Annotated in this window: 80 protein-coding genes and 1 pseudogene; 43 read left to right on the plus strand and 38 right to left on the minus strand. The window is 43.1% G+C overall.

Annotation, left to right across the window (positions count from 1 at the left end):
* Positions 1 to 219: 219 nt before the first annotated feature.
* From gcvP to ACED42_RS05595, 3 genes are all read right to left on the minus strand, one after another.
* Positions 220 to 3,099 (minus strand): aminomethyl-transferring glycine dehydrogenase, encoded by a 2,880-nt coding sequence (gene gcvP / locus ACED42_RS05585; RefSeq protein ID WP_371701770.1) that lies wholly within the window; start codon positions 3,097 to 3,099, stop codon positions 220 to 222.
* An 89-nt stretch (positions 3,100 to 3,188) separates the two neighbouring features.
* A complete protein-coding gene (gene gcvH / locus ACED42_RS05590; protein ID WP_009845137.1) occupies positions 3,189 to 3,569 on the minus strand; it encodes a glycine cleavage system protein GcvH in 381 nt (126 codons plus the stop codon).
* Between the two features lie 51 nt (positions 3,570 to 3,620).
* A complete protein-coding gene (locus ACED42_RS05595) occupies positions 3,621 to 4,913 on the minus strand; it encodes a serine hydroxymethyltransferase (RefSeq protein ID WP_371701772.1) in 1,293 nt (430 codons plus the stop codon).
* A 440-nt stretch (positions 4,914 to 5,353) separates the two neighbouring features.
* On the opposite strand from ACED42_RS05595, the gene ACED42_RS05600 reads away from it, so the two are divergent.
* The 3 genes from ACED42_RS05600 (at position 5,354) to ACED42_RS05610 (ending at position 9,036) form a co-directional block, all read left to right on the plus strand.
* The gene (locus tag ACED42_RS05600) at positions 5,354 to 5,977 is read left to right on the plus strand and encodes a helix-turn-helix domain-containing protein (protein ID WP_012600696.1); all 624 of its coding nucleotides are present in this window, start codon (positions 5,354 to 5,356) and stop codon (positions 5,975 to 5,977) included.
* Between the two features lie 470 nt (positions 5,978 to 6,447).
* On the plus strand, positions 6,448 to 7,581 hold the full coding sequence (gene gcvT / locus ACED42_RS05605) for a glycine cleavage system aminomethyltransferase GcvT (protein WP_371701774.1): 1,134 nt from the start codon (positions 6,448 to 6,450) through the stop codon (positions 7,579 to 7,581).
* A gap of 297 nt (positions 7,582 to 7,878) precedes the next feature.
* Positions 7,879 to 9,036 (plus strand): trypsin-like serine protease, encoded by a 1,158-nt coding sequence (locus ACED42_RS05610; protein ID WP_371701776.1) that lies wholly within the window; start codon positions 7,879 to 7,881, stop codon positions 9,034 to 9,036.
* A gap of 139 nt (positions 9,037 to 9,175) precedes the next feature.
* Here ACED42_RS05610 and ACED42_RS05615 read toward each other — a convergent pair whose 3' ends face one another.
* Positions 9,176 to 9,514, minus strand: coding sequence for a hypothetical protein (locus ACED42_RS05615; RefSeq protein ID WP_371701778.1), 339 nt, complete (start codon positions 9,512 to 9,514; stop codon positions 9,176 to 9,178).
* 198 nt (positions 9,515 to 9,712) lie between these two features.
* Here ACED42_RS05615 and ACED42_RS05620 point away from each other — a divergent pair, with 198 nt between their 5' ends.
* Entirely contained in the window at positions 9,713 to 10,030 is a 318-nt protein-coding gene (locus ACED42_RS05620) for a helix-turn-helix domain-containing protein (RefSeq protein WP_009845174.1), read from the plus strand.
* A 176-nt stretch (positions 10,031 to 10,206) separates the two neighbouring features.
* Here ACED42_RS05620 and arfB read toward each other — a convergent pair whose 3' ends face one another.
* Positions 10,207 to 10,617, minus strand: coding sequence for an alternative ribosome rescue aminoacyl-tRNA hydrolase ArfB (gene arfB / locus ACED42_RS05625; protein WP_012600691.1), 411 nt, complete (start codon positions 10,615 to 10,617; stop codon positions 10,207 to 10,209).
* 87 nt (positions 10,618 to 10,704) lie between these two features.
* On the opposite strand from arfB, the gene ACED42_RS05630 reads away from it, so the two are divergent.
* Positions 10,705 to 11,310 (plus strand): beta-phosphoglucomutase family hydrolase, encoded by a 606-nt coding sequence (locus ACED42_RS05630; protein WP_371701833.1) that lies wholly within the window; start codon positions 10,705 to 10,707, stop codon positions 11,308 to 11,310.
* 68 nt (positions 11,311 to 11,378) lie between these two features.
* On the opposite strand, the gene ACED42_RS05635 is transcribed toward ACED42_RS05630, so the two are convergent.
* From ACED42_RS05635 to ACED42_RS05650, 4 genes are all read right to left on the minus strand, one after another.
* The gene (locus ACED42_RS05635) at positions 11,379 to 13,283 is read right to left on the minus strand and encodes a diguanylate cyclase (protein ID WP_371701779.1); all 1,905 of its coding nucleotides are present in this window, start codon (positions 13,281 to 13,283) and stop codon (positions 11,379 to 11,381) included.
* A 240-nt stretch (positions 13,284 to 13,523) separates the two neighbouring features.
* Positions 13,524 to 15,272, minus strand: a complete 1,749-nt coding sequence (locus tag ACED42_RS05640; RefSeq protein WP_371701781.1) for a formate--tetrahydrofolate ligase — start codon at positions 15,270 to 15,272, stop codon at positions 13,524 to 13,526.
* A gap of 294 nt (positions 15,273 to 15,566) precedes the next feature.
* Positions 15,567 to 16,871, minus strand: a complete 1,305-nt coding sequence (locus tag ACED42_RS05645; protein ID WP_017097957.1) for an inosine/guanosine kinase — start codon at positions 16,869 to 16,871, stop codon at positions 15,567 to 15,569.
* A gap of 143 nt (positions 16,872 to 17,014) precedes the next feature.
* Positions 17,015 to 17,491, minus strand: coding sequence for a CreA family protein (locus tag ACED42_RS05650; protein ID WP_017097956.1), 477 nt, complete (start codon positions 17,489 to 17,491; stop codon positions 17,015 to 17,017).
* A gap of 248 nt (positions 17,492 to 17,739) precedes the next feature.
* Between ACED42_RS05650 and ACED42_RS05655 the strand changes: the two genes are divergently transcribed.
* The 3 genes from ACED42_RS05655 (at position 17,740) to ACED42_RS05665 (ending at position 21,040) form a co-directional block, all read left to right on the plus strand.
* The gene (locus tag ACED42_RS05655) at positions 17,740 to 18,234 is read left to right on the plus strand and encodes a hypothetical protein (RefSeq protein WP_371701783.1); all 495 of its coding nucleotides are present in this window, start codon (positions 17,740 to 17,742) and stop codon (positions 18,232 to 18,234) included.
* A gap of 60 nt (positions 18,235 to 18,294) precedes the next feature.
* Positions 18,295 to 20,103, plus strand: a complete 1,809-nt coding sequence (locus ACED42_RS05660) for an HD domain-containing phosphohydrolase (protein WP_371701784.1) — start codon at positions 18,295 to 18,297, stop codon at positions 20,101 to 20,103.
* 208 nt (positions 20,104 to 20,311) lie between these two features.
* Positions 20,312 to 21,040 carry an HAD-IA family hydrolase gene (locus ACED42_RS05665; protein WP_032555040.1) on the plus strand — a complete coding sequence of 243 codons (729 nt, stop codon included), beginning with the start codon at positions 20,312 to 20,314 and terminating at the stop codon, positions 21,038 to 21,040.
* Between the two features lie 456 nt (positions 21,041 to 21,496).
* Here ACED42_RS05665 and ACED42_RS05670 read toward each other — a convergent pair whose 3' ends face one another.
* Both ACED42_RS05670 and ACED42_RS05675 read right to left on the minus strand, forming a co-directional pair.
* Positions 21,497 to 22,921 (minus strand): methyl-accepting chemotaxis protein, encoded by a 1,425-nt coding sequence (locus ACED42_RS05670; protein WP_102250385.1) that lies wholly within the window; start codon positions 22,919 to 22,921, stop codon positions 21,497 to 21,499.
* A gap of 148 nt (positions 22,922 to 23,069) precedes the next feature.
* A complete protein-coding gene (locus ACED42_RS05675; RefSeq protein WP_371701786.1) occupies positions 23,070 to 24,293 on the minus strand; it encodes an aromatic amino acid transport family protein in 1,224 nt (407 codons plus the stop codon).
* 448 nt (positions 24,294 to 24,741) lie between these two features.
* On the opposite strand from ACED42_RS05675, the gene ACED42_RS05680 reads away from it, so the two are divergent.
* The 3 genes from ACED42_RS05680 to ACED42_RS05690 all read left to right on the plus strand — a co-directional run bounded on the left by ACED42_RS05680 (position 24,742) and on the right by ACED42_RS05690 (position 27,005).
* The gene (locus tag ACED42_RS05680) at positions 24,742 to 24,870 is read left to right on the plus strand and encodes a hypothetical protein (RefSeq protein WP_017059831.1); all 129 of its coding nucleotides are present in this window, start codon (positions 24,742 to 24,744) and stop codon (positions 24,868 to 24,870) included.
* Positions 24,871 to 25,064: 194 nt separating this feature from the next.
* The gene (locus tag ACED42_RS05685; RefSeq protein WP_371701788.1) at positions 25,065 to 25,676 is read left to right on the plus strand and encodes an ACP phosphodiesterase; all 612 of its coding nucleotides are present in this window, start codon (positions 25,065 to 25,067) and stop codon (positions 25,674 to 25,676) included.
* A gap of 57 nt (positions 25,677 to 25,733) precedes the next feature.
* Positions 25,734 to 27,005 carry a DEAD/DEAH box helicase gene (locus ACED42_RS05690; RefSeq protein ID WP_135381388.1) on the plus strand — a complete coding sequence of 424 codons (1,272 nt, stop codon included), beginning with the start codon at positions 25,734 to 25,736 and terminating at the stop codon, positions 27,003 to 27,005.
* Positions 27,006 to 27,184: 179 nt separating this feature from the next.
* On the opposite strand, the gene ACED42_RS05695 is transcribed toward ACED42_RS05690, so the two are convergent.
* Complete coding sequence (locus ACED42_RS05695; RefSeq protein ID WP_371701790.1) at positions 27,185 to 27,916, minus strand: TetR/AcrR family transcriptional regulator; 732 nt, start codon at positions 27,914 to 27,916, stop codon at positions 27,185 to 27,187.
* Between the two features lie 149 nt (positions 27,917 to 28,065).
* Here ACED42_RS05695 and ACED42_RS05700 point away from each other — a divergent pair.
* The 3 genes and pseudogenes from ACED42_RS05700 to ACED42_RS05710 all read left to right on the plus strand — a co-directional run bounded on the left by ACED42_RS05700 (position 28,066) and on the right by ACED42_RS05710 (position 33,265).
* Positions 28,066 to 29,154 (plus strand): annotated as a pseudogene (locus ACED42_RS05700) (efflux RND transporter periplasmic adaptor subunit).
* Positions 29,154 to 30,209, plus strand: coding sequence for an efflux RND transporter periplasmic adaptor subunit (locus tag ACED42_RS05705; protein WP_017097948.1), 1,056 nt, complete (start codon positions 29,154 to 29,156; stop codon positions 30,207 to 30,209). The pseudogene ACED42_RS05700 and the gene ACED42_RS05705 overlap by 1 nt, the downstream one beginning before the upstream one ends.
* Positions 30,206 to 33,265 (plus strand): efflux RND transporter permease subunit, encoded by a 3,060-nt coding sequence (locus ACED42_RS05710; protein WP_371701792.1) that lies wholly within the window; start codon positions 30,206 to 30,208, stop codon positions 33,263 to 33,265. The genes ACED42_RS05705 and ACED42_RS05710 overlap by 4 nt, the downstream gene beginning before the upstream one ends.
* A gap of 207 nt (positions 33,266 to 33,472) precedes the next feature.
* Here the strand turns inward: ACED42_RS05710 and ACED42_RS05715 are convergent, their stop codons facing one another.
* Positions 33,473 to 34,210, minus strand: a complete 738-nt coding sequence (locus ACED42_RS05715) for an EAL domain-containing protein (RefSeq protein WP_371701794.1) — start codon at positions 34,208 to 34,210, stop codon at positions 33,473 to 33,475.
* A 570-nt stretch (positions 34,211 to 34,780) separates the two neighbouring features.
* Positions 34,781 to 35,416, minus strand: coding sequence for a hypothetical protein (locus tag ACED42_RS05720; protein ID WP_009845296.1), 636 nt, complete (start codon positions 35,414 to 35,416; stop codon positions 34,781 to 34,783).
* A gap of 289 nt (positions 35,417 to 35,705) precedes the next feature.
* Here ACED42_RS05720 and ACED42_RS05725 point away from each other — a divergent pair, with 289 nt between their 5' ends.
* From ACED42_RS05725 to ACED42_RS05735, 3 genes are all read left to right on the plus strand, one after another.
* The gene (locus tag ACED42_RS05725; protein WP_004730892.1) at positions 35,706 to 35,951 is read left to right on the plus strand and encodes a DUF2164 domain-containing protein; all 246 of its coding nucleotides are present in this window, start codon (positions 35,706 to 35,708) and stop codon (positions 35,949 to 35,951) included.
* Positions 35,952 to 36,135: 184 nt separating this feature from the next.
* Complete coding sequence (locus ACED42_RS05730) at positions 36,136 to 36,675, plus strand: cytochrome b (RefSeq protein WP_371701796.1); 540 nt, start codon at positions 36,136 to 36,138, stop codon at positions 36,673 to 36,675.
* Positions 36,672 to 37,241 (plus strand): YceI family protein, encoded by a 570-nt coding sequence (locus ACED42_RS05735; RefSeq protein ID WP_102250470.1) that lies wholly within the window; start codon positions 36,672 to 36,674, stop codon positions 37,239 to 37,241. The genes ACED42_RS05730 and ACED42_RS05735 overlap by 4 nt, the downstream gene beginning before the upstream one ends.
* Before the next feature lie 350 nt (positions 37,242 to 37,591).
* Here the strand turns inward: ACED42_RS05735 and focA are convergent, their stop codons facing one another.
* The gene (gene focA, locus ACED42_RS05740) at positions 37,592 to 39,043 is read right to left on the minus strand and encodes a formate transporter FocA (RefSeq protein ID WP_371701798.1); all 1,452 of its coding nucleotides are present in this window, start codon (positions 39,041 to 39,043) and stop codon (positions 37,592 to 37,594) included.
* Positions 39,044 to 39,316: 273 nt separating this feature from the next.
* Here focA and ACED42_RS05745 point away from each other — a divergent pair, with 273 nt between their 5' ends.
* Both ACED42_RS05745 and ACED42_RS05750 read left to right on the plus strand, forming a co-directional pair.
* A complete protein-coding gene (locus ACED42_RS05745; protein WP_009845304.1) occupies positions 39,317 to 40,222 on the plus strand; it encodes a LysR substrate-binding domain-containing protein in 906 nt (301 codons plus the stop codon).
* Positions 40,223 to 40,689: 467 nt separating this feature from the next.
* The gene (locus ACED42_RS05750; protein ID WP_102250468.1) at positions 40,690 to 41,184 is read left to right on the plus strand and encodes a DUF1097 domain-containing protein; all 495 of its coding nucleotides are present in this window, start codon (positions 40,690 to 40,692) and stop codon (positions 41,182 to 41,184) included.
* A 191-nt stretch (positions 41,185 to 41,375) separates the two neighbouring features.
* Here the strand turns inward: ACED42_RS05750 and ACED42_RS05755 are convergent, their stop codons facing one another.
* Positions 41,376 to 43,148, minus strand: coding sequence for an ATP-dependent endonuclease (locus tag ACED42_RS05755; protein ID WP_009845306.1), 1,773 nt, complete (start codon positions 43,146 to 43,148; stop codon positions 41,376 to 41,378).
* A gap of 238 nt (positions 43,149 to 43,386) precedes the next feature.
* Between ACED42_RS05755 and ACED42_RS05760 the strand changes: the two genes are divergently transcribed.
* The 5 genes from ACED42_RS05760 to ACED42_RS05780 all read left to right on the plus strand — a co-directional run bounded on the left by ACED42_RS05760 (position 43,387) and on the right by ACED42_RS05780 (position 49,620).
* Positions 43,387 to 45,126 carry a bifunctional UDP-sugar hydrolase/5'-nucleotidase gene (locus ACED42_RS05760; RefSeq protein WP_371701801.1) on the plus strand — a complete coding sequence of 580 codons (1,740 nt, stop codon included), beginning with the start codon at positions 43,387 to 43,389 and terminating at the stop codon, positions 45,124 to 45,126.
* A gap of 609 nt (positions 45,127 to 45,735) precedes the next feature.
* Entirely contained in the window at positions 45,736 to 46,737 is a 1,002-nt protein-coding gene (locus ACED42_RS05765; RefSeq protein ID WP_135443611.1) for a TerC/Alx family metal homeostasis membrane protein, read from the plus strand.
* Positions 46,738 to 47,050: 313 nt separating this feature from the next.
* Positions 47,051 to 47,239 (plus strand): hypothetical protein, encoded by a 189-nt coding sequence (locus ACED42_RS05770; protein ID WP_009845310.1) that lies wholly within the window; start codon positions 47,051 to 47,053, stop codon positions 47,237 to 47,239.
* A 211-nt stretch (positions 47,240 to 47,450) separates the two neighbouring features.
* Positions 47,451 to 48,191 (plus strand): DUF1223 domain-containing protein, encoded by a 741-nt coding sequence (locus ACED42_RS05775; RefSeq protein WP_371701803.1) that lies wholly within the window; start codon positions 47,451 to 47,453, stop codon positions 48,189 to 48,191.
* 142 nt (positions 48,192 to 48,333) lie between these two features.
* Positions 48,334 to 49,620, plus strand: a complete 1,287-nt coding sequence (locus tag ACED42_RS05780) for a DEAD/DEAH box helicase (protein ID WP_029222771.1) — start codon at positions 48,334 to 48,336, stop codon at positions 49,618 to 49,620.
* A gap of 77 nt (positions 49,621 to 49,697) precedes the next feature.
* Here the strand turns inward: ACED42_RS05780 and ACED42_RS05785 are convergent, their stop codons facing one another.
* The 3 genes from ACED42_RS05785 to ACED42_RS05795 all read right to left on the minus strand — a co-directional run bounded on the left by ACED42_RS05785 (position 49,698) and on the right by ACED42_RS05795 (position 54,186).
* On the minus strand, positions 49,698 to 50,255 hold the full coding sequence (locus tag ACED42_RS05785) for a PhnA domain-containing protein (RefSeq protein ID WP_009845316.1): 558 nt from the start codon (positions 50,253 to 50,255) through the stop codon (positions 49,698 to 49,700).
* A gap of 219 nt (positions 50,256 to 50,474) precedes the next feature.
* Positions 50,475 to 52,913, minus strand: a complete 2,439-nt coding sequence (locus ACED42_RS05790; protein WP_102250466.1) for a VolA/Pla-1 family phospholipase — start codon at positions 52,911 to 52,913, stop codon at positions 50,475 to 50,477.
* A 13-nt stretch (positions 52,914 to 52,926) separates the two neighbouring features.
* Positions 52,927 to 54,186, minus strand: coding sequence for an outer membrane protein transport protein (locus ACED42_RS05795; RefSeq protein WP_371701804.1), 1,260 nt, complete (start codon positions 54,184 to 54,186; stop codon positions 52,927 to 52,929).
* A gap of 357 nt (positions 54,187 to 54,543) precedes the next feature.
* On the opposite strand from ACED42_RS05795, the gene ACED42_RS05800 reads away from it, so the two are divergent.
* A complete protein-coding gene (locus ACED42_RS05800) occupies positions 54,544 to 55,626 on the plus strand; it encodes a site-2 protease family protein (protein WP_371701806.1) in 1,083 nt (360 codons plus the stop codon).
* A gap of 83 nt (positions 55,627 to 55,709) precedes the next feature.
* Here the strand turns inward: ACED42_RS05800 and ACED42_RS05805 are convergent, their stop codons facing one another.
* A complete protein-coding gene (locus ACED42_RS05805) occupies positions 55,710 to 56,498 on the minus strand; it encodes a M48 family metallopeptidase (protein WP_012600658.1) in 789 nt (262 codons plus the stop codon).
* Between the two features lie 183 nt (positions 56,499 to 56,681).
* Here ACED42_RS05805 and ACED42_RS05810 point away from each other — a divergent pair, with 183 nt between their 5' ends.
* From ACED42_RS05810 to ACED42_RS05830, 5 genes are all read left to right on the plus strand, one after another.
* Positions 56,682 to 57,107 carry a hotdog fold thioesterase gene (locus tag ACED42_RS05810; RefSeq protein ID WP_009845321.1) on the plus strand — a complete coding sequence of 142 codons (426 nt, stop codon included), beginning with the start codon at positions 56,682 to 56,684 and terminating at the stop codon, positions 57,105 to 57,107.
* A gap of 73 nt (positions 57,108 to 57,180) precedes the next feature.
* Positions 57,181 to 57,414, plus strand: a complete 234-nt coding sequence (locus tag ACED42_RS05815) for a DUF3389 domain-containing protein (RefSeq protein ID WP_009845322.1) — start codon at positions 57,181 to 57,183, stop codon at positions 57,412 to 57,414.
* Positions 57,415 to 57,568: 154 nt separating this feature from the next.
* The gene (locus ACED42_RS05820) at positions 57,569 to 59,260 is read left to right on the plus strand and encodes an SgrR family transcriptional regulator (RefSeq protein WP_371701808.1); all 1,692 of its coding nucleotides are present in this window, start codon (positions 57,569 to 57,571) and stop codon (positions 59,258 to 59,260) included.
* A gap of 30 nt (positions 59,261 to 59,290) precedes the next feature.
* Positions 59,291 to 60,199, plus strand: coding sequence for a DMT family transporter (locus ACED42_RS05825; protein ID WP_017100541.1), 909 nt, complete (start codon positions 59,291 to 59,293; stop codon positions 60,197 to 60,199).
* A gap of 21 nt (positions 60,200 to 60,220) precedes the next feature.
* The gene (locus ACED42_RS05830; protein WP_009845325.1) at positions 60,221 to 60,472 is read left to right on the plus strand and encodes a hypothetical protein; all 252 of its coding nucleotides are present in this window, start codon (positions 60,221 to 60,223) and stop codon (positions 60,470 to 60,472) included.
* A 78-nt stretch (positions 60,473 to 60,550) separates the two neighbouring features.
* Here the strand turns inward: ACED42_RS05830 and ACED42_RS05835 are convergent, their stop codons facing one another.
* Entirely contained in the window at positions 60,551 to 61,159 is a 609-nt protein-coding gene (locus ACED42_RS05835; protein WP_029222769.1) for a DUF2238 domain-containing protein, read from the minus strand.
* Between the two features lie 200 nt (positions 61,160 to 61,359).
* Here ACED42_RS05835 and ACED42_RS05840 point away from each other — a divergent pair, with 200 nt between their 5' ends.
* Together ACED42_RS05840 and ACED42_RS05845 are read left to right on the plus strand one after the other, a co-directional pair.
* Entirely contained in the window at positions 61,360 to 62,199 is an 840-nt protein-coding gene (locus ACED42_RS05840) for an isopenicillin N synthase family oxygenase (protein ID WP_009845327.1), read from the plus strand.
* A 289-nt stretch (positions 62,200 to 62,488) separates the two neighbouring features.
* Positions 62,489 to 63,109 (plus strand): DNA-J related domain-containing protein, encoded by a 621-nt coding sequence (locus ACED42_RS05845; RefSeq protein ID WP_017102142.1) that lies wholly within the window; start codon positions 62,489 to 62,491, stop codon positions 63,107 to 63,109.
* Between the two features lie 201 nt (positions 63,110 to 63,310).
* Here the strand turns inward: ACED42_RS05845 and mrdA are convergent, their stop codons facing one another.
* The 5 genes from mrdA to ACED42_RS05870 all read right to left on the minus strand — a co-directional run bounded on the left by mrdA (position 63,311) and on the right by ACED42_RS05870 (position 71,229).
* Complete coding sequence (gene mrdA, locus ACED42_RS05850; protein ID WP_371701810.1) at positions 63,311 to 65,209, minus strand: penicillin-binding protein 2; 1,899 nt, start codon at positions 65,207 to 65,209, stop codon at positions 63,311 to 63,313.
* A gap of 243 nt (positions 65,210 to 65,452) precedes the next feature.
* The gene (locus ACED42_RS05855) at positions 65,453 to 67,126 is read right to left on the minus strand and encodes an ABC-ATPase domain-containing protein (RefSeq protein ID WP_135384334.1); all 1,674 of its coding nucleotides are present in this window, start codon (positions 67,124 to 67,126) and stop codon (positions 65,453 to 65,455) included.
* A gap of 118 nt (positions 67,127 to 67,244) precedes the next feature.
* On the minus strand, positions 67,245 to 69,152 hold the full coding sequence (locus tag ACED42_RS05860) for an EAL domain-containing protein (protein ID WP_371701812.1): 1,908 nt from the start codon (positions 69,150 to 69,152) through the stop codon (positions 67,245 to 67,247).
* A gap of 178 nt (positions 69,153 to 69,330) precedes the next feature.
* Complete coding sequence (gene fabV / locus ACED42_RS05865) at positions 69,331 to 70,530, minus strand: enoyl-ACP reductase FabV (protein ID WP_371701814.1); 1,200 nt, start codon at positions 70,528 to 70,530, stop codon at positions 69,331 to 69,333.
* Positions 70,531 to 70,611: 81 nt separating this feature from the next.
* Positions 70,612 to 71,229: an arylesterase gene (locus tag ACED42_RS05870; protein ID WP_012600647.1), complete on the minus strand. Its 618-nt coding sequence runs from the start codon at positions 71,227 to 71,229 to the stop codon at positions 70,612 to 70,614.
* On the opposite strand from ACED42_RS05870, the gene ACED42_RS05875 reads away from it, so the two are divergent.
* The 3 genes from ACED42_RS05875 to ACED42_RS05885 all read left to right on the plus strand — a co-directional run bounded on the left by ACED42_RS05875 (position 71,228) and on the right by ACED42_RS05885 (position 76,328).
* Entirely contained in the window at positions 71,228 to 71,902 is a 675-nt protein-coding gene (locus ACED42_RS05875) for an ABC transporter ATP-binding protein (RefSeq protein ID WP_371701816.1), read from the plus strand. The genes ACED42_RS05870 and ACED42_RS05875 overlap by 2 nt on opposite strands.
* Position 71,903: 1 nt before the next feature.
* The gene (locus ACED42_RS05880) at positions 71,904 to 74,342 is read left to right on the plus strand and encodes an ABC transporter permease (RefSeq protein ID WP_371701818.1); all 2,439 of its coding nucleotides are present in this window, start codon (positions 71,904 to 71,906) and stop codon (positions 74,340 to 74,342) included.
* Positions 74,343 to 74,873: 531 nt separating this feature from the next.
* Complete coding sequence (locus ACED42_RS05885) at positions 74,874 to 76,328, plus strand: FAD-dependent oxidoreductase (RefSeq protein WP_371701820.1); 1,455 nt, start codon at positions 74,874 to 74,876, stop codon at positions 76,326 to 76,328.
* Between the two features lie 168 nt (positions 76,329 to 76,496).
* Here ACED42_RS05885 and ACED42_RS05890 read toward each other — a convergent pair whose 3' ends face one another.
* From ACED42_RS05890 to ACED42_RS05900, 3 genes are all read right to left on the minus strand, one after another.
* Positions 76,497 to 77,447, minus strand: coding sequence for a biotin-dependent carboxyltransferase family protein (locus ACED42_RS05890; RefSeq protein WP_371701822.1), 951 nt, complete (start codon positions 77,445 to 77,447; stop codon positions 76,497 to 76,499).
* Entirely contained in the window at positions 77,440 to 78,207 is a 768-nt protein-coding gene (locus tag ACED42_RS05895) for an allophanate hydrolase subunit 1 (protein ID WP_371701823.1), read from the minus strand. Before ACED42_RS05895 ends, ACED42_RS05890 begins: the two co-directional genes overlap by 8 nt.
* Positions 78,208 to 78,384: 177 nt before the next feature.
* Positions 78,385 to 79,128, minus strand: a complete 744-nt coding sequence (locus ACED42_RS05900) for a 5-oxoprolinase subunit PxpA (RefSeq protein ID WP_029223943.1) — start codon at positions 79,126 to 79,128, stop codon at positions 78,385 to 78,387.
* Between the two features lie 460 nt (positions 79,129 to 79,588).
* On the opposite strand from ACED42_RS05900, the gene galE reads away from it, so the two are divergent.
* Positions 79,589 to 80,602: a UDP-glucose 4-epimerase GalE gene (galE, locus tag ACED42_RS05905; protein WP_017100552.1), complete on the plus strand. Its 1,014-nt coding sequence runs from the start codon at positions 79,589 to 79,591 to the stop codon at positions 80,600 to 80,602.
* Between the two features lie 423 nt (positions 80,603 to 81,025).
* Here galE and ACED42_RS05910 read toward each other — a convergent pair whose 3' ends face one another.
* Complete coding sequence (locus tag ACED42_RS05910) at positions 81,026 to 83,164, minus strand: TonB-dependent hemoglobin/transferrin/lactoferrin family receptor (protein ID WP_371701825.1); 2,139 nt, start codon at positions 83,162 to 83,164, stop codon at positions 81,026 to 81,028.
* 224 nt (positions 83,165 to 83,388) lie between these two features.
* Here ACED42_RS05910 and ACED42_RS05915 point away from each other — a divergent pair, with 224 nt between their 5' ends.
* Positions 83,389 to 84,276, plus strand: coding sequence for a LysR family transcriptional regulator (locus ACED42_RS05915; protein WP_065679020.1), 888 nt, complete (start codon positions 83,389 to 83,391; stop codon positions 84,274 to 84,276).
* Here ACED42_RS05915 and ACED42_RS05920 read toward each other — a convergent pair.
* Positions 84,268 to 86,949 carry a GNAT family N-acetyltransferase gene (locus tag ACED42_RS05920; protein WP_371701827.1) on the minus strand — a complete coding sequence of 894 codons (2,682 nt, stop codon included), beginning with the start codon at positions 86,947 to 86,949 and terminating at the stop codon, positions 84,268 to 84,270. The two genes, ACED42_RS05915 and ACED42_RS05920, sit on opposite strands and share 9 nt — an antisense overlap.
* A gap of 216 nt (positions 86,950 to 87,165) precedes the next feature.
* Here ACED42_RS05920 and ACED42_RS05925 point away from each other — a divergent pair, with 216 nt between their 5' ends.
* Together ACED42_RS05925 and ACED42_RS05930 are read left to right on the plus strand one after the other, a co-directional pair.
* A complete protein-coding gene (locus ACED42_RS05925) occupies positions 87,166 to 87,729 on the plus strand; it encodes an SPOR domain-containing protein (RefSeq protein ID WP_009845372.1) in 564 nt (187 codons plus the stop codon).
* A gap of 179 nt (positions 87,730 to 87,908) precedes the next feature.
* Positions 87,909 to 88,904, plus strand: coding sequence for a D-alanine--D-alanine ligase (locus tag ACED42_RS05930; RefSeq protein ID WP_102250453.1), 996 nt, complete (start codon positions 87,909 to 87,911; stop codon positions 88,902 to 88,904).
* 199 nt (positions 88,905 to 89,103) lie between these two features.
* Here the strand turns inward: ACED42_RS05930 and ACED42_RS05935 are convergent, their stop codons facing one another.
* On the minus strand, positions 89,104 to 90,072 hold the full coding sequence (locus ACED42_RS05935; protein WP_371701829.1) for a tyrosine-type recombinase/integrase: 969 nt from the start codon (positions 90,070 to 90,072) through the stop codon (positions 89,104 to 89,106).
* 100 nt (positions 90,073 to 90,172) lie between these two features.
* Here ACED42_RS05935 and ACED42_RS05940 point away from each other — a divergent pair, with 100 nt between their 5' ends.
* From ACED42_RS05940 to ACED42_RS05955, 4 genes are all read left to right on the plus strand, one after another.
* On the plus strand, positions 90,173 to 90,544 hold the full coding sequence (locus ACED42_RS05940; RefSeq protein WP_029222765.1) for a DUF3319 domain-containing protein: 372 nt from the start codon (positions 90,173 to 90,175) through the stop codon (positions 90,542 to 90,544).
* Positions 90,545 to 90,548: 4 nt separating this feature from the next.
* On the plus strand, positions 90,549 to 90,860 hold the full coding sequence (gene yciH / locus ACED42_RS05945; RefSeq protein WP_009845368.1) for a stress response translation initiation inhibitor YciH: 312 nt from the start codon (positions 90,549 to 90,551) through the stop codon (positions 90,858 to 90,860).
* Between the two features lie 466 nt (positions 90,861 to 91,326).
* Positions 91,327 to 91,749 (plus strand): phage protein, encoded by a 423-nt coding sequence (locus ACED42_RS05950; protein WP_017073518.1) that lies wholly within the window; start codon positions 91,327 to 91,329, stop codon positions 91,747 to 91,749.
* A 62-nt stretch (positions 91,750 to 91,811) separates the two neighbouring features.
* Entirely contained in the window at positions 91,812 to 92,543 is a 732-nt protein-coding gene (locus ACED42_RS05955) for a hypothetical protein (protein WP_017102028.1), read from the plus strand.
* 53 nt (positions 92,544 to 92,596) lie between these two features.
* On the opposite strand, the gene ACED42_RS05960 is transcribed toward ACED42_RS05955, so the two are convergent.
* The 6 genes from ACED42_RS05960 to ACED42_RS05985 form a co-directional block, all read right to left on the minus strand.
* Positions 92,597 to 93,040 (minus strand): hypothetical protein, encoded by a 444-nt coding sequence (locus ACED42_RS05960; protein ID WP_371701830.1) that lies wholly within the window; start codon positions 93,038 to 93,040, stop codon positions 92,597 to 92,599.
* A gap of 130 nt (positions 93,041 to 93,170) precedes the next feature.
* Positions 93,171 to 93,569: a hypothetical protein gene (locus ACED42_RS05965; protein ID WP_017102130.1), complete on the minus strand. Its 399-nt coding sequence runs from the start codon at positions 93,567 to 93,569 to the stop codon at positions 93,171 to 93,173.
* A 108-nt stretch (positions 93,570 to 93,677) separates the two neighbouring features.
* Complete coding sequence (locus ACED42_RS05970) at positions 93,678 to 94,079, minus strand: hypothetical protein (RefSeq protein ID WP_017102030.1); 402 nt, start codon at positions 94,077 to 94,079, stop codon at positions 93,678 to 93,680.
* 38 nt (positions 94,080 to 94,117) lie between these two features.
* On the minus strand, positions 94,118 to 94,645 hold the full coding sequence (locus tag ACED42_RS05975; protein ID WP_241810802.1) for a hypothetical protein: 528 nt from the start codon (positions 94,643 to 94,645) through the stop codon (positions 94,118 to 94,120).
* A complete protein-coding gene (locus tag ACED42_RS05980) occupies positions 94,635 to 94,937 on the minus strand; it encodes a hypothetical protein (protein ID WP_371701831.1) in 303 nt (100 codons plus the stop codon). Before ACED42_RS05980 ends, ACED42_RS05975 begins: the two co-directional genes overlap by 11 nt.
* Positions 94,938 to 95,111: 174 nt before the next feature.
* Positions 95,112 to 95,549, minus strand: a complete 438-nt coding sequence (locus ACED42_RS05985) for a hypothetical protein (protein ID WP_017102129.1) — start codon at positions 95,547 to 95,549, stop codon at positions 95,112 to 95,114.
* Positions 95,550 to 95,748: the final 199 nt, after the last annotated feature.

Here is a 95,748-nt window from a genome sequence, read left to right on the forward strand (position 1 = left end):
CCTTGGAACTTCAAACACTGACAAGTCGCCCCGTGGGTTCGTGGGGCGGATACAGTTAACGTTATTAAGTTGGTTGTTCATATGGGCTAAAACGGCCCACAAAGAAAAGGCGAACCAAGCGGTTCGCCTTTTGTTATTCAAGTTAGTTCTCAACTTAGTTATCGGTTTCCAACTCAGTTATCACAGTTTCCAACTTGGTTATCTGTGATCAGCTACGAATTAATCTTCGTAGTTGTCGATGCTTGGGCAAGAACAGATTAGGTTACGGTCGCCGTATACGTTGTCTACACGGTTAACAGTAGGCCAGTACTTCGAGTTCTTGGTTGCTTTTGATGGGAAACAAGCCAGTTCGCGAGAGTAAGGGCGATCCCATTCTGCGCCTGAAAGGTCAACTTGTGTGTGCGGTGCGTTTACTAGAGGGTTGTTATCTAGTGGCCATTCACCCGCTTTCACTGCTGCCATTTCGTGACGGATTGCGATCATCGCTTCACAAAAACGGTCTAGCTCTTCTAGGTCTTCAGACTCAGTTGGCTCAACCATTAGTGTGCCAGCAACTGGGAAAGACATAGTCGGCGCGTGGAAACCGAAGTCCATTAGACGCTTAGCAATATCTTCTTCGCTGATGCCTGTGTCTTCTTTCAGTGGACGAATATCGATAATACATTCGTGCGCTACGCGGCCGTTAGTGCCACGGTAAAGAACAGGGTAGTGAGGACGTAGTTTTTCCATCACGTAGTTCGCGTTCAGAATCGCAACTTTAGTCGCGTCTGTTAGGCCAGGTTCGCCCATCATCGCGATGTAAGCCCAAGAGATAGGTAGGATTGAAGCACTACCTAAATCTGCTGCTGATACCGCATAGTCAGAACCTTGTACACCGTTTTCGATGTGACCTGGTAGGAAAGGTGCTAGGTGCGATTTAACACCGATAGGACCCATACCCGGACCGCCACCACCGTGTGGGATACAGAATGTTTTGTGTAGGTTCAAGTGAGATACGTCTGAACCGATGAAGCCAGGTGAAGTTAGACCTACTTGAGCGTTCATGTTCGCGCCGTCTAGGTAAACCTGACCGCCCGCTGCGTGTACTTGTTCACACACTTCTTTCACTTGCTCTTCGTATACGCCGTGCGTAGAAGGGTAAGTGATCATGATGCTTGATAGGTTGTCTTTGTGCTTCTCGATTTTCGCTGCTAGGTCTGCCATGTCGATGTTGCCATCTTCATCACACTTAACAACTACTACTTTCATTGACACCATTGATGCTGTTGCAGGGTTAGTACCGTGCGCAGAGCTTGGAATCAGACAAACATTACGGTGAGCTTCACCGCGGCTTGCGTGGTAGCGTTGAATCGCGATTAAACCCGCGTATTCGCCAGATGCACCAGAGTTAGGCTGTAGTGAGAAATCGTCGTAACCGGTAATTTCACAAAGCTTCTCTTTAAGATCTTTCGCTAGCGCTGTGTAACCTGCTGCTTGCTCTAGAGGTGCGAATGGGTGAATTGAACCAAACTCAGGCCATGTTACTGGGATCATCTCAGCAGCAGCGTTCAGCTTCATCGTACAGCTGCCCAGTGGGATCATGCCGTGCGTTAGTGAGAAGTCTTTGTTCTCAAGCTGTTTTAGGTAACGCATCATTTGCGTTTCGCTGTGGTGCGTATTGAATACTGGGTGAGTTAGGAACTCTGATTCACGACGGCAGTTTTCTGGAATTGCTGCAAACTCGTTTGATGCAATGTCAGAAGATAGTACTTGAACGTCTTCTTTCACGTCGAAGATTGCGAACAGTGCGTTCACGTCGTCGATTGTTGTTGTTTCATCTAGGCTGATACCAATCTTACCAACAAGTCGACGAAGGTTGATGTCTGCTGCTTGCGCTTTCGCGTACAGTGCATCTGTCTTGTCTTCTGTGTTCAGCGTGATGGTATCGAAGAAGCTGTTGTTTGTTAGCTCGTAACCCGCTTTAGTCAGGCCAGCCGCTAGGATAGCTGTCATGTGGTGTGTACGACGAGCAATTGTACGTAGGCCTTCTGCACCGTGGTAAACCGCGTAGAAAGACGCCATGTTTGCTAGAAGTGCTTGAGCTGTACAAATATTTGATGTCGCTTTCTCGCGGCGGATGTGTTGCTCACGAGTTTGCATTGCCATACGTAGCGCTTGGTTACCGTGCGTATCGATAGATACACCAATTACACGACCTGGCATTGTACGCTTATGCTTTTCACGTGTTGCCATGAATGCAGCGTGTGGACCGCCGTATCCCATAGGAACGCCGAAACGTTGCGCTGAACCAATTGCTACGTCTGCGCCCATTTCGCCAACAGGCTTAAGTAGTGCAGAAGCAAGAAGGTCAGTTGCAACGGTTACCAGTGTTTTGTTTGCTTGAGCTTTCGCAATAATGTCAGTTAGGTCGCGAACTTCGCCTGTTGTACCAGGGTATTGGAGAAGCGCACCAAATACGTCTTGCTCTGGAAGTGTTTCAAGAGCACCAACCATGACTTCAAAGCCGATGTACTCAGCACGAGTCTTAACAACTTCTAGTGTTTGAGGATGAACATCGTCGGCAACGAAGAATACTTTGCTCTTGCTTTTACCAGCACGCTTACACAGTGTCATGGCTTCGCCAGCGGCTGTCGCTTCATCAAGAAGGGATGCATTCGCGATTTCCAAACCAGTAAGGTCCATTACCATTTGTTGGTAATTGAGTAGAGCTTCAAGGCGACCTTGAGAAATCTCTGGTTGGTATGGGGTGTAAGCTGTGTACCAGCCTGGGTTCTCTAAAACGTTACGTAAAATAACGTTTGGAGTGAATGTGTTGTAGTAGCCTTGGCCAATGAAGGTACGTTTCACTTGGTTTAGGTTAGCGATCTCTTTAAGAGAGGTCAGCATGTCCATTTCGCTCAGTGGCGCAGCAAGTGTCATTGGTTTTTCAAGACGGATTTGTGCAGGAACCGTTTCGTCGATCAGTGCGTCTAGGCTAGTCGCGTTGATCGCTTCAAGCATTTTTTGCTGGTCTGCTTTATTAGGGCCGTTATGACGAGCAACAAACTCGTTTTGCGTACCCAAGTCTTTCAGTAATTGGCTTTGAAGTAATTCAGTCATGATATGTTCTACTTTCTCTCTGGAGCCGTGAGCTAGCCCCTAAAATTAAGCTGCTCCAAAGAGCAGCTTTATCGTAATGAGGTTACCTATTAGTCTTCTTCTACAGAGCTTAGGTATTCTTCCGCATCTTTAAGGTTGTTTAGTTCAGACGCATCAGACATCTTCACTTTAACAATCCAACCGCCTTCATAAGGTTCTTCGTTGATTAGCTCTGGGCTATCTTCTAATTCTTCGTTGATTTCTACAATTTCGCCAGAGATTGGTGCGTAGATATCAGAAGCTGCTTTCACTGATTCAACCAGAGAGAAGCTTTCGCCAGCTTCAATTTCGTCTTCAGTGTCTGGCAGGTCAACAAACACAACGTCACCTAGTAGCTCTTGAGCGTGCTCAGAAATACCAATAGTTACAGTACCGTCACCGTTGTCTTTTACCCACTCGTGGCTGTCTGCAAACTTTAGTGTATTGTCCATTGCTTATTCTCCAAAAATTTATGAGGTTTTAATTTAAATCTTAAAATTGGTTTAACGGTAAAGAGGGAAGCGCTTGCAAAGCTCTTTAACTTGCTTGCGAACACGTTGCTCAACTTTAGCATTGCCTTCAGGGCTTTCAACTAAGCCATCAAGTACATCGCCGATCCATTCACCGATAAGTTTGAATTCTTCAGTGCCAAAACCACGACTGGTTCCAGCTGGCGTGCCTAAACGGATACCAGAAGTAATCATAGGCTTCTCTGTATCGAATGGTATGCCATTTTTGTTACATGTGATCCCTGCACGCTCTAATGCTTCTTCAGTTACGTTACCTTTCAAGCCTTTAGGGCGAAGGTCAACCAACATTAGATGTGTGTCTGTACCGCCAGTCACAATGTCACAACCGCGAGTTTGCAACACTTCAGCAAGAACTTTTGCGTTGTCGATCACTGAATCAATATAAGTATTAAATTCAGGGCCAAGTGCTTCGCCAAACGCCACTGCTTTAGCCGCGATAACATGCATTAGTGGGCCGCCTTGTAGGCCAGGGAACACTGCAGAGTTGATCTTTTTGTTGATGTCTTCGTGGTTCGTAAGAATCATGCCGCCGCGTGGGCCACGAAGTGTTTTGTGCGTTGTTGTGGTAACAACGTGTGCGTGTGGTAGTGGGCTAGGGTGAGCACCTGTCGCGATAAGACCCGCGATGTGTGCCATATCGACCATTAGGATAGCGCCAACTTCGTCAGCAATTTCGCGGAACTTAGCGAAATCAATAACGCGTGGGATAGCACTACCACCTGCAATAATCATTTTAGGTTGGCTTTCGACAGCTAATGCGCGAACTGCTTCGTAATCGATTTCAAGTGTGTCGCGGTCTACGCCATATTGAACTGCGTTGAACCACTTACCAGACATTGCAGGACGTGCACCGTGTGTGAGGTGACCACCAGCATCTAAAGACATACCAAGGATTGTGTCGCCGGGTTGAAGTAGGGCAAGTTTTACTGCACCGTTTGCTTGAGCGCCAGAGTGAGGCTGCACGTTTACGTATTCACATTTGAACAGCTGTTTAGCACGTTCAATTGCGATAGCTTCAACGGTATCTACGTGCTCACAACCACCGTAGTAGCGACGGCCTGGGTAGCCTTCTGCGTATTTGTTGGTTAGGCAAGTGCCTTGAGCTTGCATTACTGCTTTAGAAACGATGTTCTCAGAAGCAATAAGTTCGATTTGTTCGTTTTGACGAGTGTTCTCTGCTTGGATTCCAGCAAATACGGCGTCGTCAGTACCTGATAGGTTCGTAGAGAAAAAACTGTCTAAGCTGTGGTTTTGGTAAGCGTTCATTGTCGAGACCTTTCATTAAGCTAATGGTGATTGTTTTTATAGTCCATTAGGTCTTACGTTGATTTCTGCATCGGTATCGTTTGCGCTATATAGGTACAGACATACGTTGATTGCGTATTAAATATACTCTTACAGCGTTTCAGCGATCGTTGTAGGGTCAATGCAGCACGAATTGGTTCCCAAAAAATCGGGTAAAAAACAGCTCTTACAAATGTTAAATCTATCATTTGCGGCAAGCCGAAGTAGCATCTCTTCATCTAACAAGTCGATAACATAGCTCCGATAAAATCAATTTTCAACAAAAATTTCCAATAGGAAACAGATTTTCTTGTTTTGCTACGGGGAGCACGCTTTATTTCTCTGTGTGCTCTTTAATCAACAAAGCGCTTTATGCAACAATGAAATTAATAGACAGGAAGTAAAAAATTAGTGAGGGACCTATGTCAGAAGACATTTATGATGAGTACCCATCTCTAACGTTGGCGAAGGAAACGTTAGACCAGAATATTGAACCACTTAGGCTTGGCCAGCGCATTAAAGACATCCGCGGTAAGCTTGGGATCACGCTAGAAGAGGCAAGCCAAAGAACAGGCTTGGCGCGTTCTACGCTCAGTAAAATAGAGAACGAACAGATCTCTCCGACCTTTCAAGCTATGCAGAAATTGGCTATGGGGTTGCAGATAGATATGCCGCAACTCTTTGAACCACCAAGAAAAAAAGTCGCCACAGGACGTCGTGATTTAACCAAGGTAGGCCAAGGTAAACCACACCCAACACCCACTTATGAACACGAATTGCTTGCCACAGAGCTCTCTAATAAGAAGATGATGCCGTTTAAGAGTCGAGTGAGAGCTCGTACTTTTGAAGAGTATAACGATTGGGTGCGCCACGATGGTGAAGAGTTCTTAATGATCATCTCGGGTGATGTGATGTTCTACTCAGAATTCTACGAACCCGTGCCAATGAGTGAAGGCGATAGCATGTATTACGATGCGAATATGGGTCATATGCTGATTTCAACTAGTGCTGAAGATGCACTCATTCTGTGGGTGACTGCAAAATAACTGTAGGTCACTGCAAAATAAGCTAACAAGTTTTGAATTTCTTATAGTGGATGCAAACGTTTGCTTTTGTTTTGAACGTTAGCTAATAGACGCGATATTGATGCGAAAATCATCAATATCGCGTTTTTGTATGTACCGAACAATTGTTTTTAAATTGTTAAATGTCACATTTTGAGCTGTTTGACTATTGTTAAGGGTGTAAAACTGACGCAGGCTTGTTTATTATAGTGAACATGGTTTACTCATGTTGATTGAAGTTTACTGAAGTGAATTCTTAGAAAGTGAGTTGTATGGGTTCTGTACAGTTATTCATAATTTATAGAGCCAACGATATAAGCCTATATAAAGGACATCACTTTTTACTATCTACTGTTTCTAACGTTAACCAGTATCGTTAGAGGCGACTCTAAATAGAGATATAAGCGGCAGACTCGATTTTGGACAGCCTGCAACGCTTCATGGAGAATAAAATGACTCAAGAACACGCTAATCAAGACCTACTAACAACACCACTGCATGCACTTCACGTTGAAGAGGGTGCAAAGATGGTTCCTTTCGCTGGCTACGATATGCCAGTTCAGTATCCACTAGGTGTAAAGAAAGAGCACTTACACACTCGTGATGCTGCCGGTCTTTTTGATGTTTCTCACATGGGGCAACTTCGTCTTCATGGCGCGAACGCAGCTGCTGTCTTAGAATCTTTGGTTCCTGTAGATATTATTGACCTTCCTTCTGGTAAGCAGCGCTATGCGTTCTTTACTAACGAGCAGGGCGGCATTATGGATGATCTGATGGTTGCTAACCTAGGCGATCACCTGTTTGTTGTTGTGAATGCAGCATGTAAGACACAAGATATCGACCATCTAACTGCGCACCTTCCAGCTGACGTAGAAATGGAAGTGATTGTTGATCGCGCTCTATTAGCCCTTCAAGGCCCTAAAGCGTCTGAAGTTCTTGCTCGTTTCCAACCTAGCGTTGCAGACATGTTGTTCATGGACGTTCAAAAAGTCGATATCGATGGCGTTGAATGCATCGTGAGCCGCAGTGGTTACACGGGGGAAGATGGCTACGAGATCTCTGTTCCTAACGATCACGCTGAAGCACTGGCACGCAAGCTAACATCAGAAGCGGAAGTTGAGTGGATTGGCCTTGGTGCTCGTGACTCACTTCGTCTTGAGTGTGGTCTATGTCTATATGGTCACGATCTAGATACAACGACAACGCCAGTAGAAGCCAGCCTTCTATGGGGTATTCAAAAAGTGCGACGTACAGACGGCGAACGTACAGGCGGTTTCCCTGGCGCTGATATCATTCTTGAGCAAATCGCAACCAAAGATGTTCAACGTAAGCGTGTTGGTCTTGTTGGTCAAACTAAAGCGCCAGTACGTGAAGGCGCTGAGTTGTTCGATGCTGAAGACAACAAGATTGGTGTTGTAACAAGCGGTACTGCGGGGCCTAATGCAGGCAAGCCTGTTTCTATGGCTTATGTTCGAACTGATCTAGCTGTAATTGGCACTGAAGTATTCGCTGAAGTTCGTGGCAAGAAGCTACCAATGACAGTAGAAAAAATGCCATTCGTACCTCAACGTTACTACCGTGGCTAATCTCTTTTAAGAGAAACTATTAAGCTAAACAAAGCCTACTGTTTGCTTCTCTGTGTAGAGAAGTTCAACGGTAGGCTTTTTTGTTTAAGCCTGTCTCCCTTTTTATGAACGTATCTATTTTTAAGAGCGTATAACTTTCTATATCGCTACAAGCGCGGCGACCTGAAAGTTCGTTTTTTTAAAACGAGACATATGGCTATATCATTAAAATTGCTTACTATAATATTAGTCGTAACGTGTTATGGTGACGATTCATCATTTTTGTAAATAAGTAGTAGGGGTTACAAGGAGTTATCTATGAATGTTAACCATACAATGAGTCCGGTTCGTAAAGCCGTTTTAGGGCTGTTAGCTCCATTGATTTACACATCAAGTGTTATGGCGACGGAAAACTCGGTCGAAAGTGCTCCTAATGCCGATGTTTCGCCTTATATTATCAATGGTAGCCCAACAACAGATACAGAGCTTACTAATACCTATCCAACGTTTACTAGTCTGTATTTCCATGATGGTTCAAAATTTGTCAATTATTGTGGTGGAACGGTTATAGATGGGCAGTATGTGCTGACAGCTGCCCATTGTGTTTACGGAAGTTATGCGTGGATGCTTAACACTTGGGTTGTTCCTGGCATGGCCGACCAAACTAAGTATGATAATGGTGGCTACCAGTCCGCACGAGTTGAAAAAATTTATTATCCAAACAACTATAATGAAAACCTTGACCCTAGCCAAGGTGACGTACTGCCAAACGATATTGCTATCTTAAAGCTGAAGACGGCGTTGAATGTACGAGATTACTCATCCCTACTTAACTCTACATTTGACAACACCTATGCATTGAATCGTGGCAAAGATACGTTTAAAGCAGTTGGCCGGGGTTTGACGAGTCATGTAACTGATGATCAAGGTAAAACTGTTTCTAGAACTGCTACAAATATAGTCAATCAAACGAGTTTAACTTTCGATGCAACGAATAGCTGTAATTCAACAGACAAACAGCTTTGTTTTGATGGAGCGCAGTTCAATGGATACAAAAACTCGACGTGTAATGGTGATTCAGGCGGTCCTGTCTATTGGTGGGATGGGAGTAGCTATCAGCAAATTGGTATTACAAGTTACGGGCCGGGTACATGTGGCAGCCTGACTGAAAAATATACGTCCGTTTTTACGGAGGTTTATGATTATGCAGGATGGATTCAGCGAGTTGTTTCAGGCACTGAAAACGCAACTTTTGAAGTTAGAAGTACACCGAGTTCTCGTGTTTTAGTACGTGTGAGCGATGGTGAAACCCTTGATTCATCTACTGCTTTGTTAGATCAAACGTCGATGCCGAAGATCAGCCTATCGGGTAGCTCTAATTCAGGCACCAACTCAGGTTCTAGCAGCGGCGGTTCTTTGGGTTTCTTGTCGATATTCGCACTTGGCTTACTTATTATAAGAAGACAATCTATTTAAAGTTAAGTAGACGTTCATCAGCATGGTTGAGGGCTATACCTCGACAGGTGCTCATTAAAGCATTAATGAAAGAAGCCTTAGATTAAGTCGACGCTAAAAAGCATCAGCGTCGACTTAGTTATTTCGGTGTACTATCGATTCAAACTTGCTGATAAGCCTGCTTATTGATTTTCGCCTTCCTGCTATACCTTTCGACAATTTCATCCATTTGCTTTATTGCATCGTTGATATTTTGAATACCACCTTGTGCAACACCTTTCTCGCTTTGGTTCAATGCAGAAAAAGCCTGTTTTAATTCTTTATCTTCCAGCATATTTCCGTGTAACAGCACTTCTTTGTAAGTCAGTAATCTCTGCTGTACCGCAACAATTTCATTACGGGTATCTTCTGATTCTAAAGCCTGTTGTATGCAAGGAAATGCCAATTTATAGAGATTCGCAATTTCCAATTTCACGCTATCATTATTCGCAATTTGCAATTTTTCTTATTTCCTAGCTCTGATAATTCAAACTTATCTACCCGCGAGTTAACGCCGTTGTAAGTGTGAAAGTCCATGAAACGTAACGTTTTTATTGGCCGAATAATATGCCTTTAATCGCTTATGTAAACTGTTCTAAGTCAATATGGTCTGCTTCTTGCTGAAATTAGGTCATAACTGTCTATTCTGGAGGTGCTTATGTCACAAGAACCTATAGTCATTGCGCTGATTGAGCGTAGGAAGCTAGGCAATTGGTCTCAAGAAAAATTAGCGGCTAGCGCAGGAATGAGCTTGAAAACCTATCAACGAATTGAGCGGGGAGAAGCTGATATCAAAATGTCTCAGTATCGTTCGATCACGAGAACCTTGAAAGTGACGGACTTGGATGTCGTACTCGACGTTGTAGGAGCGTCTGAAGCAGCAGCGGAAGATGTAGCTGCTGCTAGTCGTTTGTTAACCAGTGAAGAGCGAATGCTGTTGATTAAACTGATTTTGTCGGTCAAAAAACAGAAGTAGCGTTTTGTTCTAATAGATACTTTCTAATCAATAGTATTGCGAATATGTAGCCTCAAAGAACCAGTCTTCGAATAAATTGTCTACGAATTAATAATGTCAGGTATGGTCTTTTGTCCAGCTAGTTAGAGCTAAAATGATTGTTTCATGGTGAGGTGTTCACTACGGACATGAAACAATTAGTCTACTCTTCCGCGAAGTTGTTTGGTGGTGCTTCTTTGCTTTTTACTTTCTAAACGTCTTTTTTGAGAGCCGCGTGTTGGCTTGGTTGCTCGTCTCACTTTTTGAACTTTTGTTGCTTCTAAGATCAGCTCTTTCAAACGTACCAAAGCATCGTCTCGGTTTTGCTCCTGAGTTCTGTACTGTTGAGCTTTAATGATAATCACACCATCTTTAGTGATACGACCATCTTTATGTGCAAGGAGTTTTTCTTTATAGAAATCGGGTAGGGTTGAGTGCTTTATGTCAAAACGTAAATGTATCGCACTCGATACTTTATTGACGTTTTGACCTCCGGCTCCTTGAGCTCTGATCGCGGTTAGCTGGAGTTCCCAGTCTTGAATTGAAACAGAGTTAGATATTTGTAACATAAACATCCATTTTGAACAGTAATATGGGGTCATGATACTGAATATTGGGTATGGTATCAGTAACTTTCTTAAAGAGTGATAGTAGTGATGAAAATTGATTTAACGGCATATGAAGGATTAATCTTTGATATGGACGGTACGTTGATCGATACAATGCCAGCACATGTAAAAGCATGGCAGCAAACGGCGGAAGAGTTCGGCTTTTATTTCGAAGCGTCTTGGCTGCATAGCTTAGGTGGAATGCCGAGTTATAAGATCGCGGGTGAGGTAAATAGTAAGTACGGTTTATCGCTCGACCCACAAGCGGTTTCTACGTTTAAAATGGCTTCGTTTGCAGCTATTGAAGACAAAGGAGATATTATCCCTTGTACGTATTCTCTTTTGATAGACCATCTCGGTGACAAGAAGATAGCTGTTGGAACGGGCAGTCAACGCAAGAGCGCAGAACAACTGTTAGATAAAACGGATATCTTGAGTAAGTTGGATATCTTAGTGACAGCGACAGATGTGAAGAATCATAAACCAAACCCTGATACTTTCTTAGCTGCTTGTTTTGGTATGGGTTTACAGCCAAAGCAGTGTGTTGTGTTTGAAGATACTCACCTTGGTAAGCAGGCAGCCCATGTTGCGAATATGGATTGCATTCTGGTAGTCGAAGGGAATACGCTTGAGTTCTACCCCGCACCGAGTTGATTGTTGAGTGAACGACTCTAGAGTGAAATGAACAAGTTAGCGGGGCGGTGGTGCAATGCAGGCTCCCACTATGCAATTTCGCTCATTTCGCTATCAAGGAACAAACATACACTGTTTCTACCTACTGCTTTTGCTTCGTAAAGAGCTAAATCGGCGCACTTATAATTGAGTGCAGGTTCACCTGTTAGGTTGGTTATTCCGCCACTTATTGTAACGACGTTGTCGAACTCGATACTGATCGCGATTCTCAGCCTATTAAGCACATAGTCGGCTTCTTTTGGTGTCGTGTGAGGCAAGATAACCCCAAACTCTTCTCCCCCAATACGAGCCACGAAGTCGGTATCTCGACATTCACGTTGCAGTACCTGTGCTACGATTTGAATCGCTTTATCGCCATAATCATGTCCAAACCTATCGTTAATGCGTTTGAAATGGTCAATATCCAATATGGCTAAGCAAGACTGCTCGCGAGTAGGGTAACGACTAACGCGAGAACACTCGTCACGAAGCTCCAGGTCGAACTTTCGTCTATTCCAACAGCCAGATAGTGCATCTTTTTCGCTAAGGTTTCTCAATTTATTCTCGAGCTCTTTGCGTTTGCTGATATCAACAAATGATGCAACATAAAATTGAATCACATCTTTTGAGTCTTTGATGGTTTGTATTCGAAGAATTTCCGTGATGAAGGTGCCATCTTTTCGTCGGTTCACCACTTCGCCTTCCCACATCCCTGTCTCTTTAATGACGCTCCACATTTTAATGTAGAACTCTTCATTATAGCGGCCTGCGTTAAACAATGAAGGCTGTTTACCTTTTACATCTTCTAACTCGTAGCCACTGACACGCGTGAACTCTTGGTTTACTTTTATGATTCGGTTATTTTTGTCTGTGATTAATAGGGCAGACATACCGTTCATTGCTGCTTTGGCGAGTTGGCTTTCGATACTGTTCTTTTTATGATTTCTGTTCCACAGTACGAAACCTGCAGAAATCATTGAAATCAATATCGAGAGTATGATTATCTGAACGACTATGGCGTGATTTTCTTGTTGAAACTGAGTGTTAAATTGATGTTCTTCAATATGAAGAACCATATAGATGGGTCCTTCAAACTGCTTAATCTTAGGGCTGATGTCAGAGTGAAAATACCAGTTTTTACCATCAAAATAGCTGGATGAGGTGCCGCTTTGAATATTTTGCCACAGGCCTGGGGCTAGTTTTGCATACGTCTTGTCTGAACGTGATTCAATCACATGCCCAAATGAATCCTCAGGGTCGGGACCCATGATGACATGACCAGTATTATTAAGGATGACCGGAACTGTCGCTGATGTACCTATCTGGTAATGTAAGCGATCATAGATCTCGCGCATATTTAGGTTAGCAATGAAATAGCCAATAATGTGCTCCCCTACAGTGACAGGCGTCATAATGCGAAGTGTCGGCGCAAAGGGGCGAACTAACTCTCCATTTTCAACTTCTAGATCAATGCCTGTAGCTTTAACTTCTCCAATCTCTAATTCTTGTAGCTTTTTGTAGTAATCACGAGAGGATTTGTTTTGTAACTCGTGGTCTGGAGTGACAGTTGCGTGGCCATCTTTATAGTTGACGCGGAATACTTCATTAGCGTCTAGATCTAGGAAACGTAGTTGAGAGTAGTATTGTTGCCCGTGTGCCAATACAACCCACAGATCCTGCAGTGCTTGTTTGTTAGTAACTGAAGGCTCGGAAATGGAACGAAGTAGGGTCTGTGAGGCGGCAATAGAGGGAACCGCGTTTGATATTTGCTCAACAATAATAGCGAGTTGATGGAAGCTGTATTCGATTTGGTTTTGATTAGATTGTTTGATGTTTAGCGCATACTGGGCTTCAACCCGTTCAAATTCAGAGTTTATATAGAGAGCAGGGACTAATCCTAGGACAAACAGGGTACATAGAAATTGGCTGATCAGTTTTTTTATACTCGTATTCATCACTGTCCTCGAAAAATCAGCGCAATACTATATATTTTGTAGGTCTATTAATGTGATCTTGACCCAAAACTTATAATCAGGTGTGCATATAATTTTGGTTTCAATGAAATTTATTGCATTTGGGGTGTTAATTGAGCAATTAGGTATCAGAAAGGAGACCTGTCCGTAAATATAATGAGGAGCATAGTACGGACAGGCTATTTTAGATAAAGCTAATTTTTAGCCTATGTTTTGTCGTAATTAACTTAAGCCAACGATGTTTCCTTTGCTATCAATGTCCAACGACATAAAAGCCGGTTTATCAGGTAGACCTGGCATAGTCATTACATTGCCGCACAGCGCGTAAATAAAGCCAGCACCAGCGCACAGTTTTAGCTCCCTAACGGGTACGTCAAACTGAGATGGTGCACCCTTTATGTGCGCTTCAGTGGAGATTGACAGTGGCGTTTTTGCCAAACAAACCGATAGGTCGCTGTAGCCGTGTTGTCTAAACTCCGCCAGCTGTTTTTTAGCCAGTGGTGATAGCGAGATACTTGCTGCGCCATAGCCCACTTCAGCGACGGCCATCAGCTTTTCTTCTAGGCTTTGCTTTGAGTGATACAACGGCTTAAATTCACTCTGTTTTTGGCAAGCTTTTACTACGGCGTGAGCCAATTTAGTCGCCCCTTCGCCACCCTGACCAAATGCTTCGCTTACTTCAACACTAACGCTTGGGTCGAAGTCGGTGATCATCTGTTTCAAAGCATCGAGCTCTTGAGCTGAATCTTGTGGAAATCGATTGATCGCAACAACGGTAGGCACTTGGTATTGCTTAACGCTGTTGATGTGCCATTTAAGGTTCTCAAACCCTGCAATAAGCGCGTCTTGGTCATCATTAAAGATTGAATCTGGTAGCGGAGTTCCTGGTCTCAAATCGTATAAACCTGAGTTGGCTTTTAGACCACGTAATGTTGCGACAATAACAGCACAATCTGGATTTTTTTTCGATGCTTTCACTTTGATGTTACATGCTTTCTCAAAACCCATATCTGAGCCGAAGCCACCTTCCGTCACGACAAAGTCACTTAGCTTTAACGCAACCTTATCGGCAATAATAGAAGAGTTACCGTGTGCGATGTTAGCGAATGGCCCCGCGTGGATTAGGGTAGGAACCCCTTCAAGGGTTTGCATCAATGTTGGCTCTATGGAGTCTTTCATTGTGACTGTCATAGCACCTGCTACGTTGAAGTCATCTGCAGTTAATGGCAAGCCTTGGTTGTTGTATGCGAGTACCACTCGTCCGATACGCTTTCTTAAATCTTGGAGGTCATCAGTGAGAGCAAGAATAGCCATCAGCTCTGAAGCGGCTGAGATGTCAAAGCCATCCTCGCGCTCAAAGCCATTAATTGTTTTGTCTGCTTCGTTCTTGCCAACCGTGATCATACGCAGTGCGCGGTCATTGTGGTCAAGTACACGTCGCCACACGATTCTGCGTGAGTCGATATCCAGAGCTTTTAAGCCTGAGCGAGCCTCAAAGGCTTCTAACCCTTCACGTTGCTCATGATACAAACGAGCGTCAATAGCGGCAGAGGCGAGGTTATGAGCGACTGTTACGGCATGAATGTCGCCAGTCAGGTGAAGGTTCAATTGCTCCATTGGGGCAACTTGAGAATAGCCACCGCCAGCTGCACCACCTTTTACACCAAATACCGGGCCCATTGAAGGTTGGCGAATGCAGGCCATAGCTGATTGGTTAATCTTTGCTAGGCCTTGCGCTAATCCGATAGTGGTGACGGTTTTGCCCTCACCAAGAGGCGTCGGTGTGATGGCCGTAACCACGACTAATTTACCATCTTGTTGGCTAGCGAGGCGTTCAAGTGATGTGAGAGACACTTTAGATTTGTATTGCCCTAATGGCTGATGTTCGTTGTGGTGCAGGCCAGCTTGCTTGGCAACCTCACTGATGTTTTTAAGGGGAGTAGAGCGACAAATATCAATATCAGACAGCATATTTGATCCTTATATCAGAACCGAAAGGTGGTACGTAAACGTTTGCGTGGCGATAGTACTGTATAAATTTGCCAAGTAAAGGCAAACCACATCAATTATGTGCTGGAAGATAACAGATCTAAAGAGTCATTGCGCGAGATCAAATCTTAAACGAGCAAAATATTCGATCTGATTACCTTCAGCTGCCGTTATATTGGTGTTGAATACAAAAAGGGCTGCATATAGCAGCCCTTCAAGGAATGGGTAATCCAACTTGGCGTTAACCTCTAAGAGTTAACTACCTAATAGAGTCGCTTAACGATCCCAGTATGTTTCTTCTAAGCTATCTTCGCGTTCAGGTAGTGCACGAGAAAGGCGAGGAGAGTGCTGAGTCAACACTTCATAGCTTACACGGTTTGAGTACTTACAAATTTGAGACAGAGAAGAATACGTTAGACACGAGTGCTCGTGCTTTTCTGAGTTTGGTACATTCACGTGGTGGTAGCTGTTTGCTGCCATGTCGTGTAAAAGTGCAGAAAGTGCACCATCACCAGCACCATTGGTGTTTTTAATTTCGCGCGGGCCACCAAGATAAGGGCCAATGTGAGAGTAGACTTTTACCGGATCTTGACAGTCTTGCTTACGCATAGCACGGCTGAACTCGAATTTATTGAACTCAGGAATGTTACCCGGTAATAATGGCAGAGTGGTTTCGCGTTTCGCAGGCTCGTCAGTGTAGCCAGCCATGTATAAACCGATAGGGCCTGCAGTACAGAGAACGAGGTCAACCCACTCAAGTGCTTTGTTAGCAGCTAGAAGCGGATCTTTTTCACCCGTTAACGCTTCACCTTCGTCTTCGTTCATCGCGACGATGGTTACGTTTTCTTTCAGATATTCTTGCCACCATTCCGCATTACCTTCGATCACGTACTTAGTACCAAGTGTTAGTACAACTGGCACATTGTGCGCTTTCGCGTATTCAATCGCTTTTTGTACCGCTTTTGGCATCGGATCTTCAGGTTTGCCGCGCATTAGGTATGACGACACAACCAATGCTGATGCTTTCTCGAACACTTTTTCAGGAACGCTTTCAGGAAGCAGTTGGTTCATGTGGCCTTCGTTGATTGCAAACGTACGTTCACCATCTTCAGAAATAAGCGTGTAGCAACGACCAATAGGACCATCAACCGTTTGAAGGTGATTTAGATTCATACGAGAAGAAGTGCGGCAAAGGTAACGATAACCAAATGAGCCAACTTCAATCTTCTTAGACATAACGCCGAGCAATACAGATTTACTGTCTGCAAGTACGGAATAGTTGTGCAGTGTGTTGCCGATAGTATCGCCAGGGTATTGATGCGTGATCAAACCGCGCTCAACTAACTCTTCGTACAGCGCATCTGCTTTACTCTCTTCCAATACCAGTGAGTGACCTTTACTCAGCTCATATTTTTCAAGGAACGCGTTATCAACACGGGCTTCGATATCAACAATCGTTTGACCAACACCGACAATTGTTGCGCGGTGAAGCTTAGGCGTTTGTTGCATTTGGTTGACCAACGGATCACGTGCGTGAGTTGGAAAGTAGTGTTTAGATTTACGCTGTCCAGGAAACTTCATATGAAAAATACAGTGAAAAAATTTTGCCGAATGATATCACATTTTGTTTCTGATTCTTTCATTTTTATTACATTTAGAATCACCTGTACGATGTCTGTACAGGTGACTCGTTTTACTTTTCGCTTGAGGGCATTTACGTGAGCCTATTCCGCTGGGAGGAGTGTTGCTGGATCAACGTAAGCCTCAGTACCCCATAGGGGAACGGTTGAAAGGCTATGCTTGAAACTGCCTTCTGTTTCTTTGGTGGTGTATGACAAGTAAAGCAGCGATTGATTCTCTGCATCGTAGATACGACGAACCTTCATTGTTTTAAAGAAGATACTTTTTGATTGTTTGAACACCACTTCACCAGATTTGCTTTTGTCTATTTTAGCAATCATTTCTGATGTAATTTCACCGGTTTGACGACAAGAAATAGAGCTATCGCTTGGATCGGAAAGGCTAAGGTTTGCTTCGATTGAAGCGATATGACAAGTCACACCTGCGATTTTATCATCATCTAAAGAAGACATTTTGATATCCTTCATTGTGAAGAATCCAAGAGAGACGTCGCCAACCTCGTTGTCCGAACAGCCAGCCAACATTGTGATGATACCCGCTGCTATTAAGGCTTTTTTCATAAGAAGTCCTTTTTATTTATAGAGTTCTGTTTACTATAAGGATATTGAAAGCTTGAATACGAGTGTAGAGCTTTTCGTTAAGTTCTTAAAGGATGTTGTTGGATAATGGAAAATATGAAGCATTTAAAGTACTTGTTGGCCTTGGTCATGCTCTGTATGCTCTGTGCTTGTAGCTCGGCACCTCAGTCGAATATATGTCTTCCAAATAGCTGTGACATTTGGGGATACTAACCGTAGGTACTAAAAGAATGAATAACGAAATACCTGAAATTGTACAGAAGAAAAACCAATGGCTGTTTAGTCAACTCGATATTGCCTACCCCGCAAAAGAGAGCCTGCTAGGCCGAGAACTTTATCAAAGCAAACTCCCGTCCAAGACATACCAACTCCTCACCCAAGATCAAACATCTTCCCAAATTGATGAACTGCATAAAGTCGACTTCCATAAACTGACCGTACTTTTTTCACTTAACCAAGCCAGCGCTTACCAAGATGAAACCGAAAGGGCGTACATGTTAGAGTTTTTGAGTCAGATTATGTTATCTGACGAACATGTCTTATACATAGGGACTCAAAATGGTGATGTAGCAGCGAGCGCTATCGTTACAGAAGCGGAGGATTCTCTGCTAATCTCAGACGTTGTGGTTGGAAGTGGTCAAAGTATCAACGCTTTTGCTAAGCAGATCCTTGATTTTTGGGCACAAGATCATGCTTCTCGCGATAAAGTGTGGGTCGAGAACTAAAGGTTCTTTGAGAAAGCGTTAATCTAAGTAAAATACCCCGTCTTATTTAAAGGGTATTGTATGTACAAGCTATTGTTCTCAATCGCTGTATTGTGTGTTAGCGCTTATTCTTCACTCAGTTTTGCTAATGACTGGGATATCAAACGCATCCTAGTTTTACACTCATACGAACCTTCTTATCAGTGGACCGCTGACTTCCAAAAAGGGATAGACAGTGCGTTCAGCCAATCTCAAGCCGAAGTTAAACTCTCAATCGAGTATTTGGATTCAAAGCGCGTCCATAGCCCTGAGTACTACGATTCTATCGCGAACTACTTACGTACCAAATATGCAGATTATAAGTTTGATGGTGTAATCGCGACTGACGACAACGCGGCTAACTTCCTTGAATCTCTGCCTAATTTGATTGATCGCTCCACACCTGTCGTTGCTGCCGGTATTAACGATTTCAGTACCGACATGTATTCGGTGTCTGATAGAGCAACCGTGCTTTATGAGAACGATCAGATAGACGTCAATATTGATCTAATTTCGAAATTAAGACCTAACCTAAAAACACTGTATTTCATTAATGATTACAGTGTCACTTCTGAGTTAATTCGCAAAGAGATGAATCGCGTGATGACTGAGTTCCCTAATATCACATTGGTTGAAATACGCGATCTATCGTTAGTGCGTACCCGTCAGTTTTTGGAAGGTATCTCTGCTGATGACGCGGTTTTGCTCAGTCATTACAATACCGAATTGAATCGAGGCGTGTATCATACTTATCAAGAGGTTTCGGATACTTTGTCTAAAGCAAGTGCTGCTCCAGTGTTTGCTTTGTGGCAGTTCTATATTTCGGGAGATGTACTTGGTGGCTATGTGAATCACTCTCAAAGCATGGGTGAAGAGACGGTTAAGGCGCTCGATAAGTACCTATCTCTTGGTTTCAACGAACCTTTAACTCCAGGTGATAACAAACGTTTTGTTTTCAATTATCCAGCGATGACAAAGTTCGGTATCCGTGAGAGTGCGCTACCTGATGAGGCTGTATTCATTAATGAGCCTTCATCCTTTATTCGTAAAAACTTTCAGTTGCTATTGGGATTGTCGATGGTCATTGCAGGTTTGAGCCTGATTATTTTGATGCAATTTGTCACTCTACGCCAAAAGAAAGAACTGGCTAAAAAGAGCAAACGAATCTTAAAACTCCAGAAACAAACACTGAATATTCAAAAAGATATGATTCATGTTCTCGGAGAGGCGATTGAAACTCGCTCTGGCGAAACAGGTAATCACGTTAAGCGTGTCGCCAAGTTGTCTGCGTTACTTGCTAAGTATCGTGGCTTGAGCCATCGCGAGGTCGAGATGATAGAGATCATCAGTCCGATGCATGATGTGGGTAAAATTTCAGTTCCAGAATCAATCTTGGATAAACCAGGTAAATTGACCGAGCAAGAGTGGGAAGTGATGAAGCTTCACACAACGGCAGGCTATAACTTATTGAAGAGTGGAGCCGGTGATATTACCAATCTGGCTGCTATCATTGCCAACGAGCATCATGAACGTTGGGATGGGGCTGGATATCCTAATGGCAAAGTGGGTGACGAAATTCACTTGTTTGCCCGTATTACGGCCGTCGCGGATGTGTTTGATGCACTACTCAGTGCTCGTTGTTACAAAGAGCCGTGGCCATTAGAGATGGTTGTCGATTTGTTCGAGAGAGAATGCGGCTGTCAGTTTGACCCTGAGCTTACTCAGTTATTATTGAGCTACTTACCCGAGTTTGTTGCTATTCGTGATTCGTATCCAGATACCATCACCGCTGAATGTCGCATTGAATTAACGGATAAACCTATTGTTATTGAAGAATTGACCGTGAATTAACGGTTTATTGGCAAATAAAGTCGTGATTGGTGACGCTCAAAGTATATTAATTTAATGAGTACTGTTGCTTATGGTTAGGCATAAAGTGATCCACTGCATATTTCGCGTAGAGAAATAAGGGCCGATAGGTAAAGTGTTACCTTAATCATCACGCGTATTGAAAGAACACTATAGGATAAAACTTGAATTCAATGCGAGTGAGAGAGCTATGCGGTTAGAACAAACTAAATGTGTAATTTTCGATTGTGATGGAACACTCATCGATAGCGAGAAGCTGTGTTGCCAAGCCTTAGTGAATGTGTTTTCTGGCTTTGGGGCTAAGTTAAGCGTTAATGACTGCTATGTGCACTTTCAAGGTGGGAAGCTAGCTGACATCTTAATGGATACGCAAGCACGTTTAGGGCTATCTATCTCCATCGATACACTCGAGCCGATTTATCGCACTGAATTAGAAGCCTTGTTCCAACGCCATTTAAAGCCGATGGATGGTGCTATTGAGCTTATTGAATTCCTCAAGCAACAAGACATTGAGTTTTGTATCGCTTCCAATGCGCCTAAATCTCGAGTTGAATCCTCATTGGCAATGACAGGAATGCTCGACGACTTCAAAGGCAAAGTATTTTCAGCTTTTGATGCCAATAGCTGGAAACCGGAGCCCGACCTGATCATGTATACCGCAATGAATATGGGCTTTTTACCAAACGAATGTATTTATGTTGATGACACGGTGAAAGGCATTGAAGCAGGGGTTCGTGCGGGTATTCAATCTTTTAGATTGCGACCAACGTTTGAAGGTTCATTGAGTGATAATACCGAAGCCGACATAGCAGAGCTAGCGGCTCAGGATATTTACAGTTTGGAAGAAATATCGATTTGGATTAATGGCAAGCGCTGCTCAAGTGGTGGTATACCGCACTCTGGAGCTTTGGTGGGGTAGAGCCTAATTGAAGGCTGACTACTTTGCTTAATTGTGTTGTGTGGAAACCACATGCAGCACAAGTGAACTTCTCTCCACTTTCTGAAAGTAGATATTCGTCATGTTGGCATAAAGGGCATGTGATGTCGTCGGTGTATGGTGCATCTGTTTTATTCATTATGTGTCACCTGCAGCAAAAGGGTAAGCGAAAATAAGACCCGTTCAAATAGATTACCCCTAAGCTCGATTATTAGACAGTTTTGGCTCCTCTTAATCCCTCCTTTGCGACTTACTTCATGTTAATAACTGAGGAGTATGGATTTACCATGGTTATTAATCAGCACCAATAAAAAAAGGACTCTATATGAGTCCTTCTTAGGTTTGTTCTTAATTCTGAGCATTAAGCATTAAGCAATAAGCAATAAGCATTAAGCATTAAGCATTAAGCATTAAGTGCAAATAGCTGATAGCTATTTGCTAAGTGCGGTATCTTGCCAAAGTTTGAGACAGAGAAACCGATGCTTCCGTCAGCTTAGATACGCCCTTTGAAGAGTTTTGAGCGACATCTTTGATTACGTCTGATTGGCCTCGTATATCATTAAGCTCAGCAGCGATGGTATTCGCTACGTTGCTTTGTTCATCAGCTGACGTTGCTATTTGTAGACTCATGTCCATTAGCGCTTGTGCGGAATCTGCAATCGAGTTTACGTCATCACCGATATGTGAAATGAGTTGGCTACTGGTTTGCGCTTGATCAACCGTTTGCACCGTGATCTTAGCAATATTTTGACTCTCTTGCTGTAAGCGTTCAATCATCGTTTGGATCTCAACCGTAGCGGATTGAGTTCTGCTAGCAAGCGTTCTCACTTCATCAGCAACAACGGCGAAACCACGACCTTGTTCACCCGCACGAGCTGCTTCAATCGCGGCATTTAGTGCAAGTAAGTTGGTTTGCTCTGAAATCGCGTTGATCGTCGTGATGACTTCGTTGATTTGGCTTGTATTTACATTCAAGCTCGTAACAGAAGATGAGGTTTGCTCAATCAAAGAAGAAAGGGTGGTTATCTCTGAGATTGCTTGCTGAACCATAGCATGACTATCATTGATTTGTTGAGCATCTTGCTCTGCTTGCTCTGTAGAGCGCGCAGAGATATTAGATACTTCATTCGCTGATGCCGTCATTTGGTCCATTGCCGTTGCAACAGAGTCTAGAGATGAATTCTGGCTCATAATCTGTGTTTCACTGCGCTTCATCTCTTTTTCGAAAGAAGCTGACGTTTCACTCAGTGTCGCTGCGTTTTGGTTTACGTTATTGACTAGTTCACTTAGCGTATCCATTGAACGGTCAAGGGCGCAACCAATCGTACCAAACTCATCTCGGCCTGGATGGAAGCCAAGGCGAGATGTTAAATCACCATCACCAATCTTTTGAGTGGTTGAGTAAAGAACCCAAAGTGCGCCACCTAGGAAGGTTGCAACCCAGTAACAGAAAAGACCAAAAGGCAAACACCATAAAAGACTGAGTAATAATGTGTACAGAGCTTGCTGCTTTTGGTTCTGTGTATCAGTAGTTGAAACGGTAAGAGAGTAGTGGTTGCCATCTTGTGCCAGTGCCGTAGCAGTCACCGAACCCGTGTTTGAAATAGTGGTTTCTTGAAGGCGTGTTTGTTGGCTAACAGAACGAACCGAAGTTGGGGAATCTGACGCTGATAAAATGCCTTGCAATTGAAACTCAACCTGCTGTTTTGCACTTGCGTCAATTTGTTCTAGCTTGTTGACATAGTTGAAGCCAGCGAGGCTTGCTACAGCGGCGAAAAAGATCAAGAAAATGACCCAAAACTTGTCGTTAATAGACATTTTAATAAACAGTTTGTCTATCGTTCTAAATTGTACTTCTTTCATAAAAACTCCACGGTAAATCCTTTACCGTGGACTCTAAATAACCGACCTTAATAAAAATGTGATTCCGATCGATTAATTATGAAAATTCATGATACCAATATATCGTTCATGAGACATCAATCAAGTATTTTTGCTCTCGATGGGTTTATTAGCCTAATGATGGTAATAACCCTACTGAAATAAGGATTTGAATTGCAATGATAAACACGCCAACGCTACCCGCTAAAAACAGCGCTTTGCTTCCACCTAACACTTGGTAAGTTGATTCTGTAGCGTGAGGTTTTATTAATAAATCTGTGTAACGAACTTTGTATACCATCACTGTCGGCAGCAGAATTGCGAGCACTGAAAGTGCAATGGCAGCGTAACCCAAAGCCATGATAAAACCTTGTGGGTAGAACAAGGCAAAACCTAATGGTGGTAAAAAAGTGATAGCGGCCGTTTTAACGCGTTTGGCATTGCCTAGTTTCTTGCTTAGAGAATCACCCATGAATTCAAATAAGCCCAAGCTTACGCCAATAAAAGAAGTAAGAAGTGCAAGGTCCGCGAACACACCGACGATCACGCTCAGGTTGGATTGATGAACAGTTTGCGATAGTGAGACTAGAAGCGCACCCAAGCTAGTATCAGACAATAATTGCTCTTGGCTAACCACACCCAACGTAACACTCTGCCAGAAAACATAGATGACCAAAGGCAGTGCAGAGCCAATAATCATGACCTTACGTAAAGAGCGAACGTCACCATCCAGGTATCGAACAATTGAAGGGATGCTGCCGTGGAAACCAAAAGAGGTAAACACAACCGGTATCGCAGCAACAATCAGGCCTTGATGCAAAGGCATGCTCATTAGGTATTGAGAGGAGATGTTTGGTGCAAGGAAACTGAGTACCAGTACCATCGCAATCAGTTTAAGTCCGAATAAAACGCGGTTAACTTTATCAACACTGTGTGTACCAATCGTCACAACTCCAGCAACTAACAGTGTAAATAGGAGTGTAGTGACTTGGCCATTGAGTTCAATCCCTGCGATATCCGAGATACGTTGGTTAAACTGCGCACCGCCACCTGCAATGTATGCGGCACACAAAGCGTAGAAAAGAAACATCACGGCGAAGCTTGCGATCCACTTTCCTTTCGTTCCCAAAATCGTGTGAGCTAACGTGTGTAGAGTTGCGTCCGATTCAGCGAATTGATGAAGCTCTACCATTAATAATGCGGTGAAGGCCATGAGAGCCCATAAGCCAAGCATTAGAAATAGTGAGGTTGAAAAGCCAATTCCTGCAGATGCGAGTGGAAGAGCGAGCATGCCGGCACCAATGGTTGTGCCTGCAATGATCAAAGTACTACCAAAAACCTTTGATTTATTCATTGTATATAATTCTTTACGTTAGGGTGGGTTTTCGTTGTGTTTCTTCTGGTCTAAGAGAATAAACCCAAAGAATATCTCGATTTTCAAGTATCTTGATTGAGTTTAATTCCAAATGCAATGTTTAATGTAATTAAAAATATCCACTGTATATAAATATGTACAGCGATTGGTGCGTAAGGAACTAAAAATGCTTAAGCAAACGTTTGAGTGTGATTTGCATCAAAATTTATAGGGTAATTTGTTGTAATTGGTGTAAGGTGACAGTACATATGTCGTTCGCGTATGCCCCTTTAGCGTAAAACAAGCGTTAATGATCGCGAGTAGCTTCAAGCTATAAATATGGAATGGGTAGAGTAGAGTGCGTTCATCAAAGTGACATAATATAAGTCCAAGATGGTGCACTAGTTAATCGGACAACATGTCCACACCAAGGAATAGAGGGGGCACTATGAGTGACCAATCTTATAATGACGAAAGTCTAGAGTTGTTAGATGCTATGGAAATTGGTATCGATTTATCTGACTATGAACAGACGGTTAAACAATTAGCAGAAGAGCTTTTCAAGTCTTCGAACTAAGTTTTTAAAATCTTTAATTAGGTTTTACTGAGCTAAAGGTTTCTGTAGTTCAACGTTCTCAAATTAAACAATTCTTAAACTGAGCAAATCTCATTCGCTCACACGTCATAACAAAACTATCCTCATTAAAGTTCGCGAAGATAAACGAGTACGTTTACCATGTTACTTAGTTCTCGATACTTTAATGAGGTTCAATGAACTTTCTCGCACACCTCCACATCGCCAAGCATTGTAAAAGTAACTTAGCGGGTAATCTGTTAGGTGACTTCGTTAAAGGCGACCCTAGTAAATACTATTCAAACTCACTTTCAGACGGAATAAGACTTCATCGATTCGTTGATAGCTATACTGATCATCATGATGTATCTCGTTCTGCAAAATCGCTTTTCTCACACCAAACACGACGCTTTGCACCTATCGCACTCGATGTATTTTGGGATCACTGCTTAGCCAATCATTGGGCTCAGTTCTCAACGCAATCACTTGAGCGCTTTTGCGTAGACAGCCATCAACAGATCTTTGAACATCAAGAGCCTCATTGGCCTGAGCACTTCATTACTGTTCACCAGAAAATGGCAGAACAACGTTGGTTGCTAAGTTATCAAGACATGCCTTCCATTGAGGTGGTATTGCAACGCATGGCTTTGAGACGGCCAAAGCTTGGGATGCTTAAATCTTGCTATCACGACCTAGAACATCACTACAACACGTTGCAGTGTCACTTTCATGAGCTTTATCCTAGTGTTTTAGAAGAAGCGAAGCAGTTTAATTCGCTTCAAATGAAGAAAAATCAAAAGGAAAGGTAAACAGCGTAATGCAGGTTTGCTACAATCCGCGCCTATTTAATCTTTGAGCATCATACTATGTCTGAATCTACAAAATCTTTTAACCAACTAGGATTATCTGAGCATCTTCTTGCTACGCTATCAGAGCTTAACTTTACGGCTCCTACCAGTGTTCAAGAGCAAGCGATTCCATTGGTATTAGAAGGCAAAGATGTATTAGCTGGTGCTCAAACGGGTACAGGTAAAACGGCCGCATTTGGTTTGCCAATTATCCAAAGATTAATCGAGACAAAAGACAACGTTATTCCAAACCCGAAGCTAGTTCGTGCGCTTGTGTTGGTACCAACACGTGAACTAGCGCAACAGGTTTTCGATAACGTAACCAGCTACGCAAAGGGCACCGACATCAAAGTCGTGGTGGCTTACGGCGGCGTTAGTATGAAGGTTCAAACTGAAAACCTACGCGGTGGAGCTGATATTCTTGTCGCGACTCCGGGCCGTCTTATCGACCATATGTTCACTAAGAACATCATGTTGAGCCACACTGAAGTGTTGGTACTGGATGAAGCAGACCGCATGCTAGATATGGGTTTCATGCCTGATATCAAACGCATTCTTTCTCGTATGAATGAGGTGCGACAGACTCTGTTCTTCTCTGCGACGTTTGATAACAAAATTAAAGCTCTGGCACATCGAATGATGCAGTCGCCAAGCGAAATTCAAGTGACGCCAAAAAACAGTACCGCTGACACCGTTACCCAGATGGTTTATCCCGTTGATAGATCGCGCAAGAGTGAATTATTGGCTTATTTGATTGGCTCAAAGAACTGGCAACAAGTGTTGGTGTTCACTAAGACTAAGCAGGGTACCGATGCTCTAGTTAAAGAGCTTAAGCTAGATGGCATTAAAGCGGCATCAATCAATGGTGATAAGAGCCAAGGTGCGCGCCAAAAAGCACTGGATGATTTCAAATCAGGCAAAGTACGCGCGCTAATTGCAACCGACGTGGCAGCTCGAGGTATTGATATCCAGCAGCTAGAACAAGTTGTCAATTACGATATGCCATTTAAAGCGGAAGACTACGTTCACCGTATTGGTCGTACTGGCCGTGCTGGCAATAGTGGTTTAGCGATCTCTTTGATGAGCCAGGATGAAGCTTATCTTCTGGGTGACATTGAACGCTTACTTGATACTCGCTTGCCTCAAGAGTGGCTAGAGGGTTTTGAACCAAGCCTAGAAAAAGATATAGCCCCCGATCGAGGTGGTCGCAGTAAAAGTCGTTCATCAGAAAAACGTAAGATGAAAGCGAAACTTAAGATTCATCAAAATCGCGGTAAAGCGCGTCGCTAAACCTGCTACTGGTTGAATCGTTTAAAACATAAGCAGACTCACTCAGACATAAAAATGCCCCGCTACTGATATATTCAGTAGCGGGGCATTTTCGTTTTCGTTTTAAGCACTAAGCATTAAGCATTAAGCATTAAGCATTAAGCGTGAAACTTGAAGCCGCGATTTTAGTGTTTGTTTTGCTAGTGTTCACATTTCCACACACAAGGGACTTCATAAATAAGTTCTTCAATCGAACTTGTATTCAATACCCATTCATCAGTGATATTGAAGGTGCTGATCATTTGCTTGTTGAACAATTGCCAATGATTTAACAATGCTTCTTCAGGTGTCGATTGCATGTCGCCTTCATTCCATGTGCTTTCCATGAAAGGAGTAAGGCATACCGCTCCGTGCGCATACATGATCATTTGCCATTTAATTTCATAAATGTTGATCAAATTATCTGGATTCGCATCATTATATTCATCTGCCAACATATTAATTTGTTTTTCGATATCACCAACATTGTCGATAAAGTAATCGACCAAGTTGTCTTTTTGGCGAACAGAGTCGGTGATAAGTTGCATAGGTTTGCGTGAGTGAATCATGTTGCTAAAGAGGCGCATACTGAATAAATAGATAGCAATGTTTGGTGCGACGCCTTTTGGTAACTCTTCTACGATTTTAGCAATGTATGACTGAAAATAATCATGTAAACAATCACTTATAGCATGCCAAATTTTCTCTTTGCTACCAAAGTGGTGGCGAATAAGGCTATGAGATACGCCTGCTTTCTCACTGATGTTACGAAGAGAAACACTGTCATAACCATGCTCGCAGAACATATCCGCAGCTACACCCATGATCAAAAATCTCGTCTCTTCAGCGTCTTTCGCGCTTCTTCTGCCTTGTTTCTTTTCAGTCATCTTCATTTCTACATTTACCTGATTACCACATTCTACACTGTTTTCCTTGAAATAAAAAATACTGCACAGGTGGAAAGTAAAGCTTGAGAATTCTTTAATAATAAATATACTGCCCACCTGTGTAATAAATCATAATAATTAAATGGAGAAGCATCATGCAATCCAATTTGTCTATCAAAGCGATACCGACCAAGCGTACGGGCGCGCTTATTGCCGCACTATTGCTCGCAGGCTCTCTAACTGGATGTAACAAAGTTCAATCAGAGGAAAGTGAGCAGGTAATCAAGCCTGTAAAGTTATTTGAGATTCCTCTGCAGGCAGATATCGAGCTTGATAGTTTTATCGCAAAAGTGGATGCAACCGACCGTGCTGCGCTTTCATTTCAAGTGGGTGGCGATATCGAAGTTTTTGATGTTCGTATGGGACAAGAAGTTAAGAAAGGTCAGGTGCTAGCCGCATTAGACGCGACGGATTACCGTATTGCCGTTGATGCAGCTCAAGCTAAATTTGACTTGGCGAACAGCCAATACAAGCAAGCTTCTGAGCTGTATTCGAAAAAGTTAGTCAGTACCGATTACTACGACCAAGCCGTCAACACCTTTACTGCCGCTGACGTTGAGTTGGAACAAGCAAAAACAAACCTTGGTTACACCACATTAGTTGCTCCATTCGATGGCGTGGTATCGATGGTGTTTGGTAAGCAATATTAGTTAATTGCTGAAAAGCAGCCAGTTCTTAATATTTTGAATCACAGTGAAATGGATGTGACGTTCTCTATTCCGGTATCTAAGCTTGAAGACCGCTCTATTCAAGACCTAACGAGCTCAAACATGTGGGTTGTAATGGATAGCCACCGCGGTATTCGTATCCCAACGCGTTTTAAAGAGATCTCTACACAACCAGATGAAGACACCAACAGCTACCAAGCGGTTGTATCTATCGACAAGCCGGTAGGCATCAATCTACTTTCTGGAATGACAGCGCAAGTTGAAGTTCAGAAGAGTAAGTCAGACTACGGTATTGGCATTGTTGATTCAGCTTGGCTAACCAAACAAGCTGACCATGGCGAGCTATGGCGCTATAACCCAGACTCTCGATCGATTTCTAAAGTACAAGTCCTGCTTGATGAGCAAGGTAAAGTTATAGAAGGTCTTTCTTCTGGTGATCTTATCGTTGAAGCAGGTGTGGATGTGTTATCTGGCGGACAGCAAGTAAAAGCTTGGCTTCGTGAGGGGGGTATTTAATGAACCTTTTAAAATTATCAGTTGTTGTCGCGTCGGTTTTGTTACTTCAAGCCTGTAACAATGAAGCGGTACACCGTGAACAACCGCCTTTATTGGTTTCTACCTTTGACGTTGGCGCGCCGCTGACTGATCAGTTCAGAAGTTTTAATGGACAGGTGATGCCTGCAGAACTTACACCGTTGGCATTTAAGCTTGCAGGCGAAATTCAACAAGTATTGGTGGAAGCCGGTGACAAAGTCGAAAAAGGGCAGTTATTAGCCACCTTAGATAACGCAACGTACCTTCAAGATCTAACTGATGCTAAATCTCAATTCAAACTGGCGAGCAAACAGTTGGCCCGTGGTACGGAGATGTTTGGCAGCAAGATGTTATCGCAATCAGAACACGACCAACTGACGGCTAACTACAAACTAGCATCGGCGAATTTGGCGGCAGCAAAACGCAAGTTAAGTTACACAGAGCTTTTAGCGCCATTCTCAGGAACAGTTTCAACCGTCGATAAGCAACGATTCGAAAACACGACTCCTGGAGAAACACTCCTGAGTGTGTACCAGAACGATAAGGTGTATGTGCGAATTCAAGTATCAGATTCGATCTTGGCGTCGATCAGCCCAGACATGCGTTCGAGCAGTTACCGCCCACAAGCAACTTTTGGAGGTCACTCGGGGGAATACCCTCTGACGTATCTAGAGCACACTAGCGAATTGCACCCACAATCACGTACCTACGAGTTTTGGATGCAGATGCAGCAGCCTGAAAGTGAAATTCTGCCGGGCACGAGCGTTACGGTCAATGTGGATATGGCGAAAGCGGGTCTGAGTGATGTTCAAGGTTACCAGTTACCAATGACAACGCTAGAAGCGGGCTCTGAAGCTAATCAGTTCTATGTGTGGAAAATGGAAGACGGACAAGCATTCAAAAGCGAAGTAGAAGTCGACAAAATCAGTGGCCAAGGCGCATTAATCGCTCATGGTGTTGAGCAAGGTGATCGACTCGTAAACTCGAATCTAAGAAAACTCCGTGACGGAATCGAATTGTCAGGAAAAGCAGAATGAACATCGCAGAATATTCAATTAAAAACAAAGTAATCAGCTGGCTGTTTCTAGTCATTTTGGCCATTGGCGGTGTGTCGTCTTTTGGCAACCTATCCCGTTTAGAAGACCCAGCTTTTACCATTAAAGATGCAATGATTATTTCAACTTACCCTGGCGCTACGTCTATGGAAGTTGAAGAAGAGTTAACGTATCCACTTGAAAAAGAGATACGACAACTGCCTTATATCGACAAGATCACTTCAACGTCGTCGAATGGTATGTCTCAAATTATGGTCAGCATGAAGATGGACTACGGTCCAGACGAGTTGCCCCAAATCTGGGATGAAATGCGTCGTAAAATCAACGATCTACAGCCAATACTACCCAGTGGTGTTAACTCTGTTCAGATCATTGATGATTTTGGTGACGTATTTGGTGTGATGATCATGCTGACCGGTGATGGCTACGATTATGTCGAGCTAAAACAGTACGCAGATTACCTAACGCGTGAAATCGAACTAGTTGACGGTGTTGGCAAAGTAAGTATTGCGGGTGACCAACAAGAGCAATTGTTTGTTGAGATGTCACTTGAGCGTTTAGCGGCTCTAAACCTAGATATGTCGATGGTAACGTCACTGTTAGCACAACAAAACAGTGTGGTTTCGGCTGGAGAGGTGATGCTGAATGGTCAAAGCCTAACGATCAAGCCTAACGGCACTTTGAGCACGGTTGAAGAGTTAGAAAACCTGATCATTCATGGTCGTGATACGGGCAACCTCATTCGCTTGAAAGATGTCGCTGAAGTGACTCGCGGTATCCAAGAAAAGCCAGGTAACGTATTAACTTACAATGGCAAACCAGCGATCAACCTAGGTATTGCGTTCTCTTCAGGCGTAAACGTCGTCGAAATTGGTAAAGCATTGGATGCGGAACTGGATCGTTTAGAAAGCATTAAGCCTGCCGGTGTAGAGCTGAACTACTTCTACAACCAAGCGCAAGAAGTAGACAAATCAGTGGCTGACTTTTTAATCAGCCTAGTTGAAGCGGTAGCCATCGTTATTATTGTTCTGCTGTTCGCAATGGGTTTACGCAGTGGTTTGATCATCGGTCTAGTGCTTCTATTGACGGTATTTGGAACCTTCATCCTGATGGACTACAACGATGTTGAACTGCACCGTATCTCACTGGGTGCACTTATCATCGCTCTCGGTATGCTGGTGGACAACGCGATTGTTGTCGTTGAAGGTATTCTGGTTGGCTTGAAGAAAGGAAAGACTAAGCTTCAAGCAGCAAAAGACATCGTGACACAAACGCAATGGCCACTATTGGGTGCGACCATTATTGCTATTACCGCTTTTGCACCAATTGGTTTGTCGAAAGATGCAACGGGCGAGTTCATGGGTTCGCTGTTCTGGGTACTGTGTTTCTCACTGTTTTTGAGTTGGGTAACAGCACTAACACTAACGCCATTCCTTGCTGAGATGCTGCTTAAAGAAGAAGACAAGGTTGATGAAAACGTAGACCCTTACAAAGGCATCTTGTTCGTTGTATTTGGTGCGTGCCTGAAAGTAGCGCTTCGATTTAGATGGCTAACTGTCGTCAGTATGATTGCTCTGCTAGCTGGTTCGATTGTTGGTTTTGGTATGGTGAAGCAGCAGTTCTTCCCGCCATCAAATACGCCAATGTTTTATGTAGACATGTGGATGCCAGAAGGTACGGATGTACGTGAAACGATCAAACAAACTGAAAAGGTTGAGAGCTACATTCGTCAACAAGATGACGTGGAGTTTGTAACCACAACAGTTGGCCAAGGCATGCAACGTTTCGCGCTGACATACCAACCAGAGAAAAGTTACGAAGCCTACAGTCAGCTACAAGTTAGAACGACTGACCGTGACACCATGTTCGAAGTCCTAGAAGAGTTAGACAAGGACTTAGCCAACAAATTTGAACAACCTACGTTCCAATTCAAATTGATTGAGTTTGGCCCGTCACCAGCTTCAAAAATCGAGGCTCGTATTAGTGGTGCCGACCCACAAATCTTACGCAGTATTGCGGTTGAAGTAGAAGATATCTTGTTAGCGGACCCAGGCTCACGAAATGTTCGTCACGACTGGCGTGAACGCACTAAAGAGCTAGTGCCGCTATTTAACGAGTCAAAGGCACGTCGTCTTGGCATTTCAAAAACTGACCTTTCTGAAACGTTACAAATGGCGTTTGGTGGCTACAACATCGGTTTACTGCGTGATGGTACTCATATGTTACCTATCGTTGCGCGTTTACCTGAAGAAGAGCGTTTTGACTTTGAATCACTGAACAATGTGAAGATTTGGAGCCCATCACTGCAAACCTACATTCCCGTAGAACAAGTGATCGATGGGGTTGAGCTTCAATGGTCTGAGCCACTGATTCAACGTCGTGATAGAAAGCGTACGCTAACCGTATTGGCTGACCACGATGTATTGGGTGATGAAACACCCGCGAGTTTGTTTGCTCGTGTGAAACCACAAGTAGAAGCATTGGCTCTACCAGAAGGTTACAGCATCAGTTGGGGCGGCGAATACGAAAGCTCTAAAGATGCACAAGAATCTCTATTTGGTTCACTACCAATGGGTTACTTGCTGATGTTTATTATTACCATGCTTTTGTTTAACTCGGTTCGTAAGCCGCTTGTGATTTGGTTTACGGTACCACTTTCTATCATTGGTGTTTCGATTGGTCTGTTAGGTACCAATATGCCATTCAGTTTCACGGCTTTCCTAGGCTTACTGAGCTTAAGTGGCATGATTTTGAAAAATGGTATCGTCCTGCTTGACCAGATAAACACTGAACTCTCAACAGGCAAAGACCCATATCTAGCGGTTATCGATAGCGCGATCAGTCGTGTACGACCGGTATCTATGGCAGCACTAACGACTATCTTGGGCATGATTCCCTTGGTATTCGATGCATTTTTCGGCTCGATGGCGATTACCATCATGGCAGGCTTAGGCTTTGCTACAGTACTAACGCTAATAGTAGTACCAGTGATGTTCGCCATTCTATATAGAATCAAACCGTCCACTGCGGGTTATTAGGGATTGATATAAAACAGATTCTTTTAAGCCAGCCCAGTCAATTTTGACTGGGCTTTTTTATGGGTGTGACTTGGCGATACAAGATCGTGCTAAGAGACTATAGCGTCAGCGAGCGTTGCGTTAAGAAAGAGATAGGTATTAAAAAGCCGCTAACCAATGGTAAAGCGGTTTCCTGTAGAATAGAGAATAGAGAATAGGGGCTAGATTCTAGATTGCTAGGCGGATATCCAACTCAATCGGCTTTGGTATGGCTAAGTGATAGCCTTGATACATATCGAAGCCTAAACTTTGCATCGCAGTCAGTTGCTGTTGGGTTTCTATCCCTTCGATGACCGTCTTTGCACCGATTTGGTTGGCAAGCTTAACTACTAACTCCATTTTTTGAGTATCACCGTTTTCAAAATCCAACATCACAGAGCGATCGATTTTGATGATATGAGGAGTGATATGGCGAACACGTTGCTCTGTTGACGCCTGTGCTCCAAAGTCATCAACCGCGATTTGAAAACCATTATCTGCAAGTGAGTGGGCCGCGTTTTTTAAGCGTTCTTCACTCTCTACATTAAGTTCGACCAACTCCATGACGATTTGTTCGCACGATAAGTTAAGCTCGTGAAGACGTTTAGCTAACAGAGTGTCTTTTACTTTTTCTGATGCAAACAACTCACCAACGTTTGGAAGTACGTTCAAAAAAAGGTTTAAGTGACGGACCGTCGATTGTGCGAAGTTACGGATGTGAATGGCTCGGCTCAGTCTCTCTACGTTGATTTTGTCTGTGTATGAGGTTTCGTCTGAATGGAAGAAGTGATCTGGGCGAACGACATCACCTTTACAATTGGAAATACGAACCAAAGCCTCTACACCTATCTGAGTCAAAGAAGAATCAAATATAGGTTGGTAGACACTTTTAAGTGTTAAGTCTTGGTATTTCGCAATAAACTGCATATCGGCATCCACAGATATACAACTAATAAATTCACTTCTGTCTGATAAAATCATAATCGCTAATAAAAGGTGTTTATTCAGTGACGAGAATATACGTCACAGTTGTCATAATATTGACAGGTGTTGATAAATTGTCAATTAATAAAAATTAATTTGTCACGGTAACATTTAAATAATTAAAGTCAGCGAAAAATCAGGATGATAAAGGTCATTATGTATCAAGGATACATATTACTTAGCTTGTTTAATAGGTTCAGTGAATTTAATGTCTGAGTAACCTATATCATATCAACCCTATCAATATAAAGCCTTAACACGTATACACCTGAAATAAATATGGTTAAAGGCTTACATTCTGGGTGAGTATCAAAATAATAAAATAAATAGATCTTTGTGGTTACATAAAAATGATGTCTGTCTCTCAAAATTAATATTGAGGTTGTTAAGTTATTAATTAGTAAACTGGAGAATCCGGATAATAAATGAGTGGAATATAGGTGTTATTTTATAAAATAATAGTGTAAGTATAATTATTTACGTTATATATCAAATTGAAAATTGGCTTGTATTTTACTGCCATTGTATTACCGCATAAAGTTGCAGGTATTTACGAACTAGTTGTTGATTTCCAGAGCGTTTTAGCGGGTGAGCGAATCGGATAAAACACGGACTGATTTTGAAGTTACTATTTAAATCATCTGCGAATTGAGTATCACTCTCTCTTAGCGTGATACCTTGTAGGCTGTAGTCGCTAATCTGGTCTGGGAGTTCCCCCATCCACCAATGCAAGAGTTCACCACTGTTTTTGCTTCGACTTATCCAATGGTCGGAGACAATAATCAATAGGTCATTGGGTTGAATGGCAAATCCGTACTCTTGCTGCCAGTTATGAATGTCCAGCATCAACTTTTTACGACAAGTCTTTCCTGCGCTCACCATATGGTGGCTAATCATCCAAACGGTACCAATTTCAGAAGAGATTCGGAAGTGTCGTGGCGTTTCACCAGAAGAGAGCATTTCTAGTGGGCTTACGTTGCTTGCATGATTGAAGCTAACGAAAGTGTGCTCCATTCGTCTCGCAAACGCTTTGCCTATGTGATGTTCACTGATCCCTTGATTGTGTACGGTAGGGTAATGACGTTCACAAAGTTTCAAGCAATCGTCTTGAAACTGATTGACGCTTTTAATCACCAGATCTAATAACAATGAAGCCTCTTATACACGGTTGCTATCTTATTGATGGGCAATAGTACGGTAATTTCGGCGGCATTACCTATTGTCAAAGTGCGAGTTCTTGATCCCTCTATCAAAATTAACCATTACTGAGCGATTTTATGGATAGCACTGGCACTCTACAGGTCTGTAAACTAAATTATGAGGAATTATAGCTAGTTAGAAAACTTGAACTGATTGGCAGAGTTGCAGTGAGCTAACGAAATTATAGCTTAGTCAGCTAATCACAATTGTTTTACTTACTCTTTATTTGGACACATTCATGACCATTCAATTAGATTCAAAGCAAAAATCCGAACTCACTCATACACTTCAAAAGTATCTACAAGATGAGCTCGATGTAGATCTTGGTCAGTTCGACACTGAATTCTTAGTCGATTTCATCAGTAAAAAGTTTGGGGCCGTGTATTACAACAAGGGGATAGAAGACGCTCAAAAAGTGATGGAACGTAAGATGTTAGATATCTCAGATGAGCTCTATGAAATTGAACAAATTGTTGAGATATAACTCAGCAAGCGATTGTTCGACAAAGAAATTTGTCCATAAAGCAACTTGTTCAAAATTTTTGAATAACTCGTTTAATTTGAAATGATGTAACTAATGTAAAACTTGGTAAATAATATGTTACGCAAACTTGGTGTAGGGTACGCTTTTCAAAACTACACGATACGTTAACATTCGGAAGAGATGCATGAACAACAACGTCAAAAATTACAATCCTTTAGCAAGAGCAATGCATTGGATCTCAGCACTCACAATATTTGGCCTATTTGGTGTAGGCCTATGGATGGTTGATCTTTCTTACTACAGTGAGTGGTACAAAACAGCACCAGACTATCACCGTTCGGTAGGTATTCTTTTGGCTGCCGTTACCATTATCCGCTTGCTTTGGAAGCTAGTTACCGCGTCACCTAATGTGGAAGGTAAAAGCTATGAAGTTGTAGCGGCGAAGATCGCTCATGGATTTATGTACATTAACTTAGCGGTTTTATTTATTTCAGGTTATTTGATTTCGACATCAGATGGCCGTGGGATCGAGGTATTCAATTGGTTCACTGTACCAAGTATGGGTGAACTATTTGCAAACCAATCTGATCTCGCAGGAACGGTTCACTACTATGCTGCATGGGTACTGATCATTATGGCATCAGTGCACGCCTTAGCGGCGATAAAACACCACGTTATCGACAAAGACGATACGCTACGAAAAATGATAGGAGCTTCAAAATGAAAAAGTCAATTATCGCTACAGGATTAGCATTTGCTATGGCAATGCCTTTCGCTGCGAACGCCGCTGATTACGTGATTGATACAAAAGGTGCGCATGCTTCAGTTAACTTCAAAGTTAGCCACCTAGGTTACAGCTTTATCCAAGGTCGTTTTAACACATTCTCAGGTGACTTCTCATTTGACGAGAGCAACGTTGAAGCGTCTAAAATCAGCGTAACGGTTGATACAACTAGCCTTGACTCAAACCACGCAGAGCGTGATAAGCACATCCGTAGCGGTGATTTCATCAATGCTGGTAAGTTTTCTGATGCGACATTCAACAGCACAAAAGTGGTTGATAAAGGCGACGGCAAACTTGAAGTTATGGGTGACCTTAAACTTCACGGTGTAACTAAGCCTATCGTTATCGAAGCTGAATTCATCGGTGCTGGTCAAGACCCATGGGGCGGTGAGCGTGCTGGTTTCGTTGGTACAACTCGTCTAGAGCTTGCTGACTTCAATATCCCAGTAATGGGCGCTTCAAGCTATGTAGACATGGATCTGCATGTTGAAGGTGTAAAGAAGTAATCTAGCTATCAATAATCGCTATCAACATATTTAGAAAGATCAAAATCCTAGTCGATACGAGATAGGGCAGCGTTAGCCGGTTATTTAGTCATATGGAAAGTAGCAAAGCAGCTAGAATATAGAGAAAGGCGCAAAGTTTTCACTTTGCGCCTTTTTTATTGAGGTAAATGGCCACGCGTTTAGGTCTGTTTTGTGTCAAACCTTTTACTGCGTCTTAAGCCGCCATTTACCTCTGCCAGTCAACGTTGCAATGACTGAGTTATCTAGCTGAACGACTAATCCCTAATAGTTCAGCCTACGATTCGTTACTTTGTTTCTAATGAAACGCTTGCTTTGTAAACAGTCGCTAGTTAAGCCGTTTCTAGTTCAGCCTTTGGAACCACGTTTAGGCGGTCGCCGTAGATTGGACGTAGTGCTTGCATAACTTCAGTGCGAGTCATCACACCGACCATTACGCCATTTTCTAGCACTGGAAGCATATGTGGTTGGCTTACTTTCATCGCTTTTGCACGCTCTTCTAAAGAAAGAGAGGTCAGGCGAGTGGCATAGCCCATGCTTGTTGTCGGGTACAGTTGTTCTTTATCGATACATAGGAACTCAGCAACATCGACCAGTTTGTCGTTTGCATCAATAGCCACTACGTCACGGCTCATTAGGTCTACTACTTTTTGACCTTTAGTCGGAATGTAGTCTTGGCACCAAAGGTCAACCATTACGTCGTGAACAGAGAGGATACCTACTAGGCGGCCTTCAACATCGCAAACAGGAGCGCTAACAAGTTGAGCATCTAAAAGTGAATCAATCGCCACTGAAGTAGGCATTTCTACGCTCAGTGTAATTGGTTGAGTGTTCATGATTTGCTTGATAGTAGTTGTAGTGTTCATAGTGGTTTCCTTAACTGACGTAATTTCTGTTGTTTGAGTTATTGCTGTAATTTTTGCCGCTTTAAGCTGCGGGCGACGGTAGATACTCCAATTGGCTAAGCCGACCAATACCCCACCACCTACAATGTTGCCGAATGTCACTGGTATTAAGTTTGCGGTGACAAATTTCATGATGTTCAGGTCTGCATACTGGGCTGATGTTGCGCCAATTTGCATCCAAAAACTCTCTGGTGCGAATGCTTGAATTGTGATGCCTAATGGAACCATGAACATATTCGCCACACAGTGTTCAAAGCCTGAGCTAACGAACATTGCAACGGGTAATACGGTCATCATGGCTTTAGTCATGGCGTTAGCTGAGCTGAACGTTAACCAAATTGCTAAACAAACTAGTAAGTTACAAAGCACACCCAAAGCGAAAGCTTGAACAGGGCTGTGGTGTAGCTTGTGTTGAGCAATGTTTAGAGCGTTTAAGCCCCATTGCCCGCCATCCAGTTGATATAAGCCTGCTGCGCTTACCAAAGCCAGTAGGAACATGGCACCGATAAAGTTGCCAACATATACCTTGCCCCAGATAGACAGCATCTTGGTGAAGGTTATCTGCTTATTAGCCCATGAAATGCTTGATAACACCGAACTGGTAAACAGCTCGCCACCACAAATAACAATCAGGATTAACCCCATGCTGAATGCAAGACCACCGGCTAAGCGACTTAATCCCCATCCTGCATCAGCGCTACCTGTGGTCACCGTGATGTAGAATAAAAAAGCAAGCCCAATGAATGCGCCAGCCATGATTGCCAAACTCAATGTCATGCTGCTGGTTTTATTTGCTTTGCTTAATGCAAATTTCTCGGCTTCCGCCATCATTTCTGTTGGCGAGAACAGTTGCTGATTTTCAGAAGTGCTGGTTGCCATATCCCCCCCTTGAACAATCCGTCATGTGTAATTCCTAGTGTTAATGACTTGGTTAATCCGTAATGGTTAATCAGTAATGTTTTGCAGGGCTCGTTGTGTCCTGCCATTCCAGATTAGGGTGTTGAGGGGTAGAGGTAAAATTGATAATTTTTAGAAACCACATCAAAAATATTGATATAGATTTGGTTAGGCGTAGAATGAAATTGATTGCTCATCGGCTTAACAAAAAACGAGCAGCAGGACATAAGTTATTAAAAGAATTAAGGATAGATTTTGCGTTATTCATTAAAGCAACTCGCCGTCTTTGACGCGGTAGCAGATTCGGGAAGCGTAAGTCAGGCAGCTGATAGGCTTGCATTGACTCAGTCGGCGACAAGTATGTCTCTTGCACAGTTGGAAAAAATGCTCGGCAGGCCTTTGTTTGAAAGGCAGGGCAAGCAAATGGCGCTCACTCATTGGGGCATGTGGCTTAGGCCAAAAGCGAAGCGTTTACTGCAAGATGCACAGCAAATTGAAATGGGGTTTTACGAGCAGCATTTATTGAGTGGAGAGCTCAAACTCGGTGCGAGCCAAACCCCGGCAGAACACCTGGTTCCAGACCTCATCAGTATTATTGATAACGACTTTCCTGAGATGCGAATCTCGCTTGGTGTACAAAGTACCGATGCGGTTATAGATGGCGTATTAGATTACCAATATGACCTTGGCGTTATCGAAGGTCGCTGCGACGATAACCGAGTTCATCAAGAAGTGTGGTGTACCGACCATTTAACGGTGGTTGCATCGGCTCATCACCCATTTGCAAAGCGTGAACGTGTCAGTTTGGCGCAACTAGAACAAGCGAAGTGGGTATTGCGTGAACATGGTTCAGGTACTCGCAAAGTTTTTGATAGCTCTATTCATCATTTAATTGGTGATCTTGATGTTTGGCGAGAATATGAACACGTTCCTGTTTTAAGAAGTTTGGTAGCAAACGGCCCATATTTAACGTGTTTACCTTATCTCGATGTCGAGCAGTTTGTTGAATCTGGCCAGCTCGTTACTTTGAATGTTCCTGAGCTTGAAATGGAACGTACGCTTTCGTTTATTTGGCGTGCTGATATGGCAGAAAACCCACTTGCTGAATGTATTAAGCGAGAAGGCAAGCGCATGATGAAAGGTAAGCCGTCGGTTCTATAACGGTAATTTGATAAAGGCTAGGGGCTGTTGACCTTTCGTGGTTAAGTTTTGTTCGAGGTAAAATCGTTTTAGGCGCGGCGAAGAGTATGTAGCCTAGTCATTTTAAGCAAATATTCTTCAACAAAGCATAAAGCGATTTTAACCGAACCCTTCGGGCAGTCCTTGTGGTTCATTTCTACTGCGTTATCGCCTTTTCATGTAGGCTAACTACACATCAAAGCCTCTGCCTTGTATAAATTTCCCACAAGAGCTGCAAAATAAAGCTCGAAAGGTTAACAGCCCCTTATAACCCAATGTGTTGAATAAGCGATTCCGGTCTCTATCTGGTGATAAATGCACATTCGTGTACATTATTAATGTGATCATGATCGGCTAAAAGAAGGCGTTCTTCCCATAATATGCTTACTTGATTTTAAGTGAGGCTAAATCCGGTGCGATGAATTTCGTAATTAGGCTTTAGAAATAGTATGAGTACATTAGTCGCGATTTCATTAACAACAGGTATTTTGTCAGGTCTATGGGGATGGATAGCTATCTCTTTCGGCTTGCTGTCATGGGCCGGTTTCTTAGGTTGCACAAGTTATTTTGCTTCGCCAACGGGCGGTGTTAAAGGACTAGCAGGCAGCTTACTGACCAACATGACAGGTGTATTCTGGGCAATGGTGATTATCGAAAGCTCAACCTTCGCAGGGTTAGAGATTTTAGGCTATATGATTACCGCTATTGTCGCTTTCTTTATGTGTATTCAAGCCAAACAAGCGTGGCTAGGTTATATCCCAGGGACCTTTATTGGTTGCTGCGCGACGTTTGCAGCAGGCGGCGATTGGCAACTTGTCGTGCCATCTTTACTGCTTGGTGGTGTCTTTGGATACTTGATGAAAGCAACGGGGCTTTGGCTTCACGAAAAATCGACTCAATCTTCGGAAGCGGTTGAACAACACGCTAAGCAAGCCAAGGCTTAATTCGTTAACCTAGCCTTAATTCGTTAACCTAACCTTAGTTTAGTCACTGTGAACTCTTGCAAGATAACCCCCAATTAATTTGTATATCGATTTATACAGGCACACCACTTGGTGTGCCTTTTTTGGTTTCTTAATCAATTCAAGAAATTATCAACAGAAGAACTAATAGCACTTATCAGATAAGCAAGAAGCTAGGTATTTCCGTTTGCCATGGTGATCACGCGTTTCAAAGTCCATCTCAACAACAATGGAATACAGTCTTGTCCTTGATTCTCACAATGAGACACGATCGCTAAAGCCAGGTCTGGTTTTGCGTGTTTCTTGAGAACTTTAGCCACAACTTTTTTCGCTGGAATAGGGTGATCATAAGGAATCTTAACCATGTCTCTGAAAAAGTTCTCAAACCCATTCATGTACAAGTAGTGCTCTATGTCTCTATCAGGCAGTTCTGTGAGGCGATGTCGTTCTTGATCATTACCAAGTTTAGATAGCACAGTCGCCGCATACTTCTTACCAGCAGCGTCTCCATCAGTCACCACGTGCCAATCGATGCCAAACTCTTGCGCTACTTTAATGAGCGCTTTAAGACCAGACTGCGCGAACTCAATAATTTGAACGCCTTCCGCAGCAAGGTTATACCCACATTGGTTGGCTAACTCGTTAAACAACCAGACTTCGGTTTCACCTTCTACCAACAACCAACAGCGAGCATACAGAGCGCCGGACCGGTGAAAACGAATATGAAAACCAATTCGACGAAGTTCATCTTTGCTGAAGTGGTTCACATTGAGCTGGTTGGCTATGGTTTTATCTGACTGACGTACCAAACGACGAATCGATTGAAGCGGCACAGCAGCAAGTAGATCGCCACTGTTGGTGGTCAGGATTTTTTGCATGGGCAGCTTTTGCATCAAGCTCCAAGCCCTTGCCAAGTGCGTTGGGTGCAATCGACCTTCTGGATCTTCAAGGATCAAAAGAGGGCGAGCACATCTTCTTAAGTCATTTGGCCCTTTTGCTTGCAAATAGGCATTAAGCAACCCCATGAATAATAAGCGAGTTTGTTTGTTTTTGGTCTCTTCGACCAATTGATGAATGCTCTTGTCGTTCGCACCAGCTGAGTAAAGTAACCCATCACGCGGTTTTCTCGGATTTTTACGTGAGACACTCTTAAATGAGAAGTAGTGTTCTATTAAGCTTTGCATCGACTCAAGACTACTGCGCATTTCACCTTTATTAACATGTCCGGGTATCGCCATAAGGCGGCGGCAGGTGTTGTCGATCCGCTTTTCTATCCTTGCCTGACGCCCATTTCCGTTTCCATTGCTGCCATTACCATTGGTTGTTTGACTCTGGCCGTTACCATTTCCACTCACATTATTAGCGTGCCCGTTACTAGCATGAACGGTGTTAGTGTGAACATTACCCGGTAGATGAGCATTGTGGTTAAGTGAATTGCCGTTGAAAGGGCGATCGAAGTGCCTTGCGTCTCTCAAACGAATTACAGGGTGTAACGTCATTAATTCTTGAGCGAGCTTTTCTGAGTGATGAAGCTTGAGAGGGTTTCCGTCCAACCCCAAAAATGCATAGTGTGTGGTCGTTTCATATTGTTCTAACGTGGCACTGATTCGATAATAGATACGAAAAACACCAAACTCGTCTTGAACCCACACCGGTTTGAGTTTGCGATAACGTCCTGCATTTAGCTCGCTTTTATCGTTGGCTTTTAACGCGAGAACAATTTGAAGGTGTTGAGACTGTGGATGTGAAACCGAGTAATCGACATGGAAATCAGTCATTTCGAAGTGATATGGAACTCCGTCTGAAGGGAGAACGACGGAAAGGGCATCCAATAATGAAGACTTACCCCAAGTATTTTCACCAATAAGCGTGGTTAGCTCATCAAACGCAAGAGACATGCGCTTGATACCTCGAAAGCCAGAAATCTCGATTCTTTCTAGTTGCATAGGCTTACTCCTAACGGAAGGCTCTGCTAATTGTTTGAAAGCTAACAGATATCTTTAATCATAATCGAAAAATACCAATCCGGTATGCTCACCTGTCACAAAACCCGTTGTTTATTTATACGGTTCAAAATGGGATTTTTGATCTATCTCGAGAATTTTTTTGCAGTGCAGTTTCATAAAATTCACGATTCTGTCATGATTCTCGACCTAGTATGAAGGGACAAAGAGAGAAGAAAATATGACTAAAAAGAATAAGCCGACAAAAATAGTGTTGGCACACATCAACGACACCCACTCATACTTTGAACCAACCTCGTTACAGCTATCACTTAAAATGAACAACCACATCATTGAACCTTATGTCAGTGCTGGTAGCTTTGCTCGAATCTCAACACGCTTTAAACAAATTGAACAAGATGCTAATCGCCAGAAGGTTGGAACCCTGTTCCTACACGCTGGTGACTGCTTCCAGGGGACTTTGTACTTCTCTTTATTCAAGGGAAAAGCCAACGCCGATCTGTTGAATGCCCTTAATATTGACGCAATGACGCTCGGAAATCACGAGTTAGACATGGGTAATGAGCCCGTTGCGATCTTCGCGAAAAGAATCAAATTTCCACTGTTGGCCGGTAACTGGAATCTATCGAATGAGGATATCAATAAAACTCATACCTTAGCGGACAACGAAATTGTTAAGCCTTATCTGACTGAAACGCGAAGTGCTTCTTTTATAACGAAAGAGTTTGATGGCGAGAAGGTTGCAATATTCGGCTTAAGCATCGATAAGATGGCAGGCATTGCTAATCCAGATATCGATACACCATTTGAAAATGCTTTAGAAACCGCAAAAGCGACCATTGAGCAAATCCATCAAGCAGGCATCAACAAGATTGTGTTACTTAGCCATCTTGGTTACGAAGCTGATTTAGAGTTAGCAGCCAACGTAACAGGTATTGGCGTCATAGTTGGTGGTCATAGTCATCGCTTACAAGGTGATTTCTCTGATATTGGCTTAGTCAAAGACGATGACTACGGTGTGAAAGTCGGTGACACCTATGTTGTGCAAGCGGGTTTCCACGCCATGAGCTTAGGACACTGCGAAATCGAGTTCGATGCTGAAGGCAAAGTGACTCACTTTAACGGTAAAAACGAACTGCTGTTAGGCCGTCGACTGTTTATAGATGCAAAGCTAAGTGAAGTAGGGCAAGACGACGCTCATGATATGGCGTGTGAGTTTTTGAATAATCACCCTAATATTGCAGTGTGTAAGAAAGATCCTGAGCTGCAGAGCATTCTGACGGATAAATACCAGCCGAGAGTTCGAAAACTTCAACAACAAGTTATTGCTCATGCCGATACAACACTGCGCCATATTCGGATCCCAGATGAGAAAGGTCCAAGTCAGCTTGCTCCGTTGGTTGCTCAATCATTTCACTACTTGATGAATAAGAAAGGGCATCAAGTTGAGTTTGCTATCCACAACTCTGGTGGAGTGCGAAATTCACTCAATAGTGGTGATGTATCCGTTGCCGATATTGCCGGAAAACTACTACCGTTTGCCGTACCCATTGGTGTGTATGACGTAAAAGGTGAAACGATCGCAGGCATGCTCGAAGGAGCAATCAACAATGCATTGGATAATGGTGTTGTGGGCACGGGTTCTGGCAGCTTTCCTTATACTCATAACTTGAGATTTTGTTATCACAAAGAAGCACCCTTAGGACATAGGATTCATCATCTAGAAATACACTCTGAAACATCCGGTTGGCAGCCTGTGTCTCGCGACCGAATTTACCGAGGCGCGTCGTCAGCCTACACCATGAAAGGAAAAGAGGGCTATAACGCCGTCTTAGATATGATAGGTGATGGCGTGGTGACGACCGATTCTATGGCAGACTGTTTTATTGAGTTCTTGCAAGAATACCCAGAATCTCTTAAACACAATGAACCGCTGAATTGCATGGAGTGTTTTAGATAGCCAGCGTCAATGCTTGCACTTAACATTATTAGTTCTAGCTGTTTATAAATTTGGCATTGTTTATGCTTTATTCCTGCAGGTCACACTTCTTGTGGAGATAAGCATGGATAAGAAAGATTGGTTAGATGCAGTAGCGGTGGTTGGTTGGGTATCGGTTTGGTCTGCGTTAGTGTATTTGATACCGACTGCAGGATTGTAATTTACGCAAGATAGTAATTTGCGCAGAATTATTACTTGATCGTTTTGCAGTGTAACTACGCAGTGCCATCGTGAATTTGGTTAGCGGATTTATTCTTAGAATCAATTCGAGTATCTATTTGACAGGGTGGCATCAATAAGAAAGGAGCATTTGCTCCTTTTTTGTATTTCTAGTGCAAATTTTAATAGACGAAACACAAATAGGGGAATATTATCCACGCGTTTGGGGAGTAGTTAGCGCAAGTTTACATGTCGTCATCTCGTTAGGCTAAGAGCCTATCCGGTATGTAAAGGTGAAATCCCATATTTCACTTCAACGAGACCAACGCAATCACAATCAAGATCCGTCGTGGAACTTGATATGTTTTGTTTGCGGAAGGTCTTTGTAAAGTTCTTCCGCCCGGAGGAATAATGAACTCAACTCAATCTCTATTATCTACAAATAGTGAATCCTTTTTTTCATCGCCAATCATGACGACTTATGCGGGTTTTTTCCTGCTAACAGTGATTCTCGTCTCTATTGATATCTATCAGACTCGTGGTGGGAACGTCACAATTAAAAAAGCGGCAATCTGGAGCGTTTTTTGGTTTGTACTTGCATTTTTGTTTGCTGGTTCTATTTACTTATTCTGGGACATTTATGCACCAAATAGTGACTACACAGCGCAAAAAGCAACCGTGTCATTCATTACGGGTTACTTGCTAGAAAAATCACTCAGTGTAGACAACCTATTTGTTTTCGCGATGATCTTTGCTCAATACCAAGTTCCTGAGCATCTAAGACCACGTGCGCTTCTTTGGGGCGTAATTGGTGCATTGGTACTTCGTGCAATTATGATCGCACTAGGCGCACAGCTATTGGCGGAATACCACTGGGTACTTTACGTGTTCGCTGCGTTCTTGATTGGTACTGGTATTAAACTGGCGTTAGACAAGGGCGAAGAAGAGAGTGTTAACACTCTTCCTGAGAAGCTACTTCGTAAAATCATGCCTGTCACCGAGGATTTCCATGGTCCTGCGTTAATGGTTAAACAGGGCGTTAAATGGGCATTTACTCCAATGATGTTGGTGATTGGCGCGATTGCCGTCATGGACGTGATGTTTGCACTGGATTCTATTCCAGCTATCTTTGCGGTGACACAAGAACCGTTTTTGGTACTTGCTGCAAACGTATTTGCGCTACTTGGCCTTCGCTCTTTGTACTTTGTTCTGCAAGGCATGATGGATAAGTTCATCTACTTGAAGCCAGCATTGGCGTTCATCATGGTCTTCATTGGTGTGAAAATGCTACTGGTCGACAGCGAATGGGCTATCCCAACGTATTGGTCGTTAGCGGTGCTGATTTCTACTATGACGGTTGCGGTTATAGCGTCGATTTATGCGAAGAAGCCAGACATTGAACAAGTGAATTAGAAACAAATATAACTTATCGAAAAATTTATAATCGGTACGTGGCCGATGAAGTGGGAAATTTATTTATGTAAAATTTCTGTGACGTTGGCCACTGTGATTTGAAGGGTATTTGTACTAAATGCATGATTTTAACGCCATTGTGAATTTATAGTCACCATTTGTGAATATGTATTTCCACTCATTGTTAATGGTTTGTTTTATTAGAAAAACTAATCTGAATGCCCAAATTTAGTCATTTTTTAACGTGTAAAAAATCACCTATTATTCTTGTCATCAGAACGAACCACTTAAACAAATTTATAGAGAGGCAATCATGGCTCAAGCAATGCAAATGAATACTATCGCTGTTCCTAACTCTATGGATAAGAAGACCTACTCGGTTAACTTCAAAGGATTGATTGCACACATTTTCGATATTCTTTTTGTAGACAACTCTCCACGTAGTTACTACTCAAGCGACCTATCTGGTCACATGCAACGCGATATCGGTATTAACCGTTAATCTCTGCGTTAACATGTAAAAATAAAGAATTTTAAGAAAACGCCAGCTTCTGAAGCTGGCGTTTTTGTATCTGCAATAAGCTGTGTATTTCAAAGAAACTAAGCATTTGAAATAAACTAAGCACCTGAAAACTCATCACCTGAAAGAAATACTTAGGCATAACGGTCTGTATTTGAGCGCCAGTAAATTCGCTTCGTACAAGGATCACGGTATGTCACACGCCAACCGCAACTCATCATTGATTAAACTCTGTTTACTTGCCTTACCGATCGGCTTTTACTCTTCTGTGTCGATTGCACAAACCTGGAGTAATGAAGGTCAACCTGCGCAGGTTATCGAACTGTTCACCTCTGAAGGTTGTTCAAGTTGTCCGCCTGCTGATGCCTACCTTAGTACTTTTGAAGACCACCCTAAACTTTGGACACAAGTCATTCCGCTCGCCTATCACGTCGATTACTGGGACTACCTAGGATGGGGAGATAAGTTCGCGAGCAAGGCATTCAGTCAGAAGCAACGCTTGTACAAAGCTTATGGGGTAACAAGTGGTGTTTATACCCCGGGCTTTATCGTCGATGGAAAAGAGTGGCGTGGTTACTTTAATTGGCTAGACAGAACCTTGCCATCGCTCCAACAACAAATTAATCCTAAATTAACAGTGAACCATAAAGGCGATACGTTCAGCGTGCATTACGAAGGCAAAGGTGATTATGTCGCTCATATTGCCTTGTTGGCGATGAACGAAGTCACCAGCGTTGAAGCGGGCGAGAACAGAGGTAAGAAACTTGAGCACGATTTTATCGTGGTTTATGACGGCTATCGACGTGGTGAGTCTGAATGGCAATTCAATATCGATTTCTCTCCTTTAGTCGCCACACCAGATGCAGTAGCCGTGTGGTTAACCGAACCTAACTCGTATACACCGGAACAAACGGTAGCAGGATGGCTGAATTAAACTTGCGATAACTTGATACTGGATGTGTTGTAGTGGGGGCTCATTGCTAAAACACGAGAGAAAGGGGCGATTTAGTTACGTAATACTGCTGAAATACGTTAATATAGCGCGCTATTATTTTAGCTTTGAGTTCCTGCAATTAATGACTAACACCACAACACCAACCAACTTCTCTGATCTTGGCTTAATCTCTCCTTTGATGGCTCGTCTTACCGAGCTTGAATACCAACAGCCAACGCCTATCCAAGCGCAAGTTATTCCAAGTGTGTTAGCAGGACGCGACCTAATTGCAGGCGCAAATACAGGTTCAGGTAAAACCGCAGCCTTTGCACTTCCACTGTTACAACAAATCCATGAAGATGCACCTCTGGACCGTCGTTCAGGCAAAGGTAACTATGTTTCTGGCCTTATCTTGGTTCCTACACGTGAGCTTGCTAAGCAAGTTGCCGATAGCGTTAAGTCTTACGCAGTACATTTCAACGGTGCAATCAAAACTGTTTGTGTATTCGGTGGTGTATCGGTGAACACTCAGATGCAAGCGTTACGTGGCGGCACAGACATCTTGGTGGCAACGCCGGGTCGTTTGCTTGATCTAATCTCCAGCAACGCTATCAAACTCGATAAAGTAAAAACGTTAGTGCTTGATGAAGCAGACCGTATGTTGAGCCTTGGCTTTACCGAAGAGCTCGACGCGATCTTGAAGCTGCTGCCAAGCAAGAAGCAAACTCTGTTGTTCTCTGCGACTTTCCCTGAGCAAGTTAAAACGTTGACTCACGAATTACTGAACGACCCAATTGAAGTCCAACTTCAAAGTGCCAATGCGAGCACGCTAGTTCAGCGAGTATTCGAAGTAGAGAAAGGTCGTAAGACAGCTTTGTTAGCGCACCTGATTCAGCAACACGAATGGCGCCAAGCTCTGATCTTCGTGAATGCGAAGAACAGCTGTGAACATTTGGCAGACAAGCTATACAAGCGCGGTATCATTGCGGAAGTATTCCACGGTGATAAAGGTCAGGGTTCACGTACTCGTATCCTAGAAGATTTTAAATCTGGCGAGATTGACGTTCTGATCGCGACAGACATCGCAGCTCGTGGTCTGGATATTGAAAAGCTTCCTGTAGTTATCAACTTTGACTTACCACGTAGTCCATCAGACTACATGCACCGTATTGGCCGAAGCGGTCGTGCAGGTGAGGTTGGTTTAGCATTATCTTTGATCGATCACGAAGACTACCATCACTTCACAATCATCGAGAAGAAGAACAAAATTCGTCTTGAGCGTGAGCAAATCGAAGGCTTTGAAGTGGATGAAGAAGCAACCGCTGCACTTGTTGCTGCATTAAAACCGGTTGCGCCACCAGCAGGAACTGGCAAGAAGAAAAAGAAGAAAGCACCTAAAAACCAAGATGTTTGGTTGAGAAATAACTAAATTAAGAATGGTTAGATTATAGATACAAGAAAGGCGCTCAATTGAGCGCCTTTCTTAATTCTACGAGTAAAAAGTCATTACTTCTTACGGCAGAACTCAGCGATTACGTACATTGATTGACCGCCATTTGTTTTACCAGAAACAAGCTTAGGATCGTCACCAACGCTGATGCCACGGATAACAGTACCTTGCTTAATCACTTGGTTAGTCCCTTTGATTGGCAGGTCTTTGATTACTGTTACGTCGTCACCTTTTTTAAGTTCAACGCCGTTCACATCAAGAGGCTTATCATCAGCAGACATGCCGATTTGTGCCCAAACTGATGTTTCTTCTTCAAGGTACATCATGTCAAGTGCGTCTTGAGCCCAGCTTTCAGTGTTCAGACGAGTAAGTTGACGCCATGCCGTTACTTGAACTGGTGCCTCTTGACTCCACATGCTGTCGCTTAGGCAGCGCCAGTGGTTGATATCTTTAGGCTCGTCAATCTCACCAAGGCATTTGTCACAAACCATGATGCCGTGATCCACTGTTACGTGGCTGTGTGGCGGTACTGCGTACGCAGTAAGAGAAGAATCAGAACCACATAGTTCACATTTAGATTGGCAGCGTTCTAGCATAGTAGCTTCAGAAGACATAATGGACTCACATTTATTAGGTATTAATTACGGGGCTATTATCCACTTTATTTACAATAAAGAAAGAGGTCGTACGGTATTCTGTCTTGATTAATTTTAGCCGAGATCAACCATTTGTGTTTTAACGTTTTATGCAAACGGTTAACTAGGGATAGTTGGTTGGTGGTAGAAACAAAAATGCCAGCGGTTAGGCTGGCATTTGTTTAGTTGCAACTATTCTTATTCCAAGAAAGAAGCAGTAATAGATGCTGAAGTTAACGCGTTGTCGATCAAGAAGTCTACAGCTTGTGTCTGCATGCTTACATGATGACCTGCGTCCAAAGGTGTTGGTGTAGTGGTATCTTGCGGTATTACAAACGTACTGTGTGCAGCAACATCACTGAACTTAACAAAGTCCTTCGCACCGTCAGGGGTCGTCTTACTCGAATCAACGACTGTTAGGCCAAGCTTAGTTGCTAACGGTGTCGTTCCTGCGAACGGAGCGTTTGCCACAGTGTTTGGTACTGTATCATCACCTTGTACTTGCCCCATATAAATAGGCAGAACAGGTGAGCCAGAAGCAACTAGATAAGCAGCATTGGTAAATGGATCCACAGTATCCAACACAGTTTGTGCAGCGTAAGCGAACTGTTGGAAAGCGGCTGTCATAGTTGCTTTCTGTGCAGCGGTCGCGTTTGCTTCAAACGTTGTGTAACACTGTTTGCTAGAGAGGCTTCCACAGTTCGCGGTTGCGAAACCTGCGTATTCAGTTGAAGCGCTCAACGCAACGCTGTGCTTAACTTGAGGGCCAAACTCTGTAGAACCCAGTAGAAGGTTAGATATCTGACCGCCTGAGTTTTCTATCGCTGCTGAACTGAATGAGTAAAGCGAATTAGCTGCGACACTACCGAGAGTACGGTTAGAGGCTGCAACTGCTGTTGTTCCAACAATACCACCTAGCGAGTGGCCTAAGAACTTCACTTGTGAGCCAGTAGTTAGATTAAATGCCTTCAATGGAGACGTTGTGAGTGCCCCAGCTTTTAATGAAACGGCTAAAGATGCGCGTAAGCCCATAACATCAAGCGCACTTTGACGCACGTTATCGCGAGCGACGGGTAAGTTCGCCAAGTTCAGATAAGCTAACACGTCAGCGTTTGCCGAACGAGTATCATCTAAACTACGTGTACCGTGGAGCGGTAAGTCAATCGCCAATACAGCTACACCTGCTTTTGCAAGGTTGTAAGCGAAAGCATAAGCGTTTTCTTTCGCTGAGGTGATACCGTGTTGGTAGATCACAACATTAGTAGGATCAGAACCATTTGGCGTAAACAGTAAGAGTTCGACGTCTTCTAATGATTTAACTTGAGGAACAGGTGAGTATTTGGTGATGACTCGCTCGCTATCAAGTGCTGAACCATCTTTAAGAGTCAGGTTTAAACCAATGAGTTTAAGCTGCTCTGTTTGACTCGTCGCTAATATACTTGCATCAATACCAGCAGCAATAAGTTGAGCGGCCATGTTCGCCTTTTCTGCACTATTACTTAGAGCATTTGAAACCTTAGCTAGGCTAGGCATAGCGGATTCAAACGGCTGAGTATTCCATTTGCTGCTGCTTGTTTCTAAGTAGTGAGGTAACTTAACCGACCCTTGACTTACATTGACATCTGCACTTGATGCATCGTACATCGCCCCAATAGCAAATTTGGCTTTAGCAATCTTAGTCGAGTCGCCGCCACCAATGTATTTATCAAAATCAGTGTCATTTGCTAATGCTGTTTTGAATGTGACTGCAGGAAGAAACGACATAGTGTACGCGGCTTTTAGGTCAACCGAATTAGGGTTTGCACTGCCTTTCCATACACCGTTTAGGTTCGCAGAAGCCAACCCAGTCGCTGTTGCTGCTTTTGTTGCGAAAAGGGAACCGCCAACCGATTCGGTGGTAAACCACGTCGAGTAGATGATGTCTTTGGTATCAAGGCTAACTTTGCCAGCGGCATTTGCCCCTGCAAAGATTTGCTCTACACCCTGAGTTACTTTTTGTGCCTGAGCTAAGCTGCCGTCAGTATAGGTTACTGAACTTGATTTCAGAGCCGCATAGCTTGACGACATACCTACCGGTTCGCCATTAACATCGTTCAGTTCATTCGACAGTGCCAACACGTATTCGCTTGAAGCATCGAGTGAATCTTTAAATACAATAGTAAAGGCATCCGTTGCAGCGCTAGATAACACATTAAAGTGCGTACCTAGAGTCAACACGCCTGTAACCGTTGGTGGTGTTGTGGATGTGAGTGAACTGCTAAGTTTTAGAATGTAAACGCCGCCGGTCGCGACACCGTCGGCAAGACCGGTACCTTCGAAATTCATAACGATTGGCATCGAAGTAGACCAGCCATCCATTGTGTTCATTGCCGCAATTGGATTCGTTAACGAATCTTTACCACCCGTTGGTAATCCTAGAGTGCCATCCGTCGTGTCCATCAGAGCAAAGCTTGGCAGTGGAACCGCTTTGTTCGCACCACTTAGATGAAACTTAATACTCGTTGTGCGAGCCAGTGAATCTTGAATGTACTGCTCATATTTAACGGCAGTTGAGGCACCTGAACTCGAAGAGTCATCACCACAACCTGCAAGAAATATCGCCGAAGCAAGCAGCGAAACACTAAATAACTTTTTCATGTTTGAATTCCGTTTAGTTAAAGGTGTAGTTCAATTGAATTGCAGATAGGTAAGCTACTGCATCACCTGAAAACTCAAGCTTTTGACCCAGTTCGTTAGTTTCCGTGAAATCACCATCTTTACTTTGTACAAGTGCAAAACCAGCATCAATAGAAAGATCTGGGCTGTATTGGTAAGTCAAGCCAGTGCTGTACCAGTAACGATCGCTATCTGGGATACTTAACGTTGCTTGACCAGCTTGCTCGTCATAGGCAAGACCCGCCCTTAGTGTCCACTCTTGATTCAACTGATAAGTCGCACCCAACGAGTAGCGGTTGTTATCCTCGTAGTGTTCTGTCTTTTTAAAACACACACCATCTTTACAATCTGGACTGGTGGCTTTAAGTTCTTTAAAACTGCTCCAACCCGTTTGTTGCCAACCGTAGTGGATAGCCCACTGATCGGTCAGTTGGTGGAAAGCCGATATTTCAATAATTGAAGGTAAGGTAATTTTTAAGCGGCCAGTCGTTGCAGTTGCGCTACCTTGTACGATTCCACCGGTGTAATCTTTGAAATCACCATCGTCAAAATCAAGGTCAACTTCCGAACGATAAGCGATAGAAAATCGATTGTTTTCATTCAATTCATATAAGCCACCCACATTCCAACCAAATGCGAATGTTTCGCCAGTCATACTGATTAACTTCGTCGACGAAGGATCACCAGTAACATTTGAAATAGCACCTTGGTGTCGGTTGAGTTCAGCTTCTGCATAAACAAGGTTTACGCCAGCACCAATGCTGAATTGGTCGTCGATTCTATACGCTACGTTTGGGTTTAAATTGACAGACATTAGTGATGTATCACCAGCTAGATCACCCGCGTAGATATCATCTGGGTAATCGGTAGCAACACCGTAGTTGGAAAACATACCAATGCCCCAAGCCCATTGCTCATTGATTGGGCTAATGTAGTAAGCACCAGGTACAATCTGAAGGGGAGCGACGTCTTTAGATGTCTGACTTTGCCCGCCAGAACCTGGAACATTGTTTTGAGTAATGTCTACTTCTGGATCAACGACAGAAACCGAGCCTGAAAATTGGGCTGTATCAAATAGGGTCATTGCAGCGGGGTTTCTCGCAAGTACACTCGCGTTGTCGGCAACTGCACCTTCACCTGAAAATGCGCGTCCAAGGCCTGAGGCAGAATGCTCAGCAACTTGGAAACCAGCCGCAAGTGAATTACATGCAAATAGCACAGAAAGCGAAACGAGAGAGCGTTGTATTGTTTTCATCCTTGACCCTCCTAGGGCATCAAATCTCATTCTTATTGTTGAAAACACACTGAGCATTCTTATTTGTGATGCTCCAATGTAAATGACATGTTAAATTCATGTTTCATGTAAAGTCAAAGAATGAGTTATCATTTTGTGAAGTTATAATTTTACGGGGCGGGACTTTAACATTTATAATATGCATACAATCAATGCTTTATTTGTGGTTGGAGGTGTGACCAGAATGTTTATGCGCATTATCGGAATAAATAGTGTTCAATTGCTTAAATATGTAACAACTTCGTTTGTGTTTACCGTTAATCGCTAAATCGGCATAATACGGTTTCATTTACGATGGCATTAAATTGGAATTTAAGTTTGGAATTACTCGCGATAGAGTTTCTTGGAAAACCGCTTCGTTTAGAAGGTTCAATGGCTGGTTGGCAACAACTGTTCTGGGATAATACACTTGTGTCTCAACTGGATGCGACCTCAGAGCAAGATAATGCTCGAACTCACTCATTCATGTTGCAATCTGGCGAAGATACGTTGCAGTGTCACGTCGAGGCGTCAGTTCAATGGCAGCCATTTGAGATGTACTACAAAGCCTCCGTCAATGGTCAAACGATTGCCGAAGGTAACCGAGACACTAAAGACATCGAGCAACAAACTCCCGTTGTAGCACCTAAACCTGAGAAGCGTTTTAGCTTAATTGGATTAGTGTCGCTTGGTATGAAAGCATTAAAAAGTGCCAAGCTAATCAAAGTCGTACTTGCCTCAGCGAGCTTGGCTGCGTATTCATGGCTGTTTTCAATTCAATTTGCTTTGGCTCTAATCGCTTGCCTTATGTTCCATGAATACGGCCATATTAGAGCGATGAAATACTTTGGTATGAAGACCAAAGGCATCTATTTGATACCGTTCCTTGGTGGTTTAGCGTTATCCGATGAGAAGATCAATACGCGCTGGCAAGATGTAGTTATCTCAATCATGGGGCCATTGTTCGGATTGATATTGTCTTTGGTGTTTATGGTGTTGTACTGGATCACTGGCGAGATGTTCTTTGCTGGGCTTGCGGTATTCAACGCGCTATTGAACTTGTTTAATCTATTGCCAATTTTGCCTCTCGATGGCGGACATGTACTGAAAAGTATCAGTTTCTCAATGAACAGCGTGCTTGGTATTGTATTGTGTATCGCAGCAGCTGTTGCTGGTGTGGTACTGAGTTATCAGTTGAATCTTACCTTGTTTGGTTTCTTATTGATTATGGGTAGTGTGGAAATACTGTTCGAATGGAAAGGGCGTCACCACAGTCACTTGTTACCATTAGACAAATACGGTCAAGTCGTGTCGTTTGTTTGGTATGTGGGTTTAGTGAGTAGTTTGATTGGTGTTATCTGGTATTTTGCATCTACTAGTGATCAGCTATTAAGCCTACCATTGCAAATTCTTGGTACTTAACAAGAATCAAAACAAAAAAATGCCCTAGCCAATATGGATAGGGCATTTTTGTATTCGAAGTTTAGCGTCTAGACAAATGTAAATTACGCTTTGCAATTTGGTCTTGGAGAACCCGATTGGGGAAGCGTTTTGATCGTCGCTTGCAGATCTTTGATACGCGTACTGTGCGAAGGGTGTGTAGAAAGCAGTTCTGGGGGCTGATTACCACCCGATGCCTTCGCCATGTTTTGCCATAGGTCGACACTTTGGTTAGGATCGAATCCAGCTCTAGCCATATACTCTAGGCCAACAACATCGGCTTCAGACTCTTGAGTTCGCCCATACGGTAGAATAACGCCATACTGAACGCCTAAACCTAAAGCAGCCATCGTCATACCTTGATATTGGCTGTATTCTGATGCGCCTAATGCGATGCTAGTAACCGATAAACCAGTGTTAGCGATTTGAGACTGAGATAGGCGCTCGTTACTGTGGTCTGCTAAAACGTGCGCCACTTCGTGCCCGATAACTGTCGCGAGTTGGTCTTGATTAACCGCTACCTTAAGTAACCCGGTATATACGCCAATTTTTCCGCCTGGTAGGGCGAATGCGTTTACTTGGTCACTGTCAAAGACAACAACTTCCCATTCACTAAAACCTTGTTTAGGAATGTATTGCGTGATGCTGTTTGCAACGCACTGTACATAAGCGTTCGTTTTTGCATCTTTGCTGATGGGTTGTTCTTTCTTCATTTGTTCAAAAGACTGTGCTCCAAGCTGAGACATATCTTTATCTGAAAAAAGCAGTAATTGGTTTCTGCCTGTTGGGGAAGCGCTGCATGCACTTAGCCCAGCGAGTGTAAGAAGCGAGGCAAACTTCATCCATGACGTCATACAATATCCTCTGTGTATTCGGTTTTTATGCATGTTAACATCAACTTGTGTAATAGCTAGTAGCAGTAAGATAACTATTTCGGTAATAATCCCAGCAGTAATGCTAACGTTATTGGTTTTATCAACCTATTAACGATGATAAAACTGCACACGCGTAACAAAGCCAATAATTAAGGACCCTACATGAGTATTTGGAAAAAGCCCGTTGACCTAGAGATCTTCAACGCGACCTCGAAAAATACCTTAATTGAACACCTCAATATTGTATACACCGAGGTCAACGACAACTCTTTGGTGGCAACCATGCCGGTTTGTCATTTTACCCACCAACCTTTAGGTATGCTCCATGGCGGCGCATCGGTTGTATTAGCAGAAACGCTTGGCTCATTGGCTGCTAATTTTTGCGTTCCAGAAGGCTACTATTGCGTTGGGCTAGATATCAACGCAAACCACGTTAGATCAATGCGCGATGGCCATGTTGTCGGTACTGCTGAGCCTATTCACTTGGGTGTGTCTACCCAAGTATGGCAGATAAACATCACTGATGAGCGTCAACGCTTAGTCTGTACAAGTCGTTTAACTATTGCCGTGAAGAAACATAAGCGATAATAGGCTAAGCATTAGTTAGCTGTGTTTGTATTTATAAGAAGTAATCTGTATTTAAAAATAGTCCGAGAAATCCATGGTCATAACGTTTAAAAGTGGGAAAATCATCGCAACCGCACATGAGCTTGTCGTTCGTTTGGATGGTGAGCACAGAGTAACGCTACAAGCTCAAGTTGATGCAATCCAACTGATAGGAAAAGGGGCAAATGTCATTTCAGCCAATGGTTCTGAATGCAAGTGGTCGATTAAATTAGACAACGAACAGCAGCTTCGAGATATTGCCAATGAAATCGGCTGCGATGTGATGTAATCGTATACTGCAAAAGTACTTAGACCTTCTATTTGAATCAAATCTTAGGACACCATACCTAATAAATCGCAAGAAAATCACATCAGTAAGATTGATTTTAAGTCTTAAAATAGGGAAACTGAATTCAATGTCCTTTGAATAAGTTTTCCTCTTTATGAGCAGCCCAAGACTTCGCGTTCAATTTGAAACCCTGTTTGAATACTTCGATGGTAAAGATTCTGATGTTCAGCTCGACGACATCACGGATGTGCTTTGTTGTACCCGTCGTAATGCCCGGATGGTACTCAATAAGCTTGAAGAAGAAGGATGGATTGAGTGGTTACCTGCGGCTGGGCGAGGCAAGTTATCTCAACTTATTTTTAAGCAGAATCGTTGCGATGTCAGTGAAAACTTAGCAAGACGCTACTTACAAGAAGGTAAAATTGGACAAGCGCTGTCAGTGCTTGATCACAATGCAGCCAAGCTGACTCAAGTTATTCAAAATTACTTGGGTGTGCAATACCAGGAAGGTGAGCAGGTTATTCGTTTGCCTTATTACCGACCGCTTTCTATGCTTAACCCGACAAAGTCGATGCGACGATCTGAGCAGCATATTACCTGTCAGGTATTCAGTGGGTTAACACGTTTGGATGAGAACGATCAATTACAGCCCGATCTTGCTCATTCATGGCAAAAAATCAGCGATTATCAATGGCGATTCTTCTTGAGACCCGGAGTCCGTTTTCATAACGGAGAGCCTTTGTTAACTAATCATGTTGTGGATACGCTGCTAGCACTCGAACCTCTCAATATGTTCTCACATATAAAAGACGTCTCTTCTCCGGCAAACTGTGTGGTTGATGTCTTTTTAACGCGACCAGATAAACACTTCCCACTCGCTCTGACTGAATCTGTTGCCAAAGTCACCTTACCGATGATTTTACGTGGTGAAGACTACGATATTCGACCGATTGGTACTGGCCCTTATCGCATTGAAAAGAACGATGAGAAGCAACTCGTGCTAACGGCTTTTAACGGATATTTTGGTTTTAGGCCATTGATTGATCGTGTTGAGGTTTGGGTTGTTGATGAGGCTTACTCTTCAATGGTTTACCCAAGTCTTTCTAAGCCTGTAATGGCGGATCGCGGCGATAGCGACGAAGTCGAACTTGATCCCGGCTGTACCTATCTACTGTTGAATCGGAAAAAGGGCATCGCACAAGATCCTGCATGGGCGCAATTTTTATCTAATACTTTGAATGCGGCCGATCTGTTTGTACACATTCCGAAAGAAACTGTTATCGATTTGGGAGTGTTACACGCTTATGGGATAAAGCCCGGTTGGTATGACATCAAGTTGAACACGCCGGTTTGTCCACCAGCGAATGCGAAACCAACCATTAGATTGGCTTACCAATGCCAACACCCAATGTTTCCAACACTTGCGAAGGCTATTGTTACAGTGTTGAAGCAATATGACGTCGACGTTGAACTTTATGGTTACGAAACCGATCCTCCACACGCCGATAATGTCGATATTTGGATTAATCCAATGGGTATCGCTAACAATAGAGATGACGCGTTAGCGGGCTGGTTGATGGATTACAGCTTTCTCGATGAATCTAGCCCGGCAGAAGACTTCGATCAATGGTGTCACATGATCGATCGTTGGCGCTCGGGCGAATTCGAGCAATTCCCAGCAAGACAGTTAGGTAAACAATTGGTGCAAAGCAATCAATTGATTCCAATGTTCCACTGTTGGTTAGGCGTTAACAAAGATCAATGCGGTACGCTGCAGAACGCAAAGTGTAATGCACTCGGTTGGTTCGACTTTAGCCAAGTTTGGGTAAAACCGGACGTTGACTAAGACCAGAGATAACTTGATTAGGACAACACGATGCAAACGGTGATGATCACATTTATAACGCTGGTGGCGTTTGCTGCCAATTCAGTGTTGTGTCGTTGGGCTTTGATGGATCAAACCATTGATCCTTTGAGTTTCTCGATCGTTCGTATCATATCGGGTGCCCTTACACTTCTGATTTTATTAACTTTGTCTTCCCACTCTAAGTCTAGAGAGGAGCTAGTAAACAACGACAAGTCGGTAGAGACAAAGCTCAAATTACCGTTTCAATTCACATCAATATTGTCACTCCTCGTTTATATGTTTGGTTTCTCGTTTGCTTACTTAGAGCTTGGTGCAGGTCTCGGTGCTTTGGTTCTGTTTGTCGCGGTTCAATTTACGATGATTGCCGCACACCTGTTAGCTGGCAATAGAATGTCATTGTTAGAGTGGTGTGGTTGTTTGTTGTCAGTTTCTGGGCTCGTTTACTTACTCATGCCGACGGATTCGACAAGTTCGCCCGATATAACCTCCATCATATTGATGGCTCTGGCTGGAGTAGGTTGGGGAATTTATACACTTGCGGGTAAGAAATCCACGAACGCGTTGCAATCCACTACTTGCAACTTTGCATTTAGCTCGTTAGTGATCCTTGTGTTAGTAAGCTTGTTACTTGTCATCCCTAATGTGGCATCGCAAATATCCATCACAGAACAAGGCTTGATTTACGCAATATTGTCGGGCTCAGTGGCTTCTGGTGTGGGTTATAGTTTGTGGTATTACGTGGTGAAAAAACTGGATACAGTGGTCGCATCCATTGCACAGCTTTCTGTTCCCGTTATCGCGACACTTGGTGGCGTTTTGTTGTTATCTGAACCTGTTACTATGCAATTTATTATCTCATCGACTGTTATCTTACTTGGGATAAGCTTGGTTCTTGTCGCACCTAAACTTAAGAAATAAAGGGTTCAATCATTAACTTCTATGGCTAAACCAAACAAAAAACAACCGACTAAAACGGTTCAGATTTTCTGTGCGAAATGCAAAACGCAACTTTTTAAATATCGGAAAGGCGGCAAAGGGGCGCTCGTAAAGTGTTTTAAGGAACGTATAGTCGAAGATTTCACAAAAGACCCTTGTGTGTGCCCTGAATGCGGAATTGAATTTGCGCGAGATACCTTGGTTCGAGGTACGCCTGCCTACAAGTTTGTGGGGGGCAAGGTAACTATGAAGTAGTACAGAAAAAAAATGCCGCAACACATCATGCGTGTGGCATTTCACATTGTTTTTTATATTCAGAAGAAAGGTTAGCGCTTAATGAGCTCTAACTCGTCCTTGAAGTTGCAACAGTAATAGCGAGACAATGGCACCCGTTGTATCACACAGCATGTCTTTCTGTGCATCCCAAATATCACCTTGTGAGCCAAGGAACGCGATACCTTCATCACCACCTGCAATCTCTGCATACCACCACTCAATAATTTCATAACCTGCTGCAACACTCATGATCGCAAATAGGGCAAAGAAACAGGCTGGTATCGGCTGAGCCAATTTCTTACGAATCAAATACTCTGCGAGTGGATAGGCATAAAGACCAATAGAGAAATGGGCTACTCGGTCAAAGTTATTGCGCTCAGAGCCGATAAGGTTATTGAACCATTCAAATGGCACTTCTGCGAAGGTATATTTTGCGCCTATCGTGTGCAAAATAAGCCAGATAAACATCAGAGCATAAGCTGTCTTAGAAAAGGTGAGCTTGGTGGATAGCCACCATATCCCGATAAGAATACCGAGAGCAGGGACGATCTCAGCGATCCAAACGGCTCTTGAAGATGGCGCAAAGGCTGAAAAGAGAAAGATAACAAGATAGACAGCAGTTAGTGAGAGTAGAGGTCTATTTTGAGCAAGTGGCGTAATTGTCATCATCAGATCCTTTATAAGTTTTTTGTATAGTTACACAATAATGAACGGTGTTCAATTGCGTTCTAATCACTAGATTTGTTGAAAAGTAGTGTTATCGCCCAGTATCTAGACAAACGGTTGGCGGAGTTTCACAAAAGTTTGATTTACAACAAAGCGATCCTTAAAATCATTGCATTACTACATAACAAGAAAGAAAAGTCATGAAACTGGAAACTGTCGATTACCTTGCTGACGACGCAGCAGAACAATTTGTTCGATCTCTACGTGAAACGGGTTTTGGTGTTCTTAAGAATCACCCCATCCCAAAAGAGCTTGTTGAGTCAATTTACGAGAACTGGTACCAATTCTTCATTTCTGAAGAGAAAGAGAACTTCCACTTCAATGTTGAAACACAAGATGGATATTTTCCACCTTCAGTTTCTGAAGTTGCTAAGGGCCACACTGTAAAAGACATCAAAGAATACTTTCACGTATACCCTTGGGGTCAGATTCCTGAACAGTTAAAAGAACAGATTCTAGATTACTACCAACGTGCTAATGCTTTTGCTCAAGAACTATTAGGTTGGGTTGAAGCACATGCGCCTCAAGAAGTACAAGAGAAGTTCTCAATCGCGCTTTCTGAAATGATTAATGGCAGCGAACAAACACTGCTTCGCGTTCTTCATTACCCACCAATGCAAGGCGATGAAGAGCCAGGTGCTATCCGCGCAGCCGCTCACGAAGACATCAACTTACTGACTGTTCTTCCTGCAGCAAATGAGCCGGGCCTTCAAGTTAAAGCTCAGAATGACGAGTGGTTAGATGTTCCATGTGACTTCGGTAATATGATCATTAATATTGGTGACATGCTTCAAGAAGCATCAGGTGGTTACTTCCCATCGACAACTCACCGTGTAATTAACCCATCAGGTGAACGCCAAGAGAAATCTCGTATCTCTTTGCCACTATTCCTTCACCCAAAACCGGAAGTTGTACTGTCTGAGAAGTACACCGCAAATGAATACCTAATGGAACGTCTAAGAGAGCTTGGTGTTATCTAATTAACTAGTTCCTTGTGCTAAAATTGGTATAGATATCAGAGGTCAGCAAAATTGCTGGCCTTTTTTTGTTTTTCCAAAGAGCTAAACCAATCATAGCCAATTACTGGTCACCTTAGCTGCGTAATTTTGATGGATAACGGGCTCTTGAGCCAAGCAATTGAATGTGGTGTTCCATTAAGCTCGACAAATCGTAGAAAATCGCTTTCAATTAAGAGAAGTCAGCCCACTGACCTAGGGCAATTCATCATGCCTAACAAGCTAACAACTTAATAACCCAAATGAGCCAACTATGTCGAATAATCAAGGTGTGAGAGCGAGCTTTCATAGCCATATGGAGAACCCTTTGCTCTGGCCCATTATGGAAGTGCTTAAGCGAAAACCAAGTGGATGGAAAGTACACACACTGGCGGCTCATCTAAACGACCTTGGGTTTATGCCTGTATTAGATGCAGCAGCCGAGAAGGAGTTATTTAAAAAGAACTTTCTCATCATGAATGCGCTGTATCAGCTTCAAGAAACGTTGCACCCTGATGGTTGGCTTCAAGTTCAAGCAATGGATATTGAATTGATGAATGGAAGCTATCATGGAAATAGCCACAGCATTGATCACCAAGAGCCACTTCGAGACTACTACACTAATTGGACTAACTATGAAGCGGATGAAGGTGAAGTCAAAAGGCTGCTGAACGAGTTTTGGACTCGGTACAGAAAGTTTGTTGGCGTTGATACGCTCAATTTAGATAAAAACCGTGCATTGAAGTTATTTGATCTCCCTGTAGACGCAACGCATAAGGAAATAAGAAAGCGTTGGCGACAGCTGGCGTTGCGGTGGCATCCCGATAGAGACGAGGGCAATACGGCAAAATTCCAGACGCTTTGTGAAGCGTGGCATGTATTACGAAGTTCATGATCGACGTAACTCTTACTGCGCTGTTTATTGACTCTTTAGAGTGAAATTTAAGCCCTATATATAAAATTGAAAAGCACCATGTTGTGAGTGACACAAGTGGGGCTTTGTCGTCATTACGCTTGTATTGTAACTAGGCTATGTGTTGTAACTAGGTTATGTATTGTTACTAGGTTAAGCGTCGTTACAACTTCATTTATTATGCTATGAGTGATCTTTACTTTCGCCACTCTTATGTTCGAATGCATAGTCGAGTACTTTACGGATATAAGGAGCACCGACCTTGGAACCACCATTACCGTGCTCGATGACCACAGTCGCGACATATTCAGGGTGTTCGTAAGGTGCGAAGGCCGTGTAAAGCGCATGGTCTAGTAAATGCCGAGCCAGTTTCTTGGAGTTATAGACCTGATCTTTTGCAAGATCAAATACTTGGGCTGTTCCCGATTTACCGCCACTAGTGTAGTCAGTTCCTTTAAATGCACGTCTGCCGCTACCTCGACTGCCGTGGTTTACGAGTCGCATCGCATTAATAGGTACATCCCATATCTCGTCTGGTACTTCAGTGATCGACAGCATCGGCTCAGGTTCAACAAGTTTTTGCGTATCAAAATCTTCACCGTGATCTAAGGTAGCTCTCAAGATATGAGGTGACATTACCTTCCCATGGTTAACCAGTACCGAGGTTGCTTTGGCAAGTTGCATTGGCGTGGATGTCCAATACCCTTGGCCAATACCAATAGGGACGGTGTCACCTTGATACCAAGGTGTACGATAACGCATCATCTTCCATTCTCGAGTTGGCATGTTGGCGGTGCTTTCTTCATAGATATCGATGCCCGTAGGTTCACCAAAACCAAAGCGATTCATCCAACTTGAGATGCGGTCAATACCTAAATCAAAGGCGGTTTGATAGAAGAATGAATCCACCGACTCTTCAATCGCTTGAGTTACGTCAACAGGACCGTGACCCCAGCGTTTCCAGTCTCGCCATGATTTAGAGTTGCGTTTGGAACCGGGAATTTGCCATGAACCGTGATCATCACGAATGGTGTTTTCTGATATAACATGCTCTTGTAATCCAGCAACGGCCATAAATGGTTTTATGGTGGATGCTGGAGGGTAAACGCCCAGTGTGGTGCGATTCACCAACGGGTGAGCAGGGTCATTCAATAGACGTTGGTAGTTCTTACTCGAAATGCCGTCGACAAATAGATTAGGGTCATAACTTGGGCTAGATGCCATCGCCAGTACACTGTTGTCTTTTGGATCGAGGATAACCGCACTTCCGGTTCGGTGATCAAGTTGCTCAAATACATATTTTTGCAGTTCAAGGTCAATATTTAATACTATGTCTTTGCCTGCAACTGGCGGCACGTACTCAATAGTCCGAACAACACGGCCACGGCTGTTTACTTCAACTTCTTGATAGCCTTTGGTTCCGTGTAGGATATCTTCGTAATAGCGTTCGACACCGAGCTTACCAATAATAGTAGTCGCTTGATAATTCGCTTCGATGCCTTTTTCTTCTAGCTTCTTTAGGTCACTATCATTGATATGTGCTACATACCCTAATACATGCGTCAGCACCTCTCCATTTGGGTAAAAGCGCTTTAAGTTCGTATCAATCGATAAGCCGGGAAATTGGTACTGGTGCACCGAGAACTTAGCAATCTCTTCTTCACTTAGGTTCTCTAATATAGTGACAGATTTGAAACGGCGCGTGTTGTGATAACGTTTTTTGAATCGAGCGATCTGCTCAACATCACGCGGGATGTATTTGTCGAGCTTGGCGAGCATGGTATCGACATCATCTGTTTGCTCGGGAATCATCGTTAGATTAAACACAAGCTTGTTCTCGGCAAGCAACACACCATTACGATCGTAAATTAGCCCGCGAGTAGGCGCGATAGGCAATACTTTGATTCTGTTGCCATCCGCACGAGTTTGATAGCTTTCAAAATTGTCGACTTGAAGTCGGTACAGGTTGGCGACTAAGACGAGAGTGAGCAGTAAGATCCCACAAAACGCCACGATTACACGGTTTTTGAATAGGTTTACTTCGATTTTATGGTCACGCATCTTAACGCGTTTATGATTCATTGAAGCCTCAAGAGTCTGTTACATTTAGTTACACCTATCGAGTCGGAACTTTATCTGAATATCGCCATAGTTTTGTCAAAGCTGTGTCATGATTTTTGGGATTTCTATGATTAAAGCGCTGACCAACAATGTAGTCACGTAAAGAGTGGCCGAATCAGATAGAAATATAGGAATTGAACGCAAAAAAACGGCTCTCATAAATGAGAGCCGTAATACGAGATAAGGTTAACTTAACGCGACATATTAGTTCGAGTTGGAGTTCGAGTTCGAAGGTTTGAACTGAGATTTACGCATACGGTTTAGTGCGGCCATTACATCCAATACTCTTGGTTTCGCTAAGTCACCGTAGTTTGGCATGTTCACGTGCCACTCATCGCTTAAGATAGCGCTAAACTCTTTAGCAGGGTTGTTTGACCAACCTGGAGTTTGTGCAAACTGGAACCATGCCCAACCAATCGCGTTCACTTCTGACGTTGATTCTAACTGCTCTAATGCAGAAAGGTCCGCGAATTCCTTGCCAAAACGCAGTGACTCTTTGCCTTTCGCGTTAACTCGGAATTTGCCGTCAGTAAGAATATTCATCAATGCTGCACGGTTTAACGAACGAGGAACAAACGTTTCTAATGCGGTCTCACATTCGTTAGTTCTCTGAGTAGGGTGTTGAGCGATGACTTCTTGTGCTTTATCAGTTACGTCTACTGCTTGGTAGTCGTGCATTTGAATCACAGTGTCAGCCACGTCTAGGTAATCGCCAGAACCACCCATTACAACAATGGTAGAGATATCCATCTCTTCACGTAGTTGGCCAATACGGTCAACAAGTGGAGTGATTGGCTCAGCACCTTTTGATACTAGCGCTTGCATACGTTCGTCACGAATCATGAAGTTAGTCGCTGACGTATCTTCATCAATAAGTAGCGTTTGAACGCCTGCTTCAATTGATTCTTGTAACCAAGCCGCTTGCGATGTAGAACCTGATGCATCTTGTGTGCTGAAATTAGACGTGTCTTTCTGCATTGGTAAATGGTTGATGTAGTTTGAAAGATTCAAGTTGTGTACACATCGGCCATCTTCAGCACGGATCTTCATCGTATCGGTCGCAGTCACGATACCTTCACGGCCATCACCAGGAATATGGTTATAGATAGAACGTTCAACGGCGTTCAATAGTGTAGATTTACCATGGAAACCACCACCAACGATCAGCGTGATGCCTTTAGGAATACCCAGGCCAGTCACATCACCTTGGTTTGGCGCGTTTAGCGTCACACTTAAAGACTCTGGTGCTAGGAAAGGAACCGCGCCTTTCATTGGCAGGTCGCAGTTACCTGCAATACGAGGTAATACACTGCCATTTGCAACGAATGCTGCTAGGTTGTTTTCTTCCAATTGAGCACGCAATGCGTCTTGGTCTTCAACAGCTTCACAATGCTTAATCATCGCTTCGATGTTGAGTTCGCGTTCAAGCGTTGCGCGACGAATAAACTTAGGCAAATAGAATGTAATGATGTTGATTGCTTTCTTTGCAAGAATACTACGACCATCAGCGGGTAGGTTGATACGAAAACGAATTTCGATACCGTGCTCGGTGAAAACCACAGATGTGTTATCCAAAACAGTTTGGCCGGTTAGTGCGATAGACACTGTCGCTTCTTGCTTAGCAAATTCAGAGAAGCTACGTGCAATAAAATCACGCGCTGCTACTTGGTATTCGTAAGATTTTTCTTTAAGCCAATCTAACCCTGTTAACGACCAAGCGCGTGTTGCGCGAAAACGTGAAGATGATGCATACGGGTCACCTTGAACGTGGTCGATGTGTAATTCGAAATCAGCAAAGTCGTATTGACCTTTAATTTGTTGATATGCGCGGAAGTTTTGTTTTTCGAGCTTTTTAAGCTTTGCAGTCAACTGATCCATAACGAGGAATGCCTATATAAAGGGAAGATAAAACAGAAAGGCGGCGATTATAAAAATCACCACCTATAGAGTAAAGAGAAAGTAGGCCTAAATTCAAAACAAAGTGCTCTTTTTCGCTTTAAGCGTAACGAGTTGTCCCCAAATAGTTTTGATTGATTAAGCTGTGTTCGAATTCTTGGCTCGGCATTGGCTTGCCATAAAGGTAACCTTGTCCCACATCACAACCTTCATTGATGATAAATTGCTCCTGAACCTCCGATTCTATACCTTCAATTGTGACTTTTAAGTCGAGCTTTTTCGCGATTTGGACTATAGACCGAACGATCTCCGAGTCTTCCTGTGAGTTGAGCATTTGGTCGATGAAGCTCTTATCAATTTTAATCGTATCGAATGGGAATTTCTTAAGGTAACTAAATGAGGCATAGCCCGTCCCAAAGTCATCCAGTGACAATGTAACGCCAATGTTGTGTAACGATTCCAATGTGTTTTTCGCGACGACTTCATCTGCAATGAGGCAACTTTCCGTGACTTCAAGTTCTAAGAAATGAGGTTCCAGGTGATAGGTTTCCAACAGGTGAATAATCTGGTCTGCGAAATCAACATTCTTTAATTGAATAGCAGACACGTTTACGGCTATTTTGAAATCTTCAACGTATTCGGTCCACTCTTTCGCTTGCTCAATCGCGTTGCGCAGAGCAAAATTTCCTACTTCGAAAATTAACCCGTTTTGCTCGGCCATGTGTATTAAGGTTTCGTTAGAGATATCTCCCAGAACGGGGTGTCGCCAACGCAGTAGAGCTTCTGCACCAACCCAGCGGTGAGTCAACGGGCAGACTTTTGGTTGAAAATAGAGCATAAGGTCATCATTACGAACCGCTTGGAGCAAATAACCTTCAATTTTATTGATATGACTTTGTTCTTCAGCATGAGACTGAGAATAGTAAGCGAACTTCTGTCCGGAATCTTTACATGCCAGCATCGCTTCTGAAGATTTTTGGATAATGCTGTCAGCACCATCGTCGTGATCAGTAATGGCAATCCCTATAAAGGCATGCAGATGAACTTTGTCACTACCGATGTCAAATTCTGAATGACCCACTTTTACCAATGTCTGGCATAGTTCTTCGATACGCTGGTGCAAATCTTTAACGCTGAACGCCAACACAAGGTCAACTGAAGTAGGGCGCGCAGTTAGCACCTCAATATCAGAGATACTGTCGATGCGTTGTCGGTATTCAACCAGCACTTGGTCTAACGCGTTGTAGCCATATCGAGCTTGAATGCGCCTGCCATTAGTAAATCCAATATGGATTACCGCGAGTGAGCCACCTGTAAACCTTTGTTGTGACAACAACTTCTGATCTAAGCGCGACTCAAAAGCACTTCGGTTCAAAAAGCCCGTGCCGAGGTCATGATTTTTTTGGAAATTGATCTCTTGTTCTGCCGCTCTTCGCTTATCAATCTCTTGGTTTAATGAATAATTAAGACTCGCGAGATCTTTAGTGCGAGTCGCGACGCGGCTTTTTAAGTCTCGATTCATTTGAGTGAGTTTAGCGTGTTGAAACAAGGTTTTTAATTGAGATTCTATCGAGGTGCGAAAGCTTTCTAATAGCTTAATATAGGTAGGCGTGTAGTGATTTTCTTTCGAGTCCAAGATACAAATGGTGCCGAACAATTCGCCGTTAGGCCAAAATAGCGGAATGCCACAATAAGAGATTAAGCCAAGCTTTGTGTCGGGGTTATTTTTCCAATCAACATCGGCAAGCGCATTGGGTACTAAAAGCTGCTGCTGAGATTCCATTACCGTTTCGCAGTAAAGCCCATTTCCTAATGTTTCAGAATCGCCTTTGTTATAAGGGTTATCCTGACTGTGGCTGGTAGAGAAAACTTCAATGTAGTTGGTATGAACACGCATGATAAGTGCAGCAGGCACTTTAGTGATTTGAGCCAAGAGGTCGACAATATTCTGCCAGCTGGAGGCCATATCGTCAGGGATATCTAAGTCTATCGTTTTTATCTTCTTCATATGACTCCGAGTCAATTATGCTAAATGCATCAACACATCCTGTGTTAATTAAGATGAACCAAATAAACTGTGAATATTACATTAACTAAGTATAAGAAATGTTGCACAAAAAAACCTCCGCAATTTTGCGGAAGTTTTCAAATGTGAATCTGGGTCTCAGTAATGAGATAAGTTTCGATTAAGGCTTTAACTTTATAAAATCATCAGTGTTAAGTTTCTCTTTATAGTCTACCGATGGTTGAGCAAAACCGTTCAACTGTAAAAACTCTTCTTTAAAGCCTTGATAGTCACCGATTGATTGGAAGTTGTTTTCATCCATAGCTTCAAGTAGTTCAGTCACATGAGCTTGGGTTTCTGGGTCGAGTTCCCATTCATCCATCCGAATTAGGCGCTCGCCATCAAGTGGTACTTTGGTTTGTCCGTACAGCTTACTGCTGAATAAGCGTTGCATTTGTTGGATACAGCCTTCGTGGGTCTCTTTTTCTTTCATCACTCTATATAAAGCGAGTAGGTAAGGGCTTAGCCCCGGAATGAATACGCTCGCCTTGGTGACTAATGCCTTACACACGGTCGCGTAAGCATTACCGCCAAAGTTAGCTAGTTCAAGGTTAAGTGCGTGACTTGTTTGATGAAGGTCTATTTTAGCGCGGCCCAAAGTACCGTCTAAGTAGATAGGGTGCGTGACTTCTGGACCAACGTAAGAAAAAGCAATGGTTTTGCAACCTGGGGCAATAGATTCAGCATTGATCAGCTCATCTATCCACTGTTCCCAATCTTCGCCGCCCATGACTTTGAGTGTGCTTTCGGCTTCTTCTTCCGTTGCAGCATCAAGTGTGTTGGTCACCCAGTTGTCGTGCTCTAGTGAGATAGTCGCACCAGTCACGCTTTCACCGATTGGCTTAATGGTTGAGCGCCAGAATTCTTCGGTATTTGGTTTGGGTCTTACGCCAGCGGCTAAGCTGTAGATAATCAGATCCACTTCACCTTCGAAGTAGGTTTCAATGGCTTCGACAACTTGTGAACGTGTTTCTTGTGAAAATGCGTCGCCAACAATGTTGATAGCAGTGCGTTGCTCTCGTTCGGCTTCTTTCTTGAAATAGATGTTGTTGTACCAACCAGCGCTGCCTAGGGATTTTTCGTTAGGACCGCGCTCGAATGAGACGCCGATGGTGTCAGCTTTTGCACCGCCAAAGGTAAGGGCAATGCGAGCGGCAAGGCCAAAGCCAGAGGAAGCACCGATAATCAGTACTCGCTTAGGGCCATCTTTGATCTGCGGCGCACTCTTAACAAACTTGATTTGTTGCTTTACGGCTTCTTGACAGCCTAGAGGGTGAGCGCTTTTGGCTACCACACCCTTGATAATAGGTTCGATCAGCATAAATAACCTTACAGTTAACGGTGATATGCACTCAGGCTAACGTAAAGCTGTGTAAAATTTATTGAGCTAGACCATTAAAACCTAAAGATACTGATATAATTCTTTGGCGACAAATTCAGCAATCCAAGGCTGAGCTTCTGGTTTTGGATGCAGTCCATCGTTCATCATCCACTCAGGTTTGAGGATGATATGCTCTAGAAAAAACGGCAAAAGTGGCACGCTTTGTTGATCAGCAAGCGCTGCAAAGACGTATTCAAACTGCTGGTTGTAACGCTTACCGTAATTCGGTGGGATTTTAATCTTCATCATAATAGGTTTCGCGCCCGCAGCTTTTATCTGCTTAATGATTTGATCAAGATTCGCAGACATCAGCTTAGGTGGGAATCCACGAAGACCATCATTCGCACCGAGTTCGATAAGAACTGTGTCTGGGGCGTGTTCTTCAAGCAATTGTGGTAAACGAGCTAAGCCATTGCCAGTTGTGTCACCAGAAATACTTCCGTTGACCACGGTTACCGTTTTGTCATGCTTTGCTAACGCGTCTGGTAACAGGCTTGGCCAACTCTGTTTGATGTCCATGTTATAACCAGCACTCAAGCTATCACCAAGCACCAGTAACTTAGAATCTAACTCGGTATCTTGAGCCAAAGAAGCGGTTGAAAATATAATTAAGAATAAAAAGGAAATTAGTCGAGTCATGCATACATCCATCATTAAAGCAGAAGCTGTTTCGAAGACAGTGTCTACTAATCAAGAACATTTAACAATCTTAGAGCATGTTGATATCGATATTCGTGAGGGTGAAACGGTTGCGATCGTCGGTACTTCAGGTGCGGGTAAATCCACGTTAATGACACTGCTTGCAGGGCTCGATGTGCCAACTTATGGCGAAATCAGTTTGTTAGGCCAACCTCTATCACAGCTTGATGACGAAGCGAGAGCCAAAATCCGCAGTGAATCCGTGGGGTTTGTTTTCCAAAGCTTCTTATTGATCCCAAGCCTTTCTGCCCTGCAAAACGTCACGCTGCCTTGTTTGTTGAAAGGTGAAGACGAAGACATCGAACGCGCGACGGCTTTGCTTGAATCAGTGGGCTTGAAAGACAGGCTTGATCACCTGCCATCTCAGCTATCAGGCGGTGAACAACAAAGGGTCGCATTGGCTCGCGCGTTTATGATTAAGCCTAAAATTTTGTTCGCCGATGAACCTACAGGCAACTTAGACCAACAAACGGCAGCGAAAATCGTCGAGCTGTTGTTCGAACTTAATTCATCGCACGGTACAACGCTTGTTCTCGTCACGCATGACCCTAAGCTCGCACAGCGTTGCCAACGAACCTTGAAAATGCATGTCGGTCACATAGAGGAAGTGTAAATTGAATTCATCACACGGACTGAATAAACGACTGTTTTCATGGAGCATCGAAGAGATTCGACATGGTCAGCTATGGCCGATATCCATCGCTCTAACGCTCATTATAGCTTGTGTGTTCGCGCTTTCAGCTTTAGCTGAGCGTATGGAACAAGTGATCGTAAAGCAGGGCAAAGATGCGTTAACCGCCGACAGTGTATTTGTATCGGCAAACCCAATCCCCCAACCTTTATTAGACCTGACTCAGGTTGAACAGTTAGAAAGCTCTCAGTTGACTCGCTTCTCAACCATGGCATTCAGTGATAACTCGATGCAGTTGGTTACTGTTAAAGCGGTAGAGAGCAATTACCCTTTACGCGGCGAAATGATACTGCAAGGAGCAGATAGCGCGGTAAGCAATCATGTTGAACCGGGGGAATTGTGGCTAGATGAGCGCATATTTGCTCAGCTAGAAGTTGAGATAGGTGACAATGTCACGATAGGCGATGCCGATTTAAGAATTACAGGGCGTATCGCTCAAGAACCGGGCCTGAGTTTTAACCCTTTCCAACAAATGCCTGCTGTTCTGATTCACAATAATGATGTTGAAGCGACAGGCGCAATCCAACCAGGTAGCCGCGTTAGCTTTAGATTGTTTTTAAATGGTGATGAATCGAAACTCAAAGCAGCACAAGACAGTATCGAACTGACACCAAGTGATCGCTGGCGTACACAAGACTCAGCCAGTCGTACCAACGAGATGTTCGAAAGTACGACTCAATACTTATCGCTAACGGTTGCTATCGTTGTGATCATGGCTGCGACCACTTTGGTACTCACTTGCCAGCATTATGTTGCGAGTCGTCGTAAAACCATTGCGATGCTTAAGAGTTTAGGTGCGAGCAAGCAGTGGATCGTTAAATGGTTGTCTGTACAGGTGTCTCTGTTGGTGATTATTGGTGCAGTACTGGGAATTACCATCGGTATCGGCTTAGAATTTTTGCTTCGTATACCTCTGGGCGACTTATTACCAACACCACTTCCTAGCTATGGTATTGAACCTGTCATTTTGGCGATTTTATCAAGCATTCTCATTGGTGTGCCTGCTCTTGGTATTCCGTTAATTGGCTTGGTAAGCACTTCGGCAATCAGCGTGATTCAATCAAGTCACCAGTCTAATGAAAGCTACAAGAAATACCTGTTGTTGCTAGTACCTATTATTCCAATGATGCTGATGTACGGTGACAATCTGTTGGTATGGATAGTTCTAGCGGGTATCGCTTGCCTGTTCTTAGTACTCGCGATTGTCAGTACGTTTGTTCTGCGTTTGGTGGGTCAACTGCCGACGTCGACATCTATGCGTTTGGCATTGAGCCGAATTAATCGCACACCATTAGCAACAGGGATTCAATTTGGTTCTTTAGCGCTGTCTTTGATGCTGTTATCGATCATATGGCTAGTGAGAAGTGACTTGTTGTCAGATTGGCAGCAAACTTTGCCCGAGAACGCACCTAATGCGTTTGCGCTGAATATTACGAGCTATGAGAAAGACAGTTATCTCGAGACGATTGATGCAAACGAAGTAGAGCGTACTCAAGCGTTTCCAATTATACGAGGAAGGCTCACAACCATTAACGGCGTTGAGGCGGCGAAATACAGCGAGACCTCAGAAGAAACAGATGCACTAAGTCGCGAGATCAACTTCACTTGGGGAGATAGCCTGCCAGAGTACAATGAAGTATTAGAAGGCAGCTGGACACAAGAGCAGGGCGTATCTGTGGAATCCGATGTCGCAGAGCAACTTGGTTTGAAAATTGGCGATGATCTTTCATTCACAATCAACAGCCAGAACGTCTCTGCCAAGGTGAACAGCATCCGAAAAGTAGAATGGCGTGAAATGAAGCCAAACTTCTATTTCATTTTTACTCCCGATGTTTTGAGCGCTATTCCTTCTACTTGGTTGGTGAGCTTCAGATTAGAAGAGCAACACAACCAAATGCTCAACGAATTATCTCGAAATCACCCGACCGTGAGTTTGATGGACATTCGTAAAATGGGCAGCAAGATCCAAGAGTTGCTCAAACAGATTGTTTGGTCGATAACCGTACTTGCCGCGTTAGGTGTGGTGGCGGGGCTATTGCTTATCTTCACTCTGTTGCGACTGAGCTTATCTCAAAGACAACAAGAGATACGCTTGTACCGAACCTTAGGCGCGAGTAAGAAGCGTATTCTCAACACTATTTGGTGTGAATACGGGGTGATGGCGTTAGTAGCTGGCTCAATTGCAGCGCTGGGTTCTGAACTCAGTGTTGCCGGGGTAATGAACTTTGGCTTTGAGTTAGAACCTTCACTCCACCCAATACTGTGGATAGCGCTACCCGTGCTGACGTTTATCACATTGGCCGCGGTAGTGAATAGCTTAATCAAACGTTTGTTGGCACCAGTAAACAAGGATTTTGGCTAGTCGCTAGCGAGATCTCACAAATGCTTAAAACGGTCTAAAAGTGACATTACTTATACTTAGTCGTTCACTATTTATAAGACGTCTCTTTAGACCGCTTTTTATTTGACCAATGCGTAGCACAAGTTACGAACATCACACCTTAATTTCCCGTTTTTTTAGTATTTTTTAGAACTAATTGCGCAATAATGCCGATTTAATGAACAGCGGTTAGTCCCTGTAAACAAAGGGTTTGCGCAACTTAGCAAGAACGTTATCAACAGTTATCCACAAAAACGGTGGATAACTTTAGGGATAAGTTAACATCTATGTTTTAAGAGTACTGAGACAGCCTTTATGTGGCGTCACTTAGGACAAATGTGACGGTTATAATAACCTTTAAAACTCAATCTGGAGTTATTGAGTCAAGAGATTATTTAGGTTTTTTACATAGATATTAAATACTGCCTATCTAAGACCTTGATAAAAATGTGTTTTAATTCGTAGCAGAACAAAAGTAGAATAGCGGTAGTTAATCATATTCTACAGAACACGATGAACCACAACAAAACGGATACAAATCAGCCTTCTATTGCCATTGTTGGTGGTGGTATTGCCGGAACGACGAGCGCAATTCATTTTAGTGAGTTGGGTTATAAGGTCACTATTTTGGAAAAAGGACCGAGTTTGGTTAATGGTCCACCAATTTGCCATCTGCATGCTGGTGGCAATTTGTATCGAGATATTTCTGTAGAGCAGTGTCTTCAGTTGCTCACTCAGTCAATTGATACCGTCCGCTTGTTTCCCCATACGATCAATATTCGTCCGACAATTATCGCTGTTCCACACAGTGATGGTGGAGAGCCGTTGGATCTTCTTCCGCGCCTAAAGATAATCAAGAACGCTTATGCTGAGCTTGTTAATCAAGATAAAAGCAACCAAGTGCTTGGTAAACCGGAAGAGTATTACAAGCTGTATAGTAAAGAAGAGTTACTAGCACTTGCTGCTCAAACACAGCCTCTGAAACCAACATCGCTTGATGATTGGTGTATTCCTTTCGCTAAACATACGGATCTAGAAACCCTTAAGTATCCTGTTGCTATGGTTCAAGAGTATGGCTGGAGCGTATTTCGCTTATCTGCAACCGCTCAACTCTCTTTGGGGCAACAATCTAATTGTACCGTGTTAACCAACAGCCGATTACAATCTGTTGAATCGTTAGAGCAAGGTTGGTCTTTGACTTATACAGACGCTGAGAACCAAAGCTGTCACCTAACGACCGACTACTTGATTAATGCAAGTGGCTTTGAAACGGGCATCGTGGATGACTTTGTCGGTTCTAAGCAACAAAGGCTTGTTGAGTTCAAAGCCGCATACGTTACGCAGTGGCCGTACTCGCAAGAATGTAAGGAAGAGTGGCCAGAGGTTATCTTCCATGGTCCGAGAGGCACACCGCAAGGCATGGCTCAGTTAACACCGTACGCTGATGGTGTATTCCAACTTCACGGTATGACAGAAGGGATTACTCTGTTTGAGGGTGGGCTTGTTTCATCATCAACAGATTCATCACAGCCTCAGTTGCCTTCTAAGCTTCTTAAGAAAATCGTATCAGGTTGGAGTGAAGAGCAGCTCGAATTAAGAACTCGCGCTGCGATAACGCATATGTCTCAGTTCATCCCAAGTTTTAGCTCTGCACTGGTAGGTGGTAAGCCTTTGTTCGGTGCACAGCAGATTCCGGGAACCGATCCGAGCTTAAGAGCTTCAGACGTGTCATTCTGTGGTGATCGCTATGCTCGACTTGAAGTAGTCAAAGCATCTTCAACCTTAGAGGCAGCGCAAAAGGTCGCTGAGCATTGGTTTGATGTCGCAGAGTCAGTATCGATTGAAAATACACACTCAGTGACAATGTCACTTAATCTAAAGAATATTGAGAATAAAGCGATAGATTTGACACAAGAACGCGGATACCCAGAAGCCCTTGCAAAGGTATCAGGCCAAGATCACGCTTAATACTCAGTCATAATCTACTACGCTAAACATCTTCAATTCGGCTTGCGCGATAGGTAAGCCGAATCTTCATTCAAATGCCTGCTTAGATACCGAAACTTATCCGAATGACATCTCTCTAGCTAATGATTCTTAGCTACATAGCAATTAGCACATAACACATCGCAAAAACTAGTAGCCGAAAAATTGAGCCCACTGGCACCACACATCTTGTAATCCTAAGCGATCCCCTTTACTAAACGAGACTTCATGTCCAGGTTTGGCTTGTGCTAAGCGCGGTAAATCGACTCTGGCGACACATCCAATCTTCGGATAGCCACCAATAGTCTGTCTGTCATTAAGCAACACAATAGGTTGCCCATCTTGGGGGATTTGAATCGCACCTAAGGCAATGCCTTCTGACAATAGCGAAATGTCAGGCGAGTCCACGGGGTCGCCACTGAGTCGATAACCCATGCGATTAGAATTTTGGTCAACATGATACTGTGCGTTATACAAAGTCGCTTTTGCTGACTCTGAGAACAGCTCGCTTTGATAGCCTTCAATCACTCGCAGGTTCACTGGTAGGTTGTAATTAGGCGTGTATCGGAAGGTGACACTCAACGCTTTAAACGGGCGAGAGAGTTGGTGTTGGGTAAAAGTAATTTGTTGCCCTTGCTGGCATGGCTGTCCATCTTGCGTTAATCCACCAATCTTTTCACGAGTCACCGTAGAACAGCTATGAAGAGTTGATGGAACATCGAAGCCACCCTTAACGGCTAAATACGCCCTTAGTCCATTTTTAGGTAAACCAAATGAGAGAACTTGCCCTGCGAAAGCTTGAAAAGTACGCCAGTTCGACTGTGGTTTGCCATCGAGCTTCGCTTGTAAATCGCCACCACATAATGCCATCTCACAATCAAAATCGATTCGTAACGCACATTGCCCAAGCGTGATTTCCAACGCAGCTTGGTTTACTGGGTTTCCGAGCAGGTGATTGGCCCAGCTATACGAGTAATCATCAACAGGGCCACCTTGTGTCAACCCAAGATGAGCGACACCAAATCGTCCGAAGTCTTGAATCAAACTCAACGGGCCGGGTTTAATCACTGTCACCGTTGGTTTGGCTTTTGTCTTAACCATTAGCGACATCTCCACTAATCTCCATAAACCTAAGTTCAACAAATTCTTGTTTTGAAATCGCGATGAAACGGACTGTGTCACCGACATTAAGTAGAGACAGCGGCGTTTGCGTGGTATCAGCGTTCTGCAATTGGCTGTGATCGAACAACGGAAGCGGGCAATTGCCAATAATATTCCAGCCACCCGGTGAGTCCGAAGGGTACACCGCCGTTTTCGTATCTGCGATGGCGATACTGCCTTTCGGTACACTTAAACGTGGGGTTGAATGACGAGGCAAAGCAAGCTCGTTGACCACATCAGACATAAACGCAAAGCCAGGCGTAAATCCAATCGCACTGACGCTGTATGTCTGTGAGGTGTGATATTGAATAATATCGTCGAGCGACAGGCCTTTGTCTTGATATCGGCCTAAGTCGAGAGCCGTTTCTGGTGAGTAATAAGCGGGAAGCTCGATAGTGTCACGAGTGTAACTAACACTAGATAAGGACGAAATAGCATGACTCAACAAGGTATTGAGTTGTTCGATGAGCTGCTTTTCGGAAATTCGATAAGGTAAGTAATCAACCAGACTGGTGTGGTAAGCCGGTGTCACATTCATCAATACAGATGCTAAGTGTTGACGAATGGCATCAGAAAAGTGAGCCATGTACTGCGCATATTCGGCGCTAGATTGATTATTTGAAGGCGATAGCGTCAAGGTCACCAAAACGCTGCATTCTGCGACTGGCGCTATATTGAACTCAATTTGATTCGTCGTCATTTCGTTTCCATACGTTTGTTTGCCTTTGACTTACTTACTGCCTTTTATTTGCGTATTTGGCGTTTTTAAGATCCGTGTCTAAACCAATACAAAGCGATTAGACCTTACGAGCAATTGGTTAGATGCTCGGTTAGGCGAGTGATAAGGCCATGCGCCATACCAATCACACGCTTCATACTAGTTAAAAGCGTTAAGGTCTTGTCTGATTTTTCTAATTAATGCGATGGATTGGGGGTTATCACCATGAACACAGATGGTATCGGCTTCAATAGGCAGTCTTTCACCTTCAATGGTCGTAACCGAACCGTAGTTAATGATTTGCATGACTTGGTTGTAGATGTCGTCTTGGTTGACGTAAACCGAGCCTTTTTGAGTTCGCGGCGATAACTGCCCATTATTCAAGTATGCACGGTCGGCAAACGCTTCAAACAAGAGGGGTAAGTCATGATCGTCAGCAATATCTAGATACTGTTGATTGTCTGATGAAGAGAGAATCATCAAGGGGATGTTAAATTCAGCGACGGCTTGGGCAACGGCATTAAACACATCAATGTTAGCCATCATATCGTTGTAAAGGGCGCCATGAGGTTTCACATAGCCAACAGAGGTGTGGTGATAGCGGCACAGCGCTTGTAGTGCACCGACTTGATAACAAACTAGCTCACTGATCTCGTCCATGGTATGAGGAATAGAACGGCGACCAAACCCAACTAAATCTTGATAACCAGGGTGGGCACCAATTTGGGTGTGATAGTACTGCGCCAGTTTTATGGTCTTAGACATAACGTGCGGATCAGACGCGTGAAAGCCACAAGCGATGTTTGCCATATCGACCCATTCCATGACCGACTCGTCATCGCCCATCTTCCAATTGCCGAAACTTTCTCCCATGTCGCAATTAAGCAAAATCTTCGTTGTCACGTGGTGCTAACCCTTTACGTTGAGGTGAGTAATGACGGTCTTATAAATACCATAAATAAACAGTGACCTAACTCAAATTTTCGACACCAAGAACTGCATTTACTATGAGGTCACGGCATGTATCAAACCCGCTAAAGAATGGATTGTGAAAAATGCTTCCTTTCATCAATGACGTATAGAAACTATGGTTAAAGATAATTGAAAAACAAGTGTTCGACAAACAGCGCTTCATCTATTTTGTTTCCGGTTTAGGGAGCAAACGTAAGGTGATGAATCATATGGCGACATTGATGTAATTCTGAAGGTTGGCGCTGAGGTGTACGTCTAAGTGAAATTCAAGGTAAAGGTCAGTTTTCGTTCTCTCGTGCGGTGTATCTGCCATAGGCGTTTGTGACTCAACCCTAAGCTGTTGTATCATAAGAGGTAGGTTGAGTGTTTTTAATTAAAAGGTCCGCTAAACATGAATGTTTTAGTTACAGGTGGCATGGGCTACATTGGTAGCCACACAAGTATCCAGATGATTAACGCAGGTATGACACCTGTGCTTTTCGATAACTTATACAACAGTAAACCAAGCGTTTTAGAACGTATCGAAAAAGTATCTGGCGTTCGTCCTGATTTCATTGAAGGTGACATTCGTGATAAAGCGCTTTTAACTGAAACTATGAAGAAACACAATATTGAAGCTGTTATTCATTTTGCGGGCCTGAAAGCGGTTGGCGAGTCTGTTGCCAAACCTCTCGAATACTACGACAACAATGTAAATGGCACGTTAGTCCTTGTCGATGCAATGCGTGACGCTGACGTAAAGACATTAGTATTCAGCTCTTCAGCAACAGTTTATGGCGATCCTGCTAGTGTTCCTATCACAGAAGATTTTCCCACAAGCGCAACCAATCCTTACGGTCGTAGCAAGCTCATGGTTGAAGAGTGCTTAACTGACTTCCAAAAGGCTAACCCCGATTGGAGCATTACGTTATTACGTTACTTTAACCCCGTAGGTTCACACCCAAGTGGTGAACTCGGTGAAGACCCAAGTGGTATTCCAAACAACCTAATGCCATTTGTATCTCAAGTTGCAGTTGGCCGACGTGAATTCCTATCTGTATTTGGTAGTGATTACCCAACAAAGGATGGCACTGGTGTTCGTGATTACATCCACGTTATGGATCTGTCTGATGGACACATTGCAGCACTTGAGAAAGTAGGGCGTAAAAACGGTCTTCACATCTATAACCTAGGTACTGGCAACGGTTCAAGTGTATTAGATATGGTTAAAGCCTTCGAGAAAGCGAGCGGCCAAGCGATACCTTATAAACTCGTTGAGCGTCGTCCTGGTGATATCGCAGAGTGTTGGGCCGACCCAGCGAAAGCTCAGAAAGAACTGGGGTGGAATGCGACACGCACACTGGCTGAAATGAGTGAAGATACATGGCGCTGGCAATCAACAAATCCTGATGGTTTCCCTGGTTAATTAAGTGATTTCATGAATAGTTAACGTACAAAAAGATGCTCTAGGGCATCTTTTTTGATCTAAATCGAATAAAAAGTGATTTGGTGGTTAAAAAGTATCATTCTGTATCGGTTGTTGTTATCATGCTCGCGAATTATATGTTTAATGTTAATTTTCTTTGGAGTTAATCATGGAACTAGGCCTAATCATCACTTTCATCATTGCTGCTGCAGTAATGGTTAAGAAAGAAATGGCAGAGAAATAATTTCACTTTACCCCTTTTTGATACAACTTTTAGTGAAATAACAAAAGCCAGCTTATCGTAAGCTGGCTTTTTAATTTCTACAGTCTTTTTTGTATGGCTTTATTTTGGAACGACCTAGATCTTTAATCACCTAGGTCCTCAATAAACTTAGCTCTACAACGAACTAGATTTCTAACCAGTTAGAACTCGTAGTTTGCAGATATACCCCAGTTACGACCCGGCTGAGACTTAATATCGGTGTTGAACTTAGAATCGTGCCCACGGCCTGACATGTCATTGTACAGCCAATATTTTTTGTCTAATGCGTTGAATAGACCCGCTCGCAAGGTTAAATCCGTGACAGGGCGGTAATAAGCAGTCAAATCAACAACTGTGTATCCAGCCACGTTTACGTTGTCATCAGAGTTCCACTCATCTTTCGCAGCAACCATTTTAATATTTAAAGCTGAACCGAAAGTCTCGCGTTCGATACCAAGACCTAGCGTACCCGTTAGTGGTGCTACTGAATCAATGGATTTACCTGTAGATTTATCTTCACCATCAGCATAAGCGACCGCTAAACGAGTGTAGGTACCAAATGGTGCGTCTAACAAAGTGTCTAGATTAATCGTTGAAGAAAGCTCTGCACCATAGATAGTTACTTTATCTAAGTTCTCTTTGGTGTATACGTCTTTACCGCCTTGTTTGCCCGTTTTCGTCTGGTTAATGAAATCAGAGTAATCAGTGTAGAAAGTGCTTAGTTCAAAGCGAGCATGTTCATTATTGCCACGAAGACCAAGCTCGTAAGAGATACTTCTTTCGGCTTTCAAGTTAGGGTTAGCTTCAATGATGGCACCTCGAGTATAGAAGTAGTAGAGGTCGTAAACTGAAGGTGCTTTAAACCCTTGCCCAACTTGACCAAATACCGATAGGTTATCATTGATGTGGTAAACTGAACCTAGCTTAGCTGTGACGGCGTCATCTTTATTCTTCTCATATTGAGTCTTGTAGCCTTCATCCGTTGATGGGGCAGCAACAAATGAGTCATAACGAAGACCGCCAGTTACAATCAACTTGTCTTCCATGAAAAATGCTTGGTCTTGAACAAACACACCCCATTGCGTTATTTCTGCATCAGGGATACCAGTGCTACCCGGTGTAACAGTGCCTCGGTCAAACTTATGGTCGTAGTTTTCGAGCTCAAAGTCATTCTTCAGGTATGTGAAACCATATGTGAATTCGTGATCCGCACCATCAATATTCACTAGCTTAGAAAGCTGTGTATCAACTTGCATGTTTACATCAGAAGCATCACGCTCACGAAGTCGACGTCCGTTGAAGCGAGTTGTATCGTAGTTTTTATTCAGAGTACTTGAGTCTTGGTAACTTAGAGACCAGTCTAAAGAGTCAGCAATTGAAGAGCTTAGCTTAAGCTGTTGTTCCAATGTTGCACGAAAACGTTTGTTGGTGTCTTTGTTGTAATTATCAGTATATACAAAGCCCGGCATAAGCTGATAGCCATTGTAGTTTAGCTCATCTTCATCATATTGACGTTGGTAATGCTCAACCGTAATACCAACCTTATTTGAATCTGATACATTGTAGAATGCTTTGGCTAGGATATTACTTAATTCCGTATCTGCTGGGTTCTCTGCACCACGATCTGGACCTTGAACTTCGCTTCCTGATGAATGAGTTTCTGTCTCGTGGCCTTGAGCGTATGTCGCCATAACGATCGTTTCTAACTTATCTTTACGCATCGCCCAAGAAACTGTGTTCTTGAACTGTTCATCTGCAGATGTATAGGTAGATTTAATACCAAAACGGTTTTCATCCCCGTCAGTTCTAAGCATATCCTCTGGATTTTTTGTTCTTAGCAGTACTGCACCACCAATGGCATCTGAACCGTAAAGCGTAGAAGCAGGGCCTTTATTCACCTCTATGACACTTAATGTATCGACTTCGATCGCATTCGAATATTTACGTTGCTCAGAAGCGCCAGGGTTATATGGTGTAGGTTGTTGAACTCCATCTACCATAAGTTTAACGCGATCACCTTCAACACCGCGGATGTTAAAGCCTGAAATACCAAAACGGCCACCGCCTTGAGCTTCTACTCCTGGCGTGTATTGAAAAGCTTGCTTTATGTCGCTAGACATTTGATTATCTATGTCTTTTGCAGAGACAGACTCAATTGAGCTTGAAACGTCTTCTTTGTTTTGTTCGGTACGCGTTGCTGATACAACAACCTCGTCAAATAGGGCATAATCTTCAGCAAAGGCTGATGTTGATGAAAGCGCTAAAACGATTGAAGCAGAGAGTAGGGATTGCTTATACATCTGATAGTTACCTTAGTTCCATAATATCATCTTGATTTGCGAAAGATGATATTGGATCTAAATGATAATTACTATTATTTGCATTTAAATAATTTTCAATATTATCAACTAATTCATAATTAGCGTCATTAAACACATGTATTAAAAAGAGTTTTTCAGTTCCATTCACTCCGTGAATGCTTCTCTTTTTGTGATTAAGATCTCACTTACAAAGTAGGAAAGTTATGCATAGTCCAATAACACTTGAAGCCTTACACATATTAGATGCCATTGATCGTCGTGGAAGCTTCGCGGCAGCGGCTAATGAAATGGACCGAGCACCTTCTTCATTGAGTTATCAAATCCAGAAGCTAGAACAAGACTTAGATATTATGATTTTTGATCGCTCAGGCCACCGTGCAAATTTCACGGAAGCGGGGCAGTTAATATTAGAGCAAGGAAGGATCATTCTTGGTGCCACTGAACAGCTCGTTAATGACGCGAGTATTCTTGCTAATGGCTGGGAGTTGGATTTAACGATTGCCTTTGATGGCATTATTCCGATTGCTAATTTCTTCCCATTAGTCGATGAACTCGGAAAAATAAGTAAAACTAGGGTTCGATTACAAGAAGAGATTCTAGCTGGATGTTGGGAATCTCTTTCAGACGGCCGAGCTGATTTATTGGTGTGCCCAAAGGTTGACACCATACCAAACGATATGAAAAGTGACATTATCGGTAAGATGGAAATGGTATGGGTTGCAGCATCGAATCACTATGTTCATAAGCGATCTGGTGATTTCGACCAAAAGGCGAGGGAAAGTTACAGGGTTATCGCAATTGCAGATACAGCGCGTGACCAACCTGCATTAAGCATCAATATTCTAGAAAAGCAGCCACGTTTAACCGTAACAAGCTTCCCAGCCAAGGTAGAGGCTCTAACTGCAGGGTTAGGGATCGGCACCTTACCGAATAGTGTAGCTAAACCTTTGATTGAATCTGGCGTTCTACAACAAATTTCGGGTACCGAACCACAGCCTATCGACATCGTAATGGCTTGGCGACGTAACAAGATGGGCGACGCCAAGTCATGGTGTATTCAACACCTAAAAAAAACATGGGCGTTAAAGTAACGGCAACACCATATCTGCAGTGCCGTCTTCAAAACTGATATCTAGCTCGAAGCCCAACTTCTGGGCTAGTGTCAGCATCCCTCGGTTGGTCGGCATCGTCATGCCCGACATCTGCTTGGTCTGCTTTGTACGACAGTAGTCAATAACCTTAGTCATCAAAATACGGCCTAATCCGACGCCTTTCAGATCGGAACGTATCAGAATAGCGAACTCTGCATCGGTGTTATCTGGGTTAATCAACGCTCTCGATACGCCAATAATCGCGGGTACGCCTTGTTCCTTTCGAACGACCACAAATGCAATTTCTCTATCAAAGTCAATCTGAGTAAAGTTAGCCAACGCCTCATGATTGAATTCACCCACATCACTAAAGAAACGCTTGTAAAGGTCTTCTTTGGATACACGATGAATAAAATCAGCATGAAGCGGCTCGTCTTCAGGAAGGATCGGGCGTAACAACACCTCAGTGCCGTCCTTAAGTACGATATTCTCTTCCAATTCGACTGGATAAGGGCGAATCGCAAGACGTTCTTGAGGATCGCCTTGGTATGCTTTCAAGATGATATCGGCATCTAATATCGTGAACTTGTCACCATTTGCCAGTACTGGATGGATATCCAAATCATGTATTTCAGGGCAATCCACTACCATCTGAGATATACGCACCAACAATTCAGAGAGACCTTCAATATCAATCGGGTTAGGTAGTTTTTGCAGACGAATCTTGCCACTTTTTATCGCCCGAATGATCAAGTAACGCGCCAGTGTCATATTGAGCGGTGGAAAGGCTGCAGCGGCGTCAATGGATTCATCCCATTCAGAACCGCCTTGACCAAGTAAAATGATAGGACCAAAGGTTTCGTCCGTTGTCACTTTTACACGTAGCTCCTGCCCGCCGGCAAGTTTGGCCATTCCTTGAATTAACAAGCCATGAATATGCGCAGTAGGGAACGACAGTTGAGATCGATCGAGAATCGCCTGAGCCGCATTGGCGACTTCATTGCTGTTTCTTAAATTAAGCATGACACCTTGCACGTCCGACTTGTGTGCAATGTCTGGCGAACGTAGTTTAACTGCGACTGGGTAACCAATCGTTTCCGCAATATGTACCGCTTCACTTGGGTCAGAAGCTATCCAAGTTGGTAATACATCTAGGTTGAAGTGCTTGAAAAATTGGCTATTTTGATGCGTATCAAGGCTAACTGTATTTTTATCCAGTAGTTGTCGTTCTATCCAATTTTTTGCATCTGCTAGATCTTCAATATGGACTTTTTCTGCCGTGGTTGGCGTTTCCATTAACTGACGCTGGTTACGCCTGTACTCGACCAAGTGCATGAATGCGACCACTGAACTTTCAGGTGTTCGATAGGTTGGAAAACCCGCTTCGGTAAACAACTTTCGTGCTGGCTTTGCTGTTAGCTCGCCAGACCAATTCGTTAGAATGTTAAATCGCTTGTGGCGAGGATGCTTTTTAATGGCTTCAATAATTCGTTCAGCTGTTTTAGCTGAATGTGCGATCGCAGAAGGGCTGTGCATGATAAGAATCGCGTCCGCTTCATCACCATCTAACAAGATGTTTATCGTATCGATATAACGTTGCTCACCGGCGTCACCAACTATATCGATTGGATTACTCTGAGACCAACTCAATGGTAAAACCTTATTGAGTTTCTCTAGCGTATCTTCAGAAAACTCGGCAAGCTTACCACCACGGTCAAAAAGGGTATCCACCGCCATGATCGCAGGGCCGCCGCCGTTGGTCACAATGGCCAAGCGCTCTCCACGCAATGGCACTGAATGAGTCAGAGTCTCTACCGCTGCAAACAGTTCATGTAAGTTCTTAACTCGTAACATGCCGCTGCGTCGGATCGCTGAGTCATAGATAATATCTAACGTATCGGCACCGCCAGTATGTAGCATTGCCGCCGCCCGGCCTTTAGCTGTTCGTCCGCCTTTTAACACTAGAATTCGTCTATTACGTGACGCAGCACGCGCAGCAGAGATAAAGCGCCTCGCATCTTTAATACTATCAACATAAAGCAATATTGCTTCGGTGTGAGAGTCGGTACTCAGATAATCCAACAGCTCTGAGAATTCTATGTCACTGCCATTACCTATCGAGATAAACGCCGAGAAGCCGATCTCTTTATCGTTCGCCCAATCTAGAATCGTTGTACACACTGCAGCGGATTGAGAAACAAAGGCTATTTTACCTGGCAGCGCCGTCACCGGAGAGAAAGAGGCATTCAAATTTAACCACGGAACAATAACTCCCAAGCTATTGGAACCAAGTACCCGAATATTGTTTGCTTTGGCGATTGCAATACATCTCTCATCAAACGTTTCACCGTTATCACTTTGCTGTTGCATGTCTGAGGAGAGCACAATAACGGAAGCGATGCCTTTCTCGGCCAACTCTTCAAAAATAGCCACATTGCGTATCGCATTAGTGCACAAAATAGCAAGGTCAGGAACGATAGGTAGCGACAAGATGTTTTTGTAAGAGAGGACGCCCGCGACAGAATCGTATTTTGGTGTTACCGGCATCACCGCACCTTTAAAATCCCCGTGCAACAGATTGTTCATGACGATATATCCTGCACGCGTTTCTCGTTGAGATGCACCAACAACAGCGATTGAACGGGGTTTAAGTAGGGGATCAAGATGATTCATAGACATATCCTAGCAATGCACGTAAGTTCATCGTAACTTACTTTTCATTCACGGGTTGATGGCAAATTCACCGAATTAAGATGAATAAGCAGACACTGCATAAAGTTTGTGAAATAGGTCACCCACTAATGGTGTATAATCTCAAAGTTAACTTGATTCTAAACCGACGTATCGGCATGATTTATAGTAATTATTATTAAGGATATAGAGCTTTCCATGAAAAAACTTGCAATTGTGACTTTGCCACTGCTCTTGGCTGCATGTGTATCTGACAACTACGTTACCAATGTAACGTCAGATAGCTATCAAGAAGAGTTCAAAACGGCTAAAGTTGAAGCTCCAGTTGTATCTCAATCTGAGCAGACTGCCGTTGTTGAAGAGAACGTGGTCAACGTTGTCAGAACCACACCTGTAGAACAAAAAATCACTCACACGACTAGAGCTAAGCCGGTTGCAACAATTACAGCTCCAACCAAGAAGCAACAAGACATGAACCAACGCTTTGGTTACACAGTTCAAGTTGTTGCTGTCGGCAGCCAAGCCAAAGTCGATTCTTTTGTAAAAATGCTACCAACCACTTCCCAGCCAATTTGGGAAAACTACAAAATGGTTAACGGCACGAAGTGGTTCACTGTACTTTACGGTGACTACGCGACACGCTTAGACGCTAAAAAGGCGATTTCATCTTTGCCGAGCAGTTTTCAAAACTTAAAGCCATTCGTTAAGAGCATTGATGATATCAAGAACTCTGAATACCCAACGCTTAACAAGTTAAACTAAGTTTTAAATCATAAAGAAGGAGCAAATGCTCCTTCTTTTGTTTTATGACGGTTAGTTTTGTTTAATAGTTAATCGCTCACTCCTTAGATGACAATTTTAGCATTCAAAACACTGTACCTATTTCGACTTTTGTTTATCATTGAAGTCAGTATTCCTAGTTTCAAGGACCGAATTTACCCATGAACACCACAAACATCCTTCTACTTTGCGGCGGTGGATCTTCAGAGCATGAAGTGTCAATCGTTTCAGCCAATTACCTTTTTGAACAACTTAATAGCGTTGCAGATTTTAACGTTGTGAGAGTTGAAATTAAAAACGAAGGCTGGTGTCTTGATTCGGGTGAGTTGGTTTATCTTGATATTAACGATCAAACCTTACGTGGCGACAACTTAGAATCTAAAGTCGATTTCATTGTTCCATGTATTCATGGTTTCCCTGGCGAAACAGGTGATATTCAATCACTGTTTGAAATGGCTAAGATTCCGTACCTAGGTTGTGGTTCTGAAGCAAGCAACAACAGCTTCAATAAAATCACATCAAAACTTTGGTACGACGCTCTGGGTATCCCAAATACGCCTTATCTGTTCTTATCCGACAACACTGAACAAGCTCATGCACAGGCGACACAAGCCTTTGAAAGTTGGGGGGAAGTGTTCGTCAAAGCGGCTCGTCAGGGATCTTCCGTTGGCTGTTACCAAGTCAATCAAGTAGAAGAATTAAGTGAAGCAATCAACAAAGCATTTACCTTCTCTGATCAAGTGCTTATTGAGAAATCCGTGGTGCCAAGAGAACTAGAAGTTGCCGCTTATGAAATCGATGGCGAGCTACAGATAAGCAAGCCAGGCGAGGTGATTGCACCTAATGGCGCATTTTACTCTTACGAAGAGAAGTACAGTGCAGACAGCCACTCAATTACTGAAGTTGAAGCAACTAACTTAACCGATGAACAGCGTGAATTGATTGCAGATAGCGCCCGCAAGGTATTCACGCAGATGAAGCTTCGTCACTTGTCTCGTATCGATTTCTTCTTAACACAAGACAATGAGATCTACCTGAACGAAGTGAATACCTTCCCAGGTATGACGCCAATTTCCATGTTCCCAAAAATGGTTGAACATGACGGCCACAAATTCAGCCAGTTCTTAGAGAACTGCGTGAGAACAAGCATTTCTTAGTTCACCCAAAATATCTTAGCCGTTTTATATAACTCATTAGATAACAAATAGCGCCTTGAGCTTACCAGCCAAGGCGCTATTTGTTTTTAAGTCGGAAGTTTTTGGTTTGCAAAGTCAGTTGATTGACTAAGCAGTTTATTAACAATCTGCCTATAAAAAACCGTAGATAAACAAGCCGCCTCTTAACAAAGCCATCAGCTCATTGCCAAGGGATTAGTGCTTTAAACTTCATCTTCTCACTCTCAGAGGTACCCGAATAACCCACATATTGTGCAGGCATTGCAGGGCTGAGCCAACGACCAAAATCTTGGATTTCTCTCACCTTAAGGCCTTGTTTCGACAGTTCTTGTGCGGCACCTACACGAATAGAGTTCCCGGAGAAATGGTGGTTGTCAGCCAATTGAAGTAAGTCACTTGCTCTTCTCAATATTCTGTAGATCGACGAATCATCTAAAGGTTGCAGACTGATATTTTCATGTTTGTCTATCGCACGAAATACAGGCAACTCGTCTTGTGTTCCAGTAAACGAAAACCAACGCTCAAGTGCGGCGCTTGCTACTCGCGATAGCCTATAAACTGAATTTTTTATTGTAATCTGGTACTCATTCTCAACGCTCTCCACATTATCCATCGACAACGCCCTTAGTTCAGATCGCTTTAAAGCACACTCGAACATCACATTATAAATCGCGATATCTCTGATCTCTTTTAAGCTCGATTTCTCATGGGAAAGTAACGTGTTTAACTCAGTAAGGTGTGCGGATGTCATGGCATTGGTTTGTTTAGAGTCGCCAGCCATTCGAGATTGCAAGTGGAGCAGGGTAAAACGAACTTGCCTATGCTTGATTGGGTTAGCAAAGCTCAACACAGTATGCAATAAGTTGAGTGTTGCAGTGTAACGTTTCAAAGACGAGAATTTTCTTTCACTGGATTCAGTCTCAAGAAAACGCCGAACAGCAGTGATGGATGCTGGGAGTGTGTTGATACGATTTTTAGTACAGAACGCATGGTAGCGATTCCAATCACTGTAGATACCCAACAAGGAGTTTCGAGAGTACTGATATCCTGTTAACTCATCTATAATTTCAATTGTCGCGTGGCTGTTTAATTTTTCAACAAATGAATTAATTATCACAGAGTCCGATAAAATAGGGACTTTTTTTCTCAAATTACCGTACCTCAACAGGTGTTTTTGCCATATTATGCTTGATATCATTAGAAGTATACTTATGATTAACGTAATGAAAACAAAACGATGATCAATGGATATGGCAAATTCAGTTTACCGAGGCGTTCCTCTACAATCAGCGGATGCAAACAACACCGTTTGGCGTGCCAAGCTAAAAAACAACATTATTCAAGGCAATTTACCTGCTGTGAAAAAGAGTATTGATTGGTGGATTGATACTGCGACCCTTATTGACCCGAAAGAATTCACAGCGTTAAACAAGTCGAGAGCGTCTGGTGGTGGCTTAGCTGAAAACTTCCATGGTTACCAAATTAAAAATGATAGCGGTGAGCCTAACGCTTGGTATTGCATGTTTAACGGGCGCCTAATTAAAGGTGGCAAGATTGCAATCCAGCGTCATATAGAGGCTTTCTTACTCGCAAAACAAAAAGCAGCACAGCAAAAGAAGTAAAATTATGAGCCTAGTATATTCAACTGAAACAGGTCGTATTAAACCTGAAGAAGAGAAAGTCCAGCGCCCTAAAGGTGATGGTATTGTTCGAATCCAAAAAGAAACCAAAGGCCGTAAAGGCAAAGGCGTTTCTATCGTAACAGGCTTAGACCTAGATGACGCACCATTAAAACTCATGGCTGCGGAACTCAAAAAAGTATGTGGCTGTGGCGGCTCAGTAAAAGATGGCAACATCGAGATTCAAGGCGACGCTCGTGACAAACTCAAAGCGCATCTTGAAAAGAAAGGCTACAAAGTTAAATTTGCTGGCGGTTAAGCTCTGACTAATGCCAGGGGTAAAATCGAAGATTATTATCACTGGTTATTAGGTATTTTATGGTAAATAGCCACTCTGGTTAAATACACAGTAGAATTCAGAGAGTACCGATACAACATAAAGGCAGGGCATCGCATAAAGATACCTGCCTTATAAACACCGAAACCAATTTAACATAACGTACATAATACGCACTAAGGCTGTGCGTAAAATCTGAGAGTATTCAGTACCTTAGCAATTGCAGATTTTGCGTACACGCGTGCTATAGACGCTTGAAATTCAAAATGTTTCCACATAAATACGATCATTAATTAGTTTTCGTCCTTCAATTTTGCGTTATACCTAGTTTTCGTCACTGTTCTTTTTTCCGGTTTGACGACAAGTTTCATCGAATTCACCGATGGACATCGTGTTTTGTCATCGAAAAAAGAATTCGACGGATGTTTGATAACTTGAAGGAGATCACATGCTCACTCCCCGTTTTGCCGATCTATTGAATCGCTACTTCGACGACATTCATGAAGCCGCCGCGTATTTTTACGTTCAACCGATCACGATCAAGCGTTGGCTGTCTGGCGCGGTCCCGGTCAATCCACTGGCCGAAAAATTGATGAACATTCACGCCCGTGGCTACTTACCGTTGGATCATCGCTGGAACGGATTTCGAATCAACGTTGACCGTGCGATCCTCATTACCCCCGAAGATCGGGAATTCAATCCCAAGGAATTGCTCAGTTTTGCGTACTGGCGTGACGAGCACCGGCAACTGGTTGAGCGCCACGGCAAAATTGAGTCCCCGAAATACTATCCGGCTAAAGAGCATCCCTTGCCATTTCGTGGCGGTCGTCGCATGCCGCCTAAGCCCTGGATCCCGGCCAAATTCAAATAATGGTGCCATTCAGAGCAACAACCCTCGAGATAAGCTTCTTTAATCTAGGAACGTAAAACGTCATGACAACGATAATAGCCAGCCCGAACATTTTCATCGCGGGTGACGCCATGTGGACTAGCCAAGTCAGCGGTTTGGAAGTCGACTGTGAGACGCGCAAACATATCGTGTGTCTCGAGCAAGTGATCTTTTTTTCGGGTGATGAGCACCCTATTATCCTCGCGCAAGCCGTGCTTCTGGCCCTCATTTCTGACGAGGAATACATTCAATTAGCCCAAGCGCTCGACGAACGCGATGAGATTGGCTTGATTGCGGTAACGGAAAACACCGGTGCGCTGATAGACATGCCCATCGGCAACAACGCGACCACCGGAGAGCTGGTGTTTACTGGCTCTGGGGGCTTCCATGCGGCCACGTTTTATCAAGATCTCGACAGATTATCTTGCCTGTTAACAAGAATAGATACAGCGATGACGATGGCGTTCCACGTCGACGAGCAATCCGGCAACGGGATCCACAAGAAGGTGTGGCCTCAGCGCTACGACAACTTGTGTTATACTGACACCAGTTACCGAGAATACATCGGGGCTAAAATTGAAGAATATCACGAGTTCATCGCCGAATGGGCCTTAATGGAGGGCGACAACATGGCAGCACAACTTCCCCGCTCTACAAATCGCACAGCGCCGGCACCAAACGCGCCCAAAGCGACCCCAGAGCGCATGAAAGCAATACTCGACGCGATAAGAAAAAACCAGAAGAAACAAACTGAGAAACAAGAAGAAAGTGCCTAAAACAGAGGCGCCTGAACAGTACGTAGGTCATGTTCAGGCGCTTGTTATGTGACCTAATTTTTGACAACTATCTTAAGCTTTTTATCTATTAGTGTTACCCCTGCATGAGTCACTGATATGTTTCCATCAGAATCAGTCCTCGGAGTCATCAATATACTACATTCACTTCCATCATTATTGAGAGGGCTAGCGGAAATAGAAGGTGATTGACCTTTTTTATGTTCGCTCTTTTTTATCTCAAAACGATAATATTTATGACCATCTTGTTTTCTTTCTTCAAAATCATCGGAACCTAGTAATATTATATATGGCTTAAGTTTTAGAAACTTTAATACAGCGAAAGAAATACTCAAAACAGCTGCGATAATCTTTAGGAAAATGACCACATAATTTAATGCGCCTTCTCCAATGACCGATTCCAGTTCTTTTAAGACAGAAGCAATGGCACCGAATATAACAGCTACAATAAACATCCAATCAATTTCATCTAAATTCATTTATTCTCCTTTACACCACCAAATCCAAGGTTCCATTATGCACATAGCCCCGCCTTAAACATTAAGGCTAATTCGAGCCAAAATTTCCATAGTCGAATCGTTTGTTATATTTATTCTCTTTTGATACGAACTATAAATTACCAATTATTTTTTGAATTTCATCTGGATTTAAGTAGCTATTATTAACTTTACCTTCAATCAAAAAACCGTCTGCTAATATTTGGGATAATTTTTGAACAGACTTTTCATTAAAGAGCTTCGGATAGATCCGCGTATACGCATTGAACGTTGCCTTTAAGTTACGGTGGCAATCTTCAGCTGAACTGAGTGTTGTGACCTCTCCCGAATTAAATATAGGTATGAAAATTTCAAGTAGGTTGTTTTTTAACTCTTGCTTTAGCTTTCTGCGACTTGTGATTTTCTCGAGCCCAAGACCTAAAAAGAATGCCAGAATACCAGGGAGCCATCCATTCATGAAACTATTAAGTGAAATTTTCCACCACTCAATATCATTAATTATAAAATACACTAACTCTTCCTATTGCCCGTGACGTACTTGAAAAATATAACGCCTTAAACATCGAAACTAAAGACAAACCTACAATGCCGAATGTAATAAATTGTGTTGATTAATTTGTTAGACGAATGTTGCCTTCAGCAACGCGACTTGTTGCTCAAACAACCCACTATCAAATTTGGAGTAAGATTTAGCTATATTTACCCATTGAACTCCGGTTTCATCAATATGACGAAATTCAATTTGTAACGCATATTTTGAACAACGAAGAAAACCAAATATAAAACCTACAATCGTTAAAGTAACAACTAAAGCTTTCAACCAAAAAGGTGTACTCTCAAGAGTTGGGATTGCTAACCAAACTGCTCCGGAGAAAACAAATAACCAAAATATTATTTGACCTAGATTGTCGAGTAAGCCAAGTTTCTTAACTCTCACATTATTAATTTTTGATAAAGGATACGAATCTTTTTTAAAGCTAAACTCTTCTTGGCTCAGTTGAAAATCTGTTTCCTTGTACATTATTGCCTCCATTTTTATCAACACTCTTAAATGCTTTATTAGCTTTTTTGGGTTACATACTTTGCGTGAATATCGAGAACAAATGGCTCCACTAAAGCTATACATCGGTCTAGATCGTCATCCGTTATATCTACTTTCTCACCATCTAAGGTATGACCATTTCGATGCACAAGGTCATGGCGTAACTCAAGTTGTTTTAATAGCTCTCTGCTGATATTAAAACGAATGCCAAGAACTTTTTTATAATACATTTCAACATCATTAAGCCGATGCCATACCAATGCTTTCATTGAATGTATCAAATACTCATCAATAGGGTTGTTTAAAGCAAAAGGAACCGTCACGGTAGCAGAACGAAACTTGTCATGGCTTGCTAGTTTTCGGAGTGATTCTGGAGAATTAGTAAGTTCAAAAATGAACAAGTTTGAAAGATACTGTTCCATTAAGCTTATCACGTTCGAAAAATACAATTGGTTGTGAAAACTATCTCTACTTTGGGCTCTTATTTGCGTAAGTCCTTCAGTGAAAGTATTGAGATATACATCAAATTCCGTATCAGAACTCATTAGCATGGTACTCCACTCTAATTTGCTCTTTTAACGCTCCATCCTTTGTCTCAACGTCTAGCGTCCAATCAACACCAACATTGGAAGACCAAACATTAATGTTAAACTCATTACCTTCCTCGTCTTCAAACGAATCATTGTTTTCGCTAACACTATCCCTATAACGCTCTGCCACAAAGTTAGGAGACGGTACGCTAACAACCGTAACCTCTTCAGTACCGCGATAAATAAGTAGATAGCCACCGGAAATGGGTGGCATACAGTCATTACCTTCTAACGTAAACTTCATCATCTCATTTCTCAAAATACAAATACGTTTCGATTATAACAGCATAGTTTTAGGCTTACACCTTCAGAAAGCTAACGCCCGCTTAAGTGGTGAGTAGCGTAAGACCGATGTTTCTGCAAACCACCTTAAACACAGAACGCAACGTATAGTAAAAATGTCACGTGTTACGAATTAATCCTAAACAGTTCGATATACGGTTGTGCCAGGCTCAGAGTTTGGCCCCAACTTACTGCTAAAAACGAACAGACAACTAACTAAAATACCTATCTCGAAAAGCTGACATAGAAAAGATGCTGTCTTAAACACCAGACCTGAATCCATCCAAGGCATCGCTATTTCAATTAGCACAGCGGCTAAAACCAAAGTATACCCAACTCGTTGATGCCATTTACCTAACACTCGCGAAAAGTGATGGAAAGCTAACAGATAAAACACCGAAAAAAAAGGCATTATAAACCAGATGAGATACTCAAAAATTTCAATCAACGAGCTACTACCTTCGCCCAAAGTTGCCATTAGAATAGAGATAATAAAGTTGAGTAGCATGTAAAGAAACGGATATATAAGAATACCCAAGGCAAGATACCGAACTGATTTTTTAACTCCACTTTCCACTTGTGTTACCTTCTCTAGTTGGAGTGACGCATAACACCCAATTAAGTAGCTGACAACGCTACTAATACGTTCAAAATTACCACCAAAATCACTTAAACTGAACTGAGTTGAAAATCCCAAGCGTTGACAGTCTGCTTTAATTGCTTGTGTACGCCCAGCATGGGTATGAACTAATGAGGTGAGAGTCCTCTGTAGGAAA

The sequence above is a fragment of the Vibrio sp. FF145 genome (genome assembly GCF_041439075.1).
Classification (GTDB): domain Bacteria; phylum Pseudomonadota; class Gammaproteobacteria; order Enterobacterales; family Vibrionaceae; genus Vibrio; species Vibrio tasmaniensis_A.

Bases quoted from the DNA above. Each gene is read 5' to 3' on its own strand.
- ACED42_RS05925 (WP_009845372.1), top strand. From the start codon at position 87,166: ATGAAAAAACTTGCAATTGTGACTTTGCCACTGCTCTTGGCTGCATGT.
- ACED42_RS05635 (WP_371701779.1), bottom strand. From the start codon at position 13,283: ATGAATACGAGTATAAAAAAACTGATCAGCCAATTTCTATGTACCCTG.
- ACED42_RS05895 (WP_371701823.1), bottom strand. From the start codon at position 78,207: ATGACGACGAATCAAATTGAGTTCAATATAGCGCCAGTCGCAGAATGC.
- ACED42_RS05950 (WP_017073518.1), top strand. From the start codon at position 91,327: ATGCTCACTCCCCGTTTTGCCGATCTATTGAATCGCTACTTCGACGAC.
- ACED42_RS05620 (WP_009845174.1), top strand. From the start codon at position 9,713: ATGTCACAAGAACCTATAGTCATTGCGCTGATTGAGCGTAGGAAGCTA.
- ACED42_RS05735 (WP_102250470.1), top strand. From the start codon at position 36,672: ATGAAAAAGTCAATTATCGCTACAGGATTAGCATTTGCTATGGCAATG.
- ACED42_RS05860 (WP_371701812.1), bottom strand. From the start codon at position 69,152: ATGAAGAAGATAAAAACGATAGACTTAGATATCCCTGACGATATGGCC.
- ACED42_RS05780 (WP_029222771.1), top strand. From the start codon at position 48,334: ATGACTAACACCACAACACCAACCAACTTCTCTGATCTTGGCTTAATC.
- ACED42_RS05940 (WP_029222765.1), top strand. From the start codon at position 90,173: ATGGCAAATTCAGTTTACCGAGGCGTTCCTCTACAATCAGCGGATGCA.
- ACED42_RS05820 (WP_371701808.1), top strand. From the start codon at position 57,569: ATGAGCAGCCCAAGACTTCGCGTTCAATTTGAAACCCTGTTTGAATAC.
- ACED42_RS05890 (WP_371701822.1), bottom strand. From the start codon at position 77,447: ATGGTTAAGACAAAAGCCAAACCAACGGTGACAGTGATTAAACCCGGC.
- ACED42_RS05725 (WP_004730892.1), top strand. From the start codon at position 35,706: ATGACCATTCAATTAGATTCAAAGCAAAAATCCGAACTCACTCATACA.
- ACED42_RS05845 (WP_017102142.1), top strand. From the start codon at position 62,489: ATGTCGAATAATCAAGGTGTGAGAGCGAGCTTTCATAGCCATATGGAG.
- arfB (WP_012600691.1), bottom strand. From the start codon at position 10,617: ATGTTACAAATATCTAACTCTGTTTCAATTCAAGACTGGGAACTCCAG.
- ACED42_RS05785 (WP_009845316.1), bottom strand. From the start codon at position 50,255: ATGTCTTCTGAAGCTACTATGCTAGAACGCTGCCAATCTAAATGTGAA.
- ACED42_RS05695 (WP_371701790.1), bottom strand. From the start codon at position 27,916: ATGAAGATGACTGAAAAGAAACAAGGCAGAAGAAGCGCGAAAGACGCT.
- ACED42_RS05750 (WP_102250468.1), top strand. From the start codon at position 40,690: ATGAGTACATTAGTCGCGATTTCATTAACAACAGGTATTTTGTCAGGT.
- ACED42_RS05660 (WP_371701784.1), top strand. From the start codon at position 18,295: ATGTACAAGCTATTGTTCTCAATCGCTGTATTGTGTGTTAGCGCTTAT.
- ACED42_RS05830 (WP_009845325.1), top strand. From the start codon at position 60,221: ATGGCTAAACCAAACAAAAAACAACCGACTAAAACGGTTCAGATTTTC.
- ACED42_RS05910 (WP_371701825.1), bottom strand. From the start codon at position 83,164: ATGTATAAGCAATCCCTACTCTCTGCTTCAATCGTTTTAGCGCTTTCA.
- ACED42_RS05915 (WP_065679020.1), top strand. From the start codon at position 83,389: ATGCATAGTCCAATAACACTTGAAGCCTTACACATATTAGATGCCATT.
- ACED42_RS05855 (WP_135384334.1), bottom strand. From the start codon at position 67,126: ATGGATCAGTTGACTGCAAAGCTTAAAAAGCTCGAAAAACAAAACTTC.
- ACED42_RS05730 (WP_371701796.1), top strand. From the start codon at position 36,136: ATGAACAACAACGTCAAAAATTACAATCCTTTAGCAAGAGCAATGCAT.
- ACED42_RS05885 (WP_371701820.1), top strand. From the start codon at position 74,874: ATGAACCACAACAAAACGGATACAAATCAGCCTTCTATTGCCATTGTT.
- ACED42_RS05670 (WP_102250385.1), bottom strand. From the start codon at position 22,921: ATGAAAGAAGTACAATTTAGAACGATAGACAAACTGTTTATTAAAATG.
- ACED42_RS05980 (WP_371701831.1), bottom strand. From the start codon at position 94,937: ATGATGAAGTTTACGTTAGAAGGTAATGACTGTATGCCACCCATTTCC.
- ACED42_RS05870 (WP_012600647.1), bottom strand. From the start codon at position 71,229: ATGACTCGACTAATTTCCTTTTTATTCTTAATTATATTTTCAACCGCT.
- ACED42_RS05775 (WP_371701803.1), top strand. From the start codon at position 47,451: ATGTCACACGCCAACCGCAACTCATCATTGATTAAACTCTGTTTACTT.
- ACED42_RS05955 (WP_017102028.1), top strand. From the start codon at position 91,812: ATGACAACGATAATAGCCAGCCCGAACATTTTCATCGCGGGTGACGCC.
- ACED42_RS05710 (WP_371701792.1), top strand. From the start codon at position 30,206: ATGAACATCGCAGAATATTCAATTAAAAACAAAGTAATCAGCTGGCTG.
- ACED42_RS05675 (WP_371701786.1), bottom strand. From the start codon at position 24,293: ATGAATAAATCAAAGGTTTTTGGTAGTACTTTGATCATTGCAGGCACA.
- ACED42_RS05875 (WP_371701816.1), top strand. From the start codon at position 71,228: ATGCATACATCCATCATTAAAGCAGAAGCTGTTTCGAAGACAGTGTCT.
- ACED42_RS05715 (WP_371701794.1), bottom strand. From the start codon at position 34,210: ATGCAGTTTATTGCGAAATACCAAGACTTAACACTTAAAAGTGTCTAC.
- ACED42_RS05645 (WP_017097957.1), bottom strand. From the start codon at position 16,871: ATGAAGTTTCCTGGACAGCGTAAATCTAAACACTACTTTCCAACTCAC.
- ACED42_RS05705 (WP_017097948.1), top strand. From the start codon at position 29,154: ATGAACCTTTTAAAATTATCAGTTGTTGTCGCGTCGGTTTTGTTACTT.
- focA (WP_371701798.1), bottom strand. From the start codon at position 39,043: ATGGCAACCAGCACTTCTGAAAATCAGCAACTGTTCTCGCCAACAGAA.
- ACED42_RS05840 (WP_009845327.1), top strand. From the start codon at position 61,360: ATGAAACTGGAAACTGTCGATTACCTTGCTGACGACGCAGCAGAACAA.
- ACED42_RS05690 (WP_135381388.1), top strand. From the start codon at position 25,734: ATGTCTGAATCTACAAAATCTTTTAACCAACTAGGATTATCTGAGCAT.
- ACED42_RS05770 (WP_009845310.1), top strand. From the start codon at position 47,051: ATGGCTCAAGCAATGCAAATGAATACTATCGCTGTTCCTAACTCTATG.
- ACED42_RS05975 (WP_241810802.1), bottom strand. From the start codon at position 94,645: ATGAGTTCTGATACGGAATTTGATGTATATCTCAATACTTTCACTGAA.
- ACED42_RS05810 (WP_009845321.1), top strand. From the start codon at position 56,682: ATGAGTATTTGGAAAAAGCCCGTTGACCTAGAGATCTTCAACGCGACC.
- ACED42_RS05680 (WP_017059831.1), top strand. From the start codon at position 24,742: ATGAGTGACCAATCTTATAATGACGAAAGTCTAGAGTTGTTAGATGCT.
- fabV (WP_371701814.1), bottom strand. From the start codon at position 70,530: ATGCTGATCGAACCTATTATCAAGGGTGTGGTAGCCAAAAGCGCTCAC.
- ACED42_RS05835 (WP_029222769.1), bottom strand. From the start codon at position 61,159: ATGACAATTACGCCACTTGCTCAAAATAGACCTCTACTCTCACTAACT.
- ACED42_RS05655 (WP_371701783.1), top strand. From the start codon at position 17,740: ATGAATAACGAAATACCTGAAATTGTACAGAAGAAAAACCAATGGCTG.
- ACED42_RS05650 (WP_017097956.1), bottom strand. From the start codon at position 17,491: ATGAAAAAAGCCTTAATAGCAGCGGGTATCATCACAATGTTGGCTGGC.
- ACED42_RS05755 (WP_009845306.1), bottom strand. From the start codon at position 43,148: ATGCAACTAGAAAGAATCGAGATTTCTGGCTTTCGAGGTATCAAGCGC.
- ACED42_RS05610 (WP_371701776.1), top strand. From the start codon at position 7,879: ATGAATGTTAACCATACAATGAGTCCGGTTCGTAAAGCCGTTTTAGGG.
- ACED42_RS05795 (WP_371701804.1), bottom strand. From the start codon at position 54,186: ATGAAAACAATACAACGCTCTCTCGTTTCGCTTTCTGTGCTATTTGCA.
- mrdA (WP_371701810.1), bottom strand. From the start codon at position 65,209: ATGAATCATAAACGCGTTAAGATGCGTGACCATAAAATCGAAGTAAAC.
- gcvH (WP_009845137.1), bottom strand. From the start codon at position 3,569: ATGGACAATACACTAAAGTTTGCAGACAGCCACGAGTGGGTAAAAGAC.
- ACED42_RS05630 (WP_371701833.1), top strand. From the start codon at position 10,705: ATGAAAATTGATTTAACGGCATATGAAGGATTAATCTTTGATATGGAC.
- gcvP (WP_371701770.1), bottom strand. From the start codon at position 3,099: ATGACTGAATTACTTCAAAGCCAATTACTGAAAGACTTGGGTACGCAA.
- ACED42_RS05920 (WP_371701827.1), bottom strand. From the start codon at position 86,949: ATGAATCATCTTGATCCCCTACTTAAACCCCGTTCAATCGCTGTTGTT.
- ACED42_RS05685 (WP_371701788.1), top strand. From the start codon at position 25,065: ATGAACTTTCTCGCACACCTCCACATCGCCAAGCATTGTAAAAGTAAC.
- galE (WP_017100552.1), top strand. From the start codon at position 79,589: ATGAATGTTTTAGTTACAGGTGGCATGGGCTACATTGGTAGCCACACA.
- ACED42_RS05640 (WP_371701781.1), bottom strand. From the start codon at position 15,272: ATGCTGTCTGATATTGATATTTGTCGCTCTACTCCCCTTAAAAACATC.
- ACED42_RS05815 (WP_009845322.1), top strand. From the start codon at position 57,181: ATGGTCATAACGTTTAAAAGTGGGAAAATCATCGCAACCGCACATGAG.
- gcvT (WP_371701774.1), top strand. From the start codon at position 6,448: ATGACTCAAGAACACGCTAATCAAGACCTACTAACAACACCACTGCAT.
- ACED42_RS05790 (WP_102250466.1), bottom strand. From the start codon at position 52,913: ATGAAAAAGTTATTTAGTGTTTCGCTGCTTGCTTCGGCGATATTTCTT.
- ACED42_RS05595 (WP_371701772.1), bottom strand. From the start codon at position 4,913: ATGAACGCTTACCAAAACCACAGCTTAGACAGTTTTTTCTCTACGAAC.
- ACED42_RS05805 (WP_012600658.1), bottom strand. From the start codon at position 56,498: ATGACGTCATGGATGAAGTTTGCCTCGCTTCTTACACTCGCTGGGCTA.
- ACED42_RS05600 (WP_012600696.1), top strand. From the start codon at position 5,354: ATGTCAGAAGACATTTATGATGAGTACCCATCTCTAACGTTGGCGAAG.
- ACED42_RS05760 (WP_371701801.1), top strand. From the start codon at position 43,387: ATGACTAAAAAGAATAAGCCGACAAAAATAGTGTTGGCACACATCAAC.
- ACED42_RS05930 (WP_102250453.1), top strand. From the start codon at position 87,909: ATGAACACCACAAACATCCTTCTACTTTGCGGCGGTGGATCTTCAGAG.
- ACED42_RS05960 (WP_371701830.1), bottom strand. From the start codon at position 93,040: ATGAATTTAGATGAAATTGATTGGATGTTTATTGTAGCTGTTATATTC.
- ACED42_RS05765 (WP_135443611.1), top strand. From the start codon at position 45,736: ATGAACTCAACTCAATCTCTATTATCTACAAATAGTGAATCCTTTTTT.
- ACED42_RS05970 (WP_017102030.1), bottom strand. From the start codon at position 94,079: ATGTACAAGGAAACAGATTTTCAACTGAGCCAAGAAGAGTTTAGCTTT.
- yciH (WP_009845368.1), top strand. From the start codon at position 90,549: ATGAGCCTAGTATATTCAACTGAAACAGGTCGTATTAAACCTGAAGAA.
- ACED42_RS05825 (WP_017100541.1), top strand. From the start codon at position 59,291: ATGCAAACGGTGATGATCACATTTATAACGCTGGTGGCGTTTGCTGCC.
- ACED42_RS05665 (WP_032555040.1), top strand. From the start codon at position 20,312: ATGCGGTTAGAACAAACTAAATGTGTAATTTTCGATTGTGATGGAACA.